Origin of the sequence: Microcoleus sp. S13C4, from assembly GCF_036700865.1 — a bacterium.
Classification (GTDB): domain Bacteria; phylum Cyanobacteriota; class Cyanobacteriia; order Cyanobacteriales; family Microcoleaceae; genus Microcoleus.
On sequence record NZ_JAUBPS010000025.1, the window covers coordinates 1 to 88,165 of the forward strand.

At 46.2% G+C, this 88,165-nt stretch carries 75 protein-coding genes; 38 read left to right on the forward strand and 37 right to left on the reverse strand.

The genetic code is table 11. The features are described 5' to 3' along the window. Positions 1 to 27 precede the first annotated feature (27 nt). On the reverse strand, positions 28 to 222 hold the full coding sequence (locus tag QT996_RS12770; protein WP_333046927.1) for a hypothetical protein: 195 nt from the start codon (positions 220 to 222) through the stop codon (positions 28 to 30). A 441-nt stretch (positions 223 to 663) separates the two neighbouring features. Here QT996_RS12770 and QT996_RS12775 point away from each other — a divergent pair, with 441 nt between their 5' ends. Next, on the forward strand, positions 664 to 1,602 hold the full coding sequence (locus QT996_RS12775) for an SH3 domain-containing protein (RefSeq protein ID WP_333046929.1): 939 nt from the start codon (positions 664 to 666) through the stop codon (positions 1,600 to 1,602). Between the two features lie 261 nt (positions 1,603 to 1,863). On the opposite strand, the gene QT996_RS12780 is transcribed toward QT996_RS12775, so the two are convergent. The 6 genes from QT996_RS12780 to groES all read right to left on the reverse strand — a co-directional run bounded on the left by QT996_RS12780 (position 1,864) and on the right by groES (position 6,274). Next, positions 1,864 to 2,292 (reverse strand): hypothetical protein, encoded by a 429-nt coding sequence (locus QT996_RS12780; RefSeq protein ID WP_333046930.1) that lies wholly within the window; start codon positions 2,290 to 2,292, stop codon positions 1,864 to 1,866. Further along, entirely contained in the window at positions 2,289 to 2,954 is a 666-nt protein-coding gene (locus QT996_RS12785; RefSeq protein ID WP_333046931.1) for a glutathione S-transferase family protein, read from the reverse strand. The genes QT996_RS12780 and QT996_RS12785 overlap by 4 nt, the downstream gene beginning before the upstream one ends. Positions 2,955 to 3,000: 46 nt before the next feature. Beyond that, positions 3,001 to 3,510, reverse strand: a complete 510-nt coding sequence (locus QT996_RS12790) for a hypothetical protein (protein ID WP_333046932.1) — start codon at positions 3,508 to 3,510, stop codon at positions 3,001 to 3,003. Then, entirely contained in the window at positions 3,470 to 3,958 is a 489-nt protein-coding gene (locus QT996_RS12795; RefSeq protein ID WP_333046933.1) for a hypothetical protein, read from the reverse strand. Before QT996_RS12795 ends, QT996_RS12790 begins: the two co-directional genes overlap by 41 nt. A gap of 225 nt (positions 3,959 to 4,183) precedes the next feature. After that, positions 4,184 to 5,824 (reverse strand): chaperonin GroEL, encoded by a 1,641-nt coding sequence (gene groL / locus QT996_RS12800; protein WP_333046934.1) that lies wholly within the window; start codon positions 5,822 to 5,824, stop codon positions 4,184 to 4,186. 138 nt (positions 5,825 to 5,962) lie between these two features. After that, positions 5,963 to 6,274, reverse strand: a complete 312-nt coding sequence (gene groES / locus QT996_RS12805) for a co-chaperone GroES (protein ID WP_006633072.1) — start codon at positions 6,272 to 6,274, stop codon at positions 5,963 to 5,965. A 258-nt stretch (positions 6,275 to 6,532) separates the two neighbouring features. Here groES and QT996_RS12810 point away from each other — a divergent pair, with 258 nt between their 5' ends. Next, the gene (locus tag QT996_RS12810) at positions 6,533 to 6,958 is read left to right on the forward strand and encodes a ferredoxin (protein WP_333046935.1); all 426 of its coding nucleotides are present in this window, start codon (positions 6,533 to 6,535) and stop codon (positions 6,956 to 6,958) included. 30 nt (positions 6,959 to 6,988) lie between these two features. Here the strand turns inward: QT996_RS12810 and QT996_RS12815 are convergent, their stop codons facing one another. Next, a complete protein-coding gene (locus QT996_RS12815; protein ID WP_333046936.1) occupies positions 6,989 to 7,174 on the reverse strand; it encodes a hypothetical protein in 186 nt (61 codons plus the stop codon). Between the two features lie 430 nt (positions 7,175 to 7,604). On the opposite strand from QT996_RS12815, the gene QT996_RS12820 reads away from it, so the two are divergent. The 6 genes from QT996_RS12820 to QT996_RS12845 all read left to right on the forward strand — a co-directional run bounded on the left by QT996_RS12820 (position 7,605) and on the right by QT996_RS12845 (position 12,694). Then, positions 7,605 to 8,255 (forward strand): response regulator transcription factor, encoded by a 651-nt coding sequence (locus tag QT996_RS12820; protein WP_333038438.1) that lies wholly within the window; start codon positions 7,605 to 7,607, stop codon positions 8,253 to 8,255. A 337-nt stretch (positions 8,256 to 8,592) separates the two neighbouring features. Beyond that, the gene (locus tag QT996_RS12825; protein ID WP_006633075.1) at positions 8,593 to 9,114 is read left to right on the forward strand and encodes a LabA-like NYN domain-containing protein; all 522 of its coding nucleotides are present in this window, start codon (positions 8,593 to 8,595) and stop codon (positions 9,112 to 9,114) included. 202 nt (positions 9,115 to 9,316) lie between these two features. Beyond that, positions 9,317 to 10,957, forward strand: coding sequence for a 2-isopropylmalate synthase (locus QT996_RS12830; protein ID WP_333046937.1), 1,641 nt, complete (start codon positions 9,317 to 9,319; stop codon positions 10,955 to 10,957). Between the two features lie 132 nt (positions 10,958 to 11,089). After that, complete coding sequence (locus tag QT996_RS12835; protein ID WP_333046938.1) at positions 11,090 to 11,890, forward strand: class I SAM-dependent methyltransferase; 801 nt, start codon at positions 11,090 to 11,092, stop codon at positions 11,888 to 11,890. Positions 11,891 to 11,936: 46 nt separating this feature from the next. Further along, positions 11,937 to 12,233, forward strand: a complete 297-nt coding sequence (locus tag QT996_RS12840; RefSeq protein WP_333046939.1) for an antitoxin family protein — start codon at positions 11,937 to 11,939, stop codon at positions 12,231 to 12,233. Beyond that, positions 12,227 to 12,694, forward strand: coding sequence for a type II toxin-antitoxin system VapC family toxin (locus QT996_RS12845; protein ID WP_333046940.1), 468 nt, complete (start codon positions 12,227 to 12,229; stop codon positions 12,692 to 12,694). Before QT996_RS12840 ends, QT996_RS12845 begins: the two co-directional genes overlap by 7 nt. Positions 12,695 to 12,783: 89 nt before the next feature. Here the strand turns inward: QT996_RS12845 and hisC are convergent, their stop codons facing one another. From hisC to QT996_RS12865, 4 genes are all read right to left on the reverse strand, one after another. After that, positions 12,784 to 13,830, reverse strand: coding sequence for a histidinol-phosphate transaminase (gene hisC, locus QT996_RS12850; RefSeq protein WP_333046941.1), 1,047 nt, complete (start codon positions 13,828 to 13,830; stop codon positions 12,784 to 12,786). Positions 13,831 to 13,872: 42 nt separating this feature from the next. Next, a complete protein-coding gene (locus QT996_RS12855) occupies positions 13,873 to 14,586 on the reverse strand; it encodes a glycerophosphodiester phosphodiesterase family protein (protein ID WP_333046942.1) in 714 nt (237 codons plus the stop codon). Then, positions 14,583 to 15,437, reverse strand: a complete 855-nt coding sequence (locus QT996_RS12860) for an alpha/beta hydrolase (protein ID WP_333046943.1) — start codon at positions 15,435 to 15,437, stop codon at positions 14,583 to 14,585. Before QT996_RS12860 ends, QT996_RS12855 begins: the two co-directional genes overlap by 4 nt. 184 nt (positions 15,438 to 15,621) lie before the next feature. Continuing rightward, entirely contained in the window at positions 15,622 to 16,902 is a 1,281-nt protein-coding gene (locus QT996_RS12865) for an esterase-like activity of phytase family protein (RefSeq protein WP_333046944.1), read from the reverse strand. Positions 16,903 to 16,923: 21 nt separating this feature from the next. Here QT996_RS12865 and QT996_RS12870 point away from each other — a divergent pair, with 21 nt between their 5' ends. After that, entirely contained in the window at positions 16,924 to 18,258 is a 1,335-nt protein-coding gene (locus QT996_RS12870; protein ID WP_333046945.1) for a tetratricopeptide repeat protein, read from the forward strand. 69 nt (positions 18,259 to 18,327) lie between these two features. Here QT996_RS12870 and QT996_RS12875 read toward each other — a convergent pair whose 3' ends face one another. Both QT996_RS12875 and QT996_RS12880 read right to left on the reverse strand, forming a co-directional pair. Further along, positions 18,328 to 18,849 carry a GNAT family N-acetyltransferase gene (locus QT996_RS12875; RefSeq protein WP_333046946.1) on the reverse strand — a complete coding sequence of 174 codons (522 nt, stop codon included), beginning with the start codon at positions 18,847 to 18,849 and terminating at the stop codon, positions 18,328 to 18,330. An 81-nt stretch (positions 18,850 to 18,930) separates the two neighbouring features. Continuing rightward, a complete protein-coding gene (locus QT996_RS12880) occupies positions 18,931 to 19,455 on the reverse strand; it encodes a GNAT family N-acetyltransferase (RefSeq protein ID WP_333046947.1) in 525 nt (174 codons plus the stop codon). A gap of 209 nt (positions 19,456 to 19,664) precedes the next feature. On the opposite strand from QT996_RS12880, the gene QT996_RS12885 reads away from it, so the two are divergent. Continuing rightward, a complete protein-coding gene (locus tag QT996_RS12885) occupies positions 19,665 to 21,716 on the forward strand; it encodes an ABC transporter ATP-binding protein (RefSeq protein ID WP_333046948.1) in 2,052 nt (683 codons plus the stop codon). Between the two features lie 115 nt (positions 21,717 to 21,831). Here the strand turns inward: QT996_RS12885 and QT996_RS12890 are convergent, their stop codons facing one another. The 5 genes from QT996_RS12890 to QT996_RS12910 all read right to left on the reverse strand — a co-directional run bounded on the left by QT996_RS12890 (position 21,832) and on the right by QT996_RS12910 (position 26,454). After that, positions 21,832 to 22,050, reverse strand: coding sequence for a hypothetical protein (locus QT996_RS12890; protein ID WP_333046949.1), 219 nt, complete (start codon positions 22,048 to 22,050; stop codon positions 21,832 to 21,834). 144 nt (positions 22,051 to 22,194) lie between these two features. Beyond that, on the reverse strand, positions 22,195 to 23,412 hold the full coding sequence (locus tag QT996_RS12895; RefSeq protein WP_333046950.1) for a DNA double-strand break repair nuclease NurA: 1,218 nt from the start codon (positions 23,410 to 23,412) through the stop codon (positions 22,195 to 22,197). A 408-nt stretch (positions 23,413 to 23,820) separates the two neighbouring features. Next, positions 23,821 to 24,615: an HAD family hydrolase gene (locus QT996_RS12900; RefSeq protein ID WP_333046951.1), complete on the reverse strand. Its 795-nt coding sequence runs from the start codon at positions 24,613 to 24,615 to the stop codon at positions 23,821 to 23,823. 223 nt (positions 24,616 to 24,838) lie between these two features. Then, the gene (locus QT996_RS12905; RefSeq protein WP_333046953.1) at positions 24,839 to 25,573 is read right to left on the reverse strand and encodes a DUF928 domain-containing protein; all 735 of its coding nucleotides are present in this window, start codon (positions 25,571 to 25,573) and stop codon (positions 24,839 to 24,841) included. A 140-nt stretch (positions 25,574 to 25,713) separates the two neighbouring features. Beyond that, the gene (locus tag QT996_RS12910; protein WP_333046955.1) at positions 25,714 to 26,454 is read right to left on the reverse strand and encodes a DUF928 domain-containing protein; all 741 of its coding nucleotides are present in this window, start codon (positions 26,452 to 26,454) and stop codon (positions 25,714 to 25,716) included. Positions 26,455 to 26,790: 336 nt separating this feature from the next. Here QT996_RS12910 and QT996_RS12915 point away from each other — a divergent pair, with 336 nt between their 5' ends. The 4 genes from QT996_RS12915 to malQ all read left to right on the forward strand — a co-directional run bounded on the left by QT996_RS12915 (position 26,791) and on the right by malQ (position 31,684). Further along, the gene (locus QT996_RS12915; RefSeq protein WP_333046957.1) at positions 26,791 to 28,578 is read left to right on the forward strand and encodes a CHASE2 domain-containing protein; all 1,788 of its coding nucleotides are present in this window, start codon (positions 26,791 to 26,793) and stop codon (positions 28,576 to 28,578) included. A gap of 74 nt (positions 28,579 to 28,652) precedes the next feature. Further along, entirely contained in the window at positions 28,653 to 29,411 is a 759-nt protein-coding gene (locus QT996_RS12920) for a MinD/ParA family protein (RefSeq protein ID WP_333046958.1), read from the forward strand. Positions 29,412 to 29,586: 175 nt separating this feature from the next. After that, on the forward strand, positions 29,587 to 29,712 hold the full coding sequence (locus QT996_RS12925) for a photosystem II protein Y (RefSeq protein WP_445243896.1): 126 nt from the start codon (positions 29,587 to 29,589) through the stop codon (positions 29,710 to 29,712). Between the two features lie 463 nt (positions 29,713 to 30,175). Further along, entirely contained in the window at positions 30,176 to 31,684 is a 1,509-nt protein-coding gene (gene malQ, locus QT996_RS12930; RefSeq protein WP_333046960.1) for a 4-alpha-glucanotransferase, read from the forward strand. 130 nt (positions 31,685 to 31,814) lie between these two features. Here the strand turns inward: malQ and QT996_RS12935 are convergent, their stop codons facing one another. After that, positions 31,815 to 32,696 carry a RodZ domain-containing protein gene (locus QT996_RS12935; protein ID WP_333046961.1) on the reverse strand — a complete coding sequence of 294 codons (882 nt, stop codon included), beginning with the start codon at positions 32,694 to 32,696 and terminating at the stop codon, positions 31,815 to 31,817. After that, the gene (locus QT996_RS12940; RefSeq protein ID WP_333047000.1) at positions 32,693 to 33,487 is read right to left on the reverse strand and encodes a pseudouridine synthase; all 795 of its coding nucleotides are present in this window, start codon (positions 33,485 to 33,487) and stop codon (positions 32,693 to 32,695) included. Before QT996_RS12940 ends, QT996_RS12935 begins: the two co-directional genes overlap by 4 nt. A gap of 596 nt (positions 33,488 to 34,083) precedes the next feature. Between QT996_RS12940 and QT996_RS12945 the strand changes: the two genes are divergently transcribed. After that, positions 34,084 to 34,875: a DUF2993 domain-containing protein gene (locus tag QT996_RS12945; protein ID WP_333046962.1), complete on the forward strand. Its 792-nt coding sequence runs from the start codon at positions 34,084 to 34,086 to the stop codon at positions 34,873 to 34,875. Between the two features lie 107 nt (positions 34,876 to 34,982). Here the strand turns inward: QT996_RS12945 and QT996_RS12950 are convergent, their stop codons facing one another. From QT996_RS12950 to QT996_RS12960, 3 genes are all read right to left on the reverse strand, one after another. Further along, a complete protein-coding gene (locus QT996_RS12950) occupies positions 34,983 to 35,900 on the reverse strand; it encodes a phosphatidate cytidylyltransferase (RefSeq protein WP_333046963.1) in 918 nt (305 codons plus the stop codon). A gap of 269 nt (positions 35,901 to 36,169) precedes the next feature. Next, entirely contained in the window at positions 36,170 to 36,763 is a 594-nt protein-coding gene (gene cbiT, locus QT996_RS12955; RefSeq protein ID WP_333046964.1) for a precorrin-6Y C5,15-methyltransferase subunit CbiT, read from the reverse strand. A 99-nt stretch (positions 36,764 to 36,862) separates the two neighbouring features. Then, entirely contained in the window at positions 36,863 to 38,425 is a 1,563-nt protein-coding gene (locus QT996_RS12960) for an aminotransferase class I/II-fold pyridoxal phosphate-dependent enzyme (RefSeq protein WP_333046965.1), read from the reverse strand. 358 nt (positions 38,426 to 38,783) lie between these two features. Between QT996_RS12960 and QT996_RS12965 the strand changes: the two genes are divergently transcribed. From QT996_RS12965 to QT996_RS12975, 3 genes are all read left to right on the forward strand, one after another. Further along, positions 38,784 to 39,032: a gamma-aminobutyric acid A receptor, epsilon-like protein gene (locus tag QT996_RS12965; protein ID WP_333046966.1), complete on the forward strand. Its 249-nt coding sequence runs from the start codon at positions 38,784 to 38,786 to the stop codon at positions 39,030 to 39,032. 167 nt (positions 39,033 to 39,199) lie between these two features. Then, on the forward strand, positions 39,200 to 40,291 hold the full coding sequence (gene ychF, locus QT996_RS12970) for a redox-regulated ATPase YchF (RefSeq protein WP_333046967.1): 1,092 nt from the start codon (positions 39,200 to 39,202) through the stop codon (positions 40,289 to 40,291). Positions 40,292 to 40,312: 21 nt separating this feature from the next. Further along, the gene (locus tag QT996_RS12975; protein WP_333046968.1) at positions 40,313 to 40,678 is read left to right on the forward strand and encodes a phage holin family protein; all 366 of its coding nucleotides are present in this window, start codon (positions 40,313 to 40,315) and stop codon (positions 40,676 to 40,678) included. Between the two features lie 150 nt (positions 40,679 to 40,828). On the opposite strand, the gene QT996_RS12980 is transcribed toward QT996_RS12975, so the two are convergent. From QT996_RS12980 to QT996_RS12990, 3 genes are all read right to left on the reverse strand, one after another. Then, positions 40,829 to 41,197 (reverse strand): NUDIX domain-containing protein, encoded by a 369-nt coding sequence (locus QT996_RS12980; RefSeq protein WP_333046969.1) that lies wholly within the window; start codon positions 41,195 to 41,197, stop codon positions 40,829 to 40,831. 361 nt (positions 41,198 to 41,558) lie between these two features. Then, positions 41,559 to 42,011, reverse strand: coding sequence for a DUF3531 family protein (locus QT996_RS12985; protein ID WP_333046970.1), 453 nt, complete (start codon positions 42,009 to 42,011; stop codon positions 41,559 to 41,561). Between the two features lie 127 nt (positions 42,012 to 42,138). Then, entirely contained in the window at positions 42,139 to 43,155 is a 1,017-nt protein-coding gene (locus QT996_RS12990) for a Sll0314/Alr1548 family TPR repeat-containing protein (protein WP_333046971.1), read from the reverse strand. A gap of 372 nt (positions 43,156 to 43,527) precedes the next feature. Here QT996_RS12990 and QT996_RS12995 point away from each other — a divergent pair, with 372 nt between their 5' ends. The 3 genes from QT996_RS12995 (at position 43,528) to QT996_RS13005 (ending at position 45,848) form a co-directional block, all read left to right on the forward strand. Next, the gene (locus QT996_RS12995; protein WP_333046972.1) at positions 43,528 to 44,193 is read left to right on the forward strand and encodes an energy-coupling factor ABC transporter ATP-binding protein; all 666 of its coding nucleotides are present in this window, start codon (positions 43,528 to 43,530) and stop codon (positions 44,191 to 44,193) included. Positions 44,194 to 44,308: 115 nt separating this feature from the next. Beyond that, positions 44,309 to 45,037 carry a 16S rRNA (guanine(527)-N(7))-methyltransferase RsmG gene (gene rsmG / locus QT996_RS13000; RefSeq protein WP_333046973.1) on the forward strand — a complete coding sequence of 243 codons (729 nt, stop codon included), beginning with the start codon at positions 44,309 to 44,311 and terminating at the stop codon, positions 45,035 to 45,037. Between the two features lie 25 nt (positions 45,038 to 45,062). Beyond that, positions 45,063 to 45,848 (forward strand): SDR family oxidoreductase, encoded by a 786-nt coding sequence (locus QT996_RS13005; protein ID WP_333046974.1) that lies wholly within the window; start codon positions 45,063 to 45,065, stop codon positions 45,846 to 45,848. Positions 45,849 to 46,029: 181 nt separating this feature from the next. On the opposite strand, the gene QT996_RS13010 is transcribed toward QT996_RS13005, so the two are convergent. Together QT996_RS13010 and QT996_RS13015 are read right to left on the reverse strand one after the other, a co-directional pair. Beyond that, positions 46,030 to 46,785, reverse strand: a complete 756-nt coding sequence (locus QT996_RS13010; protein WP_333046976.1) for a Fe-Mn family superoxide dismutase — start codon at positions 46,783 to 46,785, stop codon at positions 46,030 to 46,032. Between the two features lie 213 nt (positions 46,786 to 46,998). Then, entirely contained in the window at positions 46,999 to 48,183 is a 1,185-nt protein-coding gene (locus QT996_RS13015) for an aldo/keto reductase (protein ID WP_445304565.1), read from the reverse strand. Between QT996_RS13015 and QT996_RS13020 the strand changes: the two genes are divergently transcribed. After that, positions 48,143 to 48,289 carry a hypothetical protein gene (locus QT996_RS13020; protein ID WP_333046977.1) on the forward strand — a complete coding sequence of 49 codons (147 nt, stop codon included), beginning with the start codon at positions 48,143 to 48,145 and terminating at the stop codon, positions 48,287 to 48,289. The genes QT996_RS13015 and QT996_RS13020 overlap by 41 nt on opposite strands. Before the next feature lie 224 nt (positions 48,290 to 48,513). On the opposite strand, the gene rpiA is transcribed toward QT996_RS13020, so the two are convergent. Continuing rightward, the gene (rpiA, locus tag QT996_RS13025) at positions 48,514 to 49,230 is read right to left on the reverse strand and encodes a ribose-5-phosphate isomerase RpiA (RefSeq protein WP_333046978.1); all 717 of its coding nucleotides are present in this window, start codon (positions 49,228 to 49,230) and stop codon (positions 48,514 to 48,516) included. A 39-nt stretch (positions 49,231 to 49,269) separates the two neighbouring features. On the opposite strand from rpiA, the gene QT996_RS13030 reads away from it, so the two are divergent. Next, positions 49,270 to 53,727 (forward strand): tetratricopeptide repeat protein, encoded by a 4,458-nt coding sequence (locus tag QT996_RS13030; RefSeq protein WP_333046979.1) that lies wholly within the window; start codon positions 49,270 to 49,272, stop codon positions 53,725 to 53,727. A 314-nt stretch (positions 53,728 to 54,041) separates the two neighbouring features. On the opposite strand, the gene QT996_RS13035 is transcribed toward QT996_RS13030, so the two are convergent. Beyond that, positions 54,042 to 58,007: a PAS domain S-box protein gene (locus QT996_RS13035; protein ID WP_333046980.1), complete on the reverse strand. Its 3,966-nt coding sequence runs from the start codon at positions 58,005 to 58,007 to the stop codon at positions 54,042 to 54,044. Between the two features lie 296 nt (positions 58,008 to 58,303). On the opposite strand from QT996_RS13035, the gene QT996_RS13040 reads away from it, so the two are divergent. Next, positions 58,304 to 59,515, forward strand: coding sequence for an anion transporter (locus QT996_RS13040; RefSeq protein ID WP_333046981.1), 1,212 nt, complete (start codon positions 58,304 to 58,306; stop codon positions 59,513 to 59,515). A 62-nt stretch (positions 59,516 to 59,577) separates the two neighbouring features. On the opposite strand, the gene QT996_RS13045 is transcribed toward QT996_RS13040, so the two are convergent. Beyond that, positions 59,578 to 63,168 carry an alpha-mannosidase gene (locus tag QT996_RS13045; RefSeq protein ID WP_333046982.1) on the reverse strand — a complete coding sequence of 1,197 codons (3,591 nt, stop codon included), beginning with the start codon at positions 63,166 to 63,168 and terminating at the stop codon, positions 59,578 to 59,580. A 182-nt stretch (positions 63,169 to 63,350) separates the two neighbouring features. Here QT996_RS13045 and QT996_RS13050 point away from each other — a divergent pair, with 182 nt between their 5' ends. From QT996_RS13050 to QT996_RS13065, 4 genes are all read left to right on the forward strand, one after another. After that, positions 63,351 to 65,318, forward strand: coding sequence for a hypothetical protein (locus QT996_RS13050; protein WP_333046983.1), 1,968 nt, complete (start codon positions 63,351 to 63,353; stop codon positions 65,316 to 65,318). 78 nt (positions 65,319 to 65,396) lie between these two features. After that, on the forward strand, positions 65,397 to 65,513 hold the full coding sequence (locus QT996_RS13055) for a photosystem II reaction center protein I (protein ID WP_039887172.1): 117 nt from the start codon (positions 65,397 to 65,399) through the stop codon (positions 65,511 to 65,513). A gap of 293 nt (positions 65,514 to 65,806) precedes the next feature. Further along, positions 65,807 to 68,332 (forward strand): DUF3769 domain-containing protein, encoded by a 2,526-nt coding sequence (locus tag QT996_RS13060; RefSeq protein ID WP_333046984.1) that lies wholly within the window; start codon positions 65,807 to 65,809, stop codon positions 68,330 to 68,332. Between the two features lie 40 nt (positions 68,333 to 68,372). Continuing rightward, complete coding sequence (locus tag QT996_RS13065) at positions 68,373 to 69,170, forward strand: hypothetical protein (protein ID WP_333046985.1); 798 nt, start codon at positions 68,373 to 68,375, stop codon at positions 69,168 to 69,170. A gap of 25 nt (positions 69,171 to 69,195) precedes the next feature. Here QT996_RS13065 and QT996_RS13070 read toward each other — a convergent pair whose 3' ends face one another. Next, a complete protein-coding gene (locus QT996_RS13070) occupies positions 69,196 to 69,711 on the reverse strand; it encodes a phycobiliprotein lyase (RefSeq protein ID WP_333046986.1) in 516 nt (171 codons plus the stop codon). 695 nt (positions 69,712 to 70,406) lie between these two features. On the opposite strand from QT996_RS13070, the gene QT996_RS13075 reads away from it, so the two are divergent. Then, positions 70,407 to 72,650: a beta-propeller domain-containing protein gene (locus tag QT996_RS13075; protein WP_333047002.1), complete on the forward strand. Its 2,244-nt coding sequence runs from the start codon at positions 70,407 to 70,409 to the stop codon at positions 72,648 to 72,650. Between the two features lie 398 nt (positions 72,651 to 73,048). Here QT996_RS13075 and QT996_RS13080 read toward each other — a convergent pair whose 3' ends face one another. Together QT996_RS13080 and QT996_RS13085 are read right to left on the reverse strand one after the other, a co-directional pair. Further along, on the reverse strand, positions 73,049 to 74,458 hold the full coding sequence (locus QT996_RS13080) for a heterodisulfide reductase-related iron-sulfur binding cluster (RefSeq protein WP_333046987.1): 1,410 nt from the start codon (positions 74,456 to 74,458) through the stop codon (positions 73,049 to 73,051). A 249-nt stretch (positions 74,459 to 74,707) separates the two neighbouring features. Beyond that, entirely contained in the window at positions 74,708 to 76,123 is a 1,416-nt protein-coding gene (locus QT996_RS13085) for an FAD-binding oxidoreductase (RefSeq protein ID WP_333046988.1), read from the reverse strand. Positions 76,124 to 76,220: 97 nt separating this feature from the next. Here QT996_RS13085 and QT996_RS13090 point away from each other — a divergent pair, with 97 nt between their 5' ends. The 4 genes from QT996_RS13090 (at position 76,221) to QT996_RS13105 (ending at position 79,898) form a co-directional block, all read left to right on the forward strand. After that, on the forward strand, positions 76,221 to 77,684 hold the full coding sequence (locus QT996_RS13090; protein WP_333046989.1) for an ATPase domain-containing protein: 1,464 nt from the start codon (positions 76,221 to 76,223) through the stop codon (positions 77,682 to 77,684). A 434-nt stretch (positions 77,685 to 78,118) separates the two neighbouring features. Beyond that, positions 78,119 to 78,490 (forward strand): response regulator, encoded by a 372-nt coding sequence (locus tag QT996_RS13095; RefSeq protein WP_333046990.1) that lies wholly within the window; start codon positions 78,119 to 78,121, stop codon positions 78,488 to 78,490. After that, positions 78,487 to 79,647: an ATP-binding protein gene (locus QT996_RS13100; protein ID WP_333046991.1), complete on the forward strand. Its 1,161-nt coding sequence runs from the start codon at positions 78,487 to 78,489 to the stop codon at positions 79,645 to 79,647. The genes QT996_RS13095 and QT996_RS13100 overlap by 4 nt, the downstream gene beginning before the upstream one ends. 83 nt (positions 79,648 to 79,730) lie before the next feature. After that, positions 79,731 to 79,898: a hypothetical protein gene (locus QT996_RS13105; protein ID WP_333046992.1), complete on the forward strand. Its 168-nt coding sequence runs from the start codon at positions 79,731 to 79,733 to the stop codon at positions 79,896 to 79,898. A gap of 180 nt (positions 79,899 to 80,078) precedes the next feature. Here QT996_RS13105 and QT996_RS13110 read toward each other — a convergent pair whose 3' ends face one another. Together QT996_RS13110 and QT996_RS13115 are read right to left on the reverse strand one after the other, a co-directional pair. Then, complete coding sequence (locus QT996_RS13110; RefSeq protein WP_333046993.1) at positions 80,079 to 81,611, reverse strand: MFS transporter; 1,533 nt, start codon at positions 81,609 to 81,611, stop codon at positions 80,079 to 80,081. A 512-nt stretch (positions 81,612 to 82,123) separates the two neighbouring features. After that, positions 82,124 to 82,975 carry a DALR anticodon-binding domain-containing protein gene (locus tag QT996_RS13115; RefSeq protein ID WP_333046994.1) on the reverse strand — a complete coding sequence of 284 codons (852 nt, stop codon included), beginning with the start codon at positions 82,973 to 82,975 and terminating at the stop codon, positions 82,124 to 82,126. Between the two features lie 355 nt (positions 82,976 to 83,330). Here QT996_RS13115 and QT996_RS13120 point away from each other — a divergent pair, with 355 nt between their 5' ends. The 5 genes from QT996_RS13120 to QT996_RS13140 all read left to right on the forward strand — a co-directional run bounded on the left by QT996_RS13120 (position 83,331) and on the right by QT996_RS13140 (position 87,943). Next, on the forward strand, positions 83,331 to 84,188 hold the full coding sequence (locus tag QT996_RS13120; RefSeq protein WP_445243898.1) for a Crp/Fnr family transcriptional regulator: 858 nt from the start codon (positions 83,331 to 83,333) through the stop codon (positions 84,186 to 84,188). 127 nt (positions 84,189 to 84,315) lie between these two features. Beyond that, positions 84,316 to 84,984 carry an HAD-IB family phosphatase gene (locus QT996_RS13125; RefSeq protein WP_333046995.1) on the forward strand — a complete coding sequence of 223 codons (669 nt, stop codon included), beginning with the start codon at positions 84,316 to 84,318 and terminating at the stop codon, positions 84,982 to 84,984. 190 nt (positions 84,985 to 85,174) lie between these two features. Further along, positions 85,175 to 85,804: a methylthioribulose 1-phosphate dehydratase gene (mtnB, locus tag QT996_RS13130; protein WP_333046996.1), complete on the forward strand. Its 630-nt coding sequence runs from the start codon at positions 85,175 to 85,177 to the stop codon at positions 85,802 to 85,804. Positions 85,805 to 85,888: 84 nt separating this feature from the next. Beyond that, a complete protein-coding gene (locus tag QT996_RS13135) occupies positions 85,889 to 86,923 on the forward strand; it encodes a patatin-like phospholipase family protein (protein WP_333046997.1) in 1,035 nt (344 codons plus the stop codon). A gap of 225 nt (positions 86,924 to 87,148) precedes the next feature. Continuing rightward, positions 87,149 to 87,943, forward strand: coding sequence for an MlaE family lipid ABC transporter permease subunit (locus QT996_RS13140; protein WP_333046998.1), 795 nt, complete (start codon positions 87,149 to 87,151; stop codon positions 87,941 to 87,943). The last annotated feature ends 222 nt before the right edge of the window (positions 87,944 to 88,165 follow it).

The following is an 88,165-nucleotide window of genomic DNA, read 5'->3' on the forward strand; positions in this document are numbered from 1 at the left end:
TAAGTTATTAATACATTACTTGAAATTTCACGATATTCCCATTCCTGGGGCATTCATACCTTGATTCAGCAACGCCGATTTAACGCCCTTGAGTGCGTAAGTTCTGTTTAAGTAAGGTACGATAGACAGTGGAGATCGAAGAACTGTATCCGGCTTCCGACACCCCAGTACGACGATGGGGTCGATCGCACCAATCGCCTGTCCATTTGAATCTGGCAGCATCTCAAACACCATCTCGGTCTCGAAGCTGCCAAGAATTCACCTGAAATGTAGCCCCATATTACTCAACTGCAACAACTGACAGCTAAATGGTTTAACGAACACCTGACAAGATATTGACGGACAACACATAACTTGGATTCCTAGCAAACTGTCACGCATTTAAACTGTTAACTATTGACTGTTGACTTTCCCGCTCTCCCATTCCTCGACTCAAACACTCTCGCCTTCTCTCTCCCCCGCTCTGCCATAATGAGTCATTTATCGGCGTAGCAGCTTTATTTGTCTTCGCTCAACTCACCAAACATTAAATAATATAAATAGAACTTGACTTTTGGTCATAAAAAAGTTATACAAAGCTTTTTTGTGGAAGACAAATCGATTTTTTTGCTATATTGACCTGCAATTAAGATAATGATTGTGTTTAAGTGAGGAGTTGAACGGATGAAAAACTTGAATTGCTGGAATAAACCCGCTGCATTGCTGGGCGCGATCGCGATGGTAGCCGGAAGTGTGCAGGCGAATGCCATCGGTGTTGCCGCCCCATCAACATCCACTGTCAGTCAACATGGGGAAAATATTTCCTTTGAAGATAGCGCCACGTTTCAAATAGCCCAGGCTGGCAACCTTTGCCGCAAAGTCACTCCCAAAGAAGGTTTGACCGTTCGCCAGAACCCAGACCCCAAATCCCCTAGAGTTGGCAGTGTAGCAATTAACACTCAGGTAACGGTACCCCAAAGCGCTAGTTCTGTTAAAGCCTCAGATGGCCGCCTCTGGATTCAAATTACCGCTCCCGTAAAAGGGTATGTAGCTACCGGATACCCCAAAAACGAGGCTAATTTAGGTTCGTGCACGACCGCCAGCACCACAATTAGTCAAACTCCTTCTCCAAGGCCGGCAGCGACACCAGCACCAGCACCAGCACCGGCACCTTCCCCAAGGCCGGCAGCGACACCAGCACCTGCACCAGCACCTGCGCCAGCACCTGCACCGACGCCTGCGCCAGCACCAGCACCAGCGCCTGCCCCAGCACCAGCACCAGCGCCTGCGCCAGCACCAGCGCCTGCGCCAGCACCTGCGCCAGCGCCTGCGCCAGCGCCTGCGCCAGCACCTGCACCAGCACCTGCACCAGCACCTGCAACGGGCCCGGTAAGTCTGTGCCGCCAAGTAGAACCTCGCGTAGCGCCGAGGGGTCTAGCTATCCGCACCGAACCTTCAAAGACTTCTGCTGTTAAAGGCGGTGTACCGGCTAACGGTCAAGTAACGCTTGTACCGAATTTCCAGTTAGTCAAAGATAAGAATGGAGAAAATCGCAATTGGGTTGAGATTTCAGCCCCTGTGGCCGGATTCATCTCGGCGGGAAATTTAATCATGTGCAAGTAAACTTCTGAGTTCGATCGCTCTTTTAGCCAAAAAGAGCGATCGACACCCAAAATAGTTGGTAAGTTATTGTCGCGCAGCCAGGGAACAACGCCGAGCCCAGATTCCTTCCCTGACTTACGCAGGAATAACTTATTGCTGTCGCGAGTCAGCGGTAGCGAATCTTTCTGTGCCTCTGTTTTTCGTCGGTGGCCTCAAGTCTTAGCTTCGTTCGTCCAACGCATCCGGGGTGAAAGAATTTAAGCAAAAAGCCGATCGACCTTTCTACTGACAGCGGCCGCTTGCCCAATCTTGGTGTCCGCGATTTGGTTGACACTTGGATTGTCGGCCAATCCAGACAATTTCCCACTTATTTTGCCTGAGTCTTAGTTCGATGCGGTGCCGCATTGCAGCAACAGAATCGTCAGCTAAACCGACGACGGTTTGGACAATTACGGCTGTTTCTCGCGTGGGATATTCAACTGAAATTTGGTCGCTTTTTCGGCCTTCAGATTCTGTGTCGCTGCTAAAGAGTTTGGCTGCGATATCTTTGGGATTGGAGACGGTAATTTTGCGATCGACAAGGAACTGTTTACCCTTAATTGATTCGTAGTTCGATCGGGCGGCGGGCTGCCCCATTGCTGCGATGGGAATTTGGGTGCAGGCGAAAATAGCTAGGAAAAAGAGCGATCGCTTGACAATTGATGGGTTCATGAGGCTTCAGATTGTGCCAGAAATTTTTGTCTTCGAGAGACGAAAGCCGCCAAATCTGCTTCGGTGAATTGAGTTTGCTGCCATGAGGGGCGGGCAAGCAGTCGATCGCACCAAGCTTGAATTTTTGGATAACCGTCTATGGATACACCAACCTGCGACGACAGCAAAGGCACGACGGTACCGGCAGTGCACTCGGCAAACGTCACATTGTTGCTACCGAAAAAAGGGCGATCGTCCAACAAACCTTCAAAAAATGCCAGCACAGTATTGACTTTTTCCTTCGCCTTTTTTATTGCTTGAGGTTCAGGATTTCCCCAGCCCATTTTTTCGCTAATGAGGGGGGAAAGGGCCGGCCCAAGTTCGTTAATCGTGACAAATTCTACCATTTTCACAACTGCCAAATCTTGCGGTTCTTTCGGGAGCATTGCCGGTTCGGGATACTTCGTTTCTAGATAGTCAAGAATTGCCAGAGACTCGAAGACGGTGAAGCCATCATCGACCAAAACAGGGATGCGGTGAAAAGGATTCATTGCCACAAATTCAGGCTGCAAGTGATCGCCGTCCAAGTGGATTTCTATTAATTCAAAATCGAGGTTTTTTTCTAAAAGGGCGACCCACACGCGGCGGGAGTTGGTGGAAATGGGAGTGTGATAAAGTTTCATAATTGGTGTACCTGGTTATTCAAAGGTAATAAAAGCCACATTTTGATTATGCACCTTGACTGTCATTTGATTTATTTTCTCCACCTTTGTCTTTTCCAGTTTCATCGTCTCCACAGTCGTCTAAATTTTTACTTTCATCTGAAACTTCATAATTATCCATAATTTCGATCAATAAATGCTTTATATTCTTATCAGGTGGGCGTTTCTCGAATTCTGCGTGCGTGTAAATCCACACCAACACAACTTCTTTTTTTCTAAAATCTAACAAATATATAAGTCGCCCTTGTTCAGCGGCTCCGCGAAGCTGAGGCATTTTAAACTCCAGCTTCCACAATTCTAATCCATCACGGCTAGAGCCTTGAGGCCAAGGTTCTAAATGTCCCAACGGTGGACGGGGACGGGGGTCAATACTCAAAAATTTGATAAATTTTTGGATTAATTCGACAAATTTTACTAATCCTGCCTGATTTTTACGATACCGATCGCGGATCAGTTTTTGCTGAGTTCTTTCAAAGTTATTCGAGAGCTTGATATGAAATTGCTCTGATCCGTTCACAGACCTCCTTCGCCGTCATCGCCTCGCTAGTTTCCAACCCTGCAAAAGTTTCCTCCAGGGCTTCGGATAGTGCTTTTTCATAAGCCATATCTTCGCGTTCAACTCCACTCAAAATCGCATTGAGAAGACGTTCAAACGCAACATTGTAAGCTAGCACACTTTTTTTCTCACCTTTAAGTTCAATTAAAAATAAAGAAAAATTCCACAAACAACGCCCTAAATAGTAAACAAAAATCCCCTTAATTTCTTGAGGCGGTTCAATTACGGCATAGGCAAAAATCTTGAGTAATTCTCGTGTTTCAGGGGGAATTTGATCCCAACGAGCGTCAATTATTACAGCTAAATTGTTTGCTTTTTGAGCCAGTTCCCAAAACCTTGAAGCGCTGGACGTGCGTGGCTGAAATATCTGCCGAATTTCGCTGGGGCTAATTGTGATGGTGGCTGACATTTGCCTGACCTCTTGCAATTTAATTGCTTGACTGGTAATCACTGTTTTCAGTATACCAGTAGAGCAGTATTATTATACTGTTAGAGCAGTATTATTACACTGGTAGAGCAGTTTAGTCAGCCCCAAAAAAACATTGCTGTCCCCATCAGGAAACAGCAATTTTGTCTATTAAAAAGGCGGGCGCTAAAGCCCGCCCCATCAAACGATCGATAGAAGATCGATTAATTAGTAATCGAAGTCGCCGCCGCCCATGCCGCCGCCAGCGCCAGCAGCAGCGCCATCCTTCGGTTCAGGCTTGTCAACGACGATGCACTCGGTTGTCAGCACCATACCAGCAATAGATGCGGCATTTTGCAGAGCAGAACGAGTCACCTTCGCAGGGTCAACGATACCAGCTTCAAACATATCGACAAACTCATTTGTCGCTGCGTTGAAACCGACGTTGAACGGCTTTTCTTTGACGCGCTCAGCAATCACAGCGCCATTCAAACCAGCATTTTCAGCAATCCGCTTCAGAGGAGCAGCCAGAGCCCGTGCCACAATCAATGCACCGGTCAATTCTTCGCCCTTCAGGCTGCTGTTAGCCCACTCTTCCAATTGAGGAGTCAGGTGAGCCAAAGTTGTACCGCCACCAGGAACAATTCCTTCTTCTACAGCAGCTTTGGTAGCGTTGATCGCATCTTCAAGACGCAGTTTGCGATCCTTCATTTCTGTTTCGGTAGCCGCGCCGACTTTGATGACTGCGACGCCGCCAGCCAATTTGGCCAAACGTTCTTGCAGCTTTTCTTTGTCGTAGGAAGACTCGGTTTCGTCCATTTGACGGCGAATTTGTTCGCAACGGGACTTAACGGCGGCTTCGTTACCTTCGGCAACAATTGTGGTGCTGTCCTTGGTGATGGTGATGCGGCGAGCTTTGCCGATCATGTCGAGCTTGGTATTTTCCAGTTTCAAACCGGCATCTTCGGTGATTAGTTGACCGCCGGTCAATACGGCGATATCTTCTAACATGGCTTTGCGTCGATCGCCAAAACCTGGTGCTTTAACAGCAGTCACGTTCAACACACCGCGCAGTTTGTTGACAACGAGGGTAGCTAGAGCTTCTTTCTCAATGTCTTCTGCAATGATCAACAGCGGGCGGCCGGAACGAGCTACTTGTTCGAGCACAGGTACTAAATCTTGTACCAAAGCGATTTTCTTGTCTGTCAGCAAGATGAAGGGTTCTTCTAGAATCGCTTCCATCCGTTCGGTGTCGGTGACGAAGTAGGGAGAAATGTAGCCTTTGTCGAAGCGCATCCCTTCGGTGATTTCCAATTCGGTGGTCATAGACTTCCCTTCTTCTAGGGAAATCACGCCTTCTTTGCCCACCTTGTCCATTGCGTTAGCAATCATTTGACCGACTTCATCGTCGTTACCAGCAGAGATGGAGCCGACTTGAGCGATGGCTTTGGAATCTTCTACTTGTTTGGCGTGTTCGGCAATTTTTTCTACCAAAAACGTGGTTGCTTTGTCAACACCGCGTTTGAGGGCGATCGCATTTGCGCCGGCTGCTACGTTACGCAGACCTTCTTTGACCATTGCGTGAGCCAAAACGGTAGCTGTTGTGGTACCGTCGCCTGCTGCGTCGTTGGTTTTGGAAGCTGCTTGACGGATCAGGGCAACGCCTGTATTTTCTACATGGTCTTCTAGTTCGATTTCTTTGGCGATGGTAACACCGTCATTGACGATTTGAGGAGCTCCGAATTTCTTTTCGAGAACCACGTTGCGGCCTTTGGGGCCCAGGGTTACTGCCACTGCTTCGGCCAAAATGTCCATACCGCGTTCGAGGGCGCGACGTGCATTTTCGTTGTAGATGATACGCTTAGCCATAGTTTTTGGGGATTTGAGGGTTTGAGATTGTGGATTGGGGATGATGAATTTTAGTCATTTGCCCCGTGTCATTAGTTGTTTGGCGGCGTTCGCTTTAAACTAATGACTGATGACTAAGGACTGATGACTAATGATTAATTAGTTAACGATCGCCAGAATGTCTTTTTCGGCTAGCAAGACGTATTCGTCAGTGCCGAGTTTGATGTCGGTGCCGGCGTATTTCGAGTAGAGAACTTTGTCGCCGACTTTGACTTCCATTTCAGTGCGGCTGCCGTCGTCGTTGCGCTTGCCGGGGCCTACGGCCGCGACTTCGCCTACTTGGGGCTTTTCCTTAGCTGTGTCGGGTAAAAGGATGCCGCCGGCGGTTTTTTCTTCGCTAGCGCTTACTTTCACGAACACGCGCTCGCCTAATGGTTTAACGGTAGAAACACTCAGTGATACTGCTGCCATAAATAAATCTCCAGATTACAGATCCTAGTCAGTCAGCCGTCAGAGGTCGCTCTAAAAGCAACAGCCGACTGCTTGCTACTGACATATTAGCACTCTCGACTCCTGAGTGCTAATTTAGCTTTAGTCACGGTCGATCGCAACTTAGTTGTCAGTACGGGTTCCCGAACAGAAAATGAGTTGGAGGGAAGGAGAGGGGGGAGTGGGGGCTGTGGTGATGACTTTAGACCGCTAACCAATTACTTTTGATTGATGAAGACAATGACAGAAAATAACGAGGAATCTTGCAGCCAAGGCTTGAGTGCTTGCGTCCAAAGCCTGGGAATCGCTCAAATCGAGCGGCATATTTTTATCTGTGCCGACCAAACCGTGCCCAAGTGCTGCGATCGCCAAACGAGTCTGGAGGCGTGGAATTACTTAAAAAAACGCTTGCAAGAATTGGGGTTGGACAAGCCAAGTGCCGATCGACCAGCCTGCGTTTTTCGCACCAAAGCCAATTGCCTGCGAGTGTGCGCGTCTGGCCCGATTATGGTAGTCTATCCAGACGGAGTGTGGTATCGCGACGTTACTCCCCCCGTCATTGAGAGAATTATTCAGGAACATCTCCTCAACTCAAAGGTCGTTCAAGAATACGCTTTCTTGACTCATCCTTTGCCTGTGCCTGCTGAGGCGGAGCAAAACGTCTAATTATAGCGCTGTTAAAGTACATGGGTATAATTAAAGGTTAAATTTAAGGTTAAGGGTGAGAATTTGAGACAGTTTGGCGTCGGGGCGATCGCACCTGCTACAGCTCAAAAAAACTGTAGTTAGGTGATTGTCTTCGTGCAGCTTCCCGTGTTCCTTGTGTTTCTCAAAAGGTACAGCCAAAAAAATCGATCGGAGGGACTGTGAAATTTTGTGCAAAAATTTCTCAGTGGCAGACACTAAGCAGGTTGCCAAACTACACTAGAAACAGTTAAATACGTAAGTAGGGAGTCTGCTTAAATTTCTCTATATCAGAAGTATCATTTAAAACCGGGGCATTAACCTGAAATTGAACCGATCGAGATTAAAGATATTTAACTTGGGATCTGTTAGGGAGTCTCAAATCAATCAAGGCTGATCTTGACAGGGCGATCGTCCATTACTGGTTTTGGCTGCGTTCCAGGTCGTAAGACACTCACAAACAGCCGTCGATTACAGGTTGGGAAGCGGTAATACCCGCCCCGCTTTCCCTCACCGCCATCCCTTCACCCGATCGTCGTCCTCTACTCCCACCCGGGTGGCGGGGGACTGAGCGAAAAAACAGAAGTGAAAACAAGCAAGTGTGCGGGATACTTTAGCGGGAATAAACATGACAAAGGACAATAATTCAGGAGAGCAAAAACGGCTGATGCTGGTTGACGACGACCCCAATTTGATCTTGCTGGTCAAGGACTACTTGGAGTTTCGGGGTTACAACGTCATTACAGCAGAAAACGGCAGAGACGCTCTGGAAAAACTAGAACAAGAAGTTCCAGACTTGATTATCTGCGACGTGATGATGCCGGAAATGGACGGCTACACTTTAGTCAAACACATCAGAGAAGACCCTCGCACGAGCTGGATTCCGGTTCTTTTCTTGTCCGCCAAAGGTCAAAGTTCAGACCGAGTAAAAGGCTTGAGCACTGGGGCTGACGTTTATATAGTCAAGCCTTTTGAACCAGAAGAACTGGTAGCCCAAGTGGAATCTTCTCTGAAAGCAGCATCCCGCTTGATTCGCCACTCAAATCCAGGTATGGAGAGTGGCCCAAAAATTAAGGCGCGTCGCAATGTCGAATTGACTCCCACTGAGTTAAAGGTGGTACAGTTGCTAGCGCAGGGTATGGCAAACCGCCAGATCGCAGACGTGATGAATGTCAGCCAGCGGACTATCGAAAGCCACGTCAGCAATATGCTGGGCAAAACAGGTCTGCACAACCGGACAGAGTTAGCTCGCTGGGCCCTTGAAAGCAAAAAGGCTTGAGCGGAGGTAATCTGCGCTATGAAATCAGGGGAGCAACATCTACTGCTATGCGCTTGGGTATGCCGGCTTGGCGGTAGGGCGGTACTGGCAGTGGTTTGAAGGTGCCATTAACCTTGACACGGCAACCGGTATTGAGTTACTAGGCGTATAGTTTGTGAGGGCCCCTCGCTCAAATGCAAGCAGGGTTAAAAGAACCCTCTGGCGGTAGAGCCAAAAATATGAAATACTGGGGAGATGGAGTTTTCTGAAGTCTAATCTATTGCCTCAGTTAGCTCCATGTTGCTAAAATGTGATATTTAGATTAACTTCTTTCTACAATTATTAGGTCTAAGTTTCTATGACAAACTTAATGAACCGCCTTTCTATTTTTGTGGACGGGAACAATATGTTCTACGCTCAACAAAAGAACGGCTGGTTTTTTGATCCTCGCAGGGTGCTCGAATATTTCAAAACTTCGCAGCCGAATGTCATCTTGATCAATGCTTTCTGGTATACGGGTTTGAAAGACCCCCAAGATCAAAGAGGATTTCGAGATGCTTTGATCAGTCTAGGTTACACGGTTCGCACTAAAATTCTTAAGGAATATTACGACGATGCTTCGGGCAGATATTCCCAAAAGGCTAATTTAGACATAGAAATTGTGGTTGATATGTTTAATACCGTGGATCAATACGACCAAGTTGTGCTGTTTAGCGGGGATGGGGATTTTGAGCGGGCGATCGAGCTGCTGCGCTCGAAAAATACTCATATTACTGTGGTATCAACCGAAGGAATGATTGCTAGAGAGTTACGAAATGCTACAGATAGGTATATAGACCTAAATGAAATTAGGGAACATATCGAGAAGATGGATTATTAGTCAGTAGTTATTAGTCATTAGTCATTAGCCAGTAGTTATTAGTCATTAGTCATTAGTCATTAGTCAGCAGTCATTAGTCAGTAGTTATGGGTTAGCGGTTATTAATTATTCGTTATTGGCGCGAAACAGGGGACTGGTGACTGGAGGCTAAAAATCCAGAAAAACGGACAAGTAAAAATCAGGAAAACACTTTTTTAGAGCTATGAAAACTCAACCAAGTCAAGACCGGATTATTATTTTCGATACGACTTTGCGGGACGGAGAACAATCTCCGGGTGCATCTCTGAATGTGGATGAAAAGCTGACGATCGCTCGGCAGTTAGCGAGATTGGGCGTGGATGTGATTGAAGCGGGTTTCCCTTTCACCAGCACGGGAGATTTCGAGGCAGTCCAAAAAATAGCCCGCTCGGTGGGTACGGAAGATGGGCCCACAATTTGCGGTTTAGCAAGGGCGAGAAAGCCGGATATTAAAACAGCAGCAGAGGCTCTGAAACCAGCAGCAAATGCGCGAATTCATACGTTTCTGGCTACGTCTGATATTCACTTGGAGTATAAGCTGAAAAAGACGCGGGCTGAGGTTCTGGAAATTGTGCCGGAAATGGTGGCTTACGCTAAGTCTTTTGTGGATGATGTGGAGTTTTCGCCGGAAGATGCTTGTCGATCGGAACCGGAGTTTTTGTATCAGGTTCTAGAACGGGCGATCGCAGCGGGTGCGACTACTGTTAATATTCCCGATACTGTAGGGTACACGACTCCGAGCGAATTTGGGGCTTTGATTCGCGGAATTAAGGAAAATGTGCCGAATATCGATCGCGCAATTATTTCGGTTCACGGTCACAATGACTTAGGATTGGCTGTTGCTAACTTTTTGGAAGCCGTGAAAAATGGCGCCAGACAGTTAGAATGCACGATTAACGGGATTGGCGAACGGGCGGGAAATGCAGCTCTGGAAGAGTTGGTAATGGCGCTTTACGTGCGGCGCCAATATTATAATCCGTTCTTGGGCAGGGCTGCGGATTCTGAGGAACCGCTGACAAATATTGACTCGCGTCAAATTTACAAAACTTCCCGCCTGGTTTCCAATTTGACGGGGATGTTGGTGCAGCCAAATAAGGCGATTGTCGGGGCAAATGCTTTCGCTCACGAGTCGGGCATTCACCAAGACGGGGTGCTTAAAAATAAGCGGACATACGAGATTATGGACGCTGAGTCGATCGGCTTAACTGAAAATCAAATAGTCTTGGGCAAATTATCCGGCCGCCACGCATTTCACACTCGCTTGAAAGAGTTGGGTTTTGAAATGGCCGACGATGAGTTAAATAAGGCTTTTGTCAAGTTTAAAGATTTGGCAGACAAGAAAAAAGAGATTACTGATTGGGATTTAGAAGCGATCGCCAATAACGAAGCGCACCAAGCACCGGAACTTTTCCGGTTAGAATTGGTGCAGGTTTCCTGTGGCGACAAATCGCGGCCGACAGCAACCGTAACGGTGCGGACTCCTGCGGGGGAAGAATTGACCGATGCTGCCATCGGCACCGGGCCTGTGGATGCGATTTACAGGGCAATTAACCGGGTGGTAAACGTACCCAACGAGTTAATCGAGTTTTCTGTACAATCGGTGACAGCGGGCATAGATGCGATCGGCGAAGTAACAATTCGCTTGCGCCACGAAGGCAAAGTATTTTCCGGTCACTCGGCAAATACCGACATTATCGTAGCCTCCGCAGAAGCATACATCAGCGCTTTAAATCGGCTGTATCAGGCATTGCAGCATAGTGCTGAAAAATCCTCGGGACAGCCAACTGCGATCGGAAATGAAGTTGTTGCAGAAGCACAGCGCTGATAAATTTATTGTCAGCCATTTTTCTTGAAACAAACCGCAGACGAACCTAGAGCGAAGCAGATAAATCTGCCTTGATTCTGGTTTATCTGCGGTTTAAAATTACTTTTTTTACTAATAACCAACTCTTGAAAAATGCAAGACGAAACTTTAAAAAAAGAGCGACAATTCCACGATGCTTGGGCATCTACGATCGATATTGACGGCATTAGAGTTAATGATTACTTTGAAGCTTGCACCGCCCCAGAAAATAGATTTATCGTCCAGCAAATGGGCGATATTACAGGCAAACGGCTGTTAGATTTAGGCTGCGGCGCGGGAGAAAATAGCGTTTATTTTGCTAAAAAAGGCGCGCATTGTGTGGCGGCTGACTATTCTCAGGGCATGGTAGAAGTTGCTCTGAAATTGGCTGAGAAAAACGGCGTCAAAATAGACGGCTGCACGGTGAATGCAATGGCGCTGGATTTCCCGGACAATAGTTTTGATATTGTTTATGCTTCTAATTTATTGCACCATTTACCGGAACCAGAAAAGGCAATTCGCGAAATGCACCGCGTGCTGAAGCCGGGTGGCAAAGCTTGCTTTTGGGACCCGATGAAGCACAATCCGGTGATTAATGTTTACCGCAGAATGGCGACTGAGGTGCGGACGGAGGATGAAAGTCCTTTGGATATTAATATTGTGAAACTTGTTCAATCTTTGTTTTCCGAGACGGCTTACGATACGTTTTGGCTGACATCGCTGTGGATTTTTTTACGCTTTTATTTGATCGAAAAAGTGCATCCAAATGAGGAGCGTTATTGGAAAAAGATTATCATTGAACAAGAGAGATTGAAACCGGAATACTCTCGATTGGAAGGGTTTGATGGGTTTTTGAAGAAGTTGCCTTTGATGAAGCGCTTGGCCTGGAATTTGGCTGTGGTGGCAACGAAGTAATTAAAAGAAGTACAATAAGTCAAAGCATTTAATTAAGAGGGTAATTATGCCAGAAACTATTACTGCTATCTACGAAAACGGGGTTTTTCGTCCCTTGAGTTCTGTGTCTTTCCAGGATGGGGAAACTGTGCAGATTCAACTCTGGCCAGATGATCCAAAAAAGCAGGCAGAATTGGCAATCCAGTTTTTAGTTGACCGAGGATTGGTGACTCCACTACCTAACGCTGCCCATAACGTCGAGGCTGTCACTGATGAAGATGTGTATGAATTGGCTAAAAGGTTAGGGGCAAAACCGGGCAAGCCTCTATCAGAAATGATTATCGAGGATCGCGGCCCGTGGTAAACATTTATTTTTTGGATAGCAGCGCCCTCATCAAAAGATATGTGGTTGAAATTGGCAGCCCTTGGATAAAAACGCTCACGGATTCCCAGACTGGTAACTCGCTGCTTCTAGTCCGCATCACCTGGGTGGAAGTTCTTAGTGCTTTTGCACGCAGACAACGTGAAGGCGGTATAACTGCTGCGGAAGTTGCTGCACTTATTGCAAAGTTTCGCTCTGAATTCAATAGTCGGTATAGAGTTATCGAAGTTGATGTGGCACTGGTTGAAAGGGCGGGTGAATTGATTGTTCAATATCCACTGCGGGCTTATGATGCTGTGCAATTGGCGTCTGCTTTGCGCGTTCAATCTGTTTTAACATCCATGCCAGAAACTCAACTAATTTTTGTTTCTGCAGATAACAGATTGCTGGATATTGCTCAATCGGCAGGGTTGGCTATTGATAATCCTAATTATTATCCGTAATCAAGCTGTTGGTAGTGAGGAATGCAAGTCTTGATACAAATCAGAGGACTAAAGCCATTACTAGAAACTAATTTTAGTGCGATCGTTATTTAGAGAATTTCTTTCAAAGTTTTAACTAATATTTGATTCTGTTCCTCCGTACCTACACTAATCCGCAATTTGTCTTCTAATCGAGGCTGATTGAAGTATCGAATCAATATTCCCCGTACTTTGAGTGTTTGATAAATTCTTTCTGCATCGCCGTTTGGTGGTCTAACTAACAAAAAGTTGGTTTGCGAGGGCCAAACGTCAAAGCCTAATTCCTTGAAGCTAACGGCTAGTTTTGCTCGCGAAGCCTTAATCTTTTCGGCGTTGGCTGTTTTGTGGTCTTGATCTGCGATCGCAGCCGCCCCCACTGCATAAGCTAAAGCATCCACATTATAGCTGTCTTTGATTTTATGTAATTCTGCCAGCAGCGCCGGATTTCCTATGCCAAAACCCAGCCTCAATCCTGCCAGGGAATAACCTTTTGAAAGCGTCCTCAAAACTATAACATTACAGTATTTTTTTGTCAATTCCAAAGCATTGTCTTCTGCGAAATCTACATAAGCTTCGTCGATAACAAGAATGCCCGATAACTCTTTAGCCAGTTTCTCCAAATCTGCAACAGATATGGCTGTTCCCGATGGACTGTTTGGCGAAGCTACAAATGTCACAGCACCCTGTGCTGCTATTAGCAAATCGACTGGTAACTTGTAGTCGTCGGGATAAGGAACTTCAACAAATTCTGCATCTTGAATTGCTGCCAAAGTGCGGTACAATACATAGGTTGGCGCGGGACAAACAATCGGTTTCCCAGATTCGCCCACAGCGCGAACTATCAAGTTTAATAAATCGTCGCTGCCGTTACCTACAACAATCCAATCGTCAGCCACTCCCAAAACTTGACTAGCAGCAATGCGGAAAACTTTGCCAGTTGGATCTGGATAGCGTCGCAGCATTTCTCCGTCTATTTCCTGAAGCACTTTTAAGGCTTTGGGAGAAGGCGGATAGGGATTTTCATTAGAATTTAATTTAATAATTTTTGTGCCTAGCGGTGGCTGTTCCCCCGGCACATAGCCAGACATTTCGTGGATGCTTTTGCGAAAGTAATTCATCTATTATCTGCGTTTATCTGCCTTCATCTGCGGTTAAAAAGATCATATCAAACAATTAGTGACTATCCGCGTTATACCCAAATCAATTAACTTTTGCATATCAGCTCGATCGTCCACCGTCCAGGCCACAATGTCAACTCCCTGACTCCGGCTTTCTGGAATTAGTGCGGGGTTTTCCAGCAACACGCGATACAGACTGCTAATCAAATTATCCTGATGGGCTACAGCTTGAGCAAATTGAGTTTTGTATGCTTCTAGATTAGCAACAATGTGTCCGATCGCCAAATCGCCAGATAGCCGCCGCACTTGTTCCAGAAATCCATCGTTAAAGGAAGTAATTACGCATTTATGTTGGATCTCTGCGCCCTTCAAAGTGTTGACAAAATCCGCGACATCTGCATCAGACCACTCGCAGTGAGGTTTGACATCAAAGTAAAGAAATTTGTCAACATTTTTGAGGATAGCTAATGATTCTTTTAAGGTAGGAATTTTTTCTTGTGAAAATTCATCGCTAAACCATTTTCCCGCATTAAGTGTCTGCAATTGAGACAGAGTGTTTTCCCTAACTTTGCCAGAAACTCCAGTGATTCTATCTAATGTTGCGTCGTGAAAAATCACTGGTACGTTGTCGGCGGATAGCTGGATGTCAAATTCGATCGAATGAGCTCCACGGGCGATCGCCAGTTCAAAAGCTGCTAAAGTATTCTCCGGGGCGATCGCGGAAAATCCCCGATGTGCGATAATTTCTACATTCACTGTCTTGCACCTTCTAAAAAATCGGCCACAGTTTGATTAAAAGTTTCCGGTTGAGTTAAAAAAGACCAGTGATTCCCCGGTACTTTTGCAACGGTAAGATTTTTCAAGTATCTCTTGTATGGCTGCATTTGCCAATCCATGCGATTTACGCCTTTTTCCGGCTGTACAAACAAAGTCGGTATCTCAATATTTTCAGTTAAACCCGCAACTTTCATCACTTCTGCAAATATCTGATTTCTGGCTGCAATCGCAAATTTACTGCCCCAAGTTCCGTCGGATTTTTGTTCGATTTGGTGTTGGAATACCTTTTGCTGCACGTCACTCCAATCTGCGTATTCTCCCGATTGTTTTGCTGCTGCTTCTGCTTGGGCTAAAGTCGCAAACGGGCCCACACATTTGAGACAGTCTAATTTTCGGTAAACAATTTGCAGGGTGAGTTTCATCGCGGCGGGCATTTTGGTGATGAAGATGGGGTCTACTAAAATCATACTGCAAAAGCGATCGGGATTTTGCCTCGCCCAAATCGCTGCTAGTTTTCCGGTCCAAGAATGTCCTAAAATGTGTGCGTCAGGCCAGTTGAGATGTACCATCAAAGCTTCTAAATCTGCGATCGCACTTTCAAAAGTATAGCCTGTTTTCGGTTTGCTACTTTCTCCGTGACCGCGCATATCTGGCGCTACAATATGATAGCGGTTAGACAAGTAATTGCCCAAGCTAGTCCAGACACACGCACTATCTGCTAAACCGTGCATCAGTAGCAAACGGGGAGATTTTTCTAACCCACTTTCTGGCTGCCATTCTAGGTAGGAAAGTTCGATTTCTGGTAATTGCAAAGTCTTACGAGTTGGCATGATGAGGGTGTTTTATAGTTGAATAAATTTTATTTCACCTCATTTATACTATTTTTGTTAACAGGCAAGATGCCTGTTCCACAAAAAGTGAATTTTCTTCTAGTGTTTTCATCAACAGGCAAGATCCCTGTTTCACAAAGAATAAATCTTCTTGTGGGGAGGGCTTCTAGCCCGCCCTTCTGACTTAACCTTTGCCCTTCAAACTCAACAAAATAAACTGAGTTTTCTGCGCTTCATCAAAATTGTCATCGCTGACTAAAACTAGACTCTGGCTGCCATCTGGCAAGCGCGGGCCGAGGGTCATCCCTTCTAAATTGTACAACGGAATTCCGAGTTCGCTTAAGTCTAGCAGCAACTTTTTCTTAACAGGTTCGACTGCCACTCGCCCTTTAAAACTCTGGATTCTCGAAGTATCTGTAGCCGCCCCAACCGCTACTTGATAAATCCTAGCGCCGTATCCCGACAGCCCAAAAGAACGTTCTAAACTCAAAATCTGACCGCCACCTACAGTTACTAATTCTGTTAAACCGTTCAAAACTGTCATGGGAACTTGGTCTAAGTTGTAAAGATTTTCTGAGACTAATTGCGGCGTTTTATCGACGATAATATAATGTAAAAGACGGAGTTTGCTTGCCTGTTCTGGGTCTAAATCTTGCATTAACGGCGCTTCCGTAGCTGCGAACAAACGAAACGGATCGAGACCGCCCGGACTAAAGGTTTCTGGGTCGATGGTTAAAGATTCAAAACCTAAATTGTCCACCACTCCTTGCTGTTGTTTTTCATCGCTGGCATCGGGAATATAGCGCTTTGGGATTGGCAAATTTCCCCGCATTTGCCCTGTTTTGAGGTCAAATTCTCCGAGAAAAGGAGGGATGCCAACATGAGTTACGCCTTCGCTGGCGACAAATACTGAATTGCGGGGAGAAAGGGCGATGCCTTCGGGATTGATGGAACCCCAAGAGAAGGTTTCACCGTCTGCGTTTTTGAGGGAGGTAACGCCTTCAACGGTAACTTTTTTCAGGCGAATATTTGCTGGATCGCTTGATGTGAGGTCGAGTCTGAGACTGTAAAATCTGGCTTCTCCGTTTTCGCTGGGGTCGTCGGACAAACCGTAAAAACGATAAGCTTTGGAAGTGACTGCGCTAATACCTTTGGGGTCGTAGGTAATTCCTGACAAACCGCCGACTGGTACCCCTTCAAAATTGATTTTTGGCAATTGGTACTCGCCCAAAAAGTCCAGGGACATTTCTGGAAAAGAACGGTCTTTTGCAACTGCGGGAGGGGGGGCGCAAGCTGTGCAAACAGTTAAGACAATTAGGGCTAGACTAAATAAGCGTAAAATACGTTGGCGAAGCCCTCGAAGAGGATCGCCCAGCGCCTTGAACTGAAAACAATTGCTCAGTACGGTGACATTTATTTTGTTGCTCTTGTTGAACAGTTTGCTTTTGTGCCATCTTTGTGACATAATTTATACCGTTTTGTAGATATGCAAAACTTGATGTTTCGAGAAGGAATGCCGAATCGCGGCAACCAAATTTTGAGAATGAGAAGTTCTGTGCCAATTGGGTGCTTGCTTTTCTTGTGGCTGTGTGCTGGTTCTATTGCTAGCGCCCAAACTAATCCACCAGGCCTCGATCAATTTTCCCCTAATCCTCTAGAAATTACCACACCCGATCCCCTAGCTCCCGCTAACGAATCTTTGAGCAGCACTCAGCGGGACGAACTGGCAGCGGCTTTGGAAGAGTTAAACTTAGAAGCAGCGGCTAAACTGGAAGCTGGAGACGGCGCTGGTGCTTTTGAAATTTGGTTCCGAGAATTGCGGCTGCGGAGGTATCTGGGCCCGGCGGCGGAAATTGCTGCTTTGAGTCGGGTGGGAAGTGTTGCTTGGAGTAACGGTAAAAACCTGGAACTACAGCTTATTACTAAACGGTTGCAAGCAATTCAAAAACAAGTCAAATCCCAAGTACCAGTTAATACTGAGTTGCTCCCCGCCTTCGCTGCTGCTTTTCAGCAGGTGCGCGCTAAAGGGCCGACTGTAGAAGTTTACCAAGAAATTCTCGAAAATGCGCGCCAAAACCAAGATATATTGGCTGAAGGTCAGATTTTGAAGGCGATCGGGCTAATTCACATCAATTGGTTGAGTTACGATAAAGCTGCTCCCGTGTATGAGGAATTGGCAACTTTAATTCAGGAAAACCGCGCTTTATTTGCTGCTAATTCTGCTGTGCCAACTTCTGCTGTAGTTGCTGGAAACGGTGCACCTCCGCAGCCTGTAACTCCTCCAACTGAGGTAGATACTTTGAGACAGTTGGCCTACGTTTACCAGCAGTCGAAACAACCCCTAAAGGCGATCGCAGCCAGGGAAAAACTAGCATCGGTGTATCTTAACTTACAAAACCCGAGTGCTATACCACCGCTAAAAATTGCGATCGCCAGCGATTACCAAACAATAGGTCAAATCAATTTAGCAGCTCAATACTATCAGGAAGCATACAATTTAGCCGTCCCCATTCAACAGTATGGCCAAGCTAGTGAAGCTTTGGATAAATTAGCTTTACTTTATCGAACGCAAAAGCAGTGGGAACCGACTTTGCGGATTTATCAAATGCAGTTGCTGTTAGAAGAACGGGCTTACAATTTCTACGGATTGATGAACGCTTACGACAATTTAGGTCAAGTTTATCAGGAAATGAAGGCTTACGATAAAGCTTTGGAATCCTATCAACAAGGGTTGGAAGTGGCTAAACGATTGGGACACAGACAAGAGTATTTTGCTAAGAAGATTCTCAAGGTTAACAAGCAATTGCAAAGGACTTCGTAGTTGTCAGCCGACAATAATGACAAATTGCAATGTGAGTAATTTGAATGTAGTAAGGTGTGCATTGCACACCTACAACACTACTTTTGACTCGTATATTTCTCGCGAAATAGAGTAATATAGTACATCAGTTTCGTAAAAATGAGCATTTTTTTCATATTTCATGCCAACTTTTTGTATCACCCGCTGGGAGGCGATATTTTCTGGGCGAGCGATCGCAACTATTCTCTCCAACTTTAATATTTGAAATCCATAGTTTAGACTTGCAAAAGATGCTTCTGTCGCCAATCCTTGATTCCAATAAACTTTGTCGAGGGTATAGCCGAGCTCAACTTCCGGTGTCTGATCCAGAAAACCCAGTCCGCAGCGACCAATCATTTTACGGTCTATTTTATGTACTACAGCCCACATTCCGAAGTTGTTTTCTTCCCAACGTTCGAGCATGGTATGAATGGCGATTTCTGTTGCTTCTCTAGTTCTAACTCGTGCGAGGTATTTCATTATTTCCGGATCGCTGTAGATGCGATACAGATCGTCTAAGTCGTCTGGCGTAAATAGTCTCAGATACAATCGGGCTGTCTCTATTTGTTGCATGATTAATATAATTTCTACTACTAGATTATGATACCAGTTTTGATAATTATTGCTACAAACATTTTGGTTGGATTTCCTTCCTCAACTCAACTCAACTACTTTTGACTGGTAGATTCTTCGCGAGATTGAATAATATACTCGATTGGAATGGTCGAGGTTATGCTGGTATCTCATCCCCACTTTTTCCATTACCCGCCGCGAGGATCTGTTTTCGGTATGTGCAACATATCCAATTTTTTCTAGTTTCAATACTTCAAATCCATACTTGAGGCTAGCCGCTGCAACTTCCGATGCTAAACCTTTCCCCCAATACGCTTTTGCTAACACGTAACCGACTTCTACTTTAGGTGTTTTGCCTAAAAAGCGAAGCCCCCCATCGCCGATCAATTGGTTATTTTCTTTATAGACAACAGCCCACAAACCGAAAGCGTGTTTTTCCCAATGTGCGATTATCTGAAATAAATCTGCTGCTGTTTCTTTTCTATTTCTGACGCCTTCGCTCAAATACTTCATCACTTCTGAATCGCTGTAGATGCGGTACAGATCATCTAAGTCGTCTGGCGTAAATTGTCTGAGATACAATCGGGCTGTCTCTATCTCTTGCATGATAAATATAACTTGTCCCAGTAGATTATAATACCAGTTTTGTCGACCTACAAACATTTTGGCTGGGTTGAGGAACGAAACCCAACCTGCTGTTACAAGGAAACACTCTTTGTGAAACAGGCATCTTGCCTGTTACTGATAGTAGTGCCAAATATTCATTTTATTTGTTACAATTATTAACTAGATATATTGTACAGTTTTTGCCATCAATGACCATTTCCTCACCAGTAGCAGACACCAAAAACAAATCCGGCCAGGAAACAGACTGGCGGTTATTCATGAGGTTGGCATCTTACGCAACCCGCAGCAAACGCTTGCTGATTATTTCGATCGCACTATTAGTACCACTAGCAGTCTCAGGAGCAATTCAACCCATTCTCATCGGACAGGCAATTTCGGTAATTCGCTCGGAACCTACCTACGAATTCTTGCGGGGAGTGCCTCTATCTGCTGCATTGAATATTTTGGCTATTTTGCTGACGCTAACTATAACACTTAGATTAGCACTGCAATCAGTTCAAGGCTATTTAGTCACGAAAGTAGGGCAAATAATTACTACAGATATTAGAAATGATTTGTTCGCCCACGTCACATCGCTAGCAGTGAGATTTTTCGATCGCACTCCTGTCGGTAAACTGATGACTCGCCTCACCAGCGATGTAGAAGCTTTGGGAGAGGTTTTTTCTTCAGGGGCGATAGGCATTGTTAGCGATTTATTTTCAATTTTAGTAATTGCCATTTTCATGTTTACCATGCAGTGGCAACTAGCTTTAATGTTGGTGCTGATGATGATACCAATTACCGCAGTCATAATTTATTTCCAGTACCAATATCGCATCGCAAATTACACTACAAGAGAAGAACTTTCCGATCTCAACGCACAACTGCAAGAAAACCTGACGGGTATTGGTGTAGTGCAGCTATTCCGCCGCGAAAGATTCAACTCTGAATTGTTTCGTGTCACCAATAAACGCTACATTAAAGCAGTTGACAAAACTATATTTTACGACTCAGCCGTATCTGCGACATTAGAATGGATTGCTTTAGTAGCGATAGGAGCAGTTTTGTGGATGGGTGGTCAAAGGGTTTTAGCCGGTAATCTTAACTTCGGTACTCTGTCTGCATTCATTTTATTTGCTCAGCGTCTCTTCGATCCGCTGCGGCAATTTGCAGAGAAATTTACCGCCATTCAAGCAGGATTTACCGCTGTCGAACGGATTAGCGATATCCTCAACGAACCGATCGAAATTAAAGATCCAACTAGCGGGAAGAAGGAAGAGGGAAGAGAAAAGAAGGAAGAAGGAAAAGGCAAGAGGCAAGAAGGAAGAAGGGCACGTTATTCACCGTTGTTGATAACTGGACATCCAGAGACAACGGCTTACAACTTGTCTCCGTTCGATGGAGGATTAGCAGATAATCATCAAAATCCAGCAAGTTCAGAATATCGTTTATTGCCTAACAATTCCCAATCACCCCCCGCCATCCCCCCCAAGCTTCGGGGGGGAGAAAATGCCAAATCGCAGAATTATGAATCAGGAGAAATCCAATTTGACAACGTGTGGTTTGCTTACAAACAAGACGAATATGTGCTGCAAAACCTCAATTTCACCATCAAATCCGGCGAAAAAGTAGCATTAGTCGGCCCCACCGGTGCGGGCAAAAGTTCGATTATCCGTCTTCTCTGCCGCCTTTACGAGCCGACGCGAGGACGAATTCTGGTTAATCATGTCGATATTCGGGATTTGCCTCAAGCAGAGTTGCGGAGGCACATAGGCGTAATTATCCAAGATGGCTTTCTATTTGCTGGTGACGTGAAGAGCAATATCAGCCTGGGAGAAAGTTACTCGATTGAGGAAATTCAAGCAGCAGCAGAAAAGACAAATGTTGCCCGTTTAATCGAACAGTTACCTCAAGGTTACGACACGCAATTGCGGGAACGGGGAACGAATCTTTCCGGGGGACAAAAGCAATTATTAGCCTTTGCTCGCGCCGCTATTCGCAATCCCAGTATTTTAGTGCTCGACGAGGCCACTGCTAGTTTGGATGTGGGGACGGAAGCTTTAATTCAAGAAGCTCTAGAGCGTTTGATGGCGGATAGAACGGCGATAATTATTGCCCACAGGCTCTCGACTATCCGAAATGTCGATCGTATTTTAGTGCTCAAACGCGGGCAGTTAGTAGAATCTGGCAGCCACGAAGAATTGTTGCAGCAAGAAGGGTTGTATGCCAGTTTGTACAAGCTCCAAATGCTGGGAAGCTAATATCTGAAGGAAGAAGGAAGAGGGAAGAAGGAAGAAGGAAAATTCTCGGAATCCCCAGATACCCGGCTTCTAAAAGAAGTCGGGTATTTAAAAGAATCAAAAATCAAAAATCGGATCACTTGCCCGAAATCATTTTCCCCAGGGTTTCCGGCAAGTGAATTATATGTTGGAAAAGCTGGTTGGGTCCGATGCCAAACAATAATTGCATCGCCAGCACAATTGCTGCTAAAGCAATCGCTGTCCCGATGCTGGCTTTCAACACTTTAAACGCCCAATTAAAGACTAGCAACGATACAAGTAACGAAGCAATTAAGATAATTAGTTCTATTGGCATATAACATTTTTAACTCTATTTTAACTCTACATAAATTACGTATCAATACCAAAGAAACCGGGTTTTTCATCGGTGTTAAAAGCCGGGATGCAGTATTTCCGTAAACACCCAGTTTCTACGTCAAGGACTACTCTACTTATTACTTTAAGCAATACTGCCACGCTTCCGTGTTTCCTTATAAGAAATTCCCACATTTTTTAAGCCTGCTTTAATCATTTGCTGCTCTAACAAAGCGAAAAAGCGACTTCGATCGCCCCCCGTGACTACCGCTTGATTGTGAGCTTCTGCTAGTGTCACCGGATAGCCGCCGCCTTTGTGTACTTGAGCCAGCATCATTCCTAATGCTAAATCTAGCTGTGCTGTATCTTGTGCTACCCATTCCGGCACTTCTATTCTAGCAATTTCTGTGCCAACGTGAACGTAACAGAAATAGACGGAATTAAGACCGTACAAATCTAAAATTCGAGCTTGGGATTTCCATAAAGGGCTTCTTTGTCCCGGTGACAGGATTGTTGCCCACAAGATGGCATCCCGCAAGGGTTCAAATTCTTGACAAGGTGCTTTATCGGCGAAAGAAATTGTGGCGGCAAATCCGACGTTCGGGCAATTTGTCATGCAGTCTGGTACTTCGTGGGTGCAAGCTTCAAACCGTAAAAAAGATAAACTTTCGCTGCTGCGAGAAGCGCTTAAGTATCCTAACAGCGGAATTCCTGCTAAACGCAACTTGTCCCAAGCTTCTAAAATTGGCAGCAAAATTTGATCGCGAGCTTCGCTGGGTAACTGTTCCAAAAACCAATAAATCAGGGAACCGTCTACCATTGCTAAAGCTGGCGCGGGCAATTTATTGTCGTTAACTTTTGCCCAATTGCAGCCCATTTCTGCTAAGGCAATTGCTTCGGAAACTGCCCGCCGGTATCCCATCCATTCTTCGGTTCTAATTCCCCACTGCCGCGAACCGTACAAGTCTTCGGGTTTGTAGAAAACTTCGGGCACGCTGTCTAAAACTGGGTGGCGGCTTTGTCCGTAGTGCAGCATGACTGTGCCGACATTTAGCAGGTAGCAGTAGGCTATTTCGTGATGGTTGGGGGAAATTTGCGAGCCGTCTGTGGCGAAGACTGTGTGAGCTGCGGGGGGTGCGGTGATGTAGGTGCGATCGTCCAAGGGCTCGATCGGCGTGGCAGCATTGAATAAAGTGCGATCGCGCCAATTCTCTTGCAATTCCACCAATTTTTCCTGTTCGCCTGCCGCCTTGACCAGCAAATTCTGAGCCACTTCCAAACGTTGGCGAGCCGCGTGAGCTTCCACATTCAAATGTTGGCTCATTCCCTGCATTGCCTTGGCTGCTTTAGTTAAATCGAGCATTGGTTTTAAGTCTCAATATTAGAAAGCTTTCACGCTGAGAAATTATCAAAATACTTTTCAATTTTTTGGTGCCGAAGCTTGGTTTTTTGTCATACACGCGGTTTTATAAATTATAATACTTCCTACCCGCCCGCAGAAATAGTAAAAAAACCGGGTTTTTGAGGTCAAGAGTACCTGCAATAGTCTATAAAAAAAACATTTTTTTTTCGAGCGCCTTGCTTTTTTGAGGGATTTCTGTTATATTTATCTTATAATGGGATGGTGGCAAAAATAATATTTTTGCCACCATCCCATTATATTAAAATACCATGTCTAAGCCGCAAAAGTCAACACAAAAGATGTAAAACTTTGTGATTTTTTTTGACTCTGAAAAGCGAAAAAAAATCCCACCTGTAAACAAATCTAACCTCAACAGTCGCTCGGCAGCCAATCTGCAAAATCTCCGGCAAACTGCGACAGAGAAAGCAATTGAACTGGTGGATTTTGAGCCACAGATTCCCGTTCGGGCAAAGTATTGTAACCCCAATCAGCCAAAAATAACCTCACCTGAGATAAATCTGGCTGCTGCTTCACCGACAGCAAAGTTTTTAACCTGTCTTCCACAAACCAAATAGTCGAATCTTTGCCAGACGCGGCCAAAAATTCCCGCAAAATTTGGTGTTTCGGCTTGTTGTATTCCTTACCAAAAATCAACTCTGACGGCATTTGTACGCCTGCTAGCTGCAAAAGTTCCCGCACAAAACGGCCTTCCTTCGTAGTGACGATCGCCACTTTCACCGAACTCTTCTGCAAAGAGTGCAGGCGATCGGCTACCCCTGGATAAAATCGGTGCAAAGACAGCCACCCAGATAAATCATCAGCAATCCAATTATCGCGCAATCCGTCTAACATAGCACCGACAGACTGCGCTTTCAAATTATTTTCAGTCAATAAATGCGGTACAATATTGGGCCATTCTAGCAAAATTTGCTCTGGGGAAATTCCTGTCAGTAGTGCGCGGATCAGCAGCGGCATTTCCCAACCGGTTTCGATGGCGGGGCGCACTCGGTAAAAACTCAAAGCTAAATCTGGATCTGGCACTGTTTCGACTGGTTTCCAGATTTGACAGTAGGTACGCCAAGCGGTTTGGAAATATTCGATTAGTCCGTCACAAATCACACCGTCAAAATCAAGAGCCAGAATTGTCGGAAAGTTATTAGCCATCAATCGATTTTAGATTTTAGATTTTGGATTGAAGAATTGCAGAATTTGAGAATTGAACAAAGCGATATCACTGATAAATCCGGGGACTTGTTATCGGATACTATTTTTTGGTGGTGCCAGGATAAAGACGGGGACTGGTACCCTGGCTGCTTTCGGTCACTGGATTGAAGAATTGAAGAATTGACTATGCAAACACTCAGGAATGATTGGTCAAGAGTGGTTATTAAAAAGACTGAACTAGCGGTTGATCGGCGATCGATTCTAGTCCTTGGGACTGCAACAATTGCGTCCACTCGGTCGTCAGCCGCGAATCATCGGGTGCGACGCGCCGCATTTCGGCTAGAGTAGCAAGAGTCTCGTACCAAATCCCATTTTTAGCATAAGCAATCACCTTAGCCATAGGGTCGGGATTTGCCAAATCCTTCTTGAGATTTACCTGGGGTTCAATTCGCTGCATCCATCCTTTAACAATATAATCTCCCGAACGCTCCAGAGGATCGCAGGCTAGTGCAAACGACCACACATATCGCTTACCAACCTCAATATTTTTTGTCTGGTCTTTCTCAGAAAGGCTAACTCCAACAATTCCGGCTTTGTCATTTTTTAAAGTAGTTTCGTAAACTACTTCGGATTCATCTGCGTTTAGCAAAATAAACTCTACTTGAGCCGCCGGTTGAGAAACATATACAAAAAATGTTGGCGACTCTGTTAGCGTTAAGCCAATATTGCTTTCCGGTATTAAGGGAGTAATGAATAAACCATCCCGTAACTTACAGCCTCGATGCGTCCCCCCTTGCCTGTTGTCGGGGGCTGTTACATCGGGAGGTTTGAAATTAACATTCTGACTCAGCAGAATGGGTGCAGGCACAGCCTGCATCGGTGTAAGCAAACTGGGGAGAGTAACGGCGATCGCCAATACAGTCATCGCCAGTGCAGTAAAATGTATAAAACGTTTCATTTTTCCACCAACTTGTAGAAATATTTATAGAGCGCATCTCTAATGTTAACCCGGAGTTTTAGCCCCGGGCGCGATCGGGTAAATTTGTCAATTTTACATCGCCATCGGAACACCGACAAAACTTCAAGAAATACCGAGATTTAAAGAGGCCCAACCAGCGGTTGAGCTGCAACTGATTCCAGTCCTTGGGACTGCAATAATTGCGTCCACTTGGCTGTCAGCCTCGCATCCTCCGGTGTCTGACGCCGCATTTGGGCTAAAGTAGCGAGAGTTTCGTACCAAATCCCATTTTGAGCATAAACGTTGAGCCTAGTCATCGGGTCGGGATTTGCCAAATCCCTCTTGAGAGTGGCCTGCGGTTCAATTCGCTGCACGAACCCTTTAACAACTAAATCAGCCGATCGGTCTTGTGGGTCGCAAACCATCGAAAACGACCATACGTATCGCTTGCCAACTTCAAGGGATTTGTTGTTGTCCACGGTAGCAGGAATACTAACTCCAACAATCCCGGATTTGTCAAGTTTAAAGGTTTTTTCGTAGACCACTTTGTCCTCCTTTTCGTTGAGCAAAGTAAACTCAATTTCCGGCGAAGTCTTAGGAATATAGACAAAAATTGTGGGAGAATCTGTTAGGGTTAAACCGATATTACTTGGAGGCACTAAAGGAGTAATAGATAAACCCGCTGGACAAAGCTTGTTGCCGCGATGTGTCCCTCCTTGTCGGTTGCCGGGGGCTGTTACGTCGGGAGGCTTGAAATTAACATTTTGACTCAGCAGAAGCTGCTGGGATTGTGCGCGCATCGGTGCAAGTGAACTGGGTACAGTAGCTGCGATCGCAGCTACGGCGACCGCAAGTGTAGCCCGATGTAGAAAACGTTTCATTTTGTTGTACCTTTCACTATAATTCCAAACACAGGCATTCGCTAATGGCGACAAATATTTTTGAGCTGCTAGTCGAGGGCGCAGATACACAATTTAAACCTTGACATATCATCAATAACATTAATTAATTCGAGCGGCAAGTGGATTCTCTGTTGGAAAAATCAGGTTGCCTAGGTCGCAAGTATCATTGGATACAGTTGCTCACCACGTACTGTAAATTTTTGTAACAAAGTGGTCGGAGTTTCCGAGTGTTCTAAGATGGAGGAAGTCTCCAGCAGGCGGGAAATGTGAAACAACTGCTGTTCCAGAAACAAGTCAAACTTATATGCTGGGATAATGAGTAAAATATCTAAAAAAATTCGATCGGCAGCGACTCAATTGAGTCAAATGTATAAACCATCACTAGCATTTGCTAGGTCTGTATTAATTGCCAGCGCGGCAGTAACATTATCCTTGATGGGAACTCGACAGCTAGGAATACTCGAACCAATAGAATTAAGCGCTTACGATCAAATGCTGAGGTGGCGTGCCGACGAAAAGCCAGACTCGCGCTTGCTAGTTGTAGGGATTACCGAAGCAGACATTCAGAAACTCAAACAGTGGCCGATATCCGATCGCAAAATAGCTGAAATTTTACAAAAACTAGAAAAAATGCAGCCAGCAGTAATCGGTTTAGATGTACTGCGAGACGTACCTTTAGGAGACGGGCGCGAGGAATTAACCAAAATTTTACAAAAAAACGATCGCATTATCGGGGTATGTTTAGTCACCGACGGCAGCCCGGACAATCCCGGTTCTCCGCCTGCGCCGGGGCTGCCCGAAAAGCGGGTGGGATTTGCAGATTTCGGAGTCGATGCGGGTGGCATACTCCGCAGGGCTTTATTATTTATGAAACCGCCGACAATTGAGGGCAACTCCTCGGGAGACAAACATCTTTGCAATGACAACTCTCAAGTTTTATATTCCTTCAACCTGCAGCTAGCACTCCGCTACCTGCAAAGGCAAAAAATCTCTCCTCAACTGGCACCGGATCAATCTTTATGGCTGGGAAAAACCCAATTAAAACAACTCGAAAGTAATGACGGAGGATACAACAATGCTGATGCCAGGGGATATCAAATATTAATTAACTATCGTTCCCGGCTGCAAGTCGCAAACCAAGTCAGAATTACGGATGTTTTAGAAGGGAAAGTTGACCCCAATTTAGTTAAAGATAAAATAGTTCTCATCGGTTATACCACAGAAACCGTTAAAGATTTTTTTTATACTCCTTACAGTGGGCGACAACAAAAAAATCAATTCATGCCGGGGATCGTGGCACACGCACAAGTAGTCAGCCAAATTTTGAGTACAGTTTTAGACAACAGACCGATGTTTTGGTTTTGGCCGGAATGGGCAGAAATCTTGTGGATTTCGGCATGGTCAATTGTGGGAGGAACCGTTGCATCGCGGATGGCTCACCCAGCGCAGTTGGCGCTGACATTCGCAGCCATGCTTTGCGGCTGCTGCGCGATCGGGTTTGGCATTTTTCTGTTAGGAGGGTGGGTGCCTGTGGCCGCGCCAGCCTTAGCATTAATCCTAACTGGTGGCAGCATTGTATCAGCAGAAAGATTTAATAAAGCCGGATACGCCAAAGCAATTAGCGATCGAGTAAAACAAGTCTTCAAAATCGAAATAGACCAAGCCAAAAAAGAACAGCAAGTCGCAGAAATCACAGAATCTGATTTCTTTAAAGAATTGCAGCAAAAGAAAGATAAACTGAGGATTAGCAAAAAAGAAACCTCTGAAAAAGCACCTTCCCATCCCCAAGAAATAATTGCAGGTGCCGCAGAGCTTGCCAATGCCGAAAGTCAGACAGACGACTACTTAGCTCAGTTGCAGGAAAAAGCCAAACAGATGCAGCAGCGCGCCTCCGTGACTGAATCCGAAAGCAGCTCACAAACGGGTGCGATCGATGCCGGCGGCGGTGCTAGTTCAGCCGAAACCAAACCGGATGACGAGTTCAGCGATTTGCAAGCCAAAGCCAAACAGATGCGGCAGCGCAGGGGCGCACAAAAGAGCATAAAAGATGAAAAAATTGATAGTTTAACTGACAAGGAGGATTTGGGAGGAAAGGAAGAATGACAGACTACTCGACTGCATCGAGAATTGCATCATAATTATTGATTCTCGCCGTTTCTTACCCTCATACGCAGATCATGTCCAAAATCATCTCTGTCCACTCTTACCGGGGCGGAACTGGCAAATCGAACACGACAGCAAACCTCGCAGCTATTATCGCTCGTGGCGGAAATCGAGTCGCCATTGTGGACACCGACATTCAATCACCAGGGATTCACGTGCTGTTCGGTTTCAGCGAGAGCAACATGGATCACTGCTTGAACGATTACCTGTGGGGGCGATGTCCGATCGCGGATACGGCATACAATGTGAGTTCCCTGCTGCCAAAATTAGCCAGTAACGGCAATCTCTACCTGATTCCTTCGAGTATTAAAGCAGGGGAGATAGCGCGAGTTTTGCGGGAAGGCTACGATGTGGGACTGCTTACCGACGGCTTTCAAGAACTGATCGAGGTTTTGAACTTAGACTACCTATTTATAGACACGCACCCGGGGCTCAACGAAGAAACCCTCCTCAGCATCACCATTTCCGACATCCTGCTGCTGATTCTACGTCCGGATCAGCAAGATTTTCAGGGAACGGCTGTCACGGTAGATGTGGCCCGCAAACTAGAAGTTCCCAAGATTTTGATGACGATCAACAAAGCCCCAGAATCCCTGGATTTCGAGGATTTGAAGCAGCAAGTAGAGAGTATTTACAACATCCCAGTGGCAGGGGTGCTGCCTCACAGCGACAAGATGATGCTGCTCGGCAGCAAGGGGGTGTTTGCGCTGCACTTCCCTAATGACCCTCTAACTAAGGTTGTGGAAGGGATTGCGAAACAGATTGTGGGATAATTGGTGCAGCGAATGCCGATCGCCCGCCCAGGAGTTTCGCTTTCGATCTCAATTCCTGCGGAGCCATGTCCTCCTGCGTATCCGGAATATTTGGTTAAAGAGTCAGGAGAACAGCGACAAAATGAGATACAAATAGATTATGAGAATTTGTTAAAAAACTTTAGGAGGAGAACCCATGGATATTGACTTCCGCATACTAATAGTATTGATGCCCGTATTGTTGGCGGGCGGCTGGGCTGCTTACAACGTCGGCGCTATAGCTCTCAAACAAGTGCAGAAATTGTTGAACAAGCAAGCTTAAACTCAGCCTCTTTTCAGGTACTTCCGCAGCCGACTGTTTTTTGAGATACAAAACAGTCGGCTGATTTGTGCATTGGCTCTGCTTAAGTGATGGATGATTTTGGGCGGGCCATTTACCACCGCAGAGAGATGGAGCGAAAGCAAAAGAAAAGTTAGATTTAAAAATTAAGCAGAAACGGGGTACGCTCAAGCAAACTACTTTGTTGCAGCAAACGAGCCTGGGTAAAAAAACTTAGTTGCGAAAGCGAGGCGATCACATAACTTCGGATTTGGATGTTTTCCTCTCTACTCAGGAGTTGTGAGTAGAGTCCTCTAAAAATATTTGGCAAGCACGTTTTCGCAGAAAATATGAGACAATCACAAAAGTATTTGCCCTGACAATCGCCCTAAAAACTGCGAAGTTTAAGTTGTAGGGAATATCGGTCAAATTGTCAATGTTTAATTCCTATATCTTTAGATAGATTATGCTTTTTCCCCGATCGAGCGGCATTTTACTCCACCCCACATCCTTTCCCAGTCGATTTGGCATGGGAGACATGGGAATAGAAGCATATCGCTTTATTGACTTTTTAGTAGAGAGCGACCAGCAATACTGGCAGGTATTGCCGCTGGGGCCGACAGGATACGGCAATTCTCCTTATTCGTGCTATTCCGCAATGGCGGGAAATCCGCTGCTGATCAACCCAGAACTGCTGCGGGACGACCAATTGCTCGCCGATGAAGACTTCGCTAATTTACCCGAATTTCCGCTCGATTATGTAGACTTCGAGCGGGCAATCGCCCTGAAAGTGCCTTTGCTCAAAAAAGCTTGCGAAAACTTCAAAGCCAAAGCATCCCCGATCCAGCAAAAAGAATTCTCAGGTTTTTGCGAAAGCAAAAAGAATTGGCTGGAAGATTACGCCTTATTTATGGCACTCAAAGATCACTTTGGCGGTGTTAGCTGGAACAATTGGGAACCCGAAATTGCCCGTCGAGAACCAGAGTCCCTAGAGAAGTGGCGCCAGCAGCTAAATGCTGAGATTTATTACTACAAATACGTCCAGTTTGAGTTTTTTCAGCAGTGGACGGAGTTGAAAAGCTATGCTAATATGCGGGACATTAAAATTATTGGCGATATTCCGATTTATGTAGCTCACGACAGCGCGGATGTATGGTCTCATCCAGAAATATTTTGCTTGGATGAAGCTACCGGAGAAGCAGCTTTAATGGCCGGAGTTCCCCCAGATTACTTTAGCAATACAGGCCAATTGTGGGGCAACCCAGTCTACAATTGGGAGAAGTTGCAAGCCAATAATTTTGAGTGGTGGGTGCAGCGTTTTGAAGCGATTTTCTCTTATGTAGACGTGACTCGGATCGACCACTTTCGAGGATTTGAGGCTTACTGGGCGGTGAAGCGCGGGCAAGAAACTGCTATGTACGGGGAGTGGATTAAAGCGCCGGGAACAGCTTTGTTGGATGTAATTAATGAGAAGTTTGGCAACTTGCCGATTATCGCTGAGGATTTAGGGGTAATTACTCCAGAAGTGGAAGCTTTGCGCGATCGGTTCGAGTTTCCGGGAATGAAGATTTTGCAGTTTGCTTTCGGCGCTGGACCCGACGATCCTTTTTGGCCTTTCAATTACGCTCCCAACTGCGTAGTCTACACCGGCACTCACGACAACGACACGACTGTCGGATGGTTCAATCAACTGCAAGAATACCAAAGAGATGAAGTTTATCGTTATTTGGGCTGCATCGATCCCCAAGGAATTCACTGGTCTTTAATCCGCATGGGTTGGATGTCGGTAGCTAATTTGGCAATTGTGCCGTATCAAGACTTGTTGGGTTTGGATACAGACGCGCGGATGAATTTTCCTGGGAAAGCAGAGGGAAATTGGGGGTGGCGGTATCGGCCTGAAGCTTTGAATTGGGAAGTGCGCGATCGCCTCAAAACTATGACTTACATCTCCAGGCGCGCTCCCAATAAAAATTGATCGTCGCCAAGGGGTAATGGGTAATGGGTAAGGAGTTTATAAAGACGGACATTCTAATTAAAAGCTGTGGACTGCCAGCCCTTACCTCTTCCCTATTACCCATTAACAATTAACAATTACCAATTAACACTTACCCTTGATTCTTAGGCGGTGCTGAAGGCTGGAGTTCGTTTGCTTTAAAAACAACTTCTTTGGCGACTCCAGGATCTCCGAGTGGTTCGGCTTGTCCGTTATTAACAGCAACCATTACTCCACCGGCGTTACCTGCTACCACTACCAATTGCTTTTGAGCCCCCCAGGTGCGAACAGTCCCGGTCGGCAAAGTTCCCTCAAACTCTGTTTTACCATCGACTTCAACCTGCATCCACGATTCTGCTTTAAAAGTGACGCTAACCATCACTGGTTTATTGCCAGATTTATTTAAATTTTGACCGGTTCTTACTGCTTCGACAGCTTCGTAACTATCCGGTTTCTGATTTTGTGAGGCTCTCGATGCGTCAGCAGCTAAACGAGCTTGTTCTTGCTGCCCAAGCGCTAGTTCTTCGGCTCCCGCACCGTTTTTTGCGGTAACAGAACCGCTCATCAACTGAGATAAGACATTGACTGAACAGATAATTAGAAATGTGTAAAAGAGGTAGAGGTGCATCGGCCGCAACTGAGGCCCATCTTGCCAGGATAGCTTGGTTCTCGATCGGGGCGGCGGTTCGATCGGGAAAAATTCGGCAAACTGAGTTCCGTCCAAACCCATTGCTTCAGCGTAGCGCTTGATCAAACCCTGAGTGTAGACGGGTTCGGGAAGTTGGTCTAGTTCACCGTCCTCGATGGCTTGCAGCAGATTCCGCCGAATCATTGTTACCACGGCTACTTTGTCCAAACAAATAGACTGCTGTTCGCGGTACTGACGGAGTTGATTTCCAATTTCCGCTAGCTTCTTCTGAGCTGTTTCTGGCTCTTGAGAGTGCCGTTTCTGCTTAGTGGTTTTGAAGAATAAAAACAATAAATTCTTTGTCATATGCTGTGCTCCTGGGAATTTACTGGCACGCTTATTGATGTTAGGTTGACTAGATTCCATAAATAAATAATTTCCGCATCTTCTAGGGGTCGGCAGCCGCCTGGTGGCAATATTGGGGCACCGGGGCGCTGCAATTGAATCGGGCCAATGGCTGTGCGGTGCAGGCGCACCACGGGATATCCCAACAGCTCGGCTGTTCGCCGAATCTGTCGGTTTCTGCCTTCTGATAGAATGACTTCTAACAGAGTTTCGTCTCGCGCGCGATCGAGAACTCTAACTTTCGCGGGCAAGGTCTTTCTGCCTGACAAGACAATGCCCTGACGCCACGCTTGTAGTATGGGTTCCGGGGGATCGCCGAGCACCCAAACCTGATAAGTTTTGGCGATCGAGTGACGCGGATGGGTCAAACAAAATGTCAGCTTACCATCATTGGTGAGCAAGAGGGCGCCGGTGGAATCTGCATCTAAGCGTCCTACGGGGTGGATGCCTTGACCCGATCGCAATTTGGGCGGCAGCAGGTCGAGAACTGTCGATCGGGCTCTGGGATCGCTGCAAGTAGAAACTACGCCTGCCGGTTTGTTGAGCAACATATAGATCTCTGCCGGTCGATCCGTTGGTTTCACCGGGACTCCATCGACTTGGATGAGATCGCGCTCCGGATTCGCTTTTTGTCCTAAACGAACAATATTGCCATTAACTCGGACTCGTCCAGCTACAATCATCTGTTCTGCAAGACGGCGAGAGGCAATGCCCCACTGGGCGAGGATTTTTTGCAGCCTTTCATCAGACATGACGGGAGTGTGGAAACCCCCTACTCGCGAGCGGTGGGGGAGGAAACACGACATGGTTAATTGCTTAACCTTACTACTAAGGCTCAATTCCTGGTTGGGAATAAATTATAATGCTGACCAATCATTACAGCACGCCCGACCTGATGCAGATTGTCCTGATGGCATGACCCTGAATGTTGTGCAAAAACTACGAGGAAAAGACTCGCGGTAGGCACAGGCTTGCACCGTTGCTGTGCGGCTGTTTTGAGAGGTGTGGGTTTGACCTGACCCTAAACCAACACTACCATAAATCCCGTACTGCTGGTTAAATTTATACGCTCGAACGCGAATTTTTCCTCCGGAGGGCACAAGTCGCGAACTAAGGAGAGATCCCGAGGGGAAAAGGATGAGAATTTTTCTGCTTCTGGCATTGCTGATTCGAGATGTCTGCTTGCTTCTTTCATTAATCGGACTTGAGTTCATCAACCCGGTTTATACGGAAAATCACAGGTTGACGGCGGTATATCTGGGCAGAAACCGGGTTTTTGAGGCCGAATGTGCAAGTTCTAGTTAAATTTCTGTGCTTGAATATTAAGGTTTATATTCTGAAATTGTTTATGACTGTCGATCAAAACTCTCTTCAATTTGACAATAGAGATGCCGCTGCTGGCTCTGGTGGGACTGTTAATCTCGGCGAGGAGCCGGGGAGACCTTCGCCGAGTCAAGGCAGCCGGATCGCGAGCGCAGTGCTCTCTCCGGCGGTGCAGTTGTGGCTGCGATCGCAAGTTCAGCAAGTGGACGAGTTGAAGGTAAAAATTGAGGGGAGCGATCGACAAATCTTCAGCGGTGCGATCCCCAAAGTCACGGCAGCCGCTCGCGGTGCTGTGTATAAAGGACTACACCTAACTCAAGTTGCCATAGAGGGCTGTGGCATTCGCATCAACCTCGGTCAAGCTCTCAAAGGCCAACCCCTGCGCCTCCTGGAATCGGTTCCCGTGACAGGCGTTTTGAGGCTTAGCCAAGCGGATTTGAATGCGTCGCTGAAAGCGCCTTTGCTTTGCTTACCTTTGAGCGAATTTTTGCTGCCTATGCTGCCACTAACAGATAGCGAACAGTCGCTGAAGTTGCAAAATTCGCAGATTGCTATTGAGGCGGGTTTGTTGACGCTTTCGGCGACAATTTTGCGCGCTGGCGGCAGGCAAATTCCTTTGGTATTGCGGACTGGTTTGCGGATAGCCAGCGGTCGCGAATTGATGTTTGAATCACCAGAAATCGAAATGGATGGAGAATTAAAGAGCAGTGATTTCAATGGTTTTAAAATTGATTTTGGGCCGGAAGTTGAGATTGAGGAGTTAATTTTGAGTCCGGGGGAGATTGTTTGTCGGGGAGGAATTAGAGTTTTACCTTAGTTAGTTAACAGTTGACTTTAATCTGGTTCCTCGGTAGATCCTGGGAATACATACCCAATGCCCAATTCCCAATGCCCAATTCCCAATTCCCCATGCCCAATTCCCAATTACCGATTAATTAAAAAAGAGTCGATCGCGGGCAAAAATAAAGTCACAAAATAGTAGACTAAGGGCGCGGTAAAAACATAACTGTCGGTGCGATCGAGAATGCCGCCGTGACCGGGGATCAACTGTCCGGAATCCTTAACCCCGGCGTCTCGTTTCATCATCGACTCAGTTAAATCTCCCAACAAGCTAGCAACGCCAATCAACAGACCAAAAGCAGCCCCAGTATAGGGCCACCCCGGCCAGTGTAAATACCAAGACCCAGCGACTGCCACGGCGATGCTGCCACAAACTCCAAATACGGCACCTTCAACGGTTTTTTTGGGGCTGATGTGGGACAGGCTAGTGCGGCCGAAGAATTTGCCGACAAAATAAGCCCCAATGTCCGCGGCCCAGATGCAGAGGAAAGCCAGCAGTAGCGAAGTCAATCCTAAAGATATGCTGCTGGAATTTGTCCAAGACGGGGACGGGTAAATGTTAACCGGCAAATTGCTTGCTACTGCTTGCGAAAGGTGGGTTGTAGCAAGATTGGCTGGGTCGAGGCCGACTCGCAGCCGTATCCAATAGCTGGGCAAATAACCGCCGTAGAACAATCCTAAAACTGAAGCGGCAATATCGGCGATCGTCGATAACTTCGGTTGGAACAGCAAGTAGAAACAGATGAAGGTTCCAGCTAGTGGAAACATCGCATCTACGAGTTGCGGTGCAAGGGCCGCGGTAATTAGCAGAACTTGACTGACAACTAAGGTAGTTTTGGCAGCGGGTGCAATGCCTTTAGCCCTGGCTAATTGAAAATATTCCAATTGACCTAGGTAGACGATGATCCCGAAGCCGACGGTGAAGTACCATCCGCCCATAATAATCATTCCCAAAGCAAGGGCGATCGCAACTATTCCACTGAGGATACGAGACCAAGGCATAAAATGAATTTCTCTTGCAGACGGCGGCGGATCATTCGATTTTAGATTTTAGATTTTAGATTTTGGATTTTTATAGAGCACGAGTCGATCTCTTGCACTGTTAACCCCCATCCCCCATCGGTCATCCAAAATCTCAAGTCAGGCGGTCAATCCAGCGATGGTCGCCCTTATTCTAAGTATGAAGGTTAAGTGAACTTAAAAAAGATTAAGAATTACAGAATTAATCGGTGTATCCATGTCAAACTTCGTGTCGTGCCTTCTTCTTCCTTCTAATCCAGCTTTTCGCCGCTGAGAATAAATATGGGATTGACGGCGGCAAAGGTTTGACTGAGGCCGCGAGTCTCCAAGCGGTTGACGGCGGACTGGACTACTTCGATGTTGCGGACTTGCAACTCGGCGAACCCTTCGGAAAGGGCGTAAAGATTCTCTAAATTCGAGGCTGTGGCCACAACTCTACCGTGGGGTGGCAAGTACCGCCAGACTTCTTGGAGAATCGCTTTAATGGGGCGACCTCCTTCGATGCAGACTCGGTGGGGGGGTTGGGGCAGGTTTTCCAGGCATTCCGGGGCACTGCCTTCTATGACTTCTACGTTGTTGAGCTCGAATCGATCGCAATTTCTGCGAATCAAGCTTGCTACTTCTTCGTCCCTTTCGACGGCGATAATGCGACCTTTGGGACACAGCAAACCTGTTTCTACGGCGATCGTACCAGTACCTGCACCGATGTCCCACACCACTGAATCTGCTTGCAGCCGCAGGTGGGAGATTAACAGCAGTCGGACTTCTCGCTTACTCATGGGAATTCCCGGTAAACGTTCAAATAAGTCATCCGGGATGCCTGGAGTGACGTAGGGCCAAAGCATAGTTATATTTTTGAATTTTGATTTTTGATTGAAGCAAGACGGCAGTTGGAACTCGCGGAAGAAGTAGAAATTCTCCCAATTTCCCCCAAGCCTTAATATTTACTGTCGCACAACCTTGAGAGTTTGGAGGTTTCTATCGCTACAACCTGTGATTTTGCCGCCGGCGGCAAGGATTTGTTGCAGGTAGTCAACGGCTGCTGGGGTAATGATTTCACCGGGCATCAGGACTGGTATTCCTGGGGGGTAGGGACATATGAGTTCGGCGCACAGGCGATCGACTGCTTTGTCTGCGGGTACTGTTTCCGCTGGGAAAAAGAATGCCTCGCGGGGGGAAAGGAGAGGGGGAGAGGGGGAGAGTGGGAGAGTGGGAGAGTGGGCAAATCTTCCATCGGACATCGGACTTCTTCTCTCGGACTTCTTCTTTCTTCCTTCTTCCTTCTTCCTGACATCCGTTACATCCGTTACAGAATCCGTTGCCGAACTTCCTTCTTCCTTCTTCCTTCTTCCTTCTAAAATCGTCAAAGCTTTAACTAAATTGTCAATATCTAATTCTGTATTTCCCAGGCTGATAATAAATGTTAAATGTTGGGGCATGAGAAGTTCTGCGGTGACGGCGAGTTGAGAGTGCATAATTTCATCGGCGGCAAATCCTGTGATTCCTAAATCTGATACTTTTACTGTTAGCCTGGTTCGGTCTAATGCTGCAAAACCCGGTGTATTTAACGGTTCTAAAACAGATAAGCCGGGAATTTGACTGATGCGCGATCGCGCTTTTTCTGCTAGCAGTAAAGTTTTGGTCATTAACTGTTCGCCGTGGAGTGCGATTTGTTGGCGGGCTGCGTCTAGAGATGCTAATAGTATGTAACTCGGACTGGTAGATTGTACTAACTGTAATGCTCTATTTAATTTTTGGATATCTATGCGATCGCCCTTGACGTGCAGCATCGATGCTTGTGTCATTGCACCGAGGGTTTTGTGGATTGATTGTACTGTTAAATCGGCGCCGGCTGATAGTGCCGGTTCTGGCAAGTTTGGATGAAAGTTAAAGTGCGCGCCGTGAGCTTCGTCTACTAATAACGGTATGTTGTATTGATGGGTAATTTGGGCGATCGCCCGCAAATCCCCGCAGACGCCGTGATAGGTTGGGTAAACTATCATTACTGCTTTAGCGTCGGGATTTTGTTCTAATGCTGCGGCTGTAGATTCTGGGGTGATGCTGTTGGCAATATCCCAATCCGAGTTGTACTCTGGATTGACAAAAATTGGAATTGCACCGGATAAAATTAAACCAGAAATTGCCGAGGAGTGGATATTTCGAGGTAGGATAATTTTATCTCCTGGGCCGCAAGTTGCTAAGATGGCGGCGATAATTCCGCAAGTCGAACCGTTTGCCAAAAACCGAGTTGATTTTGCTCCAAATGCTTCGGCGGCTAAGTCTTGAGCTTCGGCAATGGCACCTTCTGGGTTAAAGAGATTGTCTAACTCCGGCAATTCGGGCAAATCCGATCTAAATACTGTTGCACCGAATAAGTCAATTAGCGGTTGAGAGATTCCTTGTCCGCCTTTGTGTCCGGGGGCGTAGAATGGGGCGTGCGGATGATTTGTGCGATCGCGCAAGGCATCTAATAGAGGCGTTTGTTGTTGAGAGTTTGCTGGTGACATGATTAATCTTGATTGCTGTATTTGATATCTAAGTAGAGCGCTATGAAAAAACCCTAATGTCTTGTAGGGGCGAGTTGAGCCAGTATCTTTACTCTCAGACAGTTTATTGCTTTATTCACGCGCCCTCCCCATGTAATGTTTATTTGTAACCACCTACTTAGCTTAACGCCAAAGGCATAATTTTAGGCAGACGTAATAGTTAATTATAGCTATTTAGATAGATGTGTTTGCAGCTATCTTGAGTTTAAAATTATGAGATAAAACAATACCACAACTCAGTTATTTTTGTTTTAAAATATAGCGAGAAGTGGCGACAAAATGTTTTTGGAACATCTCTCTTAGCGAGCAAAAAACTAACATGATTTTTCCCAACCCTAGTCCGTTTCCAGGCCCGCAGATTCCCAGTACCGAACCGGGACTGCCGACTATACCCGCATCGCCACCAGTGCCTGGTCCCGTACCCGAACCAATTCCCGGCCTTGTACCGGAACCGGTACCTGCGCCAATTCCGCAGCCAATGCCCGAACCAGTGCCGGAAACTGTACCCTCTCCGATTCCTCAGACAGTGCCCGAACCTATTCCTCAGACAATCCCTGAACCTGTGTAAATTATGTAGGACTTACGCACATCTTCCCGGTTGTGGCGAAAAATCTGGGGTTTGGCTAGGAGATATTCGCACAGAAACTGGGTTTCTCACGCCGCGTCCGTAAGTCCTCTCCGATATATTGGTGATACTTATGATATTTTGAAACAGTGATATGTTTCTAAATAGCTATGCTTACTGCCGGAATTGTCGGACTGCCTAATGTTGGCAAATCTACTTTGTTTAATGCTCTGGTTGCTAATGCCAAGGCGACTGCTGCTAATTTTCCTTTCTGTACGATCGAGCCAAATACGGGTATCGTGGCAGTGCCAGACGAACGGTTGAAGGTGCTGAGCAATATTTCCAATTCCGTGCAAACTGTGCCGACGCGGATGGAATTTGTGGATATTGCGGGTTTGGTGAAGGGGGCGAGTCAGGGGGAAGGACTGGGAAATCAGTTTTTGTCTCACATCCGGGCCGTGGATGCGATCGTCCACGTTGTCCGCTGTTTTGAGAATGATGATATCATTCACGTTGCGGGTTCTGTCGATCCGATCCGAGATATTGACATTATCAATCTCGAATTAATTTTAGCAGATTTAGCTCAAATTGAACGCAGGCTCGATCGCACTCGCAAGCTAGCCCGCAACAATAAGGAAGCTCAGGCAGAAGTGGATGTACTCGAAAAATTGGTCACTGTTTTGAATGCGGGGAAACCGGCGCGGCAGTACAATTTCACAGATGAAGAAGCTGAATTAGTTAAAGGTTTAGAATTACTGACCAACAAACCAATTATCTATGCTGCTAACGTGTCTGATGACGATTTAGCAACTGGAAATAGCTATGTCGAACAAGTGCGGGAAGTAGCAGCTAAAGAAAATGCTAAGGTTGTCATTGTTTCGGCGCAAGTTGAGTCAGAATTGGTGGAGTTATCCGAGGAAGAACGAACGGATTTCCTAGAATCTCTGGGGGTAAAAGAAGGGGGCTTGAAATCTCTGATTCGAGCTACTTACGAATTATTGGGTTTGCGGACTTATTTTACTAGCGGACCGAAAGAAACTCGCGCTTGGACAATTATCGCCGGAATGTTAGCACCACAAGCTGCGGGGGTGATTCACTCTGATTTTGAACGGGGTTTCATCCGGGCCGAAACTGTAGCTTATGAAGATTTGGTTGCTACGGGCGCGATGAATGCGGCTAAGGAAAAAGGTTTAGTTCGCAGTGAAGGAAAAGAGTATGTTGTACAAGAAGGGGATGTGCTGTTGTTCCGATTTAATGTTTAGCTTTTTTAAGGAGATAAACACATGGATATCGTTTCGCTGGCAATTGCTTGGCTGGTAACTTCGGTGAGCTTTTTCATTATTTCCAAGTTACCCATCGGGGTGGACATTGACACTTTTGGAAAAGCGATGATTTCGGCTGCGGTTTTTGGATTGCTGAATGCTTTGGTCCGACCGCTTTTTGTGGTTTTGGGTTTTCCATTGATGTTGGTAACTTTTGGTTTGTGGATAATTGTTATCAACGCTATTATCTTTGGATTAGCGGCTTGGCTAGTTGATGGATTTCGCTTGCGCTGGGGAATTTGGAGTGCTTTGCTGGGGGCTATAGCCCTCGGTTTTATCAACTCTTTGCTCTATGAGCTGTTGCGGACTCTGCCTAGTGTAAGGTAGATCCGGGTAATGCGGGGGGCGGAAGGAAGGGGGGGTTTATTCATCCTGTTAGTTATCGCAAATATTTCAGGTGAAACCCACCCCTACGGCAAATATTTTAGGTTTAATTCCCCGATATCAGGTATTTGTTTTTTGGTATTGGTTGAGTTTTTAGCCTTCGCAGTAGTCGAGAAATTGCTCTGGAACTAAACGCAATTCGCCCGATCGAAAGCGATCTATCGGCATCCAAAGTGCGGTAAATACCCGCTCTCCGTCTGCAAAGGCTAGACTCTCCAATTGATAAAATTTGGGATTAACAAATTCGCACTGATAGAGTTGTATTAGTTCGTGTCCGGCTTGGCCATTAAAAATAAAAAAATTTTCCAAACAAGCCAAATATTTGATATTTGTTAACTCGGCTTTAATTTCTTCTTGAAACTCTCTTTGCAAAGCGTCGATGCTGTGTTGTCCGAATTCTATGCCACCGCCCAGAGCTCGGTAAAACGTGTCTTGTTTGACCGGATCTTCGCATTCTGACACGACAATGCGATCGCCCGATCCGAATTAATCCTAAAACAATTACGCGAATTGTACCTTTTTGCATAATTAGTCATCAGCCATCAGTCAGTCGATTTTAGATTTTAGATTTTAGATTTTGGATTGAGGATTGAGGAGCATGAATTAAATCATTTAAATAAGCTTGTGGGATGGGCGTCTCGCCCATCCCACAAGAACAATCACGCATTGCAGTTTATTTAATTCTCATTCCTTACTTGCAGCATTGAATCTGGGAGGATGAACCTTAGTCTAGGGCTTATGGGAATTTAATTATTTAGGGTGCGGGTTCCGTACCTTACTATTGCAAGTCGCGAGGGCGGACACGGGGACACCGCCCCTATGGTTAATTATCAGCAGCAAAAGACTCTCGACGGCGACTGTTGTCAACGGGCCAGTTTCTATTTTCCCCGCCAATAATGAGTTTTTCAATCGTTACGAATTCTTTGCTGAGTTGCTGGAAAACATTAATCAAAACATCGAGGCCTATCGCATCGCTAGTGCCCAAATCAAACCAGCAGCGAGCCCAAGAACCTTGATACTCCATTTCTCCCATATTGTGCATCAAAGCCATCATGCTTTGGTCGGCTAGATTAACATCGTAATTCATCTGACTGATATCTAAGCCTTCATCTTGAACTTGCAAATTTTCTGCATTAAATCCTCCCAGTTTTCCCAAGAAAAACCAAGAGTCAAACACTTCTTCAACATACTGTTTTTCACCGTTTGAAGGCACGTTGCTGAACTTCAGCCAAATCCAGAGGTCAAAGGGGTTAAACTCGCGAAACTCTACTTGCATCAATTTTATCAAAGAAAGGGAATGGAATTGCAGGAATTAAATTGTAGGAGAGAGGAAAATGGGGAGAGAGGGAAACAGGGAAAATTTTCCTCCTGACTCCTGACTCCGGACTTCCCTCTGACTCTTGTTAAAGTGGTGGTAAGGCCGTCGGCCCCCAGACTCCATCTGCATCTCTAATTTTATCGCGCATCGGGTCACAGTCGCGAGATTTGCTGTCGAGACGGTTACGGGTTCTGCACTGCTGAAAGAAGATTTCGGCTACTAAACTGCGCGGCAGTTGGTCGGGTTTTGCTAAGGCTGCGTCCAAGTTTTTTCGAGCTTCCTCAAGTAAGGTTTTGTTGCTCTCTTTCCCCTGGGATTGGGAAAACAAGATTTGTGCTTTGAGATAGAAAATTTCGGGATTATTGGGCGTTTCTGCTAGGGATTTGTTGGCAAACTCTAAAGCGCGATCGTACTTTTTCAAGTCTCGATAACCTAGTGCCATGCCGCGATAAGCTAAGTAGCGGGGAAAGGCTTTTTGCTCTAGTCTTTGAATTGCTTCGTTGGGATTGGAAAAGGGCAGGTTTGTGGCTAGCATTAAGTCCATGTAGCCTTTGATTAGGTTGAGTTCTGGGTCGTTCGGCGCTATTTTATCGGCGGCATCTAGGTATTGAAATACTACTCGCAGTTTGTTGAGTGCTTGGGGCGCGCCTTTGGCTGTTCCTTCTTTGGCTATAATGTTCGCCCCTTCTAGAAAGTGACCTGCTGCTGTGTAAATGTTGCCGCGCAAGGGATTGGTTTTCGTCAGTTTTTCGCCGACTTCGCGGGTTTTTTGTGCGTAGGAATTCATCGAGTTTAAGTCCTGCTCGATGTATGATAGGGAGGCTGCCATCGCATAGGCGAGTGGCTCGTTTGGTTCGGCTGATAGTGCTTGTTGAACTTGTGCTTTTGCTTGTTTGTAGTTTCCTTGCTGAAACATTGTTTTGAAAGCGGTTTCGGTGTTGGGCCCGATCGCCTGCGGGTTGCTGCTGCGAAAGGGATCGCCCGCTACTGCTGAGTTAATGCAGATGCTGAGGGCGATCGCTCCTGCACAGGCGATCGCCCGCACTGTCTGTTTAGAACTTAACATTTGCTTGCCAAGCGATGCTAAAGGGGTTTTCGTCATCGTCATTTCTCTCAATGTAATATACTGTAAACTAGAAACAAGAGAGTTAAATTTTTAGACTTTCGGGCCGCGAATAAAAAAAGAGTGAAATTTGCTTGATTTTTTGTGGTTATTGAGGTATATTTTAATAATGGAAGTGTGACTTGTAATATATTAAACGACAGATTTCCATTATTAAAATATACCATGAAATAACACAAAAATCAAACGCCAATCCTGAAAAGAAATGAAACTCTTGTAAAGATTTATGTAAAATAATTGTGTTCGAGCGGCCCAAGCTAGAAACAAATCGCTGAGGCTGGGTAATTAATCCGTGTATCCTTGTCAAAATTCGTGTAGTGCCTTCCTTCTCCCCAATTACCAATTGCGTTAATGCTTTATCTAAAAAACTTAGTATATCATCCTACCGCCTGTCCGAATGCTATTCTGAAAAATATTAACTTAGAACTTCCCTCGCAGCAAATGGGGCTGATTGTGGGTCGCAGCGGTTCCGGCAAAAGTACGCTATTAGAAATATTAGCAGGTTTAGCGGAAAAAACTAGCGGCGACATCCGCTGGCGGGAACAGGAATTAACACCGGAACACTTGCAACAGTTAGGAGGTTTAGTGTTCCAGTTTCCAGAAAGGCATTTTTGCGGCGGCACAATTTTAGAAGAATTACGGTTGGGTCATCCTGAATTGGGACAAGAACAAATTAACTCAGCAATGGCAGAAGTGGGACTAGGACATTTGCCACTGCGCGCTTCCCCCCACGCTTTGAGCGGCGGGCAACAGCGCAGGGTAGCCTTGGCAGTGCAGTTAATTCGGCAGCCCCATTTGCTACTTTTGGACGAACCGACGGCGGGTTTGGATTGGTCGATGCGCCGACAGTTGGTAAGCTTGTTGAGTAAGTTGAAAAGTCACTGGACTTTGTTGATTGTTACTCACGATGCTAGCGATTTGTTGAGCGTGGCCGATCGCTTTTGGACTTTAGATCACGGCGATTTGCAAGAGGTCGATCGGGCTAAATTAGAAGCTAAGGAAACGAGTTGCGTTTAAGTTTTTGGCGTTTCCAATGGTTTCCTGGCGAATAGAATTCGCGTCTATACAAACGAAGTCCGCCTACACAGAAAGAAAAAAGTGAGAATAGAACTAGATGATAAATGAGATTAAAATGCCTGTATTGCCCCAGATGAACGAGTTGTGGAAAAAAACGTTGAATTGGCAGCCGGATGAGTCGCAGCAACAACAATTTCAGCGACTTTATGAGTTAATTGTCGAGGGAAATCGCTCCTTGAATTTAACTCGAATTACTGAGCCGATGGAGTTTTGGGAAAAACATTTGTGGGATTCTTTGCGGGGAATTGCGAGACTGCTGCCCGCTAATCACAATTCGGCGGAAAATCCCGAATTGTCCGCCGGTTCGGTGCAGAAAGCGATCGACATTGGGACTGGTGGGGGTTTTCCGGGGTTGCCGATCGCGATCGCCCTGCCGCATTTATCAGTTACTTTGCTCGATTCTACGCGCAAAAAAATTACTTTTTTGGAAACAGTTGTGCCGTCTTTAGGGATAGAAAATGCTGTGACTTTGTTGGGCAGAGCCGATGAAATTGCCCGAGACCCACAGCACAAACAAGCTTATGATTTAGCAGTTCTCAGAGCAGTGGGAGCCGCTCCTCTCTGCGCTAAATGCGCGCTGCCTCTGCTGAAAAATGGCGGTTTGGCGGTACTTTACCGTGGGAATTGGACGGTGGAGGAAGAAACGGAGTTGCAAAGGGCGATCGAGCATTTGGGCGGTAAAATTGAGTCAGTCGAAGCATTCACAACGCCGACGAGTCAGGGGGCGCGGCACTGCGTTTACTTGCGGAAAGTTGTACAGCAGTTCGAGCGTCCCGTGCGCTAGCTATAGCCGTTTTTCAATACTAACTATGCTTGCCAATAAGATTGCACTTGTCACAGGTAGCTCGAAAGGAATTGGTGCTGGCATCGCCCTTGAATTAGCCAAATCGGGTGCAGATATTTGTGTCAACTATTCCGATTCTCAAACATCTGCACTCGAAGTAGTCAACCAAATTCACTCTGTCGGCCGTCGCGCGATCGCGATTCAAGCAGATGTCTCACAGCGCGACCAAGTGGAAAGGATGGTGGATACGTGCGAACAAGAACTCGGTCACATCGATATTCTAGTAACAAATGCGATCGCCAGCGTCCGAAACACCTTGCTGGAAACTAAATTTGAGGATTTACAGCGGACACTAGAAATAGGGGTGTACGGTGTGTTTCACGTATGTCAAATAGTCGCCCGCCGTATGGTGGAAAGGAAGGCCCAAGGCTCGATTATCCATATCTCATCCCCGCACGCTCATTTTCCGTATAAGGGTGCTATTGACTACAACACCACCAAAGCAGCCTGTCATCACCTCGTTCTTTCGATGGCCAATGAACTGATGTGGCACAAAATTCGGGTCAACATCCTAGAGCCTGGGTGGACTGATACTCCGGGTGAGCGACGCTGGTATAGCGACGAATTGCTTGAGTCGTTCAGCAACCGAATGCCTCTTGGCCGGATGGGATTGGCGGAAGACTTAGGGAAAGCTGCAGTTTTCCTAGCATCTGATGCGGCTGGCTACATCGCGGGTAGCGTGTTAAAGGTAGATGGTGGACTGTACATTGAGGGCAGCCCGAGTTTGACACCAGAATCAGAAAATAAGTAGGTAGGTGGAATTAAACTGAACCATCTAACAGTATGGAAACAGGGTTAAATCAGCCACGCTTAAGGCTCAGGATATTTTACAATCGTTTACTTAATTGCGTTTTACAGCACCTACCTACTTAAAACAAAGTTTGTTGTTGTTGGGCTGTCTGCGATCGATCGCAACAACAAACTTTGTGGAACTAGGCGCTCGCCTTTTCATAGCGCTTGTTAATTTCCGCCCAATTAACCACATTCCACCAAGCTTTTAAGTAGTCGGCGCGCAAATTTTGGTATTTGAGATAATAAGCGTGTTCCCAAACATCGTTACCCATAATTGGATAGTTGCCATCTATAAAAGGCGTGTCTTGATTTGCAGTAGTTGTAATCTCCAGTTTGCCCGCTTTATTGCGGACTAGCCACACCCAACCGCTGCCAAAACGCTTAGTGCCGGCATCGTTAAATTTTGCTTTAAAATCGTCAACACTGCCGAAAGTTTGCTTAATTGCTGTTGCAATTGCCCCTGTGGGTTCGCCGCCGCCGTTGGGACCCATGATTTCCCAAAACATAGTGTGATTTAGGTGTCCGCCGCCATTGTTTCGCACGGTTGTGCGAATATCTTCCGGCACTTTGCTCAAATCTCGCAGCATATTTTCAGCACTCATATTTTTGAGCTGCGGGTATTTGCTGACAGCATCGTTGAGGTTTTTAACGTAGGCGGCGTGGTGTTTGTCGTGGTGAAATTGCATGGTCCGCGCATCAATGTGCGGTTCTAAAGCATTGTATTCATAAGGCAGAGGTGGCAGTGTAAAAGGCCCGGGGGTTTGGGCTATTTTTGGACTTTCTGCAATTGGACTTGCTTGCGGTACATTATTTCCTGACGCTTGGCAAGCACCTGCGGTAATAGCTCCGACGGTAGCAGTCACTAAATACAAGAAATCTCGGCGTTTAATAGTCATAAAAAGTACCTAAGTGAATTATTAACTGTTTTATCTCAGATTAAAGCAAAATGGGAGTGAGTTGAGAAAAAAGTTGTATCGCCCGAATGGATGAGACGGATGGGCGATGGTTGTGAGAGTTTCTCAAGTATAGGCTAATTGTGTGCGCGTAACTAACTCACGTGCTCCGGTTCCCCAACCCGGTTTCGAGACAGAAACCGGGTTTTTTTTTGATTATTCTTGGGACAAGCGCTGGATGGCTTCGCCTCCAAAAAGCCGATCGGCTGCTTGAAGAATACCGGGAATTTTAGCCGCGTGGGGACTGTGGGCTAGACAGCGGCGCAAGTCTAATTCATCGAGGCGATCGGCTTTTTGGCCGGGGAACCAGTGACTGGCATTACCTAAGAGGTTGTAGCGCATCTTGCAATAGTCGATCGTATCGTAAGCCTGCGCTAAATTCCACAGCCACAGAATCACATAAATATTAATACCTCCAGGAGTATTTTCTATAGTTGGTAAACCGACGTGCCAAGTCTTAAACCAATCTTCTCCTAATTTATTAATTGCTGCATCTTCCAACCTGGCTAATATCGGTGGCAAAATTTCATCGACTTTATCTAACAATTTTACAGCTTTCAGATGCTCGTTAAAATCTTCAGGTTTGGCTGCGCCTAAACTTAAAGTGTGTACTTGCGGATGCGACAAACAAAACAAATCATTAAACACCATCGGACTTAGCGGATAGCACAAGTCTACCAATTTTTGCGGCGGGTTGTAAAGTTGACCGCCTTTGTCGGAAGGACTGATAATAAAAACGCCCATATCGTGACGTTTAGCAGCTTCAATAGCCTGCCAATTACTTTGATTAATGTAGTACCAGTGCAAGTTAAGATAATCAAATTGATTAGTTTCAATTGTTTTGACAATCACATCCGTCGGGCCGTGAGTTGAAAAACCAATAAACCGCACTTTGCCTTCTGCTTGCAATTTTTTCGCCACATCCATGCAGCCGCCTGGACGCATAGACTCCTCTAGCAATTCCCACGTATTAATGCCGTGCAGCGACAGTAAATCGACGTATTCCAGTTGCAAATAAGCTAATGATTTATCAAATTCTTCGCGAAACTCTTGGGAGTTCGGTTTGGGGCTAACTTTCGTTTGCACTATCAATTTTTCGCGGGGAAAATTCTGCAAAATCCACCCCAATTGCATCTCGGAAGTGCCGTAACCGCGAGCAGTTTCTATGTGATTGATGCCGCATTCAACCGAGTAGCGAATCGTTGCTTCTAGATTTTGTTGATTGTCTGGTGGAATTTCATTGGCAGGCACGTCTTGCCATTTGTACTGATATCTCATGCCACCGCAGGAAAAGACGGGCATGGATAATTCTGTGCGACCGAATCTGCGATATTGCATCATAATCAAAGTCAAAGCTATAGCAGAAGGAAGAAGGAAGAAGGAAGAAGGAAGAAGGAAGAAGGAAGAAGGAAGAAGGAAGAAGGAAGAAGGAAGAAGGAAGATGTAAGAATCCCCAGGGTTTCACTGATTAAGAACTTCTTAATAGTCTTGGTGGTTGCTATAGGGTAAGAAACCTTGTTTTTGGTATTTTTGCGGGTTGGAACTCCTATACTTCAGCATTCTCCTCAACAGGCAAGATGCCTGTTCCACAAAGAGTTATTACAGCATTATCATGAACAGGCAAGATGCCTGTTCTACAAAGAGTTTTGGATCACCAGTGGGCAGTTTTGACTATTTAGAAATCTCGCGTACTACTGGTTTTCCGTCTTGGATTTCGCCGACTAAAACCAAATCTGTACAGTCTACAAACAAACCATTTTCTAACACACCTGGAATGTTGTTCAAGCTTTTTTCCATTTCTCCTGGGTTGGCAATGTCATCAAATTTGACATCGATTACCATATTACCTTGATCGGTAATTACCGGGCCTGCTTTTTTGATACCCATGCGGAGTTCGGGTTTGCCACCCAATTTTTCAATGGCGCGCATCACTGGTGTTAATGCCATCGGTATAACTTCGATGGGAACGCGAAAAGTCGAACCCAATTTATCTACGATTTTGGAACTGTCAACTACTACAATAAACTGAGTGGCGAGGTAATCGACTACTTTTTCGCGGGTGTGGGCTGCGCCGCCACCTTTAATTAAGTTGAGGTGGGGATCTACTTCATCAGCGCCGTCAATAGCAACATCAATTCTGTCGATTTCATCTAGTGTTGTCAGCGGTACTCCGTATTGTTTGGCTAACACTTCTGATTGAAAAGATGTCGGTACTCCCTTGATATCTTTGAGTTGACCGGATTTTATGCGATCGCCCAACGCTTGAATAGTATAAGCTGTAGTTGACCCCGTGCCGAGTCCGACAATCATACCAGATTGTACGCGATCGGCAGCAGCAAAGCCGACTTGCTGTTTCATCAATTTTACGGGATCTTGTTCTGTGGTCATGTTCGGTACTCCTCAATAGTTTTAAGATTATACCATTTAATGAAAATCGGATTTCTCGATACTTATACTTGGGATTACAACATTGAAACTCCTTACCGCGAACCTTTGGGTGGCACTCAGTCGGCTATTTGTTACTTAGCTGAGGCGTTGGCTGCACAGGGAAACGAGGTATTTTTGCTCAACAATACTTCCGAGTCTGGGATATGGCGTGGCGTTGATTGCAGGCGCAGGGTGGGGGACAAATCTAATTTAGAATTGCTGCGATCGCTCGATTTTTTAGTTATAGTCAATATAGTCGGCAAAGCGCTGGAAGTTAAGCCACTTTTGGGGCATCAAACTAAGTTGATTTTGTGGATTCATAACGAACCGGGCTTTGTATTCCTCCAAGATTTCAATAATCACCGAGAAATCAATGCTTGCGATGCTTTTGTCTTTGTCAGCGAGTGGCAACGGGAGCAATTTCGCCAGCGCTTTGGCATTGAATTCCATCGCAGTTGTGTTTTAAGAAATGCGATCGCCCCTTGTTTTGCTAATATTTTCCCCGATAATATTCCTATCCTCTCTCATAAATCTCGACCGCCAGTTCTAGCTTACACCAGCACTCCATTTCGCGGACTCGATATTTTGTTAAAAGTCTTTCCCGAAATTCGTCAAGCTGTCCCCGGAACCAGATTAAAAGTATTTTCAAGCATGAAAGTACACCAAATAGACGACAATGATAACAAGCTTTTTTTCGGTCAACTTTACCGCCAGTGTCAGGAAACAGAAGGCGTCGAGTACGTCGGTTCCGTACCGCAACCCGAACTCGTCCGGCAACTGCGTTCAGTCGCGGTTTTAGCTTACCCGAATACCTATTTAGAAACCTCATCTATTGCCGTGATGGAGGCGATGGCCATCGGTTGCCGGATTGTGACGAGTGAATTGGCAGCTTTGCCGGAAACAACTGCTGGATTTGCCCGTCTAGTTTCAATGTCAGGGGTGGAAAATTTTGCATCGATAACTAATTGGAAGCGTGCCGGTAAACCAGATTGGGAGGGATATACAAGGCGGTTTTTAGAGGCGACAGTCGGAGTTTTAAAAGAGGGTGCGGGTGGGAGTGGCGCAACTGCTGAAAATCATCTGAGACAGCAGGTAGAATATATAAATCGAGGGTGTATTTGGTCTGTGCGATCCCGAGAGTGGTTAGAATGGCTGAATAGTATTAGTGTAAAACCTGTAAGAGTGGCAGAGAAAATGATCGGGAATTCTTTAGTAGGTTTAGAGGCAGTGAGAGATTATTTTCAAAAGGGAAATTGGCTGAAAGATCGAGGTGATCTCGGTGGCGCAATCGAGAACTATCAGAAAGCTTTAGAGTTGAATCCAGGAGATGCAGAAGTTCATAAAAAGTTGGCGGAAGTTTATGTTTTGCAAGGAAAATTTGAAAAGGCGATCGCCTCTTGTAATGTCGCTCTTAAATTTCAACCCAATTTTGCTCCTGCTTACTTGACAATAGGCAATGCCCTGCACAGTCAAGACAAACTGGAAATGGCAATTCAAGCTTACTTGCAAGCTTTAGAAATTCAGCCGGAATTTGCTGAAGCCAGCGCGAATCTCGGCAGTATGTATTACAAGTTAGGGCAATTGGAACAGGCGGCAAATTATTACCAAAAAGCTCTTGCGATTAATCCTCAATTGTCTTCGGTTAATATGATGCTGGGCAGCGTTTTGCAGCAGCAAGGAAAGTTAGATGCAGCAATTGCTTGCTATCAAAAAGTGCTGCAACTGCAACCTGGAGATGCCAGCGCTGCTGAGAAACTATCGAGTTTGCTCGCACAAAAAGAGCGGGAAACTACTGACAGCAACTTTATCGAATTAGAAACAGAATCAGGCGAACAGCAACCAGTATCTGTCAACAAAGATGAAGGCTATGGCTTGCAGCCTTCGAGCATCAATTTGCCGCCAGCGCCCACCACTGAGACTTTAAATACTCCCTTTACAAACCCCGCCGAACTTTCCGAACAAGTTACCTCGCTCAATGTTCCTGATAGCGGACAAGTTGCTAATTTTCAAGAAGTAGAACCGTACAAAAAACTCGCCGAAAACTTTTTAGTTCAAGGTAAAATTAAAGAGGCGATCGCAGCTTGTCAGCAAGCGATAAAAATCCGACCAGATTTCATTCACGCTTATGTCACTTTAGGCAATGCCCTGCAAGCAGTAGGCAAAACTGAAGCTGCGATTCGATCGTATTCTCAAGCCCTAGAATTGCGGCCAAATTTTGCGGAAGTGCGCGCCAATATCGGCAGTATGTATTTCAAAATGGGGCGTTTGGAAGAAGCGATCGCCCATTACCAGCAAGCCATTGCCCTCAGTCCAGATTTAGCGGGCGCTCACTGGAACTTAGGGAAAGTATATCAGAAACACGGCAACATCGAAGCAGCGATCGCCTGTTTTAAAAAAACATCCGAACTCAACCCGCAGCTAGTCGGTGCAGACTTCCACTTTAACTTAGGTAATCGACTTTTCAGCCAAGGAAAGCGCGACGAAGCCATCGAATGCTACGAAAAAGCGATCGCCATTAAACCGGATTGGGCCGAAGCCTACGGTAACATCGGCAGCGCGCGATCGCAACAAGGCAATCTCGACGCCGCCATCGCTTACTATCAGAAAGCTGTAGCTTTAAAGCCGCAATTAGAAGTTTTGCACTTCAATATAGCCAATTCTTTTTTACAGCAAAACAAGTACGACGAAGCAATTACTAATTACCAAAATACTCTGAAAATCAAGCCCGACTGGCCGGAAGTTCACGCTAACCTCGGCAGTTGTTTTTCCATGCAGGGGCGGCTGGAAGAAGCTTTAGCCAGCTATCAGCAAGCCCTGGCATTAAAACCGGATTGGGCAGAGGTTTACTGCCGCATGGGACACATTCAGAAACAAGATAAGCCGTTGGAGGCGATCGCCAATTTTGAAAAGGCGCTCCAATGCAACCCCAAATTTAGCGAAGCCTACCAACAATTGTGCGACTTGCTAAGCCATTCCACCAACCTCGCCGGAGCCCGTAGCGTAGCCGACAAATACTGCGAAAACTGCGGCGAAAATGCCCCAATCATGTCAGCTACAGCCTACGTCTTTTCCTACCTGCAATCAGGTGTCAGCAAACAGGCCATTCAGAAACTCGAAGAAATCGAAAAACTCTGCTACGAAAAGGTCGAAACTTTTAGCGTAATCGAACTAAAACTGCTCTACGAAATCTTCCTGTTTGCAGTTTCTCACCTGCGAGACAACCGCGAAAAAAATGCCAGCTTCTACAGACTCATTGCCAAAGAATACTACCAAAAAGCTGTCCCGCAGCGCCAGCAAGTTAACAGAAGCAACCTAGCTAATTACCAAACAAAAGAACAGCGTCCTTTAAAAATCGGCTTCCTTTCCAAACACTTCCGCCGCCACTCAGTAGGCTGGTGCAGCGAAGCTTTAATTCGCGAATTAAGCCACATCACCCCCCATGTTCACCTTTACGTCACCGGCAAACTCCACCGAGATGAAGTTACGCAGCGGTTTGAAGACATGGCGGGCAAGTTTTACTGGCCTAAAAAATATCCAAACGGCTTTGCTGATGGCGGCGAAATCCTCGCCGAAGTAGCGCAAGACAACTTGGATGTTTTGATAGACTTAGACTCGATGACAGTACCGACAAATGTCGAAGTGCTGTATCAATATCCTGCGGGAATTTGCGTTTCTTGGCTAGGATTTGACGCGCCTTACATTTCTGATAATCACTACTTTCTTTGTGACGAACACACTCACCCCCCTGGTGTAGAAAAAAATTATTTAGAACAGGTAGTAAGATTGCCTGTTTGTTCGGTAGCAATTGGCGCACTGCAAAGCATTCCGGTAAATCGAGAGGCGATTAGAAATGCTCTCGGAATTGGCTTGGATCAAATGACTTATCTGTGCGTCGCGCCAGGGAGAAAAACTAATCCCGAAATGGTACGAGCTCAAGTTAAAATCCTTAAGGAAGTACCAGATAGTTTGTTAATCCGCAAAGGTCAAGGCGACCCCGATATTATTCACAGCACTTACCGCGAAGAATGCGACATTCAGGGAGTAGATTTTGGTCGGATTAAGTTTATAGGGCAAACCAGAAGTGAAGAAGAACACCGCGCTATTTATTATGTAGCTGACGTGCTTTTAGATTCCTATCCTTACAACGGCGGGACTCACAATTTAGAGGCTTTGTGGGCGAATTTGCCAGTGGTAACTCGATCCGGCGACCAATATCTTTCGCGCATGGGTTATGCTTTTCTGAAAAGTGCAAATCTTGATGTTGGTGCGGCGTGGACTTGGGAGGAATACACGCAGTGGGGAGTTAAGTTTGGCCGCGATGCTGGCTTCAGAAATGCGGTGAAAGAGCATTTAATAAAATCTAAGCAGCCAGAACATCTCGCACCTTTGTGGAATCCTAAAAAGTTGGCTGAGGATATGTATGAGGTGTTTCAAAAACTTTTGTCAGTTGACGGTTGACTGTTGACGGTTGACTGTTGACTGTTATTGGTTATTAGAAGGAAAAATTTCCGAATCTCTCACTCTGCCCCTCTTTCTGTGAAGTCTTGTAACAATCTTGGTGGAAATGCGTAAAAATTCCGCGCCGCATCTGATAGATAAATAGCTGATTCATAGTACCGCGATCGCACTAACTTTATGCCAGTTAGGGCGATCGCTTTTTTTTGTAGTGCCAGTTTGAAAAAAGAATACAACTGTAGACAAGCTCCAAACGACCAGCTTCATCAGTCATTCCCAATTCTAAAATCTAAAATCTCCAATAACCTGACTACTGACTAATCACTAATAGCTACTCGATCGCGCCCGCCAGACTTAGCTCGATACAGTGCCTTATCCGCAGCTTCAATCAACATTTTCGGGGAATTTTGACTTTGCGAAACGGCCGCAACTCCCATGCTCAGAGTCACAGAATCACTGACAACAGACTTGATGTGGGGAATTGCCAAGGCTTTGACGCGGCTGCGGATTCCCTCAGCAACAGCCTGTGCAGCGACGATATCCGTATTTGGCAAAATTACCCCAAATTCCTCGCCACCGTACCTAGCAGCCAAATAGAGGCGTTCTGCGGGTGCGTTTGTGCAAGCATCTCCGATCGCCCGCGCCACTTGCTGCAAACAAGCATCCCCGGCTTGATGGCCGTAATTGTCGTTGTAAAGTTTAAAACAGTCAATGTCGCACATAATCAAAGATAGCGGTTCCAAAGAGCTCGACTGCTCCCATTCTCGGTTGATCACCTCGTCAAAACGGCGGCGGTTAGCTAGTTGAGTCAGACTGTCCAAATTCGCCAACCCGTCCAACCGCTGGTTGGCCGCCGCTAGCTGCTGGTAAAGTAAAGATTGTTCGATCGCGATCGCAACTTGAGTACCCAACTGACTCAGCAAATCCACATCAAACTGCTGCCACTGGCGGGGTGCCGAACAGTGGTGGGCAATCAGCAAACCCCACAACTTCGGCACTTGACAAGAACCGTTACCTTCCCTAGGTTCTATCCCCTGCTGGACAATCGGCACTACCAAATTTGCCTTCACCTGACACGCCTCCAAAAATTTAAGGTGACACTCGCTCAAATTAGAAGTGTGAATATCCTCTATGGCGCGAATGCGGCCCTTTAAATACTGTCCGATGTAAGTAGTGGCAAAACAGCAATCATCAATTCCCATCCCCTTGAGTGGAATCCATCCTTCTCCAACCGACTCCACCACCACATCTCCGTTCCAGTCGGGTCGGAAGCGGAAAACCAGCACGCGATCGGTTGCCAAAAACTCCCGCACTTCCGCTACTGTAGTGTTGAGAATATCTTGGATATCGAGAGAAGAACGGATGCGCGATTGAATCTGCCCGATCAGGCGTTCCCTTTCTATTTGTTGCCGCAGTGCAACTTGGGCTTGCTTACTTTGAGTAATGTCCCGGCCTTCGGGCAACAACAATACTATTTTGCCCGTTTCATCCGCGACAGGTTTGAGAGAAAGATCAACAATTGCCGTCCGATTTACACCTTGAACTTCCACTTCGTAGCGGACAAATTCGCCTTTTGCCGATCGAGAAATCGCCTCTTGCAACTGTTCCTGAACTTCCTCAGAATCTCCCCACCAGGGCAATAGCCAAAACGGTTTATTTGCCACATCCCGTAGCTTAATTCCCGCGAAATCCAGAGAAGTTTGGTTAGCTTCCAGCAGAGTGCCGTCCGGTTTCAACAAGCTTACAAATTGGAAAGAAGAATCAAAAATTGCCCGAAAGCGCCTTTGAGAATCTCCCAACATTGCCGTTACCTTTTCGCGAGAGGTAATATCGCGGAAGCGCCACACCCTGCCAATAATATTTGGCCCGACTCGGATTGGCTGGGTGTAGCGCTCAAAAGTGCGGCCGTCTTTAAATTCGAGAATATCGCAACCTTCCGACTCTGCATCGCTATAAAATTCTTTAACTCTCTGCAAAAAAGCCCTCGGATCTTTAACTTGCTTAGTCAGAAATGCCAGCCGCACCGTTCTATCCATTGAGTTTCTAACTTCTTCATAAATTCCCCACATTTGGACTAACTTTTCGTTAAAACTAATCAGTTCTCCGGCGGTAGTAACGGCGAGAATGCCGTCGGCAGTTGCTTCCAAGGTAGCGTGCAGCAGAGACCGCGATCGCTCTAATTCTGCTACGGTCAATTTGCGTTCCGTGAGGTCTCGGACTGCTTTCACCTGTACTAAACGACCTTCCCACAATACGAATTTGCTGCGAACGTCAGCGGGGAAAGCAGTTCCATCTCGCTTGAGAAAAATAGTTTCACAGACTGTATTACTGGCCGCCGAAATCATTTGCGGCGCCTGTTTGTATGATTTCGGCGACAGTAGTTCCAGCAAGCTCATTCCCACCATTTCCGCAGGTTCGTAACCGAAAAGTTGGGCAAAATTACTGCTGACGCTCAAAATTGTGTCCCTGTCAGCCACGGCAACTGCTTCAAAATAAGCTTCGCATTCGAGCAAGCGCGCTGCTGAGTGGCTGCTGCCATTTTCGCCAGAGGAGTAGCTGTTGTTAATTAGCTGTTGCAGTTGCGTATTTGCCGAGTACAAAGCGGTCATGGCTTGCCTGTACATAGCAGTACGTTTGTCAACTTTTTCTGCGAGGCGATCGCGATATTCTCGCAGTTCTTTTTCGACTCTAATTAAATCAGTAATATCTACTGCAAACACGATTACACCAGCGACTTTACCTGTTTCATCGCGGTAAGGTATTTTATCTGTCCGCACCCAGCATTTTTGACCCGAGACAGTTGGTAGCAGTTCGACTTTGCCCTGTTTGGGAAGGCCAGAATGGATTACTTCCAAATCTTCTAAATAATATTGCTCTGCTTCGTCTGGATAGATTTCATAAAAAGATTTACCTTCTAATTGAGCTGCAGGTAAACCTCTTGAGGCTGCGGCAGCTTGATTAATTCGCAGCAGGCGGCTTTCGGTATCTTTGTACCAAATCATCGCCGGCACGGAATCAAAAATAATTTGCTGTTCTTGTTGCTGTCGGCGTATTTCTGCTTCTGCTTGTTTTCTTTTAATTATTTCTTTTTGCAGTTTTTGGTTGGCTTTTTTTAGTTCAGCAGTGCGTCTTTCTACTCTCTCTTCAAGTTGATCATAGTATTGGGTGAGCAAGTTTTGCTGCTGTTCGTGCCTTATTGTTTCTAATTTTAACTTTTCGCTAGCTGACAAACTTGAGGATACAAAGTCTGCTAATATTTGGATGAATTCGTGTTCTTCTTCTGTCCAATCACCGTCGGAACCGTGGCGTTCGGCGCTGACTATTCCCAACCTTTGACCTGCCAGCACAATAGGTACGTTTAACAGGGAAGTCGTGTCCCGATCGGCAAAATAAAGACCGACAAGTTCTTGTGTTCTCGGGTCATTTTCGGCGGACACCGTTGCGATCGCACTTGCGGATTTTAAAGCTTGAAAATATGCCGGACAGTCGGCGGCTGTGATGATTATTTGTACGGAATGGAGTTTAGTATTTTGTTCGTAAAGGTCGATGCAGTGAAGCTGCGTTTGGTCTTCGCCGTACAGCCAAATACTGGCTCGATCGCAGTTGACAATATTGACAGCGGTTTCAGTTACTTCGCGGATGAATTCTTCTAGATTGTTGCGTTCTTTAAGTTGACTTTTGGCTAATTTTGCGATCGCCCAAGTTGGACTACGCCAATTTTCTTCTCTGTGCTTGGGCTGCGCCGATAGCGTGGATGACTGCGAAGCAGCATTAATTTCTTCGCAAACTAACAGTACCGCTGGCCGTTGGAAATTGGCAAGTGAATGACCATGAGTGTTTTCCTCTATTTTCCAATCTACCGCAGGCATTGCGCGCGCGGTAGCTTTTACCCAGATAATCCTGCCGTCTTTGCAAGTCAAGCAGCCTTCCCAACAAGCAACTGTTGGAGTTTGCTTACCGTTTTCCTGCTGTGCCAATCCGGCAAATTCACTTTGCATTTTTCCTTGATATTGGCAGGAAAATATGTTAAAAATTGAATGACAAATTAATTCCTGCGATTTGTAGGCTAGTCTCGCCTCGCCGAATTGATTGAGGGAAAAAACTCTTCCCAAAGCGTCTAGAACAAAGTAAATGCCCGGAAATTTGTCGTAGAGAGTTCTATACCAATCCAGTTCGACTTGTTTGCTGCACGACTGTTTTGCTGCTGCGAACTCGCCGTCAGTGCGGGTCAAGTGAGAGTTGTTGGTTTCTGGGTTGCTTGAATTAATTTTTTTAGCAAACACTTTTGGCTTAACTCGACTGTAATTAATTTTACTTTCTGGAATTTAACTTTCTTGTGAAACTAAATTAAACCTGTTGTTTAAAAAAAGTTACAAGTTGTAACAAAATTACAGCTTGTCCAGCGTGCTGGTTTTCGCTTCCCCATGCAACCACTTTGTTTGTTTGTAGTTGGTAGACCGTCTCTCGGCAATATTTCCCGCTAGTTGCAATGCCAGCAGGTTTAGCTACAATTACTCGGTCTGTACTTTTAGCATCCTAGACAATGGAAAAAAGCGGCAATCAATAGTTTTAAGTATATATGATAACACTCAAATATCTAGTATTGGGACTGACCTACTTGGGATTCGGTTTGGGATATTTGCCGGGGCTGCGAATGAACCGGGCGGCGGTGGCAATTGTCGGGTCAGGTTTTGCGGTGGCTTTGGGGATACTCGACCTGAAAACTGCTTGGGAGGCGATCGACCCTGGTACGATCGTTTTTTTGCTGGGAATGATGATCGTTAATTCGGCTTTGGGAGCATCGGGTTTTTTTCAACTTGCTTTGGAGTTTTTAACTAGCTTTACTCGTTCTCCTTTCGGCATTATGGTGGCCGTTACTTTTGGCAGTGGCATTCTCTCGGCATTTTTTCTTAACGACACTACTGCTATTTTGCTGGCCCCTTTAACACTGAGTCTGACTCGCTCTTTGTCTCTCAATCCTATCCCTTATATTTTGGCTTTAGCCGGAGGTACTAATTTAGGTTCGGTGGCGACTGTGAGTGGGAATCCGCAAAATATTCTCGTCGGTTCTTTTTCGGAAATTAGTTATTTGGAATTTGCCCAGTCTCTCGCACCAGTAGCTTTAATTTGTTTGCTGGTTCAAGTAGCTTGGCTATACTTGCTTTATCCCGAAGTGCGTTCTTGCAAATCTTTGCCGGAGATTACTCAAGTCCGGTATCGTTTGTTCAAGCCTTTACTGGCAAAAAGTTTGTGGGTGACAGCAGGACTGTTGGTAGCTTTTTTAGGGGGAGCACCTTTAGCAGAATCTGCCTGGATAGCTGCCAGTATATTGTTAATTACTAGGCGTGTCAAGTCCGATCGCATTTTGCAAGGCGTTGACTGGAATTTGCTAGTAATGTTTGCGGGATTGTTTGTGGTGACTAAAGCAACTCAACAACTGGGTTTGTTGGACAATTTAACTAATTTGACTAATACGCCGCTGAATTTGTTGGGAGTAACAGTAATTCTTTCTAACTTAATTTCTAACGTACCGACGGTGTTAGTTCTGCAATCCGTGATTGTCAAAACAGATACACAAGCTTGGCTGTTGTTGGCGGCGGGTTCTACTCTGGCGGGGAATTTAACTTTGTTGGGTTCTGTGGCTAATTTAATTGTAGCTGAAGTTGCAGGGAAATCAGGTGAGCGTTTGACTTTTAAGGAACATTTACGGTTCGGGCTGCCCCTGACTTTCGTTACTTTGGGAATAGCTTATTTTTGGCTTGAATTCGTAGAGCGATCGACAGTACCCTAAATTTACCATTTAACCAGCCAATAATCCCCTCATCTCTTCCCTTCCCCTTCTTCCTTCGCGTCCTAGCGCTTACGCGCGGCTTCGCCTAACGCGCCTTCGCGGTTCGTTACAACTCCAAAACTCGCGATTTTCCAAGGCTCTATCTTAAATCCTCGCCCTTCCGGCAGCTTTTCAGACAAATTGGCCGGTCGTTCTAACAAATCTACTGGCTCTACAATTTCTAATCCCAAATCACTATTCAATTCTAGCAGAGCCTCTTTCCCCTCGAATTCACAACACCGCAAAATCCACACATTAGAATTTTCTTCCGACTGTTTAAACGCCATCAACACTAAATTGTCTGCCGACAAATCCAAGAACTTACCCACTGCGGGTAAACTCTTGTTCCGATTTTCTCCTAACTGCGGCAACACCTGTACTAGCAGCGGCGAATTCAACTCATAACCGCGCCGAACTGTGCCGGCGTCGTGCCAATTTCCAGCATGGGGATAGACTGCACAAGTAAATTCCGAAACTCCTACATCTGCTTGTTCATCCGGCCAAGTCGAACCCCGAAGCAAAGTCAAGCGAATTTGATTCGGTTGAAGGTCGCAACCGTATTTGCAATCATTGAGCAAACTCACTCCAAAACCGTCATTGCTGATATCAGTCCAGCGCAAAATCGGCACTTCCCATTTGGCTTTTTCGCCGGCTGTTTGTGGTTTGGTGGTGCGGGCAATCGCACCGCCGGGAATTTCGCAAGTTGCAAAATCTGCTTCTACATTTAACCCAAAGGCTGCTTTTACTAAAACGTGAGTTTCTTGCCAATCTGCAACTGTCTTGATTTTCAGCAGTGGCGAACCTATTTCTACTATATAATCTTGGCAAAACTCCGATTTGCCAATTTGTCGGATTACGCGCAAACTCTGCCGTATTTCTCCCTCCTCTACCCAAGCCATCTCTTTGAGTGTGACCGCGGGTAACTGATGTTTTTCATAATTTGGATCGATGTTCCAAGCATCCCAATATTGACCACTGTCTTGAAATGCTTGCAGTTGATTGCCGCCTGCTGCATTCAGGACTTCTCGGTTATTTACTTTATCCCAAATGCTGGATAAATCCCCGGTTTTTCCGTCTACGGTTGCCCGAATAAATTCATTTTCTAAAACCATTTCTGCGGCTGCAAAATGCGTTTCTTGACTAACTGTGTTTTTTTCTGCTATACCGTATGTAAGTTTTGATAACTCTGTCTTTTTTTCGGTTTCTGGACTCGCGGACACATTATCCACAGTTTGATCGTCTTCGCGACACAGCCAAAACACCTGGTAGCCAACGGCGGGGATATTATTTGCCGAAAATAACAGTGTAGAGTGCGATTGCGGTCGATCGCCCTTTTCCATCTGCGACCCCAATCGCTGTCCTGAAAAATCGTAAATTTGCCAAGCTGAATCAGCAGCATCGGGAAGCGGTACGGCGACAACCTCAGAGCGCGACCAATTGAGAGTATTGAAAATAAAAATCGGTAGAGCGTCGGGCTGCGGGGGATTCGGGAGAGAAATTTGAGCCGAGATTGCATCCAAAGATTTTGACAGGATTTCGCGACAAGTGCGATCGACCTCGGCAAAGGCTAGATTAGCATCCGCGTAGACTTGGGCGATCGCAGAACCGGGCAAAATATCGTGAAACTGGTTAAACAAAATCTGTTTCCAAGCTGATTCTAATTCTGATTTCGGATAAACTGCCCCAGTACAAATCGTGGCCAGCGAAGACAGCAACTCCGCTTGGTAGAGCAATTCTTCGCAGCGGCGGTTTTGGCGTTTTTGGTCGGCGTGAGTCGTGTAGCAACCCCGGTGGAATTCTAAATAAAGTTCGTCTTTCCAAACAGGGAGAGTTTTGAGTTGTGAGAAGGGAGGATTTGCATCCGAAATGGGCGACAAGTTTGACAATTCTCGCGCCTGTAAATTCTCCTGATAGTCGGATTGTGGAACATAGCTTTCGGACTTAGTTGTCCCAAGTTCGGGCAAAAACTGACTCTCAATCAAAGACAAATAATCAACCGCTTTTGCAAACTCCAACTTCGGGAAAAAAGGCGACATTTTCCAGCGTTTCGCCACCTCCAACATATCACGAGTCGGGCCACCGCCGTGGTCGCCAACCCCAGGCAACCAAAGAGTATCTTGCAAATTAGTTTTAGCTTGCCAGTCAAAAGCATGACTTGCCATTTTAACAGAGTCTATACTTTCGCCAATTGGAGCAGACATCATGCTAAATATTTTAGTACCGTCCAACCCTTCCCACCAAAACGCACCGTGGGGAAATTCCGTTGTATCATTCCAACGCAACTTTTGCGTCACAAAATAATCAACTCCACCTTGCCGCAAAATCTGAGGTAATTGCCACCCAAAACCGAAAGTATCCGGTAGCCAAGCTACCCGCATCAATTCGCCAAATTTTTCTTTTGCATAACGCTGTCCGTAAAAAACTTGCCGCACCATTGATTCAGCGGAAATCAAATTTAAATCCGGTTCTACCCACATCCCGCCGACAACTTCCCAACGTCCGACGGCCACCTGTTTTTTAATCGCAGCAAATAAGTCCGGCCGATGTTCTTCCATCCAAGCATAAAGCGCCGGAGTTGAATGACAGAAAATCAAATCGGGAAACTCCGATTGCAATTTCAATACCGACTCAAAAGTTCGCTGTGCGGCTTGCCAAGTTTCCGGGACAGGCCACAGCCAAGCTAAGTCTAAATGAGCGTGGCCCACCAAATAGATTTTACCTGTATATATAGATGTCAGATCGCCATTTTCTCCTATATATATAGATGTAGCGTTGCCGTTTTCTCCAACCTCAAAAACCTCATCTTTTCTTCCTCCCTCTGCGCCCTCTGCGCCCTCTGCGGTTCCCTCATCTAAATCCTCAGAAAAAGCCCGCAGATATCCCAGTAAATTGTGCCGCAAAACAGACAGCGAGCGATCGAACTTTTCGCGATCGCACACTGCCGACCAATCAATCAAACCCATCGCCAAATCAATCTCAGATTTCAGCGTTTCCCCCTTGACAAACATGGGGCGATTTGCTATTGTTGCGGTGGAGAGGTATAGGAAAATTCCATTTTCTAAATTGTGAGTTAGCGACTTCTGCAAAATCTCTACTTCGGCAGCCACAAAGCCCGGATCAAAACAAGAAGAGTCAGCAGCTTCGTACAAACAAATCGATCGCACTAAAGCACCGCTATCGTGACCCGGACTTACCAACCGCAAAATTACTAAAAATTCATCTCCGGGATTTGCCGACGAACTCAACAAAACTCGATCGGCAAAATCAAATAAATCTCCCTGTCCGACTAACTCGCCGTTCACAAAAATTTGAGCATCTTCTGCCCACCAAGTCAAGCCCAGCAGCAACCGCAAACCACGCACAGGATAGCCGTGCAAATTGTCAGGAATTACAAATTGCTGGCCCAAATACAAAACTTGCTTCCCAGACGGCCAAGCAATATGTCCTTTGCTGTTAAGTTCAGCAACAGGGCTGTTACAAATATTTACCGAAGATAAAGCCGAGTCAGAATCGCAGTACCTCCAACCAGACTGAACCTCCACTTGGCTGAGGCGGCGCAACTTCTCGACAGTGGCAGAAATATTGTTGCTAGCAGGTGACACAGAAGCGCTCATATTTCGCTAAAATAGGAATTGTGTATTAATCAAAAATCGGATTGAACCGCCCCGACGCAAAGGACGCGAAGAAATAAAGGTTTCAGAGGGTTTGAAGCTGCGATTAAGATCTCGCTTTGATTTTACAGCACTATTCAGCAATTCCGGCGCGAAGCAAAAATCTGAATTCAATAATAAAACTTATGTCTAACGGTTACTACGGCCCCTACCAAAGCCGACTATTAAATTTTATATCGAAACAGTCCCGCCAAGTCGCTGACAATTGCGATCGAACTTGGCGTCAAATTAAAGGAGCAACTCTCACCGCCACCCAAATTCTGCTTTATCCAGCTTATTTGCTGGTGCAAAGTTCCAGAATGCTGGGCCGACAGTTGCGGGAATCAAGTCAAAAAGTAGATTTACCGGAACTGCAAGAATTTGGGGGCGACGAAAATCCCGATTTGCCGCAAAATTGGTATCAGGGCGCAACTTCCGAGGAAAGTTCGATCGCCGAAATTTTGCACCTCGCCGAAAATTTGCTAAACTCGTCGCAAACTGCCAAAACTTTAGCCAGCTTCCCGCTGTTAATTAATCAGGGAACTACTGCTAACAATTTACATCCGACAATCAATTTTAGCGGACAAACCGCAAAGCATCAAACAATTTCCGTCTTAGAAAACCCGCTTACTAAAACTCAATTAACACCGAAACCGAAAGTTGAGGGAATAGCGAGTTTTATCCCAGCCCGCACTTTAGTATTGGTGGGATATGAAAATAAGATATTAGATATTTTGACACCCGAACAGCAGGAACTGCTCGAAGGTCGCATAACTTGGGAAGTGGCAAACTGTGAACCAGGGCGGCGGGAAATTGCTCAAAAAGAATTAAAATTTAATCTCGGTTTGGAGTCTGCTGCTAAAAAATCTCAGCTTCCGCCGGTGCGTCGTTTTTGGGAATTGATGGCCTGGCTTCAGACGAGTCCGGTTGCTTTGAAAAGAAATCAGTTTGGAGAATCAATTTTTGCGGTTAAAAAAGCGATCGACCGCAATGCCATCCTAGTCCAAAAAGCCCGCGCCCAGATCGAAGCAAAAACCGCACAGCCGTCAATTGCGCCCTCGAATTCGATTGACCACAATACCCCAAAACTAGAAACTAATTTTAACAGCAAGTTCGATCGACCCCCGACTCCTCTCTCCTTTGTTACATTACTCGATCGCGCCGCCGTCAACCTCGAAGAGTTAACCCTGTCGCCAGCGGCAAAAACAATCGCCGCACCCATAGAAAACTCTGGAGTAAAAATCGACACATCCGGCACGGAAACCAATTTAGATTTTTCAGCCCGCGACATCCTCGAAAAATACGCTCGAAACATCGAACAAGTGATTTGGTCGTCAGTAGACCACCTTCTGGGCAAAGAAACGGCAGCGAGTGATAATACGGAAAAATCAGTTGCAATTCAGTATTATTTGAAACAGCGACAAGAACAAGAAAACACACAAAAAAGCCCAGAGGTCGATCGACCGTGGCTGAACTGGCAAGACTTATTCGGGGAATCAGAACCGCAGCATTTAATCGAGGGAAGATCCGAACCCCAGGCAGCACAAGCCCGTCCAAAAGTCAAGCAAGAAATGGCCGAATTAGGAGAATTGGCAGAAGGTCGATCGACCGCAGTCTCAATATCCCCGTACCCAGAAGCACTTCACAGCCTGCTGGGGCAGCTAAAACAGAGCTTGCTGACAAATAGCTCAAAAAGTCAACCCCAAACAGCATCTGATTTATCTGATTTAGCAGTTACTCAAAAAAATAGTTCTGCACTCGCAGCAGAATCAACCCCAGGGCGCGCACCGGAAACCCAAGTGCCAAAAAACACAAACCCGAACACCGCACAAAACAACCAACCCCCAGCAGCAATCACCGCGCAAACTAGCAGATACACCGCCGCAACCCCCGCCCCAGCCGAACCAAAAAATCCCAGCGCAGGCGTCCCATCCGATGGAGACTACTTAGAAACAAAAGCAGAATCGATGGGATACATTAAGCACCCGTTAGAACAAGTGCTCGAATGGCTTGATCGAGTTATGCTGCGGCTAGAAAACATCGCCGAGCAACTATGGAATTGGGCCAAAATCAACTTGCCAAAAATCCTCAAAAGCAAAGAGAAAATTGACTAATCTTTAGCTTATGATAAAAAAGTTGCTGCAACAGCAGCAAATCAGCTCAGTATTAGGCCATCTTTGGAGACTCCCACAGTGTTAACCCTCAAAATCGTAGTTAATGTAGTTGTTTTATTTTTTGTTTCCCTGTTCATATTTGGATTTTTGTCCAATGACCCAGCCCGGAACCCCAACCGCAGAGACATGGAATAAACAAGTTATCCCGCCCGGTGGCTGGGGGCACGCCACCGCAGCCCCCCAGCCAGTCCGCAAACCCGCAAAAATTAGTTGAACAAAACTTGACCTCGCACCATCCGCGAGGTTATCTTGTGGCGGAAGCAAGTTTTGAAAGCAGCCCGATTCCGGCGCGCCAAAGCCACTGCAAATTTTAGATGTCAGATTAATTTCTAAACAATTGCCTTTGAGATGCAAAAATTGTCAATAATTTGCACCCTATAAAATCTAAAATCTAAAATCTAAAATCGGACGACTTACCTGTTGTAACTATGCCCTATCCGGTACCGCCGTCAGAACCCCCTGGCATCATCTACATCGCAAAGCCAAAAAAAGTCGCCCTCACTGTCGCGGCCGGCGATGGAGACACCCGCAGCAACCCCGCAGAAATACCGGAACCAAGCCCAGATATCGTTCAGCCAGAACCCACACCAGCCCCAGCAGAACCGGCAGCCACACTCCTGGGCACTACCCCGGCCACCGACCAGCCTCCAGAAATCGCCGACCCCCTAGCAGCAGTGGAAAGCGGCGACGCAGTGGTGGGATTTCAGCGTCGGCCTCCTGTGGGAGAACCAGAAACTGCGGAAACTCCGAAAGATTCCTCGTTTACTGCTTACCAATTGGGTTCGGTAGAAAATGCCCTTGCCATTCGCAATCGAAAACGAACCGCAGAGGCGCAGAAACAACAGGAGAGGAATGTTGTCCGAAAGCAGGAAAGTTGGTATCAGGCCCAAGGCCGGCAGTTAGAAGATAACTCTCCCCAACCTGCTGAAATTCCCGTTCCCGAACCGCCGGAATCAGCACCTAGCGGGCAACAGCAGTTCGAGATTCCAACTCCGGGAACTGCCCCCGCACCCAGAACGCCCCCTGCGCCGAAACCGAAGCCTAAACCAGCGGCGCCGGGAGTCCGCACCGCACCTTCTCAGCGGACGGTGCCGTTTCCGGTGACTCCGGCCGATACTATTGAAGTTAAGGCTGACAGCCAAGAATTCGACGACAAGCAGCAAATTGTCACGGCGGTGGGTAATGTCGTTGTGCGGTTCCGACAAACTGTGATTGATGCTGATCGAGCGATCGTCAACTTAGTCACCCGCCAAGTGGTAGCATCCGGCAATGTCGCCTATACCCGCGGGCAACAAGTAGTGCGCGGCCAGCAGATGGAGTTCAATCTCGGCCTCAACGCCGGCGCAGTCGAACAAGCCAGTGGCGAAATATTCCTGCCCGCAGCAGGTAGCGAATTGACCCCCACACTGCCTACAGATATCAGTGCCGGGACGATTCTCGAACAGCCGCTGAGCGATCGAATTACCAGCCAGCAGCCCCTGCGCGGAGTCAAATCCCCCGGCGCTGCTACAGTGACTATCGGTGGCGGCGGACAGCTAGCAGCCCCCCAAGTGGTCGGCGCGGTCAACCGCGTCCGCTTTGAAGCAGAACGCATCGAACTGCTGCCAGACGGCGCGAGGGTAGCAACCAACATTCGGATTACTAACGACCCGTTTTCCCCGCCCGAATTTGAATACAGGGCCCGCAGGGCGACGATTAGAAGGATTTCGCCCACGGCGGAGGAATTGGTCACAACTAAACCCCGCTTGGTGTTCGACAACCGGGTCAAAATACCCGTGTATCCCCGCAGGCAAGTGTTTGACAGCAGGCAGCAGAACGGCCCGTGTTTGACCTTTGGCTACGACGGAGGCGACCGCGGCGGTTTGTATGCCGAGTGCGGTTTGGAAGTGTTGCAAAACGGGCCGGTGCGGCTGACCCTGACACCCCAAATTTATCTGCAGCGGGTCGTGGCCGAGCACGGCGGTAATCCGTTTTCTCCCGACAGCTACGGGCTGAAAGCTAGGTTGGGTGCTAGTCTGGGCCCACGCACCAGGCTGGACGGATCGGCAATATTTCTGAGTTTGGAAAATTTCCCGAATTTGCCGGAAAACAGCTTTCGGGGCAATTTGCGCCTGCGGCAGTTGATCGGCACTCACTCTCTGGCAGCAGAATACAGTTATCGCGATCGACTGTTTAACGGTTCTCTGGGCTATCAAACCGTGCAGAGCAGTCTCGGGGCAGTCCTCACTTCTCCAGTCATCCAACTCGGAGGCACTGGCATCAATCTCAGCTACCAAGCTGGGTATCAATTTATCAATGCTGACACCGATCGAGCAGACTTGCTCGAACCAGTGCGGGAAAACAACCGCATCGATCTGGGCCGTTCCCAACTCAGCTTTGCCTTGAGTCGCGGCTTCAACCTGTGGCAGGGCGAACCGCTGCCCCGCACTCCCACCCAGGGTTTGAGGTATACGCGGACGCCAGTGGTTCCTTTCTTGCAACTGGCCCTGGGACTCCGGGGAGTTGGTACTTATTACAGCAGTGGCGACAGACAAAATTCGCTCGCCGGCAGCGTCGGCATTCAAGGGCAGTTCGGTCATTTCTCCCGCCCTTTCCTCGATTACACTGGGTTTAACGTGACTTATACCCAGGTGGGACGGGACGGTATCTCGCCCTTTTTATTCGATCGCTTAGTAGATTTGAGAGTCCTGTCTTTTGGGCTTGTCCAGCAAGTTTACAAAGGCTTTAGAGTTGGATTTCAAAGTGCTATTAATTTAGAAAGCGGGGACACAATCAGTACGAATTACACTTTAGAATACAGTCGCCGCAGCTACGCAATCATTTTGCGTTTTAATCCTGAGCGTCAAGTCGGCAGCCTGACTTTTAGAGTTAGCGACTTCAATTGGAATGGGACTCCCCAACCTTTTTCCGGGGACGCGCGAACTGTAGAAGGAGGCGTGCGTTTATCCGATTAATTCAATTGGTAATGGGTAATCGGTAATTGGTAATTGGTAATTGGGAATTGTTAATTGGGAATTTGGAACCCAAAGAAAACAGTCAACCGCCAACAGAAAACAGTCAACAGTCAACAGTCAACAGTCAACAGTCAACAGTCAACAGTCAACAGTCAACAGACAACAAATGACAGAAGTGACGGCAATATCTGCACAAGCAGCGGCTCTGCTGGTTCACTACGGTTTTGACCTAGGTGGCAAAAAAGCCGAGAAATTGGCGGGTGAATGGCTGACCAAGTATCCCGGCTATTGGCTGCGTTTAGCAGTGGTTGAAGCGCTTTACCAAGGCCGCTACAAGGCTGTTTCTGTGGGACAGCTATTGAGTATGTGGCATCGGATAGGTCAACCTCTCTATCATTTCAATCGCGAGTTTGAACGCTTGGTATGCAATAATTTTCCTCAAAATTTAACCGGGGAAGGTGCTGCTCAACTACCACAGGAAGATATACTTTTATCGAACCCAGAATCGGAAGTAACTGCCGCAGAGTTAGATTTGCTTGGGAGCTCAGAGGCGCAACTTGATGTGGCACTTCATGCAGAAGTCCCAAACACAGAGGCAGAGGAAACAGGAAAATTACCTGCAGCCGACGATCGCACAAAAGAAAATACAGAATTTGTAGTATATGAAGATGTGGCTGTTACCGCCCTAGCCGATCGAGCCGAAGCGGAGCACAAATTAGCGGACAAACCTGTGGCCAAATCATTCCCAGTTGTCAAACACACTGATTTTCATACCAAGTTAAAAGCGATTGCCAGAGAAGGCCGAAGAAAGAAGGGAGAAAGCAGAAATAGAGGGTAAACTTGGGAAACTAGATAGTTATTTTTCACTTTTCATTTTGGGCACTTACTCCCATCCGAATTTCCGAACAAAAAGATGCTTGTTCCGTACCGTTAGCTTGCTTAACAACGCTAGTCCGCAGTCGCAAGTTAGGCATGAGATACCACAGCCTTTCTTCGGCATGGAGGGTGTCTGATTCTGTAATCAATGTCAGTACGTCGTCGCCCATCACGTAGCGACTGTTACCCTTGTCTTGCAACACTTTGCCTTCGCTGGGATTGTCGGGATTTGGTACGATCGCTAATATTGTAGAACCGATTTGTTTAGCTTTGTCGCGATCGGGAATACCGTCCCAACTAATCCGAACGCCCTTTAGCCCAGTTGAAGCCGGGTTAATCGAGTGTTGTTGGCAAAGTTTGACGACTGCTGCATCGCTAGCTGTCAGTATTTCTATTTTGAGGTCAGATTTACCCGCCTGCAATTCCCCAGAATTGAGATTGTGTACGGTACGCTGGGAAAACCATTTGCCTGCACTTAACTCGAAAAACTCGATAACATCCATGAAATTTGTCTCTAAACTCAATACTGCTTTATTTGCGATCGCGACTTGCGGGCTATGGAGTCAGAAACCCGGTTTCTTCCTGCGTACCTAGCGGTCAAACCAATGATTTTGTCTAGAAACCCGGTTTAAGAGTGCAAGTCCTTTTCTATATTTTAGAGGAAGGGGGCGCACCTGCAAAGCTTTCTGAGAGCTTTGGGTGAAGCAGAGTGCAGATGCCGTTGAGGTAGGAAACCCAACCAGGGGGACATAGGCCTCGGTGATGCGGTCAAATTGACAGAAAATGAGAGCATCCAAAATCGTGTTTCGTTATAAAAACTATTTTTCGCACATTAAATAGGATTACGATACCGGAAATTTTTTAGCTTTGACAGTGCTGATCGATCGACAATCATCGCCCAAAGACCAGCTATGTTAAGAAAAACAACGATATATGTGAGCTTTTGTCGATCGATAGGCAAATTGGGCGTTGCTGAGTTGAATTATAGTGGCGGCGATTTATTGTCATCGCACTGCTTGAAAATTCTCAAAGCAGACTGCGACTAAAAAACAAGCAATTCATCGAACCCTCACCAAACCGAGGACAGCAAGCTCATAGCACATAGCATTCAAATATGTCATGCTAAGTCTAAGAGAAAAGATTCTCGATCTGCTTTTCGGTAGGGTGCAGCTAGCGATCGCATACATTTAAAAAACACATCCGTAAATTTATGACCGAGTTTACACAAGGGCTGGATAAAATGCAGCCCGCAGAACAGACGCACTACCTGGAAACCCTGCCAAGTCAGCTAGCAGCGACTTCAGAATCCGAAAAATTATACAGCTTACTAACAGATTACAATTTTATTAAAGCCAAGCTGTCAGCATCGGGAGTACAGGCGCTAATAGAAGATTACGATTTAGCAACAAGTCTCCATATTATTACCTCAGATCAAAAAGCCGACCAACTCAAATTAATCCAAGAAGCAATTCGGCTGTCGGCCCACATTCTAGCCACAGATAAAAGCCAACTAGCCACCCAACTAATAGCCCGCTTGATGTGCTTTGAAAGTCCAGAAATTCAAGCACTGCTAGTACAGGCACAACACCAAACAACCCCCTGGCTGCGACCGCTAACGCCCAGCTTTACTCCTCCCGGCGGGAGATTATTGCGTACCCTCACCGGACATACAGACTGGGTACAAGGTGTAGCAATCACCCCCGACGGCAAGCGGGCAATTTCTGCGTCCTCCGATCACAATCTCAAAATTTGGCACTTAGAAACAGGAGAAGAACTTTCCACCCTCAAAGGTCATCTTACCTACGTCAATGCTGTAGCTGTCACGCCCGATGGCACTAAAGTAATTTCCGGTTCTTGGGACAATACTATTAAAATTTGGGATTTAGAAACGGGGACAGAAATATTTACTTTTGCCGGCGATACTTTTGCCGTAGAAGCAGTAGCAGTAACTCCTGACGGCAAACGAGTAATTTCTGGTTCTTGGGATGGCAGTATTAAAGTTTGGGATTTGATAACCAGGGAAATAATTTTTAACTTCAAAGGTCACAGCAGTTTTGTCCAGTCCGTAGCAGTAACTCCTGATAGCAAACGGTTGATTTCCGGGTCGGGAGACAACAGCATTAAAGTCTGGAACCTAGAAACTGGAAAAGAACTTTTTACTCTCACGGGTCATGCAGACTGGGTAAAAAGTGTAGCAGTTACTCCCGACGGCGAACAAATAATTTCCGGCAGTTACGACGGAACTGTTCAAGTCTGGAGTTTTTCAGAAAGAAAGCAACTTTTCACTTTAGGAAAACACAGCAGTTTCGTTCAAGCTGTCACAGTCAGTCCCGACGGCAAACGGGTAATTTCGGCTTCCGGCGACAAAACGCTGAAAGTTTGGAATCTGGAAACAAAAGAAGAACTTTTCACTTTTACCAATCACATCGCCCCCGTTAATGCTGTGGCTGTTACCCCCGACGGCCAGCGGATAGTTTCTGGTTCATCTGACAAAACTCTCAAAGTTTGGCACTTAGAAGTAGGCAAAGAAAATTTATCATTTGCAGGTCACGATGACTGGGTAAATGCTGTAGCAGTGACGGCGGACGGTACGAAAGCAATTTCCGGTTCAGGAGACAACAGCATTAAAGTCTGGGATCTCAAAAACGGACAGGAAATTTTTACTATTTCGGGACATCAAGATTGGGTAAAAGCGATCGCAATTACACCGGATAGCAAGCGAGTAGTTTCGGGTTCCGGCGACAAAACAGTGAAAGTTTGGGATCTAGAAACCGGAAAGGAAATTTTTACTTTCACTGGTCATACAGACTGGGTAAATTCTGTGGCAGTGACGGCAGACGGAACGATGGCGATTTCCGGTTCGGGAGACAAAACTATTAAAGTTTGGAATCTAGGAACAGGAGAGGAAGTTTTTACTTTTTCAGGTCATGAGGACGGGATAAAAGCTGTGGCAGTTACTCCCGACAGCAAGCGGGTTATTTCTGCTTCCGGCGACAAAACTCTGAAAGTTTGGAGTTTGGGGAAAGAAAAGAATCTTGTGGCAATTTTATGGAATTTAGTTGTCAAAAATCTACTTTTCACTTTCAAAGGTCATGAGAGTTTTGTGAATGCTGTGGCAGTTACGACGGATGGCAAATTGGCGATTTCAGGCGGGCGGGAACACAATTTGAAAGTTTGGGATTTGTCAAGTAGAAAAGAAGTTTTTACTTTGGCAGGTCATGCTGATGCGGTAACATCTGTGGCGACTATGGGAACAAAGGCAATTTCTGTTTCGGACGATAACACTCTAAAAGTTTGGGATTTGTTAAGTCGAGAAGTAATTGCTAGTTTCAGGGGAGATAGTGGTTTGAAAGCTTGTGCTATTGCACCTGATGGGGTGACAATCGTAGTGGCGGAAGCTTCGGGACAGGTGCATTTCTTGAGGTTAGAAGATGGGAAATAGTCATTAGTCATTAGTCATTAGTTATTAGTTATTATGCCGATCGCACTTTTGCTAAAATTTAAAAGTGCGATCGGTCTTTTCCCCAATCTAGTTTACAATTGTTCCGGGTCAATCCCCATCGATCGCAGTCTTTCTGCCAGTACAGCAGCCCGCTGTTCGGCTTGTTCTGCCCGCAGCCTTTCTTGTTCTGCCCGCTGTTCGGCTTGTTCCAACCTGCGAGAAACATCCTCATAACTTGCAAACGGTTAGCCGTCAGGGCGATAAATTTGCAACTCTTCACCCGACGCTCCTCTGTGGAACAGGCGCCCCGCCTGTGAATTCCTGCCATTCATTAAAAAAAAATCTCATTCACAAAAAAGCACATCGAAAATAGGGCAGACACCGCCCGCCCTACCAAACTACTTCCTCAGCAACTTCACCCCGCGAATCGAATAATCCAAAAGCTCAATTGGGTGCATTAAAGTAACTGTTTTTCCCTGCAACTCCAAATGCTTCTTAATTTGCAAAGAACAACCCGGATTAGAAGAAGCAATCAACTCCGCGCCAGTATTGAGCAAATTCTCCACCTTTTGCACTCCTAATTCATCAGCAATCTCCGGCTGAAGCATATTGTAAACTCCTGCACTCCCGCAGCACAAAGCCGCATCCACAGGTTCTTTTAACTTCACGCCAGGGATTTGTTGCAGCAACTGACGCGGCTGCAAACTAATCTTTTGCCCGTGCAACAAATGACAAGCATCCTGATAAACAATTGTCAAATCTCCGTCAATCAAAGGATTAAGTTTCGCCGTAATTCCCGCACTTGCCAAAAACTCTTGCACATCCTTAACATTAGCCGCAAATTTCTCAGCTTTCTCCCGATATTGCGGGTCATCTGCTAAAATATGACCGTATTCTTTCAAAGTATGACCGCACCCAGCAGCGTTGATAATCACAAAATCAACGCCTGTATTTTCAAAGCTATCAATCATTTGTCTCGCCAAAGCTTTCGCCTGTTCCGCTTGGCCTTGGTGTTCCGGCAAAGCAGCACAGCATCCCTGACTTTTAGGAACCACAACCTCGCAACCGTTAGCCGTCAAAACACGCACCGTAGCCTCATTAACAGGCGAAAATAACAGCCGCTGCACGCAGCCTAAAATCACGCCGACTCGATAGCGTTTTTCGCCTTGTGCGGGAATTACCTCTGGCAAATTATCCCGGAAAGAATCGACTGTAACTTTCGGCAAAATTGATTCCATCGCCGCCAAGCGGGGAAATACTTTTTTCAGCAAACCTGTTTTGCGGACAAGTTTTGGCAGTCCTAATTTTTGATAGATAAACAGGGGTACAAGCAAAGGTCGCAATCTGTGAGGATAAGGGAAGAGATTGAAAATCAGAGTACGAATTACATTGTCGGAAAAAGTGCGTTCCTGATTTCTAGTAACTTGGTGGCGAGTTGCGGAAATTAATTTGTCATATTGAACTCCCGACGGACAAGCTGTAACGCAGGCCAAACAGCCCAAACAAGTATCGAAATGCTGTGAGGTGGCTTCGTTTAAAGGTGCGTCGCCTTCGTTAATTGCATCCATTAAATAAATGCGGCCTCTGGGCGAATCCATTTCTTTGCCGAGTACGCGATAACTCGGACAAGTTGACAAGCAAAATCCGCAGTGTACGCAAGTATCGATTAATTTCGGGTCGGGCGGATTGTTGGCATCGAAACCGGGAATTTCGAGGGTTTGTAAGTGGGGATTTTGTGCTAGAAAATTGCTTTCTTTGGCTGGTTTTAAATCATCGCTGGGAACTGGAGATTTTTCTGAAGTTTGCATATATATATTACCTAATTGTTTTGGTTCCTAGTGACTATCGCCTAAAACCCTTGATAATTCTTGCTTTTAGCTGAGTCTAGATCCCCCTAAATCCCCCTTAAGAAGGGGGACTTTGAGCATTTCCTGTCCCCCCCTTCTTAAGGGGGGCTAGGGGGGATCTAGAGCCTAATCGTCAAACAGTATATCGGTACTACATAAGACGTTAAGTTGACACCAATAAAAACTGAACTCCTGACTACAAACTTTAAACTAAATACCGCTGATAAAACGATGAGGACTTAAAATATTTTCCGGGTCAAACTGCTGTTTAATCCGGCGCATTAAATCGATCGCACTTCCATTATAGCCCCAAACATCTAACTGTTGCTTAATGTCGGTCGGGGCTGCTAAAACAGTCAGAAAACCGCCTTTCGCTTCGCACCCTCTGCGTACCTGCAACAGCGTTTGGGCCGTCGCATTCTCAAACCGCAAAACCCCCAAACCGCTGCCTGCATGAATCCAAGCGTCCTGTACAGGCAATTCGTTAATTGCCGTTACAGCTTCCGACGGTCTGATTCCTATTTTGCAAATAATTGCCGACTTTGTGCCAGAATCCCACATTGTTTCTGGCAATCTTTGCCATAACTGATGCTCATCATTTTCGCAGCAGCTAGTGCCTTGCAAACCCAACTTTTCGCCAACTTCCAGTAAGCGGGCTGATTGTTGTTTAACACTTGGGGCGATACTTTGAAATCTGACGATTAATCCCGTGCCCTTTCCTAAGCCTAATTTTGCGACTAATTCAGGTGACAGCAAATCAACGGCTGTCGGAGTCAAAGCAGAGGATAATAAGATTTGAGCCGTTTGGGACAAACCATTAGTTTCCCCTGTCAGCACAACAGTTCCAGAAGCTTCAGGCAGCGGATAAACTCGGAAAGTTACTTGACTGATGATGCCTAATGTGCCGTAAGCACCAGTAAACAGTTTCATCAAGTCGTAACCGGCAACATTTTTAACAACTCGACCTCCGGCTACCGCAATTTTACCGTCCGATCGCACAAAGGTAATTCCCAACAGCAAATCGCGAACCCCCCGATAGCGATGCCGCAAGGAACCCGCATCAGCAGTAGCGACAATGCCCCCCAAAGTTGCCTGTTGCGGATACGCTGGGTCGATCGGCAAAAATTGACCTGCTGCTGCTAAAATTTGTTGCAAATCCGCAAACTTCATTCCCGCTTCTGCCGTCACGGTTAAATCGCCCACAGCGTGTTCTACAAGTTGATTGAGGCGCGAAGTGCTGACAACCACCACCCCCGCTGCATCAGGATATCCCCCTAAATCCCCCTTAAAAATGCTTACTTTGACAACATCTTGCTCCCCCCTTGTTAAGGCGGGCTGGGGGGGATCGGAGTCTAATTTAACTAAACCACCCCAATCAAGTTTGCTGCCACCGCCACAAGGCAAGACTGCACAGCGATGTTGCTGTGCCCAAGCAATGACAGCCGCCAGTTCTTCCTGAGAATTCGGATAAACGGTACAATCTATTTTCGTGTCGGGGGCGACTGCTTTTTTTACCCGTTCTTGCCAAAATGGCTCTGTATCTTGCCAGCGACAGATGCCAGCAGCCCCGACAATACTTTCTAATTCTTGTATGCTTACGTAATTTTCGGTAGAAAAAGATTTCATGAAGGTTATGAGACGCCCGGTAAAAAAAATTATCAAAACACTGCCTAAAACCATTAAATATTAATACGGGCCCGATATTCAAAACATGAAAAACCAAATGTCTCAAAACCGAATTTCTATGGGAATTACCGGTCTCAACGAAGTGATTGGCGGTGGCCTAATTTCTCAACGCTCTTATTTAGTGCGCGGCGGCCCGGGTACTGGCAAGACTACACTGGGCTTTCACTTTTTGGCAGCAGGTGTGGCTCTGGGAGAAACGCCCCTGTTTATTACTTTAGGAGAACCGGAAGCGCAATTGCGGGCCAATGCCGTAAGTCTCGGTTTTGATATGGAAGCGATCGCGTTCCTCGATTTGAGCCCATCCTCAGAATTTTTTACCCAAGTTCAGACTTATGACATTTTCTCCCCCTCCGAGGTTGAGCGAGAACCGACTACACAAAAGATTATCGAGCGAGTCGAAGCTGTCAAGCCACAACGGGTGTTTTTGGACGCAATCACTCAATTTCGCTACTTAGCTGCGGATGAGTTTCAGTTTCGCAAGCAAGTTTTGTCTTTTCTGCGGTTTTTGGTGGAAGGGGGGGCGACGGTGGTGTTCACCTCAGAAGGCACTTCAAGTGCTCCCGATGACGATTTGCAGTTCATCAGCGACGGAGTAATTTATTTAGAACTGCGCCCTGAAGGACGCGCCCTGTCTGTCACCAAGCTGCGAGGCTCCAACTTCCGCAGCGGCCGCCATTCGCTGCGCCTGACTGAGGCTGGTATGGAGGTGTTTCCGCGACTGCTTCCGGACAACTTTCAACAGGATTTTGTGGCGGAACCGATTTCTGCTGGGATTCCAGAAATGGACGAACTGCTGCACGGGGGACTGGAACGGGGGACTGTGACGGTGATTAGCGGGCCTAGCGGCGTGGGTAAAACGACGGTGGGGATTCAGTTTATGAAGGAAGCCGCAGGAAGGGGGGAGCGATCGGTAGTTTACATTTTTGAGGAGTCAACTTCTACTCTGCTGCAGCGCTGCGAATCAGTTAACATCCCGGTTGGGGCGATGATTGGGCAAGGAAGTCTTTCGGTGATACCTGTGGAACCTTTGCTGTACTCGCCGGATCAGTTTGCCTGTATGGTACGCCAGGAGGTGGAGCAGGAAAAGACACGGATTGTGATGATTGATAGTATTTCTGGCTATCAGCTTTCGATGCAGGGGCAAGATTTGGTGAACAATTTGCACGCTTTGTGTAAGTATCTGAAGAATATGGGAGTCACCGTTATTTTGATTAATGAGGTAGAAGCCATTAGCGGAGATTTTCGGCTGACCGAGATTGGGATTAGCTATTTGGCGGATAATCTTCTGTTTATACGTTATCTGGAACGCCAACTGCATAATAGGACAGAAATCCGCAAGGGCATCGGAGTAATTAAAAAACGAGTCAGCAATTTCGAGAGAACTCTGCGAGAACTTGAGATTACTCGCTACGGCATCAAAGTCAGCAAACCGATAGGGGGGCTGCGCGGCATTTTGAGTTCGGCGCCGGTGTGGGTTGAGGGGGAACCCGATGAAGATTGAATCCGGGTTTGTGGTGCTGTTTTTGGGCAATTGCAGCTAATTTTGCAGTCGTGAATCTACTAATTAGTAGGGGTGCACCTCACCACTAGCTGTAGTGCGCGCACCGCGCACCTCACCACTAGCCAAAGTTCTGGAAAACTTAAATATATTGGTAAATTTGTGTATTTTTCGACTTTTATAGTAGTGTAGTTTTCAATTCTATGAAATACAGTAGGGACACAGGGCACGCGGCCGTGTCCTGTACCCCACCATCTGTAATTCACTCAACTGAAAACCTATGTAATAGCTCCCCGAAAAGTAAGCTAATACCAGATTAAAAAAGAATCCAACTTTAGGTCACCTCCCAACCCATATATAATCAGTCACTCCCCATACTAAAATCTAAAATCTAAAATCTAAAATGGTTATAAGCCGTATTCACAGGAAGCTGATAAATGACTGGCAACTCAATAATTTTAGCCGTAGACCGCAATCATCGAAACTTGGAACTATTAGCACAATTTCTCAACACAGAAGGATACCAGATCATCGCGGCTTATAGCTTTGAGGATGTTGCACAAGCTATCAGTCAGCCTGCTAAGATCGATATGGCTTTAGTAGATATTTCTGGTTTCGACCGCCGGATTTGGGAGTGCTGCGAACAACTGCGAAATCACCAAATCCCTTTTCTGATACTCTCGCCCAAACAAAGCGCTGCCATTCAGCACGAAAGCCTCTGCCACGGTGCTCGGAATATGTTAGTAAAACCTTTGATCGTTAGAGATTTGCTGGGAATTGTTCACAGCTTGCTAGGAGAACCTGCGTGAGTCAAATTTTATTGCTTGTCGAACAGAAAGAAAATCGCCGCCTGTTATTAGAATGGTTAGCAGCTTACTATGAGGTATTGCTGCCAAACTCAACAGAAAATAGTGAGGAGTTTTTACCATTTAATCAATCTTTTGACCTGGGGATAATTGACGGTATTTCCCTGAAACGCCACTGGCAATGGGTTGCAGCCCAAAAAGAGGCAGAACACCCGGTATGCTTGCCTTTTCTTTTGATTACATCCCGCTCGGATGTAGGGATGGCAACGCAATTTATTTGGCAAAGTATTGACGATTTGATTATCGCTCCGATCGAGAAGATCGAGTTGCAAGCGCGGGTGGAGATTTTGCTGCGATCGCGCCAGTTGTCTTTAACTCTCAAATTGTCTCACGATCAACTCGATCGCACTCTGCAAACAGCCCAAGAGCTCAATGAGATGAAAACATCTTTGCTGTACATGATTGCCCATGATGTTCGCAATCCTTTGAATTTCATCATCGGCACTACACAACTTCTTAGCAAGTACAAGTTGACATTAACAGATGAGAAAAAACAAGAACTTCTAGACAAAACTCAAGCAGCCGCCAAAGGCATAGATTTGTTATTAGATGATGTGCTGCTGCTGGGGCGTGTTGAGTCAGGAAAAACAGGCTTTTCCTTGCTACCCATAGATTTAGCAAAGTTTTGTAATGAGTTGGTAGGGGAATTTCAGAGCAGTCTGAAGTTGAAACCTGAAAATGAGCGGGTAACGCTGATTTTTGTGAATCACAGTCCATCGGCGATGGCGTGTTTGGAGGTAAGCTTGCTCCGGCGAATTATGGGCAATTTGCTGTCCAATGCTATTAAGTATTCTCCCCCAAATACCGAAGTAATTTTTGAATTAAAAGTTACTGAAAGCGAGGCAGTTTTTGCGGTACAGGATTCCGGAATTGGCATACCTCTAGCAGACCAAGAACGGCTGTTTAATTCATTTTACCGCGCCAAAAATGTCGGTCGCATTCCCGGTACTGGACTGGGGCTGAGCATTGTTAAAAAATGCGTGGACTTGCACGGTGGCGAAATTACTGTCAACAGTGAAGAAGGGGTTGGCAGTACATTTACAGTAACGCTGCCGATCGCACAACCTGGAAAAAAGCAAATCTCGCCTGCAACGCCTTAAACTAGATGCAGGCATTATCTTGGGATAGTACATCGATGAATTTGACGCCCAGGTGAGGCTATAGGTGGTAGTGTGACAATGAGGTGTATCCTCAAAAAACGGAAGAAAACTCTCGCTATTTTACAACGCCAGAATTTGAAGATCCCTCAACAGCCGCTCGTCAAGTGATTAAATTGAGCATCGTCGTTCCAGGAGCGATTGACGAGCGGGAGAATAGGCGATCGTTCCTCAAAGCTCGATCGCCATCGTAAAAAATTTTGAACGCACCCAAAAATAATTAGATACCATTCAAAACTTCTCCATAGTTGTCCGATTTTATATTTCTGAAAAAAAGCGACCCAACAACCGTCACATCTTAGATTATCTGATGAGTATTTTAACACTTTAAAAATGGTTAATCAACTCTTTTATGAATTATTGTCGGACTACAATCAATCAAGAGTTGAAGAGCGATCGCATGAGCTTTCAGGCGCAGAGTCCAACTGTTCAACTATTAATGGTTGAAACCTGATGTCTCCAGGTTCAATCGCCACTCTTCTCCACCAAGCTGGCAACAAGAGCAGCCAAAACTTACCCAAAGACACAGAACGCTGCTCGCTAACAAAAACCAAGGTCAGGAGAGCCACCAGTCGTAAGACGGCTGAGAGGGCAAACACCCCTGGCAGACCACCGAGATTGGTCAAAGTGGCGAGAAAGCCACCAACGGTGATTCCCATTGCCCCCGTGACACCAGGAACCGCGGCTGCGATCGCAAAGTATATCGACTGATTCAACAGTGGTGCCACCGACATCATCAGATTACCACTGCACAGGTCGATCGCCGCCCACGTTGCACCGCCGATGATGTGCAACAGCGGGAACCAGACCCATAGGAAAATTGGAGCCGTTCCACCTTCTAGCCAGAGTAGAGGGGTCAGAGCCACCAAGATTCCCACTACTATCATGATCGGGCGATTCCCAACCCGGTCAGCCAGCTTCCCCCAAAAAACCAGCATCAGCAAGTTAGCACCAGCACCTAAGCTGCCATAGAGCGTTACCACGCTGACATCTATCTTTAGGTCATCCAGCAAGTAAAGGTTAAAGAAGGGCGCGCTGACGTTAACGGCAAAGCTCCATAGACCAGAGTAAAGCAAAAACTTTAAAAAATTGGCTTCTTTGAGAAAGCTAAAAATTATCCCTGTGGATGATTTTTCGCCTGTATCTAAATGCGTGACGTGTACAAGCTTTGGGTTCACATCGGTCATAAAGAACTGACAACCTATACTGATGAGGCCAAGCACAATTCCTAAAACCAAGAGGGCGCTGTAACCTTGGAGCTTTCCACCGGGCCAGTTCGATACCGCTAGAGCCATCAACGGCACACCAATGAGATTTGTCAAGCTGACAGCACTATTGCGAAAGCCAAAATACCGCCCGCGCAACCGCTGAGGTACTAACGCCGCCAACCAGCTCAAGAAGGAAGCACGACCTAAAGATTCTAAGACTTGACTTACCCAGATGATTGCCAATGTCAACTGCACTAGCTGATGTTGGGCCAAATGAAATGAGCCTCCCCACCAAAGGGCTGGCACGAGAATCAGCCACAGCAGCCGCGATATTCCGAAAATCCAGAAGGAATACCAGTGGCGGCTCTGCGTTCGGTCTCCTATATAAGCTCCGAACGGTTGGAGCAAATTTACCAGTTGAGGAATGGAGGCGAGCATACCAATTTCCACTGGACCCGCCCCCAAATCGAGCAAGAAATTACTGAGCAACGCGCCACCGATGATGCTATAAAAAAGCGTAGCGAAAACACCGTCCAAAGTTAGTGCTCTGAGGCTTGACCGAGTTTCCGGTTTGGAAAGTTTTAGAGGCTGATTGGTCAGAAGTACCGTCTCTGGTAAGGCTATATCCTCTTGCATTTCCTCAAGAGGGAGAGGATTCGTTTTTACTAAGCTGTAATATTCTTCTTGTTTTTCGAGCATACTGGATAGCTAATAGATAAGCTGCTACGCAGCTTAATTGTATAGTATAAGATTAAGTATTTTAAGGAACACAGCCATAGATGCCAATACGCTTGGGTTAAAACTATTTATTCCTCGGATATCCCCCTAAATCCCCCTTAAGAAGGGGGACTTTGAGTAAGTTCTTGTCCCCCCTTTTTTAAGGGGGTTAGGGAGGAGGGACCTTAACTGAACCGTATTGCCATAGATGCCAGCTAAAAATTATGGTTCTCCAAAGCAAAAAGAAAGATTACTTAAATAAATAAGAGAAAATAAGAATGCCTAACTTATAGTTTTTTTATTAATGAAGAATGAAAAAAATTATCGATAAAGAGTTAGTTAAGTTTTTAGAATTTTTATATCCGACAGCCGATTACAGGATAGTTCATAGTGTTTTAGATAAAATAGAGATATTTTCCGATGGAATAAGTCAAGTAAAATTTCGGAAAGCCCCCTCTGATTATGAATAAATATTGCTAAACATGAGGATAAAATCAAAGTTCTAAAGGAGCAATAGCGTTCAAGAACTCTTCTAGTATAAATCGCAGCAAAGATTGAGTTGCTAATATTAAACCCAATCGGGCTTGGGCGAGTTTTGGGTGGTCTATTTTAACTTCTCCCCAAATTCGGCACTGGCTGTAAAAAATCTGAAATGCTTCGCTCAAACTATTGGCTAATTTGAAATAATTGACAGGTTGTTCGCGGTTTTTCACGTCAAAAGTAGGATATAAATTGTCTAGCACTGTTAACAGTTGGGATATTAAACGGCGTTCTGCTGGATGCACTAACCGCAGTCGATCGCCCTCGTCGATCCAAGGGATAGGATTTGGACTCGCCAGCGACCAAATTTGCGGCGCTGTAGCCACATCGGGCTGGGCGATCGCAATTATCCGATCGCGGTGGGCCATTCGCAGCAGGGAACAGCAGCGCGCGTGGCTGTACTGAATGGGAAACAGTCGATCGGCAGACACAACAGGAGATAATATTCTAGATTCTGAAACTGGGAGGTTCGTTTGAGCTAAACGCTGCAACCAGAATGCTAAACCTGCATCAGTCAACTCCAACTCAATAATTCCCGCCCCTGCGACTTTAACGGCGAAATCTGGGCAGCACAGCGGTTCGAGAGTTTCGGCCAACTTTGCCGCAATTGTCTGCGGTGTCTGCTGCCAAGTTTTAGCCAATTTCAGGGCGATCGCAGACACGTACACCACCCGCGCGCTATCTTTACTTCGATTTAACGGAATTTCCTTTAGTTTCCCCTGCTGGGCGATCGCGCTTTGGAACTTGGAAAGCAAGAAACACTTCACTGTAACTTCCGGGCACTGCGAGATATTTGCTGTATCCATATCGGCTGATCCTACGGTAACAGGGACGGTAGAGTGTTACCGCTTGCATTGTTGTTCTACGTTAAACCGCTGATGTCAGAGATGCTCGATCGGCTCCTCCGGGCGGGGCTACATCGAATTAATCTGCTTTCTAGCGATTTTTGGCCTAAACAACAATAATTTACGACAAATTTTTTGCTGAATTCTACCATTTTGATGTATTTTTTGCTACATTGAATCTTTCGGTAAAACTAAGAAAAGTCAGCACACTTAAGAAGCGTGCAAGCTCGATCGGGGGTTGGCTGTCTCACTTTGTATCGCGCTGCTACCAAAAGCCGTTTTTCTCACTGATTAAATATATCCCAGAGCCTTACCTATGCAATCAACTTCCACCCCTATAGATACTATCGATCGACCGTTTATCACTTGGCAGCGAATTATCGACTGGGCCCAGGAACACTACCGCTGCCGGACTTTTAGCAAAGATGAGCGGATTCCCGCAAGACCCGGACTGCTGTATTTAGTCCAGAAAGGTTCTGTGCGACTCGTAGGTAGCGCTCAAGTTAGCGCTGCGGCGGCGAAGTCAAAATCCGCTGATAAAACTACAGAAGAAGCTTTTTTGGGCTTCGTCGGCGCCGGTCAGCCCTTTGAACTGGTTGCTCAGTCTCCGTTTACTCTCCAAGCTTACGCCCACGCCGATCAAACTCACGTAGTGTGGATGTACTGGCACGACTTGGATAATTGGCCTCACTTTCGTAGGGAAATTTTGGATGCGTTTCGCTACCAGCACCAGCGTAAACTTCTCTGGCTGAGCACTTTGGGACAGCGCCGGACGATCGACCGACTGCTGGGATTTCTCACTTTGTTGATCGAAGAGTTCGGCGAACCTTACGTAAGTGATGGCGAACCGGATGTGGTTCGGGGCTACCGACTGCCTTGGGCATTGACTCACGCTCAAATTGGTAGCGCGATAGGGTCAACGCGGGTGACGGTGACGCGGCTGATGGGTAAGTTGCGATCGAAGGGTTTGATTAATACTGAGGATGACAATTTAATCTGTTTGCCGGCTAAGTCTACCCCCCAAAAGACCAAAAATAAAAAGCAGGAAGAAGAAGCATTCATTGAAGATGAACTCGAAGATGAACTCGAAGATGAACTCGAAGATGAGCTCGAAGATGAGCTCGAAGATGAACTCGAAGACGAGCTCGAAGATAATCTCGAAGAATCTGCATAAAATCCTGCGGGCGATTGCCAAAACACAGCGCGTAGCTATTAGTTTTTGGTTGCCGGGGTGTTTGTTGCTCGATAGTGTACGAGGAATAGTGTAAACTTTTTACGTTCTCTCTCTTGTGCGACTGACAATGACCGATGACAAGCAAAAATCTCCAATCCCGAACAATCAGAAACGGGTGGTATTCTGCGACTTTGACGGCACAATAACCGTTGAAGAAACTTTTGTGGCAATGCTCAAGCATTTCGCACCGGAACTGTCGTCTCAACTGATGCCTGAAATATACGCTAGAAGGCTGAGTTTGCGATCGGGAGTGCGGCAGTTACTAGAGTCTATTCCGTCGGAATGTTACGGGGAAATTGTGGAATTTTCTAGGGGAAAGCTCATGCGGCCGGGTTTGGTAGAATTGCTGGATTTTTTGGACGAGCGAAAAGTGGATTTTGCGATCGTTTCCGGCGGTCTTCGGGTCATGGTAGAGACGGTAATGGGCGATTTGGTACACCGGGCGAGCGTTATTTACGCTGTGGATGTGAACCCTACGGGTCCTCGCTTGCAAGTCAATTCGGAGTTGGAGGGAGATGAGGAATTAGTGTCTAAGGTGCGGGTGATGGCCCAGCACCCGGCCCAGGAACAGGTGGCGATCGGAGATTCGCTGACGGATTTTAATATGGCTTTGCAGGCTTCGTCGGTGTTTGCGCGCGATCGGCTTGCCGAGTATCTAGACGAACAGCAAAAGCCTTATACTAAATGGGATACTTTTTTTGACGTGTTGGAAAGTTTGTCCCAAAAATGGAATTGAAACTCAAGTAGGAATTGCGCCAATAAAATAGCACTATGCGGTATGTGTATGTATTAAACTGCTTATGGCGCACCCTACGTTGAGCGCTATATGTATTAGTAAGGTGTGTACTCCTCACCCTACGTTTAGATACTCCAGCACAATTCCTATTTACGTAAAAAGTAGATTAAAAACTGAGGATTTGTAAAGAATGAGTGGCGATTTGAGATCGGATTTAATTGCAGCAGCCAAACATTTTTACGATCGCGGTTGGATGGTTGGGACTGCTGGCAATCTTTCAGCCCGCTTACCAGATGGTAGTTTTTGGATTACTGCTAGCGGCCGCGCCAAAGGGCAGTTAACTGAAAAAGATTTTATCAGAATGAACTCAGACGGCGCAATTGTCGAGCAACCTGTTGCCGACAGCCGCCCTTCGGCCGAAACCAGCATTCATTTAGCCGTTTACAATTGTTTTCCAGACGCTAAAGCTTGCTATCACGTCCACTCGATCGAGGCAAATTTAGTTTCTCGCCTAACCGCAGGAGATGCAGTACCTTTACCGGCCATCGAAATGCTGAAAGGTTTGGGGGTGTGGGAGGAAAACCCGCAGGTGGCGATACCCCTATTTGCAAATTATTTGGAAGTGCCTAAAATAGCCAAGGAAATTTGCGAATTTTTTGCCGTTTGTGCGCCCTCTGTACCTGCTTTGTTAATTCGCGATCACGGCATCACAGTATGGGCAGACTCGCCAGCCACCGCCTACAATTACGTCGAAATTGTAGAATACATTTTTCGCTATACGATCGCAGCCCGCCAATTAAATTTAGATGTGAGATTTTAGAGTAGGGATTGAGCGGTGCATGAATCCCGAGGCTTGGGAATTTGAGATTAGGAAACGAGCAAACATCGAGAAGAGGCAACAATTATGGCTAAATATACGAGAATTTTATCCCTAGATGGAGGCGGAATTAGAGGAATTATCCCCGCGCAAGTTGTAGTTAGCATTGAGTCAAAGCTGCAACAAAAAAGCGGCAACCCAGAGGCGAGAATAGCTGACTATTTTGATTTAATCGCGGGAACAAGTGCGGGAGGCATTTTAACTTGCATCTATTTGTGTCCTGGCGCCGAAAATCCCACCCGACCTCGGTGGTCGGCCGAAGATGCTGTTAATTTTTCGATTAAGAGCGGTCGCGACGTTTTTAAGAGTTCATTATGGCAAAAACTCAAATCTATAGACGGTTTGATAGATGAGAAATATCCCGGCCAGCGCTTAGAACAATTCTTTTTGGAAAACTTTAGAGATTGCCGACTCAGCGAACTTCTGAAACCTTGTTTAATTTCCAGTTACGACATCGAAAGGAGAAAAGCTCACTTTTTTGATCAAATAGATGCTAAACAATATCCAGCAGAAGACTATTTTATTAGAGATATCGCCAGAGCCACATCGGCAGCACCCTCTTACTTTGAACTTCCCAAAATCTACTCTTTGACAAACGAATCCTACGCTTTAATTGACGGGGGAGTATTCGCAAACAATCCCGCCCTTTGTGCCTATGCAGAAGTTAGAAATAAATTCCGAATTCCTGACGATCGCCCCGACAAAGGCCCGACAGCACAAGATATGGTAATTTTATCGCTGGGGACAGGACAAGCTCAGAAAAAATTCCCCTATGAAGAAGCGAAAGATTGGGGTAAAGTTGAGTGGGTTGAGCCTTTGATTAATATCATGATGACGGGCGTTGCTGAAACTGTAAATTATCAAATGGTTCAAATTTTTGATGCAATTGAAAGACCAAATCAATATTTGAGAATTAATCCAGATTTGAGCCACGAACAACCGCTGCCGATTGATGATGCCTCCGAAGAGAAGATATCGGCACTGCTGAGGATTGGCAAGGATCTAGCCGAAAAATATAATGAACAGTTGGATAAGTTTATCGACTTATTACTTGCGGAGTAGTCCTAGGATTTTAGATTTTAGATTTTAGATTGGGAAATGAGTGATGATTACCACAGAATCAATCAGTGCCAATCTAAAATCTAAAAAGGTAGATCGCACGCACCGCAGGGCTGGCAGATTGAAAATATATGTTGACAAATCGTGCAATAATTGCTGTAGGATTGCCGAAAATCTCTATGTGGCAATGCTTCGCTCTGTTTGCAATTAATCGCGAGCCCGCAGTCATTGGTTAAAAAATACCAAGAAAAGTACGATCGACATTTAGATGAAACCTTCAATAACAGGTGGTTTCAGCGGTTTTTCGTGACGTTGTTCCTGGGTGGCCAAGTGCTGCTACGCATACTCCAAGGCAAAATTGACCGTCGCAAAATCATGGAACATTTAGTAACAGTAGGCCTGGATTCTTTGCGATCCGTGCTGCTAATAGCCTTGTTTGGTGGCATGATTTTTACCTTTCAATCGGCCAGAGAATTGGTTCACTTTGGGGCGGTTGGTGCGGTGGGAGGTCCTTTTGCTGTGGCATTTTGTGGCGAATTAGCACCACTTTTAACGGCGGGCGTGGTGGCGGGACAAGTAGGTTCGGCTTTTGCGGCGGAGATAGGAGAAATGCAGGTGACGGAACAAATAGACGCCCTGTATATGTTGAGAACAAATCCGGTTGATTATTTAGTAGTGCCGAGGGTGATAGCTTGTTGCATCATGCTGCCGATTTTAACAATTTTTGCAGTAGCAGTGGGCATTTTGGGCGGGCTATTTGTGGCGGTTAATTTTTACGAGTTGGAACCGTCGGTATTTTTGGAATCTGTGCGGACTTCTTTGGGGCCTTGGGATTTAGTAACTGTGGCGATTAAGAGTTTTATGTTTGGGTTGATAATTGCCCTTGTCGGTTGCGGTTGGGGGTTGACGACTGCGGGCGGAGGTAAAGGAGTAGGTCAAGCTGCAACGGCGGCGGTTGTGACTTCGTGGGTATTTATTTTTGTGGCGGATTTGTTTTTATCGCTGTTGATGTTTCACGAGTAGGGGATGATGAGAAGTTGATAATCTTGGCGATTCTAGCAGGAGTCAGGATTAGGATGCTTAAATATTAAGCCTTTGAACAATCATCAACCTGACCGAAAGCATCTAGGATACAAGCCCCCGGATTCATCCGTCCAGAAATAAAAAACGGCGTTGCTGAATCAAGGTATGAATGCCCCAGGAATGGGAATATCGTGAAATTTCAAGTAATGTATTAATAACTTA

What these genes read in the sequence shown, in the direction of transcription:
- rpiA (WP_333046978.1), bottom strand. Translation starts at nt 49,230, where the DNA reads ATGACCACAGAACAAGATCCCGTAAAATTGATGAAACAGCAAGTCGGC.
- QT996_RS12885 (WP_333046948.1), top strand. Translation starts at nt 19,665, where the DNA reads ATGACCATTTCCTCACCAGTAGCAGACACCAAAAACAAATCCGGCCAG.
- QT996_RS12835 (WP_333046938.1), top strand. Translation starts at nt 11,090, where the DNA reads ATGCAAGACGAAACTTTAAAAAAAGAGCGACAATTCCACGATGCTTGG.
- QT996_RS12770 (WP_333046927.1), bottom strand. Translation starts at nt 222, where the DNA reads ATGCTGCCAGATTCAAATGGACAGGCGATTGGTGCGATCGACCCCATC.
- QT996_RS12880 (WP_333046947.1), bottom strand. Translation starts at nt 19,455, where the DNA reads ATGCAAGAGATAGAGACAGCCCGATTGTATCTCAGACAATTTACGCCA.
- QT996_RS13050 (WP_333046983.1), top strand. Translation starts at nt 63,351, where the DNA reads ATGTCTAACGGTTACTACGGCCCCTACCAAAGCCGACTATTAAATTTT.
- QT996_RS12920 (WP_333046958.1), top strand. Translation starts at nt 28,653, where the DNA reads ATGTCCAAAATCATCTCTGTCCACTCTTACCGGGGCGGAACTGGCAAA.
- rsmG (WP_333046973.1), top strand. Translation starts at nt 44,309, where the DNA reads ATGCCTGTATTGCCCCAGATGAACGAGTTGTGGAAAAAAACGTTGAAT.
- QT996_RS12940 (WP_333047000.1), bottom strand. Translation starts at nt 33,487, where the DNA reads ATGTCTGATGAAAGGCTGCAAAAAATCCTCGCCCAGTGGGGCATTGCC.
- QT996_RS13110 (WP_333046993.1), bottom strand. Translation starts at nt 81,611, where the DNA reads ATGCTCGAAAAACAAGAAGAATATTACAGCTTAGTAAAAACGAATCCT.
- QT996_RS12875 (WP_333046946.1), bottom strand. Translation starts at nt 18,849, where the DNA reads ATGCAACAAATAGAGACAGCCCGATTGTATCTGAGACTATTTACGCCA.
- groL (WP_333046934.1), bottom strand. Translation starts at nt 5,824, where the DNA reads ATGGCTAAGCGTATCATCTACAACGAAAATGCACGTCGCGCCCTCGAA.
- QT996_RS12895 (WP_333046950.1), bottom strand. Translation starts at nt 23,412, where the DNA reads ATGCTCGATTTAACTAAAGCAGCCAAGGCAATGCAGGGAATGAGCCAA.
- QT996_RS12840 (WP_333046939.1), top strand. Translation starts at nt 11,937, where the DNA reads ATGCCAGAAACTATTACTGCTATCTACGAAAACGGGGTTTTTCGTCCC.
- QT996_RS13115 (WP_333046994.1), bottom strand. Translation starts at nt 82,975, where the DNA reads ATGGATACAGCAAATATCTCGCAGTGCCCGGAAGTTACAGTGAAGTGT.
- QT996_RS13135 (WP_333046997.1), top strand. Translation starts at nt 85,889, where the DNA reads ATGGCTAAATATACGAGAATTTTATCCCTAGATGGAGGCGGAATTAGA.
- QT996_RS12865 (WP_333046944.1), bottom strand. Translation starts at nt 16,902, where the DNA reads ATGTCACAAAGATGGCACAAAAGCAAACTGTTCAACAAGAGCAACAAA.
- QT996_RS13015 (WP_445304565.1), bottom strand. Translation starts at nt 48,183, where the DNA reads ATGATGCAATATCGCAGATTCGGTCGCACAGAATTATCCATGCCCGTC.
- QT996_RS13080 (WP_333046987.1), bottom strand. Translation starts at nt 74,458, where the DNA reads ATGCAAACTTCAGAAAAATCTCCAGTTCCCAGCGATGATTTAAAACCA.
- QT996_RS13010 (WP_333046976.1), bottom strand. Translation starts at nt 46,785, where the DNA reads ATGACTATTAAACGCCGAGATTTCTTGTATTTAGTGACTGCTACCGTC.
- QT996_RS12830 (WP_333046937.1), top strand. Translation starts at nt 9,317, where the DNA reads ATGAAAACTCAACCAAGTCAAGACCGGATTATTATTTTCGATACGACT.
- QT996_RS13095 (WP_333046990.1), top strand. Translation starts at nt 78,119, where the DNA reads ATGACTGGCAACTCAATAATTTTAGCCGTAGACCGCAATCATCGAAAC.
- groES (WP_006633072.1), bottom strand. Translation starts at nt 6,274, where the DNA reads ATGGCAGCAGTATCACTGAGTGTTTCTACCGTTAAACCATTAGGCGAG.
- QT996_RS12810 (WP_333046935.1), top strand. Translation starts at nt 6,533, where the DNA reads ATGACAGAAAATAACGAGGAATCTTGCAGCCAAGGCTTGAGTGCTTGC.
- QT996_RS12890 (WP_333046949.1), bottom strand. Translation starts at nt 22,050, where the DNA reads ATGCCAATAGAACTAATTATCTTAATTGCTTCGTTACTTGTATCGTTG.
- QT996_RS12795 (WP_333046933.1), bottom strand. Translation starts at nt 3,958, where the DNA reads ATGTCAGCCACCATCACAATTAGCCCCAGCGAAATTCGGCAGATATTT.
- QT996_RS13020 (WP_333046977.1), top strand. Translation starts at nt 48,143, where the DNA reads ATGGATAATTCTGTGCGACCGAATCTGCGATATTGCATCATAATCAAA.
- QT996_RS12905 (WP_333046953.1), bottom strand. Translation starts at nt 25,573, where the DNA reads ATGAAACGTTTTATACATTTTACTGCACTGGCGATGACTGTATTGGCG.
- QT996_RS13120 (WP_445243898.1), top strand. Translation starts at nt 83,331, where the DNA reads ATGCAATCAACTTCCACCCCTATAGATACTATCGATCGACCGTTTATC.
- QT996_RS12780 (WP_333046930.1), bottom strand. Translation starts at nt 2,292, where the DNA reads ATGAACCCATCAATTGTCAAGCGATCGCTCTTTTTCCTAGCTATTTTC.
- QT996_RS12990 (WP_333046971.1), bottom strand. Translation starts at nt 43,155, where the DNA reads ATGACGAAAACCCCTTTAGCATCGCTTGGCAAGCAAATGTTAAGTTCT.
- malQ (WP_333046960.1), top strand. Translation starts at nt 30,176, where the DNA reads ATGCTTTTTCCCCGATCGAGCGGCATTTTACTCCACCCCACATCCTTT.
- QT996_RS13090 (WP_333046989.1), top strand. Translation starts at nt 76,221, where the DNA reads ATGTCTCAAAACCGAATTTCTATGGGAATTACCGGTCTCAACGAAGTG.
- mtnB (WP_333046996.1), top strand. Translation starts at nt 85,175, where the DNA reads ATGAGTGGCGATTTGAGATCGGATTTAATTGCAGCAGCCAAACATTTT.
- QT996_RS12945 (WP_333046962.1), top strand. Translation starts at nt 34,084, where the DNA reads ATGACTGTCGATCAAAACTCTCTTCAATTTGACAATAGAGATGCCGCT.
- QT996_RS12860 (WP_333046943.1), bottom strand. Translation starts at nt 15,437, where the DNA reads ATGCCAACTCGTAAGACTTTGCAATTACCAGAAATCGAACTTTCCTAC.
- QT996_RS12950 (WP_333046963.1), bottom strand. Translation starts at nt 35,900, where the DNA reads ATGCCTTGGTCTCGTATCCTCAGTGGAATAGTTGCGATCGCCCTTGCT.
- QT996_RS12820 (WP_333038438.1), top strand. Translation starts at nt 7,605, where the DNA reads ATGACAAAGGACAATAATTCAGGAGAGCAAAAACGGCTGATGCTGGTT.
- QT996_RS13045 (WP_333046982.1), bottom strand. Translation starts at nt 63,168, where the DNA reads ATGAGCGCTTCTGTGTCACCTGCTAGCAACAATATTTCTGCCACTGTC.
- QT996_RS12785 (WP_333046931.1), bottom strand. Translation starts at nt 2,954, where the DNA reads ATGAAACTTTATCACACTCCCATTTCCACCAACTCCCGCCGCGTGTGG.
- QT996_RS12985 (WP_333046970.1), bottom strand. Translation starts at nt 42,011, where the DNA reads ATGCAAGTAGAGTTTCGCGAGTTTAACCCCTTTGACCTCTGGATTTGG.
- QT996_RS12995 (WP_333046972.1), top strand. Translation starts at nt 43,528, where the DNA reads ATGCTTTATCTAAAAAACTTAGTATATCATCCTACCGCCTGTCCGAAT.
- QT996_RS12935 (WP_333046961.1), bottom strand. Translation starts at nt 32,696, where the DNA reads ATGACAAAGAATTTATTGTTTTTATTCTTCAAAACCACTAAGCAGAAA.
- QT996_RS12900 (WP_333046951.1), bottom strand. Translation starts at nt 24,615, where the DNA reads ATGGCTAATAACTTTCCGACAATTCTGGCTCTTGATTTTGACGGTGTG.
- QT996_RS13005 (WP_333046974.1), top strand. Translation starts at nt 45,063, where the DNA reads ATGCTTGCCAATAAGATTGCACTTGTCACAGGTAGCTCGAAAGGAATT.
- QT996_RS12775 (WP_333046929.1), top strand. Translation starts at nt 664, where the DNA reads ATGAAAAACTTGAATTGCTGGAATAAACCCGCTGCATTGCTGGGCGCG.
- QT996_RS13085 (WP_333046988.1), bottom strand. Translation starts at nt 76,123, where the DNA reads ATGAAATCTTTTTCTACCGAAAATTACGTAAGCATACAAGAATTAGAA.
- QT996_RS12960 (WP_333046965.1), bottom strand. Translation starts at nt 38,425, where the DNA reads ATGTCACCAGCAAACTCTCAACAACAAACGCCTCTATTAGATGCCTTG.
- ychF (WP_333046967.1), top strand. Translation starts at nt 39,200, where the DNA reads ATGCTTACTGCCGGAATTGTCGGACTGCCTAATGTTGGCAAATCTACT.
- QT996_RS13125 (WP_333046995.1), top strand. Translation starts at nt 84,316, where the DNA reads ATGACCGATGACAAGCAAAAATCTCCAATCCCGAACAATCAGAAACGG.
- QT996_RS12915 (WP_333046957.1), top strand. Translation starts at nt 26,791, where the DNA reads ATGAGTAAAATATCTAAAAAAATTCGATCGGCAGCGACTCAATTGAGT.
- QT996_RS12910 (WP_333046955.1), bottom strand. Translation starts at nt 26,454, where the DNA reads ATGAAACGTTTTCTACATCGGGCTACACTTGCGGTCGCCGTAGCTGCG.
- QT996_RS12825 (WP_006633075.1), top strand. Translation starts at nt 8,593, where the DNA reads ATGACAAACTTAATGAACCGCCTTTCTATTTTTGTGGACGGGAACAAT.
- QT996_RS12870 (WP_333046945.1), top strand. Translation starts at nt 16,924, where the DNA reads ATGCAAAACTTGATGTTTCGAGAAGGAATGCCGAATCGCGGCAACCAA.
- QT996_RS13040 (WP_333046981.1), top strand. Translation starts at nt 58,304, where the DNA reads ATGATAACACTCAAATATCTAGTATTGGGACTGACCTACTTGGGATTC.
- hisC (WP_333046941.1), bottom strand. Translation starts at nt 13,830, where the DNA reads ATGAATTACTTTCGCAAAAGCATCCACGAAATGTCTGGCTATGTGCCG.
- QT996_RS12975 (WP_333046968.1), top strand. Translation starts at nt 40,313, where the DNA reads ATGGATATCGTTTCGCTGGCAATTGCTTGGCTGGTAACTTCGGTGAGC.
- QT996_RS13030 (WP_333046979.1), top strand. Translation starts at nt 49,270, where the DNA reads ATGAAAATCGGATTTCTCGATACTTATACTTGGGATTACAACATTGAA.
- QT996_RS12925 (WP_445243896.1), top strand. Translation starts at nt 29,587, where the DNA reads ATGGATATTGACTTCCGCATACTAATAGTATTGATGCCCGTATTGTTG.
- QT996_RS13070 (WP_333046986.1), bottom strand. Translation starts at nt 69,711, where the DNA reads ATGGATGTTATCGAGTTTTTCGAGTTAAGTGCAGGCAAATGGTTTTCC.
- cbiT (WP_333046964.1), bottom strand. Translation starts at nt 36,763, where the DNA reads ATGCTTTGGCCCTACGTCACTCCAGGCATCCCGGATGACTTATTTGAA.
- QT996_RS13060 (WP_333046984.1), top strand. Translation starts at nt 65,807, where the DNA reads ATGCCCTATCCGGTACCGCCGTCAGAACCCCCTGGCATCATCTACATC.
- QT996_RS12965 (WP_333046966.1), top strand. Translation starts at nt 38,784, where the DNA reads ATGATTTTTCCCAACCCTAGTCCGTTTCCAGGCCCGCAGATTCCCAGT.